The 115343-nt window shown below is 72.3% G+C and carries 87 protein-coding genes and 3 pseudogenes; 56 read left to right on the forward strand and 34 right to left on the reverse strand.

Annotated features, from left to right (window positions below; genetic code table 11):
• Nucleotides 1–92: pseudogene (locus ACH4OW_RS34210) on the forward strand (IS982 family transposase); the annotation flags it as partial.
• Between the two features lie 20 nt (nt 93–112).
• On the opposite strand, the gene ACH4OW_RS34215 reads toward ACH4OW_RS34210, so the two are convergent.
• Together ACH4OW_RS34215 and ACH4OW_RS34220 are read right to left on the reverse strand one after the other, a co-directional pair.
• Complete coding sequence (locus ACH4OW_RS34215; RefSeq protein WP_398031927.1) at nt 113–994, reverse strand: PhzF family phenazine biosynthesis protein; 882 nt, start codon at nt 992–994, stop codon at nt 113–115.
• 112 nt (nt 995–1106) lie between these two features.
• A complete protein-coding gene (locus ACH4OW_RS34220; RefSeq protein ID WP_398031930.1) occupies nt 1107–1436 on the reverse strand; it encodes an EthD family reductase in 330 nt (109 codons plus the stop codon).
• 504 nt (nt 1437–1940) lie between these two features.
• On the opposite strand from ACH4OW_RS34220, the gene ACH4OW_RS34225 reads away from it, so the two are divergent.
• From ACH4OW_RS34225 to ACH4OW_RS34240, 4 genes are all read left to right on the forward strand, one after another.
• A complete protein-coding gene (locus ACH4OW_RS34225; protein ID WP_398031932.1) occupies nt 1941–2843 on the forward strand; it encodes a LysR family transcriptional regulator in 903 nt (300 codons plus the stop codon).
• A 707-nt stretch (nt 2844–3550) separates the two neighbouring features.
• A complete protein-coding gene (locus tag ACH4OW_RS34230; protein WP_398031933.1) occupies nt 3551–4807 on the forward strand; it encodes a cytochrome P450 in 1257 nt (418 codons plus the stop codon).
• Nucleotides 4804–4941 carry a hypothetical protein gene (locus ACH4OW_RS34235; protein ID WP_398031935.1) on the forward strand — a complete coding sequence of 46 codons (138 nt, stop codon included), beginning with the start codon at nt 4804–4806 and terminating at the stop codon, nt 4939–4941. The genes ACH4OW_RS34230 and ACH4OW_RS34235 overlap by 4 nt, the downstream gene beginning before the upstream one ends.
• Nucleotides 4942–4993: 52 nt before the next feature.
• A complete protein-coding gene (locus ACH4OW_RS34240) occupies nt 4994–5737 on the forward strand; it encodes an STAS domain-containing protein (protein WP_398031937.1) in 744 nt (247 codons plus the stop codon).
• Nucleotides 5738–5846: 109 nt separating this feature from the next.
• On the opposite strand, the gene ACH4OW_RS34245 is transcribed toward ACH4OW_RS34240, so the two are convergent.
• A complete protein-coding gene (locus ACH4OW_RS34245) occupies nt 5847–7154 on the reverse strand; it encodes an MFS transporter (protein WP_398031938.1) in 1308 nt (435 codons plus the stop codon).
• A gap of 195 nt (nt 7155–7349) precedes the next feature.
• Between ACH4OW_RS34245 and ACH4OW_RS34250 the strand changes: the two genes are divergently transcribed.
• The gene (locus ACH4OW_RS34250) at nt 7350–8324 is read left to right on the forward strand and encodes a LysR family transcriptional regulator (RefSeq protein ID WP_398031940.1); all 975 of its coding nucleotides are present in this window, start codon (nt 7350–7352) and stop codon (nt 8322–8324) included.
• A 143-nt stretch (nt 8325–8467) separates the two neighbouring features.
• Here the strand turns inward: ACH4OW_RS34250 and ACH4OW_RS34255 are convergent, their stop codons facing one another.
• The gene (locus ACH4OW_RS34255) at nt 8468–9190 is read right to left on the reverse strand and encodes a dienelactone hydrolase family protein (RefSeq protein ID WP_398031942.1); all 723 of its coding nucleotides are present in this window, start codon (nt 9188–9190) and stop codon (nt 8468–8470) included.
• Nucleotides 9191–9584: 394 nt separating this feature from the next.
• Between ACH4OW_RS34255 and ACH4OW_RS34260 the strand changes: the two genes are divergently transcribed.
• The 23 genes from ACH4OW_RS34260 (at nt 9585) to ACH4OW_RS34370 (ending at nt 39979) form a co-directional block, all read left to right on the forward strand.
• Nucleotides 9585–10841, forward strand: coding sequence for an FAD-dependent monooxygenase (locus ACH4OW_RS34260; RefSeq protein WP_398031944.1), 1257 nt, complete (start codon nt 9585–9587; stop codon nt 10839–10841).
• A 100-nt stretch (nt 10842–10941) separates the two neighbouring features.
• Nucleotides 10942–11691 (forward strand): DUF6461 domain-containing protein, encoded by a 750-nt coding sequence (locus ACH4OW_RS34265; RefSeq protein WP_360134188.1) that lies wholly within the window; start codon nt 10942–10944, stop codon nt 11689–11691.
• 621 nt (nt 11692–12312) lie between these two features.
• The gene (locus ACH4OW_RS34270) at nt 12313–13791 is read left to right on the forward strand and encodes a sugar transferase (protein WP_360134191.1); all 1479 of its coding nucleotides are present in this window, start codon (nt 12313–12315) and stop codon (nt 13789–13791) included.
• A gap of 82 nt (nt 13792–13873) precedes the next feature.
• Nucleotides 13874–15193, forward strand: a complete 1320-nt coding sequence (locus ACH4OW_RS34275; protein WP_398031948.1) for a nucleotide sugar dehydrogenase — start codon at nt 13874–13876, stop codon at nt 15191–15193.
• 1 nt (nt 15194) lies between these two features.
• Nucleotides 15195–16454 carry a glycosyltransferase family 4 protein gene (locus ACH4OW_RS34280; RefSeq protein WP_398031951.1) on the forward strand — a complete coding sequence of 420 codons (1260 nt, stop codon included), beginning with the start codon at nt 15195–15197 and terminating at the stop codon, nt 16452–16454.
• On the forward strand, nt 16451–17851 hold the full coding sequence (locus tag ACH4OW_RS34285) for a Wzz/FepE/Etk N-terminal domain-containing protein (RefSeq protein ID WP_398031954.1): 1401 nt from the start codon (nt 16451–16453) through the stop codon (nt 17849–17851). Before ACH4OW_RS34280 ends, ACH4OW_RS34285 begins: the two co-directional genes overlap by 4 nt.
• Nucleotides 17848–19452, forward strand: a complete 1605-nt coding sequence (locus ACH4OW_RS34290; RefSeq protein WP_398031956.1) for a Wzz/FepE/Etk N-terminal domain-containing protein — start codon at nt 17848–17850, stop codon at nt 19450–19452. Before ACH4OW_RS34285 ends, ACH4OW_RS34290 begins: the two co-directional genes overlap by 4 nt.
• 3 nt (nt 19453–19455) lie before the next feature.
• A complete protein-coding gene (asnB, locus tag ACH4OW_RS34295) occupies nt 19456–21384 on the forward strand; it encodes an asparagine synthase (glutamine-hydrolyzing) (protein WP_398031958.1) in 1929 nt (642 codons plus the stop codon).
• A gap of 25 nt (nt 21385–21409) precedes the next feature.
• Nucleotides 21410–23599: a bi-domain-containing oxidoreductase gene (locus tag ACH4OW_RS34300; RefSeq protein WP_398031960.1), complete on the forward strand. Its 2190-nt coding sequence runs from the start codon at nt 21410–21412 to the stop codon at nt 23597–23599.
• Nucleotides 23596–25584, forward strand: a complete 1989-nt coding sequence (locus ACH4OW_RS34305) for an alginate lyase family protein (RefSeq protein WP_398031963.1) — start codon at nt 23596–23598, stop codon at nt 25582–25584. The genes ACH4OW_RS34300 and ACH4OW_RS34305 overlap by 4 nt, the downstream gene beginning before the upstream one ends.
• Before the next feature lie 9 nt (nt 25585–25593).
• On the forward strand, nt 25594–27120 hold the full coding sequence (locus ACH4OW_RS34310; RefSeq protein WP_398031965.1) for a right-handed parallel beta-helix repeat-containing protein: 1527 nt from the start codon (nt 25594–25596) through the stop codon (nt 27118–27120).
• 1 nt (nt 27121) lies between these two features.
• On the forward strand, nt 27122–28423 hold the full coding sequence (locus ACH4OW_RS34315) for an O-antigen ligase domain-containing protein (protein ID WP_398032134.1): 1302 nt from the start codon (nt 27122–27124) through the stop codon (nt 28421–28423).
• Between the two features lie 8 nt (nt 28424–28431).
• Nucleotides 28432–29640 carry a glycosyltransferase gene (locus tag ACH4OW_RS34320; RefSeq protein WP_398031968.1) on the forward strand — a complete coding sequence of 403 codons (1209 nt, stop codon included), beginning with the start codon at nt 28432–28434 and terminating at the stop codon, nt 29638–29640.
• On the forward strand, nt 29637–30890 hold the full coding sequence (locus tag ACH4OW_RS34325) for a class I SAM-dependent methyltransferase (protein ID WP_360134221.1): 1254 nt from the start codon (nt 29637–29639) through the stop codon (nt 30888–30890). Before ACH4OW_RS34320 ends, ACH4OW_RS34325 begins: the two co-directional genes overlap by 4 nt.
• A 13-nt stretch (nt 30891–30903) precedes the next feature.
• The gene (locus tag ACH4OW_RS34330) at nt 30904–31698 is read left to right on the forward strand and encodes a sugar phosphate nucleotidyltransferase (RefSeq protein WP_398031971.1); all 795 of its coding nucleotides are present in this window, start codon (nt 30904–30906) and stop codon (nt 31696–31698) included.
• Nucleotides 31695–32342, forward strand: coding sequence for a PIG-L deacetylase family protein (locus tag ACH4OW_RS34335; protein ID WP_398031974.1), 648 nt, complete (start codon nt 31695–31697; stop codon nt 32340–32342). The genes ACH4OW_RS34330 and ACH4OW_RS34335 overlap by 4 nt, the downstream gene beginning before the upstream one ends.
• Before the next feature lie 3 nt (nt 32343–32345).
• Nucleotides 32346–33407 (forward strand): NAD-dependent epimerase/dehydratase family protein, encoded by a 1062-nt coding sequence (locus tag ACH4OW_RS34340; RefSeq protein WP_398031977.1) that lies wholly within the window; start codon nt 32346–32348, stop codon nt 33405–33407.
• Nucleotides 33395–34678: a DUF4910 domain-containing protein gene (locus ACH4OW_RS34345; protein WP_398031980.1), complete on the forward strand. Its 1284-nt coding sequence runs from the start codon at nt 33395–33397 to the stop codon at nt 34676–34678. Before ACH4OW_RS34340 ends, ACH4OW_RS34345 begins: the two co-directional genes overlap by 13 nt.
• Complete coding sequence (locus ACH4OW_RS34350; RefSeq protein WP_398031982.1) at nt 34675–35958, forward strand: hypothetical protein; 1284 nt, start codon at nt 34675–34677, stop codon at nt 35956–35958. The genes ACH4OW_RS34345 and ACH4OW_RS34350 overlap by 4 nt, the downstream gene beginning before the upstream one ends.
• Nucleotides 35955–36902, forward strand: a complete 948-nt coding sequence (locus ACH4OW_RS34355) for a glycosyltransferase family 2 protein (protein WP_360134239.1) — start codon at nt 35955–35957, stop codon at nt 36900–36902. The genes ACH4OW_RS34350 and ACH4OW_RS34355 overlap by 4 nt, the downstream gene beginning before the upstream one ends.
• Nucleotides 36899–38098: a polysaccharide pyruvyl transferase family protein gene (locus ACH4OW_RS34360; protein WP_398031984.1), complete on the forward strand. Its 1200-nt coding sequence runs from the start codon at nt 36899–36901 to the stop codon at nt 38096–38098. Before ACH4OW_RS34355 ends, ACH4OW_RS34360 begins: the two co-directional genes overlap by 4 nt.
• Complete coding sequence (gene rfbC / locus ACH4OW_RS34365; RefSeq protein WP_398031987.1) at nt 38095–38646, forward strand: dTDP-4-dehydrorhamnose 3,5-epimerase; 552 nt, start codon at nt 38095–38097, stop codon at nt 38644–38646. Before ACH4OW_RS34360 ends, rfbC begins: the two co-directional genes overlap by 4 nt.
• Before the next feature lie 7 nt (nt 38647–38653).
• Nucleotides 38654–39979 (forward strand): glutamate-1-semialdehyde 2,1-aminomutase, encoded by a 1326-nt coding sequence (locus ACH4OW_RS34370; RefSeq protein ID WP_398031988.1) that lies wholly within the window; start codon nt 38654–38656, stop codon nt 39977–39979.
• Between the two features lie 12 nt (nt 39980–39991).
• On the opposite strand, the gene ACH4OW_RS34375 is transcribed toward ACH4OW_RS34370, so the two are convergent.
• Nucleotides 39992–40708 (reverse strand): phosphatase PAP2 family protein, encoded by a 717-nt coding sequence (locus ACH4OW_RS34375; protein WP_398031990.1) that lies wholly within the window; start codon nt 40706–40708, stop codon nt 39992–39994.
• A 196-nt stretch (nt 40709–40904) separates the two neighbouring features.
• Between ACH4OW_RS34375 and ACH4OW_RS34380 the strand changes: the two genes are divergently transcribed.
• Nucleotides 40905–41597, forward strand: a complete 693-nt coding sequence (locus tag ACH4OW_RS34380; protein ID WP_398031991.1) for a response regulator — start codon at nt 40905–40907, stop codon at nt 41595–41597.
• Nucleotides 41598–41646: 49 nt separating this feature from the next.
• On the opposite strand, the gene ACH4OW_RS34385 is transcribed toward ACH4OW_RS34380, so the two are convergent.
• A complete protein-coding gene (locus ACH4OW_RS34385) occupies nt 41647–43167 on the reverse strand; it encodes a carboxylesterase/lipase family protein (protein WP_398031994.1) in 1521 nt (506 codons plus the stop codon).
• Between the two features lie 441 nt (nt 43168–43608).
• On the opposite strand from ACH4OW_RS34385, the gene ACH4OW_RS34390 reads away from it, so the two are divergent.
• From ACH4OW_RS34390 to ACH4OW_RS34400, 3 genes are all read left to right on the forward strand, one after another.
• Nucleotides 43609–44502, forward strand: coding sequence for a universal stress protein (locus ACH4OW_RS34390; protein WP_398031996.1), 894 nt, complete (start codon nt 43609–43611; stop codon nt 44500–44502).
• A gap of 69 nt (nt 44503–44571) precedes the next feature.
• Complete coding sequence (locus tag ACH4OW_RS34395) at nt 44572–45300, forward strand: CBS domain-containing protein (RefSeq protein WP_398031999.1); 729 nt, start codon at nt 44572–44574, stop codon at nt 45298–45300.
• A 36-nt stretch (nt 45301–45336) separates the two neighbouring features.
• Nucleotides 45337–45840 (forward strand): flavodoxin domain-containing protein, encoded by a 504-nt coding sequence (locus tag ACH4OW_RS34400; RefSeq protein WP_398032001.1) that lies wholly within the window; start codon nt 45337–45339, stop codon nt 45838–45840.
• A gap of 68 nt (nt 45841–45908) precedes the next feature.
• On the opposite strand, the gene ACH4OW_RS34405 is transcribed toward ACH4OW_RS34400, so the two are convergent.
• Nucleotides 45909–46325 carry an ATP-binding protein gene (locus ACH4OW_RS34405; RefSeq protein WP_360134266.1) on the reverse strand — a complete coding sequence of 139 codons (417 nt, stop codon included), beginning with the start codon at nt 46323–46325 and terminating at the stop codon, nt 45909–45911.
• A gap of 318 nt (nt 46326–46643) precedes the next feature.
• Between ACH4OW_RS34405 and ACH4OW_RS34410 the strand changes: the two genes are divergently transcribed.
• Together ACH4OW_RS34410 and ACH4OW_RS34415 are read left to right on the forward strand one after the other, a co-directional pair.
• Nucleotides 46644–47192 carry an STAS domain-containing protein gene (locus ACH4OW_RS34410; RefSeq protein ID WP_398032003.1) on the forward strand — a complete coding sequence of 183 codons (549 nt, stop codon included), beginning with the start codon at nt 46644–46646 and terminating at the stop codon, nt 47190–47192.
• 125 nt (nt 47193–47317) lie between these two features.
• Nucleotides 47318–47737 (forward strand): STAS domain-containing protein, encoded by a 420-nt coding sequence (locus tag ACH4OW_RS34415; RefSeq protein WP_360134272.1) that lies wholly within the window; start codon nt 47318–47320, stop codon nt 47735–47737.
• Nucleotides 47738–47755: 18 nt separating this feature from the next.
• Here ACH4OW_RS34415 and ACH4OW_RS34420 read toward each other — a convergent pair whose 3' ends face one another.
• Nucleotides 47756–48118: an STAS domain-containing protein gene (locus tag ACH4OW_RS34420; protein WP_398032005.1), complete on the reverse strand. Its 363-nt coding sequence runs from the start codon at nt 48116–48118 to the stop codon at nt 47756–47758.
• 443 nt (nt 48119–48561) lie between these two features.
• Here ACH4OW_RS34420 and ACH4OW_RS34425 point away from each other — a divergent pair, with 443 nt between their 5' ends.
• Both ACH4OW_RS34425 and ACH4OW_RS34430 read left to right on the forward strand, forming a co-directional pair.
• Nucleotides 48562–49257, forward strand: a complete 696-nt coding sequence (locus tag ACH4OW_RS34425; RefSeq protein ID WP_398032008.1) for an ANTAR domain-containing protein — start codon at nt 48562–48564, stop codon at nt 49255–49257.
• A gap of 54 nt (nt 49258–49311) precedes the next feature.
• On the forward strand, nt 49312–50076 hold the full coding sequence (locus ACH4OW_RS34430; protein ID WP_398032010.1) for a GAF and ANTAR domain-containing protein: 765 nt from the start codon (nt 49312–49314) through the stop codon (nt 50074–50076).
• Between the two features lie 78 nt (nt 50077–50154).
• Here ACH4OW_RS34430 and ACH4OW_RS34435 read toward each other — a convergent pair.
• From ACH4OW_RS34435 to ACH4OW_RS34450, 4 genes and pseudogenes are all read right to left on the reverse strand, one after another.
• Nucleotides 50155–52842: pseudogene (locus tag ACH4OW_RS34435) on the reverse strand (PA14 domain-containing protein); the annotation flags it as partial.
• Between the two features lie 136 nt (nt 52843–52978).
• Nucleotides 52979–53251, reverse strand: a pseudogene (locus ACH4OW_RS34440) (transposase); the annotation flags it as partial.
• A gap of 27 nt (nt 53252–53278) precedes the next feature.
• The gene (locus ACH4OW_RS34445; protein ID WP_398032137.1) at nt 53279–53929 is read right to left on the reverse strand and encodes a DNA alkylation repair protein; all 651 of its coding nucleotides are present in this window, start codon (nt 53927–53929) and stop codon (nt 53279–53281) included.
• 72 nt (nt 53930–54001) lie between these two features.
• Nucleotides 54002–54817: an inositol monophosphatase family protein gene (locus ACH4OW_RS34450; RefSeq protein ID WP_398032011.1), complete on the reverse strand. Its 816-nt coding sequence runs from the start codon at nt 54815–54817 to the stop codon at nt 54002–54004.
• A 144-nt stretch (nt 54818–54961) separates the two neighbouring features.
• Here ACH4OW_RS34450 and ACH4OW_RS34455 point away from each other — a divergent pair, with 144 nt between their 5' ends.
• From ACH4OW_RS34455 to ACH4OW_RS34465, 3 genes are all read left to right on the forward strand, one after another.
• A complete protein-coding gene (locus ACH4OW_RS34455; protein WP_398032013.1) occupies nt 54962–55753 on the forward strand; it encodes an MBL fold metallo-hydrolase in 792 nt (263 codons plus the stop codon).
• A gap of 31 nt (nt 55754–55784) precedes the next feature.
• Complete coding sequence (locus ACH4OW_RS34460; protein ID WP_360134289.1) at nt 55785–56384, forward strand: TetR/AcrR family transcriptional regulator; 600 nt, start codon at nt 55785–55787, stop codon at nt 56382–56384.
• A gap of 131 nt (nt 56385–56515) precedes the next feature.
• Nucleotides 56516–57031 (forward strand): 2,4'-dihydroxyacetophenone dioxygenase family protein, encoded by a 516-nt coding sequence (locus tag ACH4OW_RS34465; RefSeq protein ID WP_360134292.1) that lies wholly within the window; start codon nt 56516–56518, stop codon nt 57029–57031.
• 36 nt (nt 57032–57067) lie between these two features.
• On the opposite strand, the gene ACH4OW_RS34470 is transcribed toward ACH4OW_RS34465, so the two are convergent.
• The 7 genes from ACH4OW_RS34470 to ACH4OW_RS34500 form a co-directional block, all read right to left on the reverse strand.
• Nucleotides 57068–58348 (reverse strand): MFS transporter, encoded by a 1281-nt coding sequence (locus tag ACH4OW_RS34470; RefSeq protein ID WP_398032016.1) that lies wholly within the window; start codon nt 58346–58348, stop codon nt 57068–57070.
• Complete coding sequence (locus tag ACH4OW_RS34475) at nt 58303–59544, reverse strand: acetyl-CoA carboxylase biotin carboxylase subunit family protein (RefSeq protein WP_398032018.1); 1242 nt, start codon at nt 59542–59544, stop codon at nt 58303–58305. Before ACH4OW_RS34475 ends, ACH4OW_RS34470 begins: the two co-directional genes overlap by 46 nt.
• 142 nt (nt 59545–59686) lie before the next feature.
• Nucleotides 59687–60979, reverse strand: coding sequence for an aspartate aminotransferase family protein (locus ACH4OW_RS34480; RefSeq protein ID WP_398032139.1), 1293 nt, complete (start codon nt 60977–60979; stop codon nt 59687–59689).
• A 297-nt stretch (nt 60980–61276) separates the two neighbouring features.
• Nucleotides 61277–62998 (reverse strand): acyl-CoA dehydrogenase family protein, encoded by a 1722-nt coding sequence (locus ACH4OW_RS34485; protein WP_398032021.1) that lies wholly within the window; start codon nt 62996–62998, stop codon nt 61277–61279.
• A gap of 96 nt (nt 62999–63094) precedes the next feature.
• On the reverse strand, nt 63095–63655 hold the full coding sequence (locus tag ACH4OW_RS34490; protein ID WP_360134307.1) for a PadR family transcriptional regulator: 561 nt from the start codon (nt 63653–63655) through the stop codon (nt 63095–63097).
• Nucleotides 63656–63785: 130 nt separating this feature from the next.
• Complete coding sequence (locus ACH4OW_RS34495; RefSeq protein ID WP_398032023.1) at nt 63786–64487, reverse strand: methyltransferase domain-containing protein; 702 nt, start codon at nt 64485–64487, stop codon at nt 63786–63788.
• Between the two features lie 178 nt (nt 64488–64665).
• Nucleotides 64666–66972: an ATP-binding cassette domain-containing protein gene (locus tag ACH4OW_RS34500; protein WP_398032026.1), complete on the reverse strand. Its 2307-nt coding sequence runs from the start codon at nt 66970–66972 to the stop codon at nt 64666–64668.
• 301 nt (nt 66973–67273) lie between these two features.
• Between ACH4OW_RS34500 and ACH4OW_RS34505 the strand changes: the two genes are divergently transcribed.
• The 6 genes from ACH4OW_RS34505 to ACH4OW_RS34530 all read left to right on the forward strand — a co-directional run bounded on the left by ACH4OW_RS34505 (nt 67274) and on the right by ACH4OW_RS34530 (nt 76750).
• Nucleotides 67274–69169, forward strand: a complete 1896-nt coding sequence (locus ACH4OW_RS34505) for a hypothetical protein (RefSeq protein ID WP_398032029.1) — start codon at nt 67274–67276, stop codon at nt 69167–69169.
• Nucleotides 69166–70752, forward strand: a complete 1587-nt coding sequence (locus ACH4OW_RS34510) for a SagB family peptide dehydrogenase (protein ID WP_398032031.1) — start codon at nt 69166–69168, stop codon at nt 70750–70752. Before ACH4OW_RS34505 ends, ACH4OW_RS34510 begins: the two co-directional genes overlap by 4 nt.
• Before the next feature lie 145 nt (nt 70753–70897).
• Nucleotides 70898–71080: a hypothetical protein gene (locus ACH4OW_RS34515; RefSeq protein ID WP_360134322.1), complete on the forward strand. Its 183-nt coding sequence runs from the start codon at nt 70898–70900 to the stop codon at nt 71078–71080.
• 108 nt (nt 71081–71188) lie between these two features.
• Nucleotides 71189–73126 (forward strand): TOMM precursor leader peptide-binding protein, encoded by a 1938-nt coding sequence (locus ACH4OW_RS34520; RefSeq protein ID WP_398032034.1) that lies wholly within the window; start codon nt 71189–71191, stop codon nt 73124–73126.
• 26 nt (nt 73127–73152) lie between these two features.
• Nucleotides 73153–75750: a lantibiotic dehydratase gene (locus ACH4OW_RS34525; RefSeq protein ID WP_398032037.1), complete on the forward strand. Its 2598-nt coding sequence runs from the start codon at nt 73153–73155 to the stop codon at nt 75748–75750.
• Nucleotides 75737–76750 carry a lantibiotic dehydratase C-terminal domain-containing protein gene (locus ACH4OW_RS34530; protein WP_398032040.1) on the forward strand — a complete coding sequence of 338 codons (1014 nt, stop codon included), beginning with the start codon at nt 75737–75739 and terminating at the stop codon, nt 76748–76750. The genes ACH4OW_RS34525 and ACH4OW_RS34530 overlap by 14 nt, the downstream gene beginning before the upstream one ends.
• Here the strand turns inward: ACH4OW_RS34530 and ACH4OW_RS34535 are convergent.
• The gene (locus ACH4OW_RS34535) at nt 76719–79505 is read right to left on the reverse strand and encodes a LuxR C-terminal-related transcriptional regulator (RefSeq protein ID WP_398032042.1); all 2787 of its coding nucleotides are present in this window, start codon (nt 79503–79505) and stop codon (nt 76719–76721) included. The genes ACH4OW_RS34530 and ACH4OW_RS34535 overlap by 32 nt on opposite strands.
• 314 nt (nt 79506–79819) lie before the next feature.
• On the opposite strand from ACH4OW_RS34535, the gene ACH4OW_RS34540 reads away from it, so the two are divergent.
• Both ACH4OW_RS34540 and ACH4OW_RS34545 read left to right on the forward strand, forming a co-directional pair.
• On the forward strand, nt 79820–80599 hold the full coding sequence (locus ACH4OW_RS34540) for an SDR family NAD(P)-dependent oxidoreductase (RefSeq protein WP_398032045.1): 780 nt from the start codon (nt 79820–79822) through the stop codon (nt 80597–80599).
• A gap of 105 nt (nt 80600–80704) precedes the next feature.
• A complete protein-coding gene (locus ACH4OW_RS34545; RefSeq protein ID WP_360134340.1) occupies nt 80705–81088 on the forward strand; it encodes a DUF779 domain-containing protein in 384 nt (127 codons plus the stop codon).
• 169 nt (nt 81089–81257) lie between these two features.
• Here ACH4OW_RS34545 and ACH4OW_RS34550 read toward each other — a convergent pair whose 3' ends face one another.
• On the reverse strand, nt 81258–82205 hold the full coding sequence (locus tag ACH4OW_RS34550) for a hypothetical protein (protein WP_360134420.1): 948 nt from the start codon (nt 82203–82205) through the stop codon (nt 81258–81260).
• A 472-nt stretch (nt 82206–82677) separates the two neighbouring features.
• Between ACH4OW_RS34550 and ACH4OW_RS34555 the strand changes: the two genes are divergently transcribed.
• Together ACH4OW_RS34555 and ACH4OW_RS34560 are read left to right on the forward strand one after the other, a co-directional pair.
• The gene (locus ACH4OW_RS34555; RefSeq protein ID WP_398032047.1) at nt 82678–83208 is read left to right on the forward strand and encodes a methylated-DNA--[protein]-cysteine S-methyltransferase; all 531 of its coding nucleotides are present in this window, start codon (nt 82678–82680) and stop codon (nt 83206–83208) included.
• A gap of 424 nt (nt 83209–83632) precedes the next feature.
• Nucleotides 83633–84100: an RICIN domain-containing protein gene (locus ACH4OW_RS34560; protein WP_398032049.1), complete on the forward strand. Its 468-nt coding sequence runs from the start codon at nt 83633–83635 to the stop codon at nt 84098–84100.
• Nucleotides 84101–84123: 23 nt separating this feature from the next.
• On the opposite strand, the gene ACH4OW_RS34565 is transcribed toward ACH4OW_RS34560, so the two are convergent.
• The gene (locus ACH4OW_RS34565; protein ID WP_398032050.1) at nt 84124–85230 is read right to left on the reverse strand and encodes a Gfo/Idh/MocA family protein; all 1107 of its coding nucleotides are present in this window, start codon (nt 85228–85230) and stop codon (nt 84124–84126) included.
• Nucleotides 85231–85344: 114 nt separating this feature from the next.
• Between ACH4OW_RS34565 and ACH4OW_RS34570 the strand changes: the two genes are divergently transcribed.
• Complete coding sequence (locus tag ACH4OW_RS34570) at nt 85345–85698, forward strand: ArsR family transcriptional regulator (protein ID WP_360134352.1); 354 nt, start codon at nt 85345–85347, stop codon at nt 85696–85698.
• A 95-nt stretch (nt 85699–85793) separates the two neighbouring features.
• On the opposite strand, the gene ACH4OW_RS34575 is transcribed toward ACH4OW_RS34570, so the two are convergent.
• The 7 genes from ACH4OW_RS34575 to ACH4OW_RS34605 form a co-directional block, all read right to left on the reverse strand.
• Nucleotides 85794–86069 (reverse strand): DUF5133 domain-containing protein, encoded by a 276-nt coding sequence (locus tag ACH4OW_RS34575; RefSeq protein ID WP_398032142.1) that lies wholly within the window; start codon nt 86067–86069, stop codon nt 85794–85796.
• A 30-nt stretch (nt 86070–86099) separates the two neighbouring features.
• Nucleotides 86100–87005, reverse strand: coding sequence for an RNA polymerase sigma factor SigF (locus ACH4OW_RS34580; RefSeq protein ID WP_360134358.1), 906 nt, complete (start codon nt 87003–87005; stop codon nt 86100–86102).
• A 161-nt stretch (nt 87006–87166) separates the two neighbouring features.
• Nucleotides 87167–87580: a DUF3662 domain-containing protein gene (locus tag ACH4OW_RS34585; protein ID WP_398032053.1), complete on the reverse strand. Its 414-nt coding sequence runs from the start codon at nt 87578–87580 to the stop codon at nt 87167–87169.
• Nucleotides 87581–87631: 51 nt separating this feature from the next.
• Nucleotides 87632–92017, reverse strand: a complete 4386-nt coding sequence (locus ACH4OW_RS34590; protein ID WP_398032056.1) for an amino acid adenylation domain-containing protein — start codon at nt 92015–92017, stop codon at nt 87632–87634.
• Entirely contained in the window at nt 92002–101634 is a 9633-nt protein-coding gene (locus tag ACH4OW_RS34595) for an amino acid adenylation domain-containing protein (protein WP_398032058.1), read from the reverse strand. Before ACH4OW_RS34595 ends, ACH4OW_RS34590 begins: the two co-directional genes overlap by 16 nt.
• Nucleotides 101635–101835: 201 nt before the next feature.
• Complete coding sequence (locus ACH4OW_RS34600) at nt 101836–103041, reverse strand: sensor histidine kinase (protein ID WP_398032060.1); 1206 nt, start codon at nt 103039–103041, stop codon at nt 101836–101838.
• An 11-nt stretch (nt 103042–103052) separates the two neighbouring features.
• Nucleotides 103053–103706, reverse strand: coding sequence for a response regulator transcription factor (locus ACH4OW_RS34605; protein ID WP_360134373.1), 654 nt, complete (start codon nt 103704–103706; stop codon nt 103053–103055).
• Nucleotides 103707–103885: 179 nt separating this feature from the next.
• Between ACH4OW_RS34605 and ACH4OW_RS34610 the strand changes: the two genes are divergently transcribed.
• A complete protein-coding gene (locus tag ACH4OW_RS34610; RefSeq protein WP_398032062.1) occupies nt 103886–104404 on the forward strand; it encodes a hypothetical protein in 519 nt (172 codons plus the stop codon).
• A gap of 237 nt (nt 104405–104641) precedes the next feature.
• Complete coding sequence (locus ACH4OW_RS34615) at nt 104642–106687, forward strand: transglycosylase domain-containing protein (RefSeq protein ID WP_398032064.1); 2046 nt, start codon at nt 104642–104644, stop codon at nt 106685–106687.
• A gap of 57 nt (nt 106688–106744) precedes the next feature.
• On the opposite strand, the gene ACH4OW_RS34620 is transcribed toward ACH4OW_RS34615, so the two are convergent.
• The 4 genes from ACH4OW_RS34620 to ACH4OW_RS34635 all read right to left on the reverse strand — a co-directional run bounded on the left by ACH4OW_RS34620 (nt 106745) and on the right by ACH4OW_RS34635 (nt 111423).
• Nucleotides 106745–108013 carry a hypothetical protein gene (locus tag ACH4OW_RS34620; RefSeq protein WP_398032066.1) on the reverse strand — a complete coding sequence of 423 codons (1269 nt, stop codon included), beginning with the start codon at nt 108011–108013 and terminating at the stop codon, nt 106745–106747.
• Nucleotides 108014–108168: 155 nt separating this feature from the next.
• The gene (locus tag ACH4OW_RS34625) at nt 108169–109302 is read right to left on the reverse strand and encodes an amidase domain-containing protein (RefSeq protein ID WP_398032069.1); all 1134 of its coding nucleotides are present in this window, start codon (nt 109300–109302) and stop codon (nt 108169–108171) included.
• 154 nt (nt 109303–109456) lie between these two features.
• A complete protein-coding gene (add, locus tag ACH4OW_RS34630) occupies nt 109457–110428 on the reverse strand; it encodes an adenosine deaminase (protein WP_398032071.1) in 972 nt (323 codons plus the stop codon).
• On the reverse strand, nt 110425–111423 hold the full coding sequence (locus ACH4OW_RS34635; protein WP_398032073.1) for a nucleoside hydrolase: 999 nt from the start codon (nt 111421–111423) through the stop codon (nt 110425–110427). Before ACH4OW_RS34635 ends, add begins: the two co-directional genes overlap by 4 nt.
• Before the next feature lie 140 nt (nt 111424–111563).
• Between ACH4OW_RS34635 and ACH4OW_RS34640 the strand changes: the two genes are divergently transcribed.
• The 3 genes from ACH4OW_RS34640 (at nt 111564) to ACH4OW_RS34650 (ending at nt 114112) form a co-directional block, all read left to right on the forward strand.
• Nucleotides 111564–112559 carry a LacI family DNA-binding transcriptional regulator gene (locus tag ACH4OW_RS34640; RefSeq protein ID WP_398032076.1) on the forward strand — a complete coding sequence of 332 codons (996 nt, stop codon included), beginning with the start codon at nt 111564–111566 and terminating at the stop codon, nt 112557–112559.
• A 207-nt stretch (nt 112560–112766) separates the two neighbouring features.
• Nucleotides 112767–113060, forward strand: coding sequence for a hypothetical protein (locus tag ACH4OW_RS34645; protein WP_398032078.1), 294 nt, complete (start codon nt 112767–112769; stop codon nt 113058–113060).
• 281 nt (nt 113061–113341) lie between these two features.
• Entirely contained in the window at nt 113342–114112 is a 771-nt protein-coding gene (locus tag ACH4OW_RS34650) for a glutamate racemase (RefSeq protein WP_398032081.1), read from the forward strand.
• Between the two features lie 2 nt (nt 114113–114114).
• On the opposite strand, the gene ACH4OW_RS34655 is transcribed toward ACH4OW_RS34650, so the two are convergent.
• Nucleotides 114115–115218, reverse strand: a complete 1104-nt coding sequence (locus tag ACH4OW_RS34655; protein WP_398032083.1) for a hemopexin repeat-containing protein — start codon at nt 115216–115218, stop codon at nt 114115–114117.
• Nucleotides 115219–115343: the final 125 nt, after the last annotated feature.

Raw genomic sequence — 115343 nt, forward strand, 5'->3', positions numbered from 1 at the left:
CCCAGCGCATCCTGGCCATGACCTGCGCGATTTGGCACAACCGCACCATCGGCGCACCCACCACCAGGTCACTGACCGCCTACGACCACTAAGCCGGATCGGAACTACTCGTCTAGTTGTCGCCTCGGTGTCTGTCGCGGACCACTGCCAACCCGCCGACCCGGGTCGTGATGCCCGCCGGCCCGCGTCGGGCCGAAGCGAGCACGCTGGCCGGTCGGCCGAGGGTGTCGCCCTGCTCCATCTCGATCGCGACCGTCTGTGCCCCTGTCGTGTCGAGCAGGTGGGCGGCTAGGCAGCCGGTGCTGTTGGCGTTGGCGACATCCTCATCGACACCGATCGCCGGCGCGAACATCCGCGCCGCACCCGGCCGGTCGCCCGCCGGCGGTACGTACACGAAACAGCCGAGGAGCCCGTGCCGCCGGCACGCCGCTGTCAGCCTGCCGAGGTGTGGGCGGACTCGGAGCAGCGCCGACCTGTCGTGGACCGGTACCAGCATGCGTGGTGCGCCAGGCGAGGCGATCCGTGGCGCGTCGGTCGGATGCAGGTCGTCCGCGGTGAGCCCGAGCGCGGCGACGATCGCGGCGCGCTCGTCCGGTGCCGGGTGACGCAGCGCGACGAGGCCCTGGTCGAACCACACCTCGATGCCGGCGGGGCGGCGGATCGCGACGGTGTCGAACGTGCGCCCGCCGGTGTGCTGGCGGTCGTTCAGCTCGCCCAGCGCGGTGCGGGTCAACCGGACGGTCTGCGCGGCAACGGTGCCGTGGCCGCAGCCGGACAGTTCGGCGGTAGCGGTGAAGAACCGGACCGGCCAGCCACCGTCCGGCGTCCGCCCCTGGCCGAGGAACGCCGCGTGCGAGGTGCCGGCCGCAGCAGCGACCGCACACCGGTCCGCGTCCGTCGCCGCCGGATCGTCGTCGGTGACGGCCGTGGGGCTGCCGCCCCGGCCATCGCGTCGCACGCACACATCAACCACCGTGACATCCGGCCAGGACATCGGCCCCCCTTTTGACTCTCAACGAACCGGCAACCGTCGACGGCGTTCCGGAAATAGCCGGGACCACGCAGCAACGGCCGACCGAACGCGTCCCGAAGCGTACCGTCCTGCCTCAGCCGGTGCCGTCCTGCACCGGGTAGCCGTCCTGCACCGGATAGTCGATGACGACCAAACCGCCGGTGGCGTAGTTGACGACATCGGCGGCCAGCCGCTGGCCTTGCGGCGACGACCGCGCCGCGGCCAGGGCGGCGGCGTCAGCAAAGTCGGCTTCGAAGACCGCGAAATACTGCGCTTCTCCCTTGGTCGCCGCCACGTCGAAGCTGTAGCGCCACGCAAGCAGGCCAGGCCAATCCATGACCAGTGGAAGGTGGTTGTTCACGTAGTAGTCGCGGAAATGGTCAGGGTCGGCGGGCTGGGAATACAGGACCAAAGACCTATGCATGACTGCCTCCTGCATCGCTGGGTGCGGGACATCGGGGTTCGGGTGGGGGCGGAGGTGGTTTGGAGGGATGGGGACGGAGGTGGTTCGGAGGAGTGAGGACGGAGGTGGTTCGGAGGAGTGAGGACGGAGGTGGTTTGGAAGAGGGCGTGGGAGTCGGTGGTCGGCTGGCGCGGGACGTGCCGATGAAGGCCGCGACGTCAGGGAGGGCCATGTGGGTGTCGATCGTTACTTGATCCGCGTGGCGTTCGCGGTTCAGGTAGTGACCCGGGTGGGTCGGGGCGCGCCGGAATCCGTGGTCTGGCACACCGGGCTTGGTGGCCGCGGCCTTCGCGAGAGCGGTGACGGAGGACTCGGAATCGGCAGTGTGTGTGCGTGCGTGCGATGTGCGGTAACGCGGTCAGTTGGGGCGTCATATCCGCAGGTTAGGGCTGCATGTGTGGCCGAGGGAAAGACCGGTTCGGGATAGGCTCAGAACGGATCGTTATCAATCGGCAGGGAGGGCACGTGGCGCCGGATACGGTGAGCCTGCGGTACTTCCTGGTGCTGGCGCAGGAGTTGAACTTCACCCGCGCGGCCGCACGGATCGGTATCGCACAGCCCGCACTCAGCGCCCGGATGCGCCGATTGGAGGCGGAACTCGGTACGGCCCTGCTGGTCCGCAACACACGTAGCGTCGTATTGACCACGGCCGGTGCGGCTCTGGCGGAGTCCGCGCCGCCCGCGCTGGCGGCGCTGGACCAGGCATGGGACACCGCCCGGAATGCGGGGGCCGGTGAACTGGGCACGCTGCGCATCGGATACAGCCTCAGCACGGGAGCCGAGACGGCACCGGCCCTGGTGGACAGGCTCATTCGCAGCAGCCCGGGACTCGAAGTCGGCGCGGTCCCGATGGCAACACCGGAGATCTCCCCCGCGGTCGCCGACGGCCGCATCGATGCGGGGATCACCCGCGGTGAACAGCCGGGGCGTGGCGTGCGCCGGTTCCTGCTGCGGCGTGAGCGCGTCGGGGTCCAATTGGCACAGCATCATCCGCTGGCCGGACACCCGGAGATCGAGATCGCCGATGCGGCCGCGTATCCGCTGCGCCTCCCCGACCGTACGGCCAACCCCGTGATCCACGATCGGCTGGCCGCGTTGTTCGCCGATACCCGGCCGAGCCTCCAATTCCGCACGGCCACAGTCTCTTTCGACATGTCACAACGCGACCTACGCGACGGGCTCACCCTCGCCCCGGCCGGAGAAGCCGCGGCCACGGCACAACCGGCCGGTCTCACGTGGCGACCGCTGCAGGGCGCACCCACCTTGACGATCCACCTGGTCCTCCCGCGCGTGCCGTCACCACTGCACCGCCGCATCCGTACCGTCGCCAAAACCCTGGCACACGAGCTGCGTTGGCTGCCGGACTGACGCACAGCAGGTCACGCAACCCGGCCGTGGTCGCCGGGTTGCCGACCTCGGCGCAGAAGCCAGGCAGCACCTCCGCCACCTCGGGTGAGGTGAGCAGTTGGTCGGTCCCGTACGCGTACGCCGGCGCCCCGGTCACCACGATGTCCCCCGTGCGAGAGTCCACGACCAGGTAGGTCAGCCCGCACGCCCGCAGGAGCCGGCGCACGAACATGCCGGGCCGGTTGCGGCCCCGGATCGTCTGGTTCCAGTTCTCCGACGCGGACGATGTGCCGCACACGCGGGCCCGCTGCTCGCCGGTCTCCGGATCGGTCACCGGCCGACCGTGCTCGTCGAACACCGGAATCCGGTCGGGGATGTGGCGCGGGTCAGCATCGTGTGCTCGCGCATGTGGTCCAACAGCTGCGGCACGCTGCGGTCCGCGTTGGTCGCCTCGGCGATGTAGTGATCAGGCTATGGATATGTACGTCAACGGCGCCTGCACTAGGCATACTTCACGGCCATTTACTGCCGTGTGCCCGCGATCCGTTCTGCGGGTACGGTGTAGAGCACTCGACACGAATGGCGAAGTCTGCGGCGGCGCGGGTGAACTCATCCACCGCATCGGGAACCAGGTGTCCAGTTCCCTTCCATTCCCTTCCATCGCCCGCGGCGCTCTCGGCTGCGCCTCGACCTGGACTTCCCCGGCCGCGGATGCAGAGGAGCCCTGAATGACCGAGCGGCCCGCCATCTCCTTGGATCCCGAAGGCCGTGACCGGCACGGCGAGGATGCCCGGCTGCGTGCTCACGGTCCGCTCGTACGGGTCGACGTGCTCGGCGTCGAAGCCTGGGCGGTCTCCGACCCCGTACTGCTGCGGCGGCTCCTCATGGACCCCCGTGTCTCGAAGGACGCCCGCCGGCACTGGCCCGCCTATCCCGACCGGATCGCGGGTGTCTGGCCGCTGGAACTGTGGGTGGCGGTGGAGAGCATGTTCACCGCCTACGGCGACGAGCACCGCCGCCTGCGCCGCATCATCGGCCCGGCCTTCGCCGCGCGCCGCGTCAACGCCCTGGCACCGGTCATCGAGCGGATCACCGCCGGCCTGCTCGACGGCCTCGACACCGCAACGCCTCCCGGAACGCCGGTGGACCTGCGGGAACACTTCGCCTATCCGCTCCCGATCCAGGTCATCTGCCACCTCGTGGGTCTGGCCGACGCGGACGTACCGCACTTCCGCCGTACCGTCGACAAGGTCTTCTCCACCGGCCTGAGCCCGGCCGAGGCAGGCGCCAACGTCAAGGAGATGTACGAGCTGCTGGCCGGCCTCGTCGCCGCCAAACGGGCCGCTCCCGGCGACGATCTGGCGTCGCACCTCATCGCGGCGCGGGACAGTGAGGAGGACGGCTCCCACCTGACCGAGGCGGAACTGCTCGACACCCTCCTACTCGTGATCAACGCCGGATACGAAACCACCGTCGACCTGATCGACCAGGCCACCACGGCCCTGCTCACCCGGCCCGGCCGGCTCGCCCAGGTGCGGGCGGGCTGCGTCACCTGGTACGACGTCGTGGAAGAGACGCTGCGCTGGGAGGCCCCGATTCCCTACCTGCCCATGCGCTATGCGGTGGAAGACATTCCGCTGCTCGACCACGGCCCGACAATCCGCAAGGGGGACGCGATCCTCGCCTCGTACGCGGCCGCGAACCGGCACCCCAGCCTGCACGGCGCCACCGCCAACCACTTCGACCCCACGAGAAAAGACAAATCCCACCTCTCCTTCGGGCACGGGGTACATGCCTGCCTGGGCGCCCCACTCGCCCGGCTGGAAGGCGCGATCGCCCTGCGCGGCCTCTTCGAGCGCTTCCCGGCCCTCGCCCTCGCCGTCCCCGCGAGCCGACTGCGTCCCCTGCCGAGCTTCGTCTCCAACGGCCACCGCGAACTGCCGGCCATACTCCGTCCTGCGTCGGGCGAGGAAGCCCTGACATGAGGTCCCAGCACGAGCCGCCGGAGCCGTACGAGTCGCCCGAGCCGTACGAGCCGTACGAGCCGTACGAGCCGTACGAGCCGCCAAAACGTCTCGCCAATACGGCGGACCCTTTTCATCTGCACACACCGGAATGACGTTGCCGCTCCGGGGTCAGCTCATAGGTAACGCGGTAGCGCGGTGACGGGGATGTCGCCGCTGCGCCGATCGCGGACCTCGCGCCGAGATGTTCGTCCGGCTACCACTCCCGGGGCCCTTTCGGCCACTCCGCTTCCGTACCGAGTCGGCGGCAGCTACGGTGATATCAATGCGCCAGACGCGCAGGGTGTGCCGGGAAGTCTGGTCGGCGTCGAAAAGGGCCTTTGGTCCGTCAGGCGGCTTACTGGAGGGACCGTGCATCACGCCCCACCCTCTGTGGCCTCTGTTCTGCGGCGTGGGCTGGAGGAGCCACCCGATTCCCGGCTGACCGTCCGCTCCCGCACCGACGCTGGCGACGAAACGGATCTGCAACTAGCCGGCGAGTTCGACGTGCACACGGTGAGTTTGCTGCGCGAAGCCACCGTCACCCACCTGAAGACCGGCCACCGTCGGCTTCGGCTGGACTTGTCCGGCATCACCTGGTGTGACAACGCCAGCCTGTATACCCTCCTGGGCGTACGGGGCGCCGTACACGCCGCGCAGGGTCAACTGGAGCTGACAGCCGCCAGCGAAACCGTCGACCGCGCCTTGGCCCGCACCGGCGTAGGCCCTCGTCTGCATCCCTGTCCGGGCTCCCCACCCTGCCCCCACGGGCCGGCACACCTCGCCGCAGGCGACTGCGGACCGCTACCCGCGGTCCCGCGCCCGCATCGGACGTTCTGGCGGGGCTCGCGCGGCGACCCGCTGTGCCGGGACCCGGCAGAGTCCCGGCCATGGCTTCCCCCGGCCAACTGACCCGCAAGGCGCCTTCCGGCACCCGGCCCAGGCCATCTCCCCGTCTCCCCCGTCTCCCCATCCGCGTCATCACGCCGCCACGCCATCACGGCTTCACGCCCCGACGACCTCACCGATCCACGGCAATGCCTCGCGGCTCCGCGCCCTGAGGGGCTTCCGACACGGCCGGGGAACCGACAACCCGGCGGGCCCGCCCGGACGGGCCTGACGGCCCTGACGGGCCGGGGCCGAACAGCCCCACGGCCAGGGCCGCGCCCGCCAGCGCGGTGGCACTCCACAGCAGAGGAGTGATGCCGACCGTCTCCACCACGACGCCACCGAGAAAGGCGCCCAAGGCGATGGCCGCGGTGAAGACACCCACGTAGATCCCGGTGATGTGTTCGATGCGTTCCGGTGCGGCCTGAGCCATCCAGATCTGACCGGCCACCGACAATCCGCCGTAGGCCAGGCCCCACAGGGCGATGCCGACGCCGGCGACTGCGGTGACGGAGCCGAAGACCGCGAGGAGCGCGATGCCCGCGCCGATGCCGGTCGTCAGGCCCAGAACCGTGCCCCGGGCACGCCGCGCCGCCGATGCGCCCGCCACGAAGTTGCCGATCAGCCCGAAGAGGCCGTAGACCAGCAAGAGCAGGGAGATGGCCCCAGGGGTCGATCCGACGCGCTCTTCGAGGACGGGCCGTACGTACGTGTAGGCGGCGAAGTGCGCGGTGACGAGGAACACGATCAGCACCAGGCCGACCGTCACCGGAGCGGTACGCAGCAGCGGCTCGCGGCGGGTGGGGTGGACCACGTCGCCCGACGCGGCCGGGCGGGGCAGCCGGGGCAGCGCCAGTAGCAACCCGACGGCGAGAGCCACTGCGGCGGCGGACAGCGCGGCGAACGCGGTGCGCCACCCGAAGGCGTTACCGACGACGGTGCCCAGCGGCACGCCGATCACCGAGGCTGCCGCAACCCCGCCGATGGTGCAGGACACCGCCAGCGCGACATTGCGGGGCGCGACGAGCCGCGCCGCGACCGCGGACGCCAGGCCCCACACCGCTCCCATCCCGACTCCGACGACGACCCGGGAGACGACCAGCAGGCCGAAATCGTCCGCCGCGGCGGTCAGCGCGTTGCCGACGGCCAGCACCACCATCGCCGCCGCCAGAACCGCGCGCCGGTCGAGCGCGCCCACCACGCGTACGACCAGCGGAGCCGTGACGGCGGTCACCAGGCCCGTGATCGTCAGACTGAAACCCGCCCGGCCGGAGGAGATGTGCAGGCCGTCGGCCATCGGTGTCAGCACGCCGACCGGCAGCATCTCCGACGTCACGACCACGAACGTACTCAACGACAACACGGCCACCGCCACCCACTGCCACAACGTGGTACGAGCCGAAGCGGACCCGGCTTCCTTCACCGACACGTTTGCATCCATGACGGCAGCCAACAGCGCGCCATCCCCCTGATCAACGGCGAGTTCCTCATGGATCGATCAGCTAGATTGATCGTTGGGTGGGTGGTTGAGTGGGTGGGTGGATGAGTGGGTGGGTGGGTGGATGAGTGGGAGAGCGGATCTACGGGGTGGCGAGATGGCGGAGGGGTGATGGGGGCAATGGGGACGATGGGGGCCATGGACCAGGTACACGTTCAAGAGATCGAGTGCCTGCTCGCGCTGGCCGAAGAGCTGCACTTCGGCCGGACGGCGGTACGCCTGGGCTACTCCCAGAGCCGGGTCAGCCAGCTCGTCGCCGCCCTCGAACGGCGCGTCGGCGTGCGGCTCGTCGAACGCACCAGCCGGCGCGTGGAGCTGACCCGGTTCGGTGCGCAGTTCGTCGATGAGGTGCGTCCGGCTTACGAGGCGTTGGTCGCCGTGTTCGCCCGGGCGCGCGAGCGTGCCGGTCATGGGTCCCTGCGCCAGTTGTGCATCGGCTTCCACGGCAGCATCTACGAAGAGGTCACCGAGGCGTTCCGCCAGCTGCGCGCGCACCATGAGGTCACGATGGCGCTGAGCGAGATCCCGCTGGGTTCGCCCTTCTCCGCCGTACTCGACGGGCGGCTCGATGCTGTCGTGGTCGAACTCCCCGTAGAGGAACCGGCGTTGACCGTTGGGTTCCGTTTCCCTCCGCAGGATCGACTGCTCGCCGTCGCTTCCGCCCACCCGCTGGCCGACGCCGAACACGTCCACGTCGAGGAGCTCGTCGGCCTGGACATACTTCACCCGGCCGGCGACGCCCCGGCCTACTGGACAGCCGCCCGCGTACCGCGTTCCACCCCCGCCGGAGTGCCCATCCGCTCGACCCGGGGTATCACCAGCGTTCAAGAGGGCCTCGCGCTCGTGGCCGCCGACGACCACGCCATGCTGGTCTGCCGGCCGCTGGCCGAGCGCGTCACCCGCAGCGACGTGCGTTATCTCTTGGTCGACGGCCTTGACGCGCCGTCACAGATGGGGCTGATCTGGCGCACCGATCACACCACCCCGCAACTCACCATGCTCGCCCAGCTCCTCAAGGAAGAGTTCACGCGCCCGAGCCGGAGGGGGTTGCCGTCACCGCCCGCCCGTGCATCCGGCGGATACGTTGGCGGCTCCAACTCACCGGCCGCGTAGGGGCCGCCCGCCTGCGCTCGCTTGGAGCGGGCGCAGGCGGAGGCACTCACCACCAGGTCGATCGCGCCTCGGCCCCGCCCCGGAAGCTGGCGGCGTCCTGGCTGACGCCGTCTAATGTCTACTGCCGGTCCGGTGGCCCGGGCTCACTTCAAGTGCCGGGCGAAGAACCGGTTCCCGTCCTCCGCCTCGAACCACGGGGTGCCGGTGTGCCCGCCCATATTGGCGTGCAGCGTCTTCTCCTTGGTGCCGAAGGCGTCGAACAGGTCCAGGGCCCGCTGCCGGGGGTTTCCTTCGTCGTCCCACTGGAGCAGGACCAGCAGCGGGGTGGTGACCTGCCTGGCCTCATCGCGCTGAGCGCGGGGCACATATCCCCCGGCGAAGAATCCGGCGGCCGCGATGCGCGGCTCGACCGCCGCGAGGCGGATACCGAGAGCCATCCACCCCGAGTATCCGACCGGGCCGCCGATCTCGGGCAACGCCAGGAGGGCGTCCAGGGTGGTCCGCCATTCCGGGGCCGCCTTTTCGACCAGCGGGCCGATGAAGGATTCGAAGATCTCGTCGACCGGCTCGCCCGCCTGCATCGCGCGGCGGAGGTCGGCGCGAGCCTGCTCGTCGGCGGCGGAACGGGGCCGGTCACCGCACCCGGGGGCGTCGATGGCGGCTACCGCGTAGCCGTACGCCGCGGACTGCCGGGCACGGGCCACCAGTCGGGGTTCCCTCTTGGGCAGGCCGTTGTTGTGGGCCATCAGGATCAGCGGGGCCGGCGCTGTGGATTCAGGCGTCCACAGGGTGCCGGGGATCTCGCCGAGGATGAATTCGCGCTCGACAACGCCGTCTTCGAGGCGCTGTTCGGAAGTAATGTGCATGGTCGTGCCTTTCGGGAGTGCGCGTGAACGGCGCTCCCGGACGACCTATCGCCCGACCGTGACCCCGGAGGGGAGCACCCATGTCGATACTGCGTTCACGGGTACCACCTCCTCGTTCTCTCGCACGGCCGCTGGAAAAGTAGCAGTGGCTCGCCTTGGTCGGCCAACGGTTTTGGGGATGTCGCAGCTCCGCCCGTCCGCCCACCGACGCGTTCTGCACTAGTGCACGTGGAGGGCCCCCTCCCAGCGGGCCACTCCCAGCTGCCGGCCGGGGAGACGCCTGGGAGCGCGCACCATTCACACATCCATGCACTAGTGCGCCAGCAACCAACTACGCACTTCACAAGGGACGTTCTCGATTGAGGACTCGTTGTGTACGTCGTACACTCGCGTCATGACAGCCAACGAGATACTCATCAGCGGCGCCGGCATCGCTGGGCCCGCGCTGGCGTACTGGCTACGCAAGGGAGGCTTTGCGGTCACGGTCGTGGAGCGCGCGCCGGAACCCCGGCCGGGCGGGCAGGCCGTGGATCTGCGTGGTGCCGGCCGCACCGTGATCGAGCGGATGGGTCTGCTGGACCGGGCCCGGGCGGAGAGCCTGGACCAGCGCGGCTTCGCGCTGGTCGACGGCTCCGGCCGCGTCGCCGCGCGGATGTCCGCCGACAGCTTCGGCGGCGAGGGGATCGTCTCCGAGATCGAGATCCTCCGCGGCGATCTCGCCCGGCTGCTGTACGAGGCCACCCTGCCGGACACGCGGTACCTCTTCGACGACACCGTCACTGCGATCGATCAGGATGCGGACGGGGTCACCGTCACCTTCGAAAAAGCCGCGCGGCGCCGGTTCGGGCTGGTCGTCGGTGCGGACGGGCCGCACTCCAAGGTGCGCGCGTTGGCCTTCGGGCCGGAGCGGGACTTCGTCCGCCCGCTCGGCCTCTACACGACCTGGTTCACCGCTTTCGACGCGCTGTACCTCGACGGCTGGTTCCTGATGCACAACGCGCCCGGCGGCCTCGTCGCCTCCGCCCGGCCCGGCCGCCTCCCCGGCGAGATCAAGGCCGGATTCAGCTTCCGCTCGCCACCGCTCGCCCATGACCGCCGCGACGTCGACGCTCAGAAAGAACTCGTGGCCCGGCGCTTCGCCCACGTCGGCTGGGAGGCTCCGCGTTTGCTGCGGGCAATGCGTACCGCTCCGGACTTCTTCTTCGACTCCATGGGTCAGGTCCGCCTCGACAGCTGGTCGCGCGGCCGGGTGGCGCTGCTCGGCGACGCCGGGTACTGCGCGACCCCGCTGACCGGGCTGGGAACCAGTCTGGCCCTGGTCGGCGCCTACGTCCTGGCCGGTGAACTCGCCGCCGCCGGGGGCGATCACCGCATCGCCTTCCGCCGGTACGACGAGGTAATGCGCCCCTACGTGAGCCAGGCCCAGCAACTGCCACCGGGCGGCGCGGCGAGTTATGCGCCGTCGGGCCGGGTCGGCATCCGGCTGCGGGATCTTTACATGCGGCAGGTGACCCGTTGGCCTCTGCGAAGGCTGCTCGCCGCGCAGTTCGCCAAAGCCGGGAACATCGCACTGCCGGAGTACGCTCCGCCCGGACCCTGCGGGTCCGCACCCTTCGGGTCCACTCCCAGCCACGGGGCAGCGACTGCATAGACGCCGGGGGCCGTAGCGGTTGCGATGGTGATGTCACAGGGCCGCCCTATCGTCACTACGAACAGGTGGGGTGCCTGTTCGCTTTTGGAAGGGAGGACGCGTGAGTGACGGTATCCGGTGGGTGGTCGGCGCTACGACGAGTTCCGGGTGGATGTTGGACGTGCACTTCGCCCGGGGCATCGACGCCGAGGAACTGGCGTTTCGTATGGGGGCGGAGCGCGGAGCGGTTGCCGGGCCGATGACCGATGGCGAGGTAGGTGCGCTTGACGTCGACGCCTATCCCGATCGTGGGCCGGGCAGCGCCGTGATACGCGTCGGGGAGGACGCCGGCTGGGCGTTCGCCATCACCTACGGTCCTTACGTCGACCAGCTGGAGCAGGTCTCGCGTGACGGCGTGGAAGCTGTCCACTATCACTACAACTCGGCGCATCCGCCCACCACCGTCATGTACGCGCGCGACGGCCGCACCGTCTGCGGATTCGGGCTGTGCGAGGAACGCGTCCGCTACGGCCGGGAACCTGATCTGCTCCTGCCCGGCCTCGTGGCCGCCGGCATTCTGCAACCCGACGGCGAGACCTACTGCGATCGCGACATAGCTGACTACGATGATCGCAAGGGGCGTGGCCTGGCCGTCTTCGAGGAACGTTTCGGCCTGTCCCTACCTCGCACGGCACTCGCCGAAGGCTCCCTCCCCGTGTACGCGATCATGGGCTCACCGGCTCCCGGGTTCGAAAAGATTTCCGCGTGGGCCGCAGCCAACGGCAGGCCCGTTCCCGACGAGCGCCTGCGTCTGGTCCCCGCCGAGCTACGCAGGCACTACGAACAGGCCACCGGATCCTCAATGGCGTGAACGGTGCGGGCGCCGCCTCGTCCGAGGTGTCGGCCGGGGTACCGGTGCGGGTTACATGTTGGTAGCGGGACGCCTGGGGGGTTTCGGTGCCGGCAGTCCAGTGGACTCCCGTCATTACTGGTCACAGGGCATGTCTGCTGCGTCATGTCCCGTAGGAAGTAACCGGTTGGTAGATCCAGCTACCCAGGTTGAGCACAAATTACACACATCCCCCCTCTTCATATGGGCCCCGATGCTCTAGATTGACCCTGCTTCCGGAGTTCGGACACGAAGCGACCAAGAATGATCTATAGGTCCGGCGCTACAAACAGCCAGCAATTCCCCGGCGCCAGACGTGGGGGTGATCAATTCTTGGAGCCCGCGAGGGGCCTTGGGTGCGGGGAGCGCCCGAGGTTTCGACGGGTTCCCGCGCACCCGACAGCCCTGCCAGGACCAGTGCGTCCGCAGGGCCTGGGTGGGCTGTCCAAGTAGTTCGAGTAGCGCTCAAAACGGCCGGGGTGTCACCCGGGAGGCGGGGGCCTCTCGCGGAGAGGAACAGCGCGGAGCGGGGGGCGGGGGCCTCCCGGGGGCGAGAAACAGTGTTGGGCGAACACGTCGAACCACTGGGAACCGGGGGGTTCTGTGCAGCAGGGGGGATTAGTCAACCCGTTTCCGTCGGCGCGCGGGCGCCTGGCGAACGGGGCAAACAGCCAGCCCGTGATCGACTGGGAGCATCGGTACCGCCGTACCGTGATCACCAGCGACTCCGTCGCCACCGCATTCGTGGTGGCGGCGATCGGTATCTTCTTCGGGGCCCGCGATGCGGCCAACTGGCACGAGAAATGGGGGATTCTCGCCTTCGGCACCGAACTGCTGGTGCTGGGAGCGCTTGCGGTGAGCCGGGCGTGGACTCCGGCCGTACTCGGCCAGGGCGCCGAGGAATTCCGCCGGCTCGGCCGTTCACTGTTCACGGCGGCGGTCGTACTGGCGCTCGGCGGGATCGCCCTCACCTCGCGCAACATCAAACTCTGGATCTTCGTCGCGATCCCCGCGATCGCACTCGTCACCATGACCGCGCGGTATTTGCTGCGCCTGGCGCTGCACAAGCAGCGCAAGGAAGGGCGGTGTCTGAGACCGGTGCTCGCCGCCGGGAGCCCGGACACCGTGCGCGATCTGATCACCAGGGCCCGTAAGTTCCCGCACCTCGGGTGGCGGGTGGACGCGGTGTGCACGACGGACGGCCGCGGGCTCGACGGCGACCAGCTGGACGGCGTGCCGGTCGTCGGCCGGCTGGCGGACGTCGCCAACCACGTCCGTCGCGACGGCTACCGTGTCGTCGCGATCACTCCGGACCCGCACTGGTCGCCGGACCGGCTGCAGCGGCTGGCCTGGAACCTCGAAGGCAGCGACGCCGAGATGGTCGTGGCCCCCGTGCTGATGGAGGTGGCCGGTCCGCGGCTGCACGTCGACGCGGTGCTGGGGATTCCGCTGCTGCGGGTCAGCATGCCGACCTTCACCGGGGGCCGCCGGGCGATCAAAGGGGTCGTCGACCGGCTGGGCGCAACGATTCTGCTGGTGCTGTTCGCGCCGCTGCTGGTGCTCGTCGGGCTGCTGGTGCTGGCGGACAGTCCTGGTGGGGCGGTCTACCGCCAGCGCAGGGTCGGCAAGGACGGCCGCGAGTTCACCATTTTCAAGTTCCGCACCATGGTCGCCGGGGCCGACGCGGCGCGTTCCGGACTGGCCGGCCTCAACGAGGGTGCGGGGCTGCTGTTCAAGATCCGCCGGGACCCGCGGGTGACCCGGGTGGGGGCGGTGCTGCGCCGGTATTCCATCGACGAGCTTCCGCAGCTTTTCAACGTGCTCACCGGGTCGATGTCGCTCGTCGGTCCGCGGCCTCCGTTGCCCGAGGAGTCCGCCGCGTACGGCCCGGACATCCGGCGGCGGCTGCTGGTCAAGCCCGGCCTCACCGGCCTGTGGCAGATCAGCGGGCGCAGCGACCTGCCGTGGGAGGAGGCGGTCCGGCTGGATCTGCGGTACGTGGAGGACTGGTCGCTCGCCCTGGACGCGGTGATCTTGTGGAAGACGCTGCGTGCGGTGCTGTACGGGCAGGGGGCCTACTGATGCGCGAGGGACTGCGGCGAAACGATCCTGCCGACGCGCGGACCGCAGGCCGGAAGGGTCTGCCTGGGGGGAGGGACGGGACATGAGGGTCAGCGTTTTCGGGCTCGGCTACGTGGGCTGCGTGTCGGCAGCGTGCCTGGCCGGTTTGGGGCACGAGGTCATCGGGGTGGACGTGAACCGGGTGAAGGTCGACCTGGTCAACGGCGGCAAGGCCCCGGTGGTCGAGGAGCGGATCGGCGAACTCGTCGCCGACGTCGTACGGACCGGGGCCTTGCGCGCCACCGGTGACGTCCGCGAGGCGATCGTGGGCAGCGAGGTGTCGCTCGTCTGCGTGGGCACGCCGTCGGAGCCCAACGGCAGCCTGTGCACCACGTATCTGGAGCGGGTCACCGAGCAGATCGGCGCGGCCCTGGCGGAGCGGGGCGGCCGGCACACCGTCGTGTTCCGCAGCACCATGCTCCCGGGTACGTGCATGAACCTGCTGGTACCGATCCTGGAGAAGAACGTCGGCGGCACCGCCGGAGTGGATTTCGGGGTCGTGGTGAACCCGGAGTTCCTGCGCGAGGGCACCAGCGTGCGGGACTTCTTCGACCCGCCCAAGACCGTCATCGGCGAGCTCGGCCCGGCGAGCGGTGATGTCGTGGCGGCGCTGTACGAGAGCCTGCCCGGCGAGGTGTTCCGGGTGCCGGTACCGACGGCCGAGGCGATCAAGTACGCGGACAACGCGTTCCACGGCCTCAAGATCGGCTTCGCGAACGAGCTGGGCGCGGTGTGCCAGGCACTCGGGGTGGACTCGCACCAGGTGATGGACGTATTCCTGGCCGACCGCAAGCTGAACATCAGCCCCGCCTACCTGCGGCCCGGCTTCGCCTTCGGCGGCTCCTGCCTGCCCAAGGACCTGCGCAGCCTGGTCCACGCGGCGCAGCGGGCGGACGTCTCGGTACCCATCCTCTCCCATGTGCTGCCCTCCAACTCCGCCCATCTGCAACGGGCGGTGGAGCTGGTCGAGCGCACCGGCAAACGCCGGGCGGGCCTGTTCGGGCTGTCCTTCAAACCCGGCACCGACGACCTCCGCGAGAGCCCGCTCGTCGAGCTGGCGGAGCGGCTCTTCGGCAAGGGGTACGACCTGCGGATCTACGACGCCAACGTGCGCCTCTCCCAACTGATCGGCGCGAACCGCGAGTACATCGAGACCCGGCTGCCGCACCTCGCGCAGCTGCTCGCGGACTCCGTCGGCGAGGTGCTCGAACACGCCGAGGTGTGCCTGGTCGGCACCAGGGACCCGGCCGTGCTGTCGGCGCTGCCCCATGGCGGCGACGGCCCGGTGATCGTCGATCTCGTCCACCTTCCCGACGCCGAGGCGCGCCGGGCCGAACCGGGGTACGTGGGCCTTGCCTGGTGACGTGAAGAGCGCCGGCGGGCCCGCCCGCCGCGCGCTGGTCCTGGTGGAGAACCTGTCGGTGCCGTTCGACCGGCGGGTGTGGCAGGAGTGCACGACGCTGCGCGACGCGGGCTGGACGGTGCACGTCGTCTGTCCCCGTGGGGAGAAGCGGGACACGGAGGCGGAGGCGGTGATCGACGGGGTGCGGATCCACCGCTACCCGTTGCGCGCGGCCACCGGAGGGCCGGCCGGTTATCTGCGGGAGTACGGCTCGGCGCTGTGGCACACGGCCCGGCTGGCCCGCAGGGTCGGCCCGGTCGATGTGGTCCATGCCTGCAACCCGCCCGATCTGCTGTTCCTGCCGGCGCTGTGGTTGAAGCGGCGCGGCGCGCGGTTCGTCTTCGACCAGCACGACCTGGTGCCCGAGCTGTACCTCTCCCGGTTCGACCGCGGCGAAGACCTGCTCTACCGCGCCGTGTGCGCGCTGGAGCGGCTGACCTACCGGGCCGCCGATGTCGTACTGGCCACGAACGAGAGCTACCGGGACGTCGCGGTGCGCCGTGGCGGCCGGCGGCCGGAGGACGTCTTCGTGGTGCGCAGTGCGCCCCAGACAGATCGGTTTCAACCCGCGCCGCCGGAAGCGGGGTTGAAGCGTGGCAAGCCTCATCTGCTGTGCTATCTGGGCGTCATGGGACCGCAGGACGGCGTCGACTATGCCTTGCGGGCCCTCGCCAAGCTGCGCGACGAGCTGGGGCGGACCGACTGGCACGCGGTGTTCGTCGGCTCCGGCGACGCCTTCGACGCGATGGTGGAGCTGTCGCGGCGGCTCGGGCTCGGTGCGCAGGTGCAGTTCACCGGGCGCATTCCGGACGCCGACCTGGTGCGCTACCTGTCCACCGCGGACGTGTGCCTCTCCCCCGACCCGCGCAATCCGCTCAACGACGTGTCGACCATGAACAAGGTCCTGGAGTACATGGCGATGGGCCGGCCGATCGTCTCGTTCGACCTCCGGGAGGCGCGCGTCTCCGCCGGTGACGCCGCCGTCTACGCGCCCGCCAACGACGAGGCCGAATTCGCCGGGCTGATCGCGCTGCTGCTGGACGACCCGGAGAAACGGGCCCGGATGGGAAAGATCGGCCAGGAGCGGATCGGCGGGCGGCTTTCCTGGCGGAACTCGCAGGCGTCGCTGCTCGCCGCCTACGCCGCCGCCTGCCGCGACCGCCCTCCGGTGCGGGCGGGCAGGCCGGGCCGGGGCCGGGCAGGAAGGTGGCCGCGCCGTTGAGCGAGGACACGATACGCCTGGTCACGATCGGGCGGATGCTCCGTCGGCGCCGGCGGCTGATCGCCGTCCTCGCCGTGGTGGGCGCGCTCGTCGGCTACGGCGCCTCGGTGCTGCTGTTCCCGCCGCGGTACACGGCGTCGGCATCGGTGCTGCTGCCGGGGCAGTGGGAGGAGCGCGAGCTGCTGACCCAGGTGCAGATCGCGGCCAGTTCGGCGGTGGTCGACCGCGCGGCTGCCAGGCTCGGCTGGGCGGGCGTCAGCGGCGATGAGTTACGGGATCGTGTGAGCGCCAAGGCCGCCGACGGGAACATCGTCAAGATTTCGGGAACGGCCGACACCCCGGAGCGCGCGCAGCAGCTCTCCGACCGGGTGGCACAGGAGTTCGTGGCCTTCGCCGCGCGGATCGCGGGCGCCAGTGGCGACTCCGAAGCGGACACCGGGCCGGAGGCGCTGCGGAAGAAGGTCGCGGAGACCAACCGCCGCATCACCGAGCTGGCCAATGCCGCCGATCCGGGGCGGACCGTGGAGAGCGTGCAGGTCCGTACCGCGCTCGAAAAGCTGCGTACCGCACTACAGGAGGCCATGAAGAAGCTGGACGAGGCCGACCCGACGGCCGAGAAGGCCGGCATGGTCGTCATGGGGCCGGCGGCCCGGCCGACCGGCGAGGTGCCGCCGACGAGGATGCAGCTCGTCGTTGCCGGGGCGCTGCTGTTCTTCTTGTTCGGGGTCATCGGCCATCTCGCCGCCGCCCGGGCCGACCGCCGGCTGCGGACCGGACCGGAGATGGCGGCGGCGCTGGGTTCGGCGCTGCTCGGTACCGTCGACGTGCCTGGTGAGCGGAGTACGTCACGGCCGGGAGGCGGTGACCGGCGGGCCTTGGTCCGCCGGCTGCTGGGCGTCGACACCCGGTGGGACGTACCGGCCCCGCAGCGGTCCGGCGACGAGGCCGGCAGGCGGATCCGCTACCGGCGGGTGTGCGCCCGCATCCGGGGCCGGCTGCCGGTTCCCCGGCGGCTGCTGGTCGTCGTACCGGACGGTGACGAGGTCGCCCGCCAGGCCGCCGGGCAGCTCGTCGCCGAGGCCGGGAGCGTTTCCTCCCCCGGCTCTTCGGGCGGCGGAGAACCGATGCTGCGGATGGTGGAGGTTTCGGTGTCCCGGCCGACGGTGCCGGACCGCGGCACCGAGTCCGGTGTGCTGGTCGTGCTCAGCGCGGGCAGCCGGACCGCCGGGGAACTCGCCGGCATCGCCGAGGCGTGTGCGGACGCCGGGCACGAGGTCGTCGGCACCGTCGTCGCCGGCCCGGTCCGTACCCGTCCGGCGCGGTCTGCCGGTCGTCCGCCGGAGAACGCCACTCCGTCGCTCGCGGTCCGCGGCCACGCGACGGGAGGTCCGGCGTGACGACGAGCACGACGCCGGAGTCGCCGGCGACCGCTCCGCTGCTGGACCTGCAGGCGCTGGTCGTGGCGGTGCGCAGGCGCCGACGCCTCTGGTGCTCCATGGCACTGCTGGGACTGCTGATCGGCGCGGCAGCGGCGATTCTGATGCCACCGCCGCCTACCGCGGTGACCAAGGTGCTGGTCGCGCACAAAGAGGACCAGCCGAACGACACCGGAACGCTGATCCGCACCGACGTCGCGCTGCTGGGCACCACGCGGATCGCCGGCCAGGCCCTGAAGGCCCTCAAGTCGCCGGAGAAACCCGAGGACTTCATACAGGACTACCGGGGCACCGGTTTGACCAACAACCTGCTACAGATCGATGTGACGGGTCGCAGCGAAGCGGAGGCGGTGGCCCGGGCCAAGGCGCTGGCCGACGCGTTCGTCGCGGACCACGTGCGGCGGATGCGGGAAACCGCGCAGGCCGAGGCCAAGGCCCTGCTCGACCAGCGTGACCGCATGCGGGACGAGCTGGCCCAGGTCAACAAGGCGATCGGGGACCGGTCGCCGAAGAGCGACCCGAAAGCGTCGGCGAGCCTGGAGGCGCTCTTCGCCCGCCGGGCCGAACTCACCTCGCGGATCACCGACTTCGACCAGCGCGCCGCGGACGCGCGCACCGGCACGCCCCGGCTCGTCGCCGGCACGCAGATCGTGGACGCCCCACGCGCCGTGCGGCACTCCCTGCCCAAGGCCGCTGCCACCAAGGCCGGGATCGGGCTCGTCCTCGGTCTCGCGCTGGGGCTCGCGCTGGCCGCGGTCGGCGCGGTGGTGGCGGACCGCCCCGTGCTGCGCCGGGAGATCGCGGCGAACCTGGGCGCCTCGGTCATCACGGAGCTGCGCCGCGCGCCGCGCCGGCCGGCCGGGCGGTGGCACAGCCGTCGGACCCGTACGGCGTACGAACGACTCACCGTGACTCTGGCCCGGACCGCGCGCGGCTCAGCGGAACCGGTGTCACTGCTGGAACTGGGCTGTGCGCGCAGCACGAGCGTGATCGCCCTGAACGTCGCCGGGGCGCTGGCGGCGGAGGGGCCCGTGGCCGTCGTCGACGGCCTGCCCGGCCCGGAACTCTTCAACAGCCGCCAGACGCCCGGGGACACGACGGTGGTCAGCGGCGAGCGTGCCGACGCCGTGCCAGCGCACGTGCGACGGCTCGGCGTCGGCTCGGTCGCGCCCGGCACGGCGTGGACCGACCTCCGGTACCTCGGCACCCGGACCGTGCTCGTCGTGCGGGCCGGGCACGGCAGCGCCGCGTGGCTGCACACCGTGGCGCGGCAGCTCGCGGACCAGCGCATCGCGGTGATCGGTGTGGTGCTGATCGACCCCGATCCGCGTGACCGGACCGACGGCACGCTGTGGGACAGACCGCGTACGGCGCTACACGGCCCTTATGAGCGGCTGGCCTGGCAGCACGGGACGAGCCAGCCGCGGGCGGAACGGCTGGCCCGGCAGCACGGTGGGGGGACCTCCCACGCCGTTCAGGCAGTGGGGGAAGCCCAGTTGCGGGCGGAGCGGCCGTCGGTGTCGGCGGCGCGGGCCCCGGGCAGCGACCAGGAGGCGCGGTAGGACATGTGTGGCATCGCAGGTACGTACCGCTGGCCGGACGGGAAGGCCGTGACCGACCGGCTCACCGGTGTCCTCGCCCACCGCGGCCCCGACGGGACCGGCCGCTACAGTCACCCCGCCGGTGACGGCGAAGTGCACCTCGGGCACCGCCGGCTGGCCGTCATCGACCTGTCCGGGACCGGCGCCCAGCCGATGGTCTCGGGCGGCCTCGCCCTCACGTACAACGGCGAGCTGTACAACGCGCCCCAACTGCGCGCCGAGCTGGCAGCGGCCGGGGTGCGCTTCCGCGGTACCTCCGACACCGAGGTGCTGTTGGAGGCGTGGCGGCGCTGGGGCACCGACTGCCTGCCCCGGTTGCGCGGCATGTTCGCGTTCGCGGTCTTCGACGAGCGGACCGGGGAGCTGGTGCTCGCCCGCGACCAGCTCGGCATCAAGCCGCTGTTCCTGCTCCGGCGCGGTGCGGGCCTGCTGTTCGCCTCCGAGCTCAAGGCGCTCGCCGCGGTGACCGGCGGAACGCTGCAAGTGGACCATGCGGCGCTGGTGGCCTCGCTGCTGTACTACTGGGTGCCGGACTCGCGCTGCGCGTTCCGCGAAGCGGAGAAGCTGCCGCCGGGCAGCTGGCTGCGGTGCCGGCCCGACGGCCTGGTCGAGAGCGGCCGGTACTGGAATCTCAGGGACGTCGCCGCCGAGTCCCGGGAGCGGGCCCGCAGTGGCGGGCAGCCGGACGTCGCCGCCGTCGTCGAGGATTCGACCCGGCGCCACCTGCTCTCCGACGTGCCCGTGGCGACCTTCCTCTCCGGCGGCCTCGACTCCAGCTACCTGACCGCGCTGGCGGCCCGCGACCGGCCCGGGATCTCCGCTTACACGATCGGGTTCCGCGCCGAGGACGCCAGATTCGAGGCGATGCCGGACGACCTGCGCTACGCCCGGCAGGTGGCCGAGCGGTTCGGCGTCGATCTGCACGAGATCGAGATCGCCCCGAACGTGCTGGACCTGCTGCCGCGGATGACGTACCACCTGGACGAGCCGATCGGCGACCCCGCCGCGATCAACACGTTCCTGATCTGCTCGGCCGCCCGGGAGGCCGGGGTCAAGGTGATGCTCTCGGGCATGGGTGCCGACGAGCTGTTCGCCGGGTACCGCAAGCACCTGGCCAACCTGCTCGCGCTGCGCTACCAGCGCATCCCGCGGCCCGTGCGCAGCGGCCTGTCCGCGACCGTGGACCGGCTGCCGGTCGCCACGTCCCGCCGGGGGTTCCGGTCGGTGCGCTTCGCCAAGCGGTTCCTGTCCTTCGCCGGGCTGCCGGAGGAGACCGCGTTCCGGCGCAGCTACACCATGTACGACCAGGACGAGCTGCTCGCCCTGGTCGATCCGGACCTGGCCGGGGCGGTCCAGGACGTACTGACCGAGCACGCGGACGTCTACCAGGACAACGACCTGGACGACTTCGTCAACCGCATGTGCCTGGGCGACGCCCGGATGTTCCTGCCGGGCCTGAACCTCGCGTACACGGACCGCTCCAGCATGGCCGCCTCCACCGAGGTGCGGGTGCCGTACGTGGACGTCGAGGTGGTCAAGGCGGCGTTCGCGGTACCCGGTGATCGCAAGATCGTCGGTCGGCAGGGCAAGGCCGTCCTCAAAGAAGCGGCCGCCTCGGTCCTGCCCCGGGAGATCGTGTACCGGCCCAAGGGCCTGTTCAGCGCACCGCTGCGGGCCTGGATGAGCCGGGACCTGGCACCGCTGGTGCGCGAGGTGGTGCACGACGGCGTGCTCGTCGGTTCCGGGCTCCTGCGCCGCGACGCGCTGGCGCGCATGGTCGCCGAGGACGCCGCCGGGCAGCGGGACTTCTCCAAGCACCTGTGGCACGTGCTGACCCTGGAGTACTGGTATCGCGGCGCGACCTCCGGCTCCGGCCGGAGCCGGGCGGCTTGACGGCGTGGAGACAAGAGGAGCTCGGGTGAAACAGGTCGTGCAGAACTACAAGAGCGGCGAGCTGACGGTGCTCGACGTGCCGGTTCCGGAGTGCAAGCCGGGTGGCGTGCTGGTCCGCAGCGCCTACTCGCTGATATCCACCGGGACCGAACTCATGAAGGTGTCCGAGGCCGGCATGTCGATGGTGGGCAAGGCCCGCTCCCGCCCCGACCAGGTGGCCAAGGTCATGCAGAGCGTGGCCACCAATGGGGTGCCCGCCACCTACCGCAAGGTGATGGGCAAGCTGGACTCCTACACGCCGCTGGGCTACTCGCTGTGCGGAGTGGTCGAGCAGGTCGGCACCGGGACCGACGACGTGGCGGTCGGCGACCTGGTGGCCTGCGCCGGCAACGAGCACGCGCTGCACGCCGAGTTGAACTGGGTGCCGAAGAACCTCTACGCCCGGGTGCCGGACGGCCTCGCGCCGCGGCACGCGGCCTTCGGCACCGTCGGGTCGATCGCGTTGCAGGGCGTCCGGCGCGGCGAGCCACAGCTCGGCGACACGGCGCTGGTCATCGGCCTCGGGCTGATCGGGCAGCTGGTGGTACAGCTGCTGGCCGCCTCGGGAGTCCGCGTCGTCGGGGCCGACCCCGACCCGGTGCGCTGCCGGCTGGCCGAACGCCTGGGAGCCGCGGCCTGCGGCGATCCCGCGTCAGCGGCTGTGGAGTCCGCCGTCGCCGGGCTGACCGGCGGTCACGGCGTGGATCAGGTGTACCTGGCCGCGGGCGGCGGCAGCAACCAGCCCGTCGAGCTGGCCGCCCGGTTGAGCCGGGACCGCGGCCGGGTCGTCGACATCGGCAAGTGCCGCCTGGACCTGCCGTGGAACGCGTACTACGAGAAGGAACTCGACGTACGGTTCTCCCGCTCGTACGGCCCCGGGCGCTACGACCCGGAGTACGAGCTCGGCGGCCGCGATTACCCGATCGGCTACGTGCGCTGGACCGAGCGCCGCAATCTGGCGTGCTTCCTCGACCTCCTCGCCCGCGGCCGCGTGGACGTGGAGCCCCTGGTCTCCCTCACGGCCGACTTCGAGGACGCCGTCGAGACGTACCAGCGCCTGAAAGACGGCGGCCTGAAAGCCGTGGCCGTGCTGTTCCGGTATCCCGAACACAAGGCGGAAACGGAGGTTCCGGCGGTGGCCGTGCCCGCGGTGAACACGCGGGCGCCCGCTCCGGCCCGGCCCGTCAAGTCGCCGGTGCGGCTGGCGTTCGTCGGCGCGGGAAATTACGCGACGTCGATGCTGCTGCCGCACCTGGCACAGCGCGACGGCGTCACGTTGTCCGTAGTCGTCACCACGACGGCGCTGTCCGCGGCCAACGCGCAGCGGAAGTTCGGCTTCGCCGAGGCGACCACCGATCTCGACGCCGTGCTCGGCGACGCGTCGGTCGACGCGGTGTTCGTGGTCACCCGGCACAGCTCGCACGCCGAACTGACCCGGAAGGCACTGCTGGCCGGCAAGGCGGTGTTCGTGGAGAAGCCCCTGGCCCTCACCGAGGACGAGTTGGCCGGGGTGCTCGCGGCGGTGGAGGAGTCCGGCAACGACCGGCTCCAGGTGGGCTTCAACCGCCGGTTCGCGCCGCTGCTGCGGGAGGCCCGGCAGCGGTTCGGCGCCCGGAGCGGTCCGGCGCACCTGCGCTACCTGGTCAACGCGGGCCGGCTGGAGCACGGCAGCTGGTACCTCCGGCAGGGCACCGAGGGCTCGCGGTTCGCCGGCGAGGGCGGGCACTTCGTCGACACGGCGAGCTGGCTGATCGGGGCCGACCCGGTATCGGTGTATGCGGTCGGCACGTCCGGCAACCAGGACATTCAGGTCGTGCTGCGCTACCCGGACGGGTCCACCGCCACGATCAGCTACGTCACCACCGGCCCGGCCGGCTTCCCCAAGGAGACGCTGGACCTGGTCGCGGACGGCCGTGCGCTGCGGCTCGACGACTTCGTCCGCGCCTCGGTGTTTTTCGAGAGCACCGCCGGCCGCAAGCGGTGGGTCAGTTCGCGGTTGCCCAAGGCCCGGGACAAGGGCCAGTCCGCCGAGCTGGCCGCGTTCGTCAAGGCGGTGCGGACCGGTGGGCCGATGCCGGTGCCGCTGGATTCGCTGGCCGCCACCACGGCGGCCACCCTCGCCGTGCAGGCCGGCCTGGCCGGCGGTACGCCGGTGACCTTGGCGAGGACGCCATGACCATGAACGCGGGCTGGTACCTGCGCCGCCTCTCCCGGATGGGACCGCGGGAGGTCGGCGGCCGGGTGGGCGACGCGGTGCGCAGACGGCGGTGGCGGTCGGCGCGCCCCGACTGCCCGAGGGTGACCGGCGCCCGGTTCACCGCGGTACTGCCCGCCGGGACGATCGCCGCGGTGCCACCGGACGCCGCGAAACGTCTCGTAGCGGAGGCGGACCGGTTGATGTACGGGCACGCCGAGTACTTCGGGGTGGTCCGCGACGACCTGACCGACCCGGACTGGTGGTGCGACCCGAAGACCGGGCGCCGGGCCCCGTGGGGCTACGCCTTCGACGTGCCGTACCGGAACGAGGACGCGGTCGGCGACATCAAGCAGATCTGGGAGCCGTCCCGGCACCAGTACCTCACCGTGCTCGCCGCCGCCTACGCGATCACCGGCAACGAGCGGAACGCCGAGCGGGTGGCCGCGCTCCTGCGGTCGTGGTGGAAGGCCAACCCGCCGCTTCGGGGCGTGCACTGGATCAGCGGCATAGAGCTGGGCATCCGGCTGCTGTCCTGGGTGTGGATCCGCCGGCTGCTCGACGGCTGGCCGGGCGCTGCCGGTCTTTTCGAGGGCAACCCGGTGGCGCTGAACCAGATCTGGCATCACCAGCGCTGGCTGGCCGCCTTCCCCAGCCGGGGGTCCTCGGCGAACAACCACGCCATCGCCGAGACCGCCGGGCAGTTCGCGGCGGCCTGCGCGTTCGGGTGGTACCCCTCTTCGGCGCGCTGGCAGGCCGGCGCGCTGCGGTCGCTGGAGCGGCACCTGCGCGGCAACACCTTCGGCTCCGGTCTCAACCGCGAGCTGGCCACCGAGTATCACGGGCTGGTGCTGGAACTCGGCCTGGCCGCGGTGGCCGAGGCGGATGCCGCCGGTGTGCCGGTCCCCGCGTCCGTCCGCCTTGTGCTGCTGCGGATGACCGACGCGCTCGCGGCCATCGTCGACTGCCGGTTGCGGCCGCCGCGGCAGGGGGACGCGGACGACGGCCACGGTCTGGTGCTGGACGGCGCGGGCACCGACCGCTGGGGCTCGCTGCTGGCCACCGGGGACGCCGTGTTCGGCCGGCTCCCCTGGTGGCCCGAGGTGACCGGCACCGATGTGCGTACCCCGCTGCTGGCCGCGCTCGTCCGGCCGTACGCGAAGGACGGAACCGGCCCTGCCGTGTCCCGCCCGGCGAGCCGGCCGGCCCACTTCGCCGACGCGGGCATGACCGTCCTGCGCGGTCCCGGGGAGATCTGGTGCCGCTGCGACGGCGGCCCGCACGGCTTCCTGTCCATCGCCGCGCACGCCCACGCGGACGCGCTGTCCGTGGAGGTCCGGCACGACGGGGTCGATGTGCTCGCCGACCCGGGGACGTACTGCTACCACGGGCAGCCGGAGTGGCGGCAGTACTTCCGGTCGACCCTCGGCCACAACACCCTGCAACTGGACGGCGCCGACCAGTCCGTCTCCGGCGGCCCGTTCCTGTGGACCCGGCATGCCCGCAGCCGCGTCCTGGCCGCGGACGCGTCCGGCGGGGAGGTGGCCCGCTGGTGCGCCGAGCACGACGGCTACCGGCCCTCCGTACACCGTCGCCGCGTCGAACTGGTCGCCGCGAGCCGGGAGTTGCGTGTGGTTGACGAGGTGCGCGGCCCGCGCCGAGCCGTGCGGCTGGCGTTCCACCTCGGCCCGGCGATCAGCGCGGAGCTGGTGGGCAACCGGGCAGCGCTCACCTGGACCCGGGACGGCGAGGACCGGTCCGCGGTGCTCGACCTGCCCGGGCAGCTGACCTGGCGGGCCCATCGCGGGGAGACCGGCCCCTCCCCCAGCTCTTCGGGCGGGGGGCACCCCATGCTGGGCTGGTACTCCCCCGGCTTCGGGCGCAAGGAACCCACCACGACGCTGGTCGGCACCGGATTCAGCGACGGCGGGCAGGGGTTCGCCACCGTACTCAGGTTCCGCGGCTAGGGGGGACGCGTGGGGATCAAGTGGCGGAATCGGGCGTTGCCGGTGGCGGCACTGGCACTGCTGGCGTCCGGCTGCGTCGGCACGCCGGGCGCCGGGTCGCAGCCGACCGCCGCGCCCTCCACGTCCGGGGCCCGGTCTCCCGTGGCCAAGGTGTGCGCCAAGCCCGCGGCCGGGCCGGCGAAGGCGCCGGCGGGCGCGGTGACGGTCGACCCCGCGGTCGTCGGCGACCTGGCCGCGAAGACCAAGAGCAGCCCTCCGGGCACCACGTTCTGGCTCCGGCCGGGTGAGCACCGGCTCGATCCGGACCGCTACGCCCAGGTCGTCCCCAAGAAGGGGAACCGCTACCTCGGCGCGCCGGGCGCGGTGCTCGACGGCCGGAAGAAGAACCAGTACGCGTTCAGCGGCAGCGCCCCCGACGTCACCATCCGCCACCTGACCGTGCAGGGTTTCGTCGCGCCGCACGACGAGGGCGTGGTCAACCACGACTCGGCCGACGGGTGGGTGATCGAGCACGCGACGATCCGGCACAACTCCGGCGCCGGGCTGATGGCCGGCGCCCGCCAGCGGGTCCGCGCCAGCTGTCTGCGCGACAACGGGCAGTACGGCATGAACGCGTACAAGAACAGCGGGCCCATCAACGGTCTGGTGGTCGAGGGCAACGAGATCGCGGGCAACAACACCGGCGGCTGGGAGCGGCGGCGCGAGGGCTGCGGCTGCACCGGCGGGGTGAAGTTCTGGGCCGTCAACGGCGCCGACATACGCGGCAATTGGGTGCACGACAACCGCGGAACCGGCTTGTGGGCGGACACCAACAACAACGACTTCCGCATCGAGAACAACGTGCTGGAGGCCAACGACGGAGCCGCGCTGATCTACGAGACCAGCTACAACGCGGTCATCCGCAACAACACGGTCCGGCGGAACAACTGGGTCGAGGGCCGCAGGTACGCCGACCGCGGCGACAGCTTCCCGTTCGCGACCGTCTACCTGTCCGAGTCCGGCGGCGAACCACGGGTCAAGGCCCGCACGGACAAGATCGAGATCTACCGGAACGTGCTGGAGAACAACTGGTCCGGAATCACCCTGTGGGAAAACGCCGACCGGTTCTGCAACAGCCCGGCCAACACCTCCTCCGGTGACTGCACGCTGCTGGTACGGCGCGCCGACCGCTGCGCGCGGCCCGCGATCGCCGAAGCCCCGCTCTACGCCGACTGCCGGTGGAAGACCCAGCGGGTGGACATCCACGGCAACCGCTTCGTGCTGGACAAGTCCGTCGTGGAGTGCACGGTCAAGTGCGACCGGATGGCGGTGCTCGCCAACTACGGCACCTACCCGGACTGGTCGCCGTACCAGGGTGAGCGGGTGGCCGAGGCGATCACCCACAAGCAGCTCAACCGCTGGCACGACAACGTCTACCTCGGCCCCTGGACCTTCGTCGCCCACGACCCCAGCCGGGTGCTCGACTTCGGCCAGTGGCAGAACCCGCCCTACCAGCAGGACGCGGGCAGCACCCTCGACCCACGGGCCGGTGATTGAGATGGGCGGGGACCTGCGGCGCGCCGGACTGCCGGGCGAAGCGGACGTGGCGGGAATCCGGCCGTCCGCCGCCGAAGCACGCCCGACCGGCACACCGAAGAGCGTGGGGGTCGTCTGGGGGCTGCTGATCCTCAACACGCTCGGCTCGGCCGGGGCGAAGACCGTCATCCCGCTGCCCCGCTCCCTCATCCAAGTGGTCACCATGGGCGCGCTGGTCGCCGCGTTCACGCTGGCGCTCGCGCTCAACCTCCGGCTGCGCATCCGGGCCAGCGCCTTCCTGCTCCTGCTCACCCTGCTCCTGGTGCCGAGCGTGATCTCCAGCCTGCAGTTGGAGTCCGGGCTCGGCGCGCTGTTCCGCTGCGCCCGGCTGGCTCTCTTCATCGGCACGCTGTGGCTGCTCAGCCGCTGGTGGGACGGCGGTACGACGTTCGTACGGCACCACATCCGGATGTACTTCGCGGTGCTCGGTTCGGTCGCCGCCGGCCTGGTCGTCTCGCCGGGCGCGGCCCTGCCCGATCTGTACGGCGGGCGGCTGGTCGGAGCGCTGTGGCCGCTCACCCCGCCGCAGATCGGACAGTACGCCGCAGTGATCGTCGGGCTCACCGTGCTGCTCCTACTGGGCCGCCGCACCGACAAGGCGGGCGCGGCGGTGGTCATCGTGCCGTCACTCGTCCTGCTCGCGCTGACCCATACCCGTACGGCCACCCTCGGCCTGCTCATCGGACTGGCGTTGGCGGTCGGCTCGCTGCTGCTGACCAGCGCCGCCGCGCGCCGGTTCGTCACCTGGGCGGTACTGTGCGGCGCGGTGGCGGCGGTGGGGTTCGCCTCCGCGCTGCGGGCGTGGTTCCTGCGCGGCCAGAGTCAGGAGTACCTCACCAGCCTCACCGGCCGGGCCACGGTCTGGGACGCCCTGCTGGCAGCGCCCCGGTCGGCCGTGGAGACGTTGTTCGGCGTGGGCCTGGGCGACAAGTCGTTCGGCGGGCTGCCGATCGACAACAGCTGGCTGGCCGTCTACCACGAGCAGGGCCTGACCGGCATCGCCCTGGTGGCGGCGCTCATCCTCGTGCTGGGCGGTGTCGCGTTGCTGCGGCCACCGTCACTGCCGAGGGCCTGTGCGCTCTTTCTGATCAGCTACTGCGCCATCGCGTCGTACACCGAAGCCGGGCTGGGCGACGCCTCGCCGTACCTGCTGCACCTGGCCGTGGCCGCCTCGCTGCTGGCGGCACCTGCCGAAGCCGCGCCCCTCGCGACGCCCGCAGTTCCCCGACGACACGTCCCGCGCTGGGCCCGGGATCGGAGGTGACCTCGCACATGCACGTCCTCGTAGTGCACAACCGCTACTCCTCGGCGCAGCCGAGCGGCGAGAACAAGGTCGTCGACCAGGAGGTGGGGCTGCTGCGCGCGGCCGGCCACCGGGTCGAGGTGTTCGAGCGGCGCAGCGACGACATCGCCGCCCGGTCGTTGCCGGGCAAGGCCGCGGTGCCGCTGCTGGTGCCGTGGAACCCGGCGGTCCGCGCGGAGCTCGCCGCCCGGCTCCGCACCGCACGCCCCGACGTGGTGCACGTCCACAACGTCTTCCCGCTCCTGTCGCCCGCGGTGCTGGCCGCCTGCGCCGACGCCGGCGTCCCCGCCGTCGCCACGCTGCACAACTACTCCCAGGTCTGCCCGCCCGGCACGCTGCAACGGGACGGCCGGCCGTGCACCGAGTGCGTCGGGTCCGCGCCGCTGCCCGCCGTGCGGCACGGCTGCTACCGGAACTCCCGGCTGGCGACGGTGCCGCTCGCGGTCGGCCTGTCGGTCAACCGGCGGCGGTGGAGGTCGGGTGTGGCGCGGTTCTTCTGCATCTCCGCGGCGCAGCGCGACGTCCTGGTGCGGGCCGGCTTGCCGGCCGAGCGGCTGGCGGTGAAGCACAACTTCGTTCCTGAGCCGGGCGTCCGCCGGTCGGGCGACGGCGAGCAGGTGCTCTATCTCGGCCGGCTCGCGGAGGCCAAGGGCGTGCGGCTGCTGATGGCCGCGTGGGACGAGATCGCCGCCGGCGGCGGTGTGGGGGTGCCGCTCGTGGTCGCCGGTGCGGGGCCGCTGGAGCAGGAGGTGCGGGCCTGGGCGGCGGGCCGGGACGACGTGCGGTACGTCGGCCTGTACGACGCGGAGCAGTGCCGGCAGGCCGTCGCGCGGTCGGTCGCCGTGGTGGCTCCCTCGACGTGGCTGGAGGCGTTCGGCCTGGTGGTCGTGGAGGCGATGGCGGCGGGGGTGCCGGCCGTCGCCGCCGGTCACGGTGCCTTCGTCGAACTCGTCGAGGACGGGGTGAGCGGGCTGCTGCACCGGCCGGGCGACTCCGCCTCGCTCGCGTCCTGCCTGCGCCGGATCGCGGCCGGGCCGGCCCGCAACCGGGAGATGGGCCGGGCGGCCCGGCGCCGTTACGAGCAGGGTTTCAGCCCGGCCGTCGGCCTTGAGCGCCTGGTGGAGGGGTACCGCTGCGCGATCGCGGAGCGGACGGAATCAATGGGGGGCAGTAGATGACACGATGCCGACTCTGCGGCTCGGCGGCGCTGGCCAGCGTCGTCGATCTCGGAGCGACTCCGCCGTGCGAGAGTGTGCTCGCCGCGGACCAACTGGACCGGCCGGAGCCGACGTACCCGCTGCACCTGCGGGTCTGCACCGAGTGCTGGCTCGCGCAGCTCCCTCCGCTGATCACCCCGGAGGAAACGTTCACGCAGTACGCGTACTTCTCCTCCTACTCGACCTCCTGGGTGCAGCACGCGCGCAGCTTCGTCACCGCTGCCGTACAGCGGCTGGGTCTCGGCTCCGAAAGCTCCGAAAGCTCCGACGCCTTCGTGGTCGAAGTCGCGAGCAACGACGGTTACCTGCTGAAGCACGTGGTGGACCGGGGGATCCGCTGCCTGGGCATCGAACCGTCGGTGAACGTCGGCGCCGCGGCGCGGGACGCGGGTGTGCCCACGCTCACCGCGTTCCTGGACCCGGCGACCGGCGCGGCGGTCCGCGCCGAGCACGGCCCGGCGAACCTGGTCGTGGCCAACAACGTCTACGCGCACATCCCCGACGTGGTCGGGTTCACCGAGGGCCTGCGCGCCCTGGTCGCCGACGACGGCTGGGTCTCCATCGAGGTGCAGCACCTGCTGACGCTGATCGAGCAGAACCAGTACGACACGATCTACCACGAGCACTTCCAGTACTACACGGCCGCCTCCGCGGCCCGGGCGCTGGCGAGCGGCGGACTCACGCTCGTGGACGTCGAGTTGCTGCCCACGCACGGCGGCTCCATCCGGCTGTGGGCCCGGCCTGCCGAGGTGGCCGGCGAGCCGTCCCGCCGGGTGGCCGACGTACTGGAACGGGAGAAGGCCGCCGGGCTGCAGGAGCTGTCCGGGTACACCGAGTTCTCCGCCCGCGTGGCCAAGGTGCGCCGGGACCTGCTGCGGTTCCTCGTCGAAGCGGCCGAGCGCGGCGAGACGGTCGTCGGCTACGGCGCCCCGGGCAAGGGCAACACCCTGCTCAACCACTGCGGCATCCGGCCCGACCTGCTCCCGTACACCGTCGACCGCAACCCCTACAAGCACGGCAGGTTCACCCCGGGCACCCGCATCCCGATCCTGCCGCCCGAGCAGATCAGGACCGACCGGCCGGACTACGTGCTCGTCCTCCCCTGGAACCTGCGGACCGAGCTGGTCGAGCAGCTGTCCTACGTGCACGCCTGGGGCGGCCGCCTTGTCTTCCCCATCCCGGAACTGAACATTGTCGAGGTCACGTCGTGAAAGAGGTCGCAGCATGAAGGTCGTACTGTTCTGCGGCGGTTACGGGCTGCGCATGCGCGAGGGAACGTCCGACGACATGCCCAAGCCGATGGCGATGGTCGGCCCGCGGCCGCTGATCTGGCACGTCATGCGCTACTACGCGTACTTCGGGCACACGGAGTTCATCCTGTGCCTCGGATACGGGGCCCATCACATCAAGAACTTCTTCCTCACCTACGAGGAGACGGCGTCCAACGACTTCGTGCTGAGCAACGGGCGGGTCGAGCTGCTGTCCACCGATATCGCGGACTGGAACATCACGTTCGTGCAGACCGGCATCGCGTCACCGATCGGGGAACGGCTGCGCCAGGTGCGGCACCACCTGGACGGCGACGAGATGTTCCTCGCCAACTACGCCGACGTGCTCACCGACGCCCCGCTGCCGGAGATGATCGGCCGGTTCGCCCGGCGGGACGCCGGCGCGTCGATGATGGTGGTGCCGCCGCAGTCCTCGTTCCACTGCGTGGAACTGGGCGAGGACGGCCTCGTGGGAGGCATCACCGCGGTGAGCGAACTGCCGCTGTGGGAGAACGGCGGCTACTTCGTGCTCCGCCAGGAGGTCTTCGACCACATTCCGGAGAACGGGGACCTGGTCGCCGACGGCTGCGCCCAGCTGGCCAAGCGCGGCCGGCTGGTGGCGCACCAGCACCGCGGTTTCTGGAAGCCGACCGACACCGTGAAGGAGCGGGCCGCGCTCGACGCCGCGTACGCCCGGGGCGACCGCCCGTGGGCCGTGTGGGAGCGGGACGCCGCCGGAGTGCGGGCGTGATCCGGCTCGGGCCCTGCCGCCTGGGCCGGGTCGTCGCGGTGGGCGCGCACTGCGACGACATCGCCATCGGCGCCGGCGGCACGCTGCTGACGATGTCCGCCGCGCGGCCGGGGCTCCGCGTCGACACGCTGGTGCTCTCCGGCGGCGGCAGCGAGCGCGAGCAGGAGGAACTGGCCGCGCTCACCGCCTTCTGCCCCGGTGCCGACCTGCGCCTGACCGTGCTCAAGCTGCCGGACGGCCGGATGCCCGCGCACTGGGACGAAGCCAAGGCCGCGGTCGAGGAACTGCGCGAGCGGACCGGCCCCGACCTGGTCCTCGCCCCGCGTACCGATGACGCGCACCAGGATCACCGCGGCCTGGCGAAGCTGATGACCACCGCGTTCCGCGACCACCTCGTGCTCGGCTACGAGATCGTCAAGTGGGACGGCGACCTCGGCCGTCCGGCGGCGTACCAGCCGCTGTCGCCGGAGGTCGCCGAACAGAAGGTGCGGCTGCTACAGGAGCACTACCCGTCGCAGCGGCACCGGCCCTGGTACGACCGGGAAGCCTTCCTCGGACTGGCGCGGATCCGCGGCATCGAATGCCACGCGCGCTACGCCGAGGCGTTCGCCGTCACCAAACTCACTCTCGACCTGGGGGACTGAAATTTGCGCGTGTTGCTGACCGGGCACCAGGGTTACCTGGGCACGGTGATGGCCCCGGTTCTCGCGGCCGCCGGACACGAGGTCGTCGGCCTCGACTCCGGCCTGTTCGCCGACTGCGTCCTCGGCCCGCCGCCCACCGACCCTCCCCCAGTCGGCGCTGACGCGCCTGTGGGCGGTGCCCTTAGGCACCGGGTGGACCTGCGCGACGTCACAGCGGAACACGTGGCCGGGGTGGACGCCGTGATCCACCTGGCCGCGCTCTCCAACGACCCGCTGGGATCGCTGGCACCGGAACTCACCTACGACATCAACCACCATGCGTCCGTGCGGCTGGCCCGGCTGGCCCGCGACGCCGGGGTGCGGCGCTTCCTGTACGCGTCGACCTGCTCGGTCTACGGTGCCGCCGGCAGCGGCGACCTGGTGACCGAGGACGCCCCGCTGCGCCCGGTGACCCCGTACGCGGAGTCCAAGGTGCGGGTGGAGGACGACCTGCACGCGCTCGCCGACGGCGACTTCACCCCGGTGTTCATGCGCAACGCCACCGCCTTCGGCCACTCCCCCCGGCTGCGCGCCGACATCGTGCTGAACAACCTGGTGGGCCACGCGCTGCTGTCCGGCCAGGTGCTGGTGCTCTCCGACGGCACCCCCTGGCGCCCGCTGGTGCACGCCGCCGACATCGCGCGGGCCTTCACGGCCGCGCTGACCGCGCCCCGGGAGGCCGTGCACGACCGGGCGTTCAACATCGGCAGCGAGGTCAACAACGTCACGGTCGCCGAGATCGCCGAACAGGTCGCCGAGGCGGTGTCCGGCGCCGAGGTGGTCATCACCGGCGAGACCGGGGCCGATCCGCGGTCCTACCGGGTGGACTTCTCCCGCTTCCGTGCCGCGGTCCCCGGCTTCGGCTGCGAGTGGACGGTCAAGCAGGGCGCGCTCGAACTCGCCGACGCCTACCGGAAACACGGGCTGACCCGGGAGGACTTCGAGCAGCGCTTCACCCGCCTCGCCGTGCTGCGCGCGGCGTCCGACGCCGGCGCCGTCGACGGCACCCTGCGGTGGCGCCGGTGACCGCGGCAGGTGAGGCGATGCATGCCCTGGTGGAGCGGCTGTACCCGCTGTGCCGGAGCATCACGGGCGACGGTGTGCGCGCCACCTTGGAGATCGTCGGGGAGTACGTCCCGCTACAGGTGCACGAGGTACCGACCGGGACGCAGGTGCTCGACTGGACGGTGCCGCAGGAGTGGAACATCCGGGACGCGTACATCGCCGACACCGCGGGCAACCGGGTCGTCGACTTCGCCGCGTCCAGCCTGCACGTGCTCGGCTACAGCGTGCCGGTGTCGCGGACCATGCCGCTGGCCGAGCTCCGCGGACACCTGCACACCCTGCCGGAGCACCCGGCGTGGGTGCCGTACCGCACCAGCTACTACAAGCCGGAATGGGGGTTCTGCCTGGCCCAGGAGACCTTGGACGCACTGCCGGACGGCGCATACGAAGTACGCATCGACTCCAGCCTCACGGACGGCCACCTCACCTACGCCGAGCACGTGGTCCCCGGGCAGGTCCCCGAGGAGGTGATCGTCTCCTGCCATGTCTGCCACCCGTCGCTGGCCAACGACAACCTGGCCGGCATCGCGGTGGCGACGTTCCTGGCCCGCGCGCTGGCGGAGACGACGCCGTACTACACCTACCGGTTCGTCTACGCGCCCGGCACCATCGGGGCGATCACCTGGCTGGCGCGCAACGCGGAGCGGATCGAGCTGGTCAAGCACGGGCTCGTGCTGGCCTGCGCCGGGGACTCGGGACAGCTGACGTACAAGCAGAGCAGGCGCGGTGACGCGGAGATCGACCGGGTGCTGCGGCACGTGCTCGCCGCGTCCGAACGCCCGCACCGCGTCACCGAGTTCACCCCGTACGGTTACGACGAGCGGCAGTACTGCTCCCCCGGCTTCGACCTCGGCGTGGGCTCGCTCAGCCGGACCCCGTACGCCGACTACCCCGAGTACCACACCTCGGCGGACAACCCGGACTTCGTCTCCCCGGAGGCGATGGCGGACACCCTTGCCGTCTGCCGCGAGGCATTCGCCGTCCTCGACCGCAACCGCCGGTACGTCAACCTCAACCCCTACGGCGAACCGCAGCTGGGACGGCGGGGGTTGTACGACTCGCTCGGCGGGCGCAGCGACGCGAAACAGGCCCAGCTGGCCATGCTCTGGGTGCTCAGCCTCTCCGACGGCGAGCACGGTCTGCTGGACGTGGCCGAGCGCTCCGGGCTGCCGTTCGACACCGTCGCCGTCGCGGCCGACGCCCTGCACGGCGCCGGGCTGATCAAGGCATGACGCCCATGACCGCCACGCGGGAGAAGCGGGCCGCCAAGCGGGCCGTCGTCGGCCGGCTGTCCTGGGGACTGGCCGACCAGGCGGCCTCCAGCATGACCAACTTCGCGGTGGGCATCTACGTGGCACGCTCGCTGGGCGTGACCGCGTTCGGCGTGTTCAGCCTGGCCTGGCTGACCTACGGCGTGGTGCTCAACGTCGCCCGCGGGCTGGCCACCGATCCGCTCGTGGTGCGCTTCAGCGGCGTGCCGGACGCGTCCTGGCGCGTGGGCGCGGCCCGGTCCTCGGGGACGGCGCTCGGCGTCGGTGCCGTCATCGGCGCGGCGTGTCTGGTGGTCGGCCTCGGTCTCGGCGGCCGCGTGGGGCCCGCGTTCGTCTGCCTCGGCGTCGTACTGCCGGGACTGCTGCTCCAGGACGCCTGGCGGTACGCGTTCTTCGCCGCCGGTACCGGGCGGAAGGCGTTCGTCAACGACCTCGTGTGGGGCGTCGCGCTCGTCCCGGCCATGGTCGTGGCGGCCGGCGTGGGCAGCGTGGCCGCCTTCGTGCTCGCCTGGGGCGCGGCCGCCGCGGTGGCCGCGGTGTACGGCTGCCTCCAGTCCGGCGTCAGGCCCCAGCCGGCCGGAGCGCGCGCGTGGCTTCGCGAGCACCGCGACCTCGGCTACCGGTACCTCGTCGAGAACGTCAGCCTGAGCGGCGCGAGCCAGCTGCGGGCGTACGGGCTCGGCGTGATCGTCGGGGTCGGCGCGGTGGGTGCGGTCCGGGGCGCCGAACTCCTGCTCGGCCCGTTCCTCGCCGTACTGATGGGGCTTTCGCTGGTCACCGTCGCGGAGGCGGCCCGGGTGCTGCGGCAGGCACCGGAACGGCTCGGCAGATTCTGCCTCCTGCTCGGCGGCGGACAGGCAGCCGCCGCGCTGCTCTGGGGCGTAGCTCTGCTGCTGATGCCGGACCGGCTCGGCGAGCTGGTGCTCGGCGACGTCTGGCACTCCGCCTCCCAGCTCGTCGTGCCGGCCGCGCTCGGCGTCGCGGGCGCCGGCCTCGGCACCGGCGCGGCGGCCGGGCTGCGCGCACTCGCGGCCGCCCGGCGCAGCCTGCGCTGCCAGCTGTTCGCCTCCGCCTGCTACGTCGGCGGCGGGCTCGGCGGTGCGGCCGTGGGCGGCACGCTCGGCTCGGCCTGGGGCGTCGCCGCCGCGACCGTGTGCGGCTCGGCCGTGTGGTGGCTGCAACTGCGGTCCGCCCTGCGCGAGCGCCACCGGAACCCCATCCCCGAAGTGAGGACGCCATGACCGCCCACCCCCGGTTGAGCATCGGCCTGCCCGTGTACAACGGCGAGGAGTACCTCGCCGAGTCGCTCGACGCCCTGCTCGGCCAGACGTACGAGGATTTCGAGCTGGTCGTCTCCGACAACGCCTCGACCGACGGGACCCGGGACATCTGCCGCCGGTACGCCGCGAAGGACTCGCGCATCCGCTACCTCCGGCTGCCCCGGAACGTCGGCGCCGCGCCGAACCACAACTACGTGTTCACCCAGTGCCGCGGCGAGCTCTTCAAGTGGGCCTCGCACGACGACCTGTACGCCCGGGACCTGCTGCTGCGCTGCGTGGCGGCGCTGGACGAGCGGCCGGACGTGATCCTCGCCCACGCCGACCAGGCGGTCATCGACGAGGACGGCAAGGTGAAGGTCCCGTACGAGTACACGCTCGCCACCGACTCGCCGCACGCGCCGGAGCGCTTCCGCAGCCTGCTGTTCGAGCCCGGGGGTGACGACTTCTACGGGGTGATGCGGGCCGACGTGCTGCGCCGGGTGAAGCCGCACGACAGCTACCACCACGCGGACCGCACCTTCGTCGCCGAGATCAGCCTGCACGGGCCCTTCCACCAAGTGCCGGAGCTGCTGTACTTCCGCCGCGACCACCCCACCCGCGCCGAGCGGGCGAACCCAGACAAACGCTCCCGCTGCGTCAACCTGGACCCGCGCCGGGCCGGGCCGCTGCACCCGACGCCCCGGCTGCTCGCCGAGTACGTCTGGGGCTTTGTCGCGGCGATCCGGCGGGCGCCGCTGTCCTCGGCCGACCGGCGCGCGTGCTACCGCCACCTGGCCGCATGGATGACCAGCAGGGCCCGGCCGGGCGCCGGCGAGCGGGTCGAGGACCGCGCCCCGGTCGACCCGGCCCGGCTCGCCGTCTCCGTCGACGCCCTCGTCGCGGGCCGTGCGGGGCGGCGGACATGAAAGCCGCGGCACGGGTGGGGGTGTTCGGCCTGCTCGGCTCCGGCAACCTCGGCAACGACGGGTCGCTCGAAGCCGTGCTCGGCTATCTCCGGGCCGAGCACCCGGACGCGGTCGTGGACGCGCTGTGCGGCGGGCCCGAGGCCGTCGCGGCGCGGTACCGGATTCCCGCGACGCGGCTGCACTGGTACCGCGGGGAGTACCGGACCGCCTCGCGCGCGGGTGCGATCGCGGCGAAGGGCCTGGGCAAGCTCGTCGACGCCTTCCGCACCGCTGCCTGGGTGCGCCGGCACGACGTGGTGATCGTGCCGGGCATGGGCGTCCTGGAGGCCACGCTGCCCCTGCGGCCGTGGGGCTTCCCGTACTCGCTGTTCCTGCTCTGCGCGAGCGGCCGGCTGTTCGGCACCCGGGTCGCGCTGGTCGGCGTCGGCGCCGCCGCGATCGGCAACCGGCCGACCCGGGCCCTGGTGCGCTGGTCGGCACGGCTCGCCGCGTACCGGTCGTACCGGGACACCCTCTCCCGCGACGCGGTGCGGGCGATGGGCGTGGACACCGCGCGCGACGAGGTCTACCCGGACCTCGCGTTCGCCCTGCCGGCGCCTTCGGCCGCCGTTCCCTCGGGCACGGTCTGTGTCGGCGTCATGGACTTCCACGGCGGCAACGACGACCGCGCCCGGGCCGAGGAGATCCACCGGCGCTACCTCGACGGGACGACCCGGTTCGTCCGCGCGCTGGCCGAGGACGGCAGGTCCGTCCGGCTGCTCACGGGCGACGCGTGCGACGCGCCGGTGGTCCGGGCGATCCTCGACGCGGTGGACTCGCCGCTGGTCACCGCCTGCGAAGCGGTCTCCCTTGCCGACCTGATGGAGGAGATGGCGGCCGCCGACACCGTGGTGGCGACCCGCTACCACAACCTGGTCTGCGCCTTGAAGGCCGGTACGCCGACGCTCGCCCTCAGCTATGCGGCGAAGAGCGACGCGCTCATGGCACGGATGGGCCTCGGCGCCTACTGTCACCCGGCCCGCGACGTCGACACCGACCGCCTCCTCGAACAGTTCCGGTCCTTGGAGAAACACGCGGCGGAGACACGCCGGGCCCTCACCGGGCACAACGCGACCGCTACCCGGCAACTCGCCCGGCAGTTCGCCGACTTGACCACCACACTGTTCCCGCAGACCGCCTCGCAGGAGACCCGATGAAAGCGACCGAAGTCCCCACGATCGCCGGCGCGTACCTGTTCGAGCCGACCCCGTACGCCGACGAGCGCGGCTTCTTCTGCCGCACCTTCGACGCCGACGTGGTCCGCTCGGTGGGCCTGGACCCGGGCACCTTCGTCCAGGACAGCGTGTCCCGCTCGGTCCGGGGGGTGCTGCGCGGCCTGCACCTGCGTTCCGGAGCCGGCGAGGCCAAGCTGGTGCGGTGCTCGTACGGGAGGATCTTCGATGTCGTCGTGGACCTGCGGCCCGACTCGCCGACGTACCGCAACATGGCCACCTTCGAGCTGTCCGGCGAGACGCAGACGACCCTCTACGTCCCGGCGGGCTGCGCCCACGGCTTCCAGGCGCTGACCGAGACCGCCGACACCTCGTACCGCATCGACCGCCCGCACGATCCGGCCGAGGACATGGCGATCGCCTTCGACGATCCGGAACTCGCCGTTCCCTGGCCGCTTCCGGTCACCTTGATGTCCAAGCGGGACCGGGAGGCGCCGAGCCTCGCCGAGGCCCTGCGCCACCACGAGAGCTGAGGTCCGCGTGGACAGCGAAGAGTTCCTCCTCCCCCGGTCGCGGCTGGCGAACGAGCGGCTGCACGCCCTGATCCCCGGAGGCGCGCACACCTACGCCAAGGGCGACGACCAGTACCCCGAGCACCTGGCCCCGGTCATCAGCCACGGCCACGGCGCCCACGTGTGGGACATCGACGGCAACCGCTACATCGAGTACGGCTCAGGGCTGCGGTCGGTCAGCCTCGGCCACGCCCACCCCCGCGTGACCGAGGCGGTACGCCGCGAACTCGGCCGCGGCAGCAACTTCGTCCGCCCGTCCATCCTGGAGGTCGAGGCGGCGGAACGTTTCCTGGCCACCGTGCCGACCGCGGAGATGGTGAAGTTCGCGAAAAACGGCTCCGATGTCACCACGGCCGCGGTGCGCCTCGCCCGCGCCGCCACCGGCCGCCCGCGGGTCGCCCTCTGCGCCGACCACCCCTTCTTCTCCACCGACGACTGGTTCATCGGCACCACGCCCATGTCCGCCGGCGTTCCGGCGGCGACCACCGACCTCACCGTGGCGTTCCCGTACGGAGACCTGGCCGCCACGGAGGAACTGCTCACCCGGTACCAGGGCGAGGTCGCCTGCCTGATCCTCGAACCCGCCACCCACACCGAGCCTCCGCCCGGGTACCTCGCGGGACTGCGCGAACTGGCCGACCGGCACGGCTGCGTACTGGTCTTCGACGAGATGATCACCGGCCTGCGCTGGTCCGAGGCGGGCGCCCAGGGCCTGTACGGCGTCGTCCCCGACCTCTCCACGTTCGGCAAGGCGCTGGGCAACGGGTTCGCCGTCTCCGCGCTGGCCGGTCGCCGCGACCTCATGGAGCGGGGCGGGCTGCGCCACTCGCGCGACCGGGTGTTCCTGCTGTCCACCACGCACGGCGCCGAAACGCATTCCCTGGCAGCCGCGATGGCCGTGCAGGCCACCTACGTGGAGGAGGGCGTCACCGCCCGACTGCACGCCCTCGGCGAACGCTTGGCCTCCGGAGTCCGCGAAGCCGCGGCCGGTACGGGCGTCGGTGACCACATCGTCGTCCGGGGCCGGGCCAGCAACCTCGTCTTCGCCACCCTCGACGAGAACCGGCAGCCGTCGCAGCAGTACCGCACCCTCTTCCTGCGGCAGCTTCTCGCAGGTGGGGTGCTGGCCCCGTCGTTCGTGGTGAGCAGCGCGCTCGACGACGCCGACATCGACCACACCGTCAACGTGGTGGCCCAGGCGTGTGCGGTGTACCGGAAGGCACTGGACGCCGGGGACCCCACCCCCTGGCTGGCCGGACGACCGGTCAAGCCGGTGTTCCGCCGCTTGGCGTGAGGTGACGCGGCGTCAACGACGCCGCCGGCCTCCGGCGTCGGCCGCCCGGTCGACCAGCCACCCGGCCGCCGGTATCAGCACCAGCGCGGTGCACCAGCCGCCGAGCACATCGGTCGGGTAGTGCGCGCCCAGAGCGACCTGCGCCCAGCCCATGGCGGCGCCGGCCGCCAGCGTCGCGGCGAGGACGAGTAACGTGCCGGCCGTCCTGCCGAGGCCCAGCCGGCCGGTCACGAGCAGCGCCAGCGCAAGGGCGAGCGCGGTGACGAAGGCGGTGTGCCCGCTCGGATAGGACAGGTTGCCGTCGCCGTGGATGGTGCGTCCCACCGCGAACTTGAGCGCTGTCGCCGTCCCCACGGTGACGCCCGCCCCCGCGACGACGAACACCGCGGCACGAGGACGCCGAAGCAGCAGACAGCCCGTCGCGGCGATCACCACCAGCGTCGCCGCTCCGACGGGCTCCCCCAGGAAGTCGATGCCCAGGGCGACGCGCCGCCACGGCGGCTGCACACTGTCCGCCGTCGGCTGGACGAACCACCTGTCCACCGTGCCGGACCGGCTGTGGCCCGCGTACATGACCCCGAGCACGGCGACCGCCAGCGCGGCAAGGACCGCGATCAGCCCGAGCCACGCGCGCAGCGACGGGGGCAGCACCGCAGGCGCCGGCCGGCCGGTCGCACCCCCACCGCGCCCGGTCGGCCTGCGGTGGCTTGCCGTGATCGGTGGTTCCACGGCGTCCCTCCCCGGAGTGCACGCCTGCAACGACAACGTACAAACCATTGTGCCCTGTGGGCGCAGGACGTCCGGCGTGCCGCCGGCATGGCGCACCGACCGCTGACGAACCCGCCGGCAGAGGAGCATCATCGAAGCACCGAGCCGGGTATCACGCAGGCAGCGGCCCGCCGCTCGGGGACGGAGGGAGGCCCTCATGCCCGCACCGGACAGCCCGCCCCCGATCCGCGTCTTCCTGCTGGACGACCACGAGGTGGTACGCCGGGGCGTACGCGAACTGCTCGACGGCGAACCGGACATAGAGGTGGTGGGCGAGGCCGCCGACCAACGCGAAGCCCTCGCCAGGGCCCCCGCCCTGCGTCCCCATGTCGCGGTGCTGGACGTACGGCTCGGCTCCGGCACAGCGGACGGCGACCACGAAGGCATCGAGGTCTGCCGCGAACTGCGCACCCGGATGCCGGAGCTGGCCTGCCTGATGCTGACCTCCTTCGACGACGACGAGGCCCTGTTCGACGCCATCATGGCGGGCGCCGCCGGCTACGTCCTCAAACAGATCAAGGGCTCCGACCTGGTGAACGCCGTACGAACGGTGGCGGCCGGCGCATCGCTGCTCGACCCGGCCGCCACCGCGCGGGTCATGGCACGGGTCCGTGGCGAAGAAGACCCCGTGCCTCCCGAACTGGCCCGCCTCTCCCCCAGGGAACGCGAGATCCTCGCCCTCGTCGGCGAGGGCCTGACCAACCGGCAGATCGCCCGACGCCTCTACCTCGCCGAGAAGACCGTCAAGAACCGCATCTCCGTGATCCTCGCGAAACTCGGCGTGGGCCGCCGCGTCCAGGCAGCGGTCCTCGCGGAACGCCTTCGCGGCGGCCGGGGCGCGGACGGCTGAGCCGGGCGCGCGGCCCGCCGGCCGGCCCCGTCGTCCTTCCTGCCGCCCGCTACGCGCCAGACATCGGTTCCAGCGCGGCGAAATCCGAGTCCGCCCAGATCAGACGCGATGTCTCCGCCGGGTACGGCACCGTGACGGAGGCCGCGGCGAACACCCGGGTCAGCCGGCCCTCGGGGCGGTACGGGGCCCAACCGGGGGAACCGGTTCCGGCAAAGGCGGTCCAGGCCGCCATCATCTCTTCCGAAAGCGCCCCGGCCTCGGGAGGAGGCTCCTCCCCCAGGAGCAGTTCCGCGATCTCACCGTCGAAGGCACCGAAGACCAGTGGAACGTCGAGCCCGTGGCAAGCGCCGAGCACGCCGCCCATGGCCGGACTCGGCCAGGCCAGTTCGTACAGGTACGAGGTACCGCCGCCGCTGAGGTGGGCCTCGGCCAGGTGGAGGCTCGGCATGCGGAACAGCCAGTCGGACATCACCAGGTCGTGCATCTCGGTGGGGCTCGCGTCCGGGTAACCCGTCCGGTAGGCAAGCGCCCCGGCGGCGGGGGCGAACCATTCGATGGTGGCGGCGGCTTCCTCTTCGGTGACTTTCCCGAGCCGTCCCGACAGCACGGTGAACAGACGGCATTCGTCCCGCGTGTGCCCCACGACGAGGTCGATGCCGGCGCTCTGCCCCGCGCGCAGCGCCTCCCAGGGGGTCCGCGGCAGCACATCGCCGTCGATCACCGGCGCGAACGGCATCCGGGCACGGGCCGCCCGGCCCCACCGCGTCTCGTGGCCCGCCATCTTGTTCAGTACGGAATCCGCCGCGTCCCGCAGGGCGTCGGGCGTCACCGGCGCGAGACCGGCGAGCGTAGGGGGCGCCCCGAGTTCGGCGGCGACGGCCGTACCGATGTCCGCCGCCAGCGGCACGCCGTAGAAGGGGCCCGGCACGCTCTGCGCCACGGCCCGGTGGAAGAGCCCGGCCGCGCGGGGCATCGCCAGCAACGCGGCCACCGCGCCCGCGCCGGCCGACTCGCCGAAAACGGTCACCAGGTCCGGATCACCGCCGAAGGCCGCGATGTTGTCGCGCACCCACTCCAGCGCGGCGACCTGGTCCAGCAGCCCCCGGTTGGGCGGCGCGCCCTCGAACTGCCCGTACCCTTCCGCGCCCACCCGGTGGTTGAACGTCACGACGACGGTGCCGCGCCGGGCCAGCGCCGTACCGTCATAACCGGGCCCGTCGGACGAACCGATCAGGTAGACGCCGCCGTAGAGCCAGACCATGACCGGCAGTCGTGCCCCACCGGGGTCGGGACTGTAGACGTTGACGGTCAGCCAGTCGTCGGCGCCCTCGGCCCGCTGCGGCCCGGCGCCGTATCCGAGTGCGAGGGATTGCGGCGGCGGAGGCCCGAAGGTGTCGGCCTCGCGCACCCCGTCCCAGGGCAGCGCGGGCACCGGCGCCGCCAGGTGCAGGTCACCGACCGGCGGCCGGGCATACGGAATGCCCCGGAACACCGCCACGCCGCCCCGCCACCGGCCCCGGACGGTACCGGTCGCCGTGCGGACTTCGGGTGCTTGAGGGGAGCGGGTCATAGGGTTCCCTTCTTCTGGAGCGGGGCCGCGCCCAATGCGCCGTTTTTCCCCCGCCCTGCCCGTTGCGAAGCAGCCTAAGGCGATGGGCAACAGCGCAGGGAGCCCGGTGCACGAGCAGGGCGCGCGCGGTACGCGGATTTCGGCCGTCGGTTCAGTGGCGCGGCACCACGGCCACCGGCGGGCCGGAGCGTCAGCGGGACATCCGGATGTACGGCGGCGGCCGGCCTCCCGCTGCTCGCGCACCGCCAGCGACGGCCCGGGCAGGGGCAGGGGCAGTACAGGCCATGCCCAGGGCCGTTCGGCCCAGAGCCAAGGGCGGGCCGGGCTCGCACTCTGGCAGTGAAGGGTTCTGGACCCCGTCGGGAGAGGGGGCTGACCGATGTGTACGGCGCACGGCCCGGATCCGCACCGACTGCGCGCCCATTGAAGGAGGCATCCGCGATGGCATCGGCACCCAAGTCCTTTCCCGGCCGGGTGGTCGTCGGCTTCGACGGCTCCGACCCCGCCGTACGCGCCCTCGACCGCGCCGCCGACGAGGCCGTACGCCGCGACGCGTCCCTGGAAATCCTCTGCGGCTGGCCCTGGGGCAAGCACCCGCTGCCCGACTACGGCGTCACCGATGACACCGGCAAGCTCCTCTACAGCAGCGCGCGCCGCCTGGTCGACACGGCCGTCGAACGCGTCCGCGGCCGCGCCCCGCACCTGGCCGTCAGCGAGTCCCTGACCACGGAGTCCGCGACCCACGCCCTGCTGCGCTGCGGACGCGACGCCGCACTGACCGTCGTCGGCACCCGTGGCCACGGCGGCTTCGCCGGCCTGCTGCTCGGCTCGGTGAGCCTGCGCGTGGCGGCCCACTGCACCACGCCCCTGATGGTCGTACGCGGCGACAACGAGACCGAGCACCACCGCGTCACCCTCGGCATCACATCGGACGCCGACACCGACGCCCTGCACTACGCCTTCCAGGAAGCGGCACGGCACGGCTCCGAACTGCATGTGCTGCACGCCTGGCAGTACCCGGCGGCACCACGCGGCTCGCACAGCCCCTCGTACCACCTCACCTGGGACGAACTGGAACACCTGCGCAAGGGTGCCGAGGCCGTCGCTCCGCACGCCGTCGCGCCCCTGCGGCAGACATACCGGGACGTCGGCGTACGCACCGAGACCGTCCGGCAAGGCCCGGCGCACGCCCTGGTCGAGGCGAGCCGCCACGCCGACGTGGCCGTACTGGCCGTTCACCGCCGTCCCCGCCGCGTCAGCCTGCAACTGGGCCCGGTCACCCACGCGATGCTCCACCACGCGCACTGCCCGGTCGTCCTCGTCCCCGTCGACTGACCCCAGTCCCTCCAGTCACCCAGCCACCCCGGCCCTCCGGACACCCGGCCCGCAGGAAGAAGTCAGGACATGAAACACCGGCTGATCGACCAGGTCATGAACCGCGACGTCATCAAGACCGGCCCCGCCGCCTCCTTCAAGGACGTGGCCGACCTGCTGGCGCGGCACCGCATCAGCGGAGTCCCCGTCGTGGACGACGACGACAAGGTCCTCGGCGTCATATCCGAGACCGACCTGCTGCTCCACCAGGCCACCCAGGAAGACCCACCGCGCCGTCGGGGCACCCTCCTCGCCTGGCGACCGCGGCGGACGCGCAGGGCACGGGCCAAGACCCGCGGCCGTACCGCCCGGGAGCTGATGTCCGCGCCCGCCGTGACGGCCGGCCCCCGGCAGACCGTGACCGAAGCAGCCCGCACCATGGCCTCGCACCATGTGGAACGCCTCCCGGTCACCGACGAAGAAGGCCGCCTCATGGGCATCGTCACCCGCAGCGACCTGCTCTCCGTCTTCCGCCGCCCGGACCGGGCGATCCGCGACGAGGTCATCGGCGAAGTCCTCGTCCGCACGCTGCTGCTGGCCCCGCACACCGTCGAGGTGACCGTCCACGACGGCGTCGTCACCCTCACCGGCAAGCTCCAGCGGCGCAGCGAAGTCCCCATCGCGGTACGGCTGGCCGGCCGCGTCGACGGCGTCGTCAGCGTCACCGACCGGCTCGGCTACCAGGAGGACGACTCCCACCTGCGGCCCACCGAGCAGGCCCTGCACGGCATCACGGAGGAATGGCTCCGCAAGATCTGACCGCCCGCACGCGAACGTCCACGGAGGCGAACCGCCATGTCCAACCAGCGTGTCCTGGTCGCATACGGCTCGACGAACCAGGGAACCGCCGGCCTCGCCGAGGAGATCGCCGCGACACTGAACAAGGACGGCCTCACCGCCGAGGCCCGCCCGGCCGCCGAGGTCGGCGACCTGACCGCCTACGACGCGGTCGTCATCGGCGGCGGCCTGTACGCCGGCCGGTGGCACCGCGACGCCCGCCGCCTCACGCGCAGGCTGCAGCCCCAGCTGCGCGAGCGTCCGGTGTGGTGTTTCAGCAGCGGCCCCCTCGACGCCAGCGCCACCGAGAAGGACATCCCACCGACCCGGGGCGTGCGACGCGCCATGTCCCGGTTCCCGGCCCGCGGCCACACCACCTTCGGCGGCCGTCTCGCCCCGGACCCGAAGGGCCGCCTCGCCCGCTCGATGGCGAAGCGGGGAATGGCCCACGACTGGCGGGACTTCGAGCAGGTACGGGCGTGGGCGCACGCCATCGCCACCGAGCTGCTCGGGCGCCGGTAGGCCCGGGGGGACTCCGGCCCGGTGAGGGCGCGCGCCAGTTGCCGTCCGCGCCGGGCCGTGTTGTGTGGTCAGCCGGTGCTCAGGGTGGCGCGGATCGTTTTTCCGCCGTCGGGTTCGCCGAGGACGTCCAGGGTGTGGGCCAGGGCGCACACGATGGTCAGGCCGCGACCGCTCTCGTCGCCGGCGCCGGACGGGCGGAGGCTGGGCCACTTGGGGCTGTCGTCGCGTACCTCGACGGTCAGGGTGTCGGCCTGGACGCACAGGCGCAGGCGGCAGTTGCTGCTGGTGTGGCGGGTGACGTTGGCGACGAGTTCGGTGACGACCAGGTAGGCGTCGGCCGGGTCGGCGGGGCCGCAGCCGTCGGTCTCGTCCCTGGCCAGGAAGGCGGCGGTCAGAAACCGGGCCCAGAAGACGGATTCGTGGGCGTGCGGTAAGAGGTATTCGGCCCGCGCCGTCCGGACGCGGGCGCGACGACGGGTACGCAAAGGTCGGCTCACTCCCCCAAGGGCCGGCCGGCGTCTTGAGGCGAGCCTCGGTGGCCGGATCGCGATGGCTGGTCTGTACCATGCATGCCCCGTTCGGGTGACGGCCACGCACGGTCCGGACGTGGCGCGGGCAACACGGTGGGACGGCTCGGCGATCGGTGCTTGTCCGCGCGCCTTCGGGGGCATCACACCGATTGGGGCCGAACGGACGGGGCCGGCGCGACGCGCTGGACGACGTCCGACCGCCCACCGCGCCAGTCCTCGCCACCCGGCCGCTCCCGGCGGGCCGGGGGTCGTCCACCGACGGAGGAGACGCCTGTGTCCGGTCTGTGCGCACGCTACTTCCGCGGTCGCGACGCTCCCGCGCGCCGCCTCGCACGTACCGGTGCCCGCTGGTGGCGGTCCGAACGGGTGCCGCCCCGGCGGGCGGCCGCCGCGTACCTCCGGGGCGGCGGGCCGTGCTGGCGGGCGCGGCGGGAGGGGCAGACGCTGCTGCTGACGATCCGCGGCGACCTCGACCTGGAACTCGCCCAGCGTCTGCGGCCCGCCCTGTCCCAGGTGTCGTCGCCCGCCGTACGCACGGTGGTGCTGGATCTGAGCCAGGTCACCTTCTTCGATTGCAGTGGGTTGCAGTGGCTGTGCGAGGTACGTGCCAGGGCGGCCGCCCACGGCGGAGAAGCCTATCTGCGCCAGCCGCCCCGGTGCGTGTACCGCTTGCTGCAACTGGTACCGCTCGCCCGCCCGTTCGCGCTGCTGCCGGCGCCGGGGCCGCGTACGGGCAGTGGCCGCCCGGCGGGCGGCGGCCGGCGCCTCGCCACCCGCCGCCGCAGCACCGTGTACGGAAACCCTCGGCCGTACGGCGACTGAGGGCGGCCGGTGGCGCAAGGACCCGTCTCCGGGACGCGTCCACCTGGTTCCCTTGCCCGCCTACGGATAGCGTGGTCTGCCCGGCCCTTGGGGTGTTGGGTGTGAATCCCGCTCGGAGGTGCGATATGACGCACGCTAACGGGTTGGCGGTCCACGTGGTCGCCGACTGCGACGCGTGTGTGGTCGTGCGCGTCAGCGGCGCCCTCGATCACATTGGAGAGCAGTTCTTCCGTACGACGATGGGCGGCTATGTCGACACGGGGTACCGCTTCGTCGTCCTGGACTGCTCGGCGCTGGTCTACTGCAACTCGCGCGGGCTGAACTGCCTGCTCGGGTTGCACTGGCTGCTCGGCAGGCGCCGCGGCCGCCTCCTGCTCGCCTGTGTGGGCCGCCGCGTGCAGTGGATGCTGGACCACACCGGCAGCAGGGAGGTACTGGCCGTTTTCCCCACCGTCAGCCGGGCGCTGGCCAGCCTGCCCGTGGCCGTCCGCCCCGCCTGGCCGCCACCGCACCCGCACCCGGTGAGCGCGGAGCCCGGCATCTGACCCGGGCGGAACCCGGCGTCAGCCGCGCGTTCGCCCGCCGGTGAACGCGCGGTCCCGCCGGGCGTCCTCGACGGTGGCGTAGCGGGGGAACCGTTGCGCGAGCCCGGCCAGGTCGAGCAGCAGGTCGATGGCCTTGTGCTCGTAGACCAGGCGCAACCAGCCGCCGGCCGCCTCGCAGCGCGCGTGAGCGGTCTTCAGTTCGTGCAGCCCGCTGCTGTCGATGAACGTCACGCGCCGCAGGTCGGCGACCACGAACGCGGGGAGCGCGGCGTCGTTCCCCCTGAGCTGGTCCCGGAGCGCCGGCGCTGCCGCCAAGTCGAGTTCGCCGACCGGACACACGATCCGGCAGCCCTCCCTCAGCTCGGGACACCGGGTGTTCATGGCGGCCATCTCCTCGGAAGCTGCGTGGCGCGGGCCGCGTCGCGGGACCTGCGGCAGGACTGCTGGCAGCTTACGGACACCTTGTGCGCAGACGAAGCAGAAGGTTCATGAATCAATGAAACATTCACGAATGACGCGTATCGACCGCTCAGCGACCGATCCAGCCAGAACATTAACGCCACTTGACCGAAAATCCCGGGCCAGTACGTGGTCCTTCCGCGCGGAAGTTCGAGTGGGCGGTCATCGGTGACGTTGCTGGACGGTGATCGGTGGCGTTGGTGGACGGTGATCGGTGGCGTTGGCCGAGCGGCTTCGGTCACTGAGCAAGGCCGTGCTGCGGGTTCCGCACGGGCGGCGAGGAGTAGCCTTTTCCGGTACGGGAAATGGCCGTCTTCAAGGGCCGGTGCGCCTGGTCGGTGGGCGGCTCAGCGTTGGAGCGCCAAGTGTCTGTGCAGGAGCTGCTTGTCGGTCTGGAGCAGGCCGTCGATGCGGATGAGCACCGCATCTGGGCGGTCCGGTGCGCGCACGCCCTGGGGCTGGAGGGCATCGCGGTCTCCCTGCGGTGGGGCGCGGAGCTGGTGTGGTTCAGCAACGACGTCAGCGCGCGGCTGGAGGACGCGCAATTCACCCTCGGGCAGGGCCCCGGGCTCTCGGCGGACTTCGGCGTCGTGCCCTCTCAGGTGGCGGATCTGCAAACGGCTGCGGGTGACCGGTGGCCGCAGTTCGCCACCGAAGCCGGTGCCTTGGGAGTACGCGCGGTGTTCGTGTGGCCGGTGCGCAGCGGAGCGGCGTGGTTCGGGACGCTGACCGGGTACCGCACCACGCCAGGACCGCTGACCCCCAGGCAGGCGGCGGACGGGCTGCTGGTGGCCGACGCGCTGACCGGCCGGCTGCTGGCCTGGCAGCCGGATGCCAGATTGTCCGAGCGCTCCGGAGCGGCCGAGGGGGACGACGGGCCGGGGGAGGCGGGCGTGGTGGACCTGCACCGGGTCGAGGTGCACCAGGCCACCGGCGTGCTCAGCGTCCGGCTCGGCGTGCCGATGGACGAGGCGCTGGTGCGGCTGCGGGCCCAGGCGTTCGCCTCCGGACAGCCGCTGGCCGAAGCGGCCCGGGAGATCCTGAGTGAGCTGCCGCAATGAAGCCACCCGACGCGGACCACCCTCGGTCCGCGCCCGCGCACCGAGGAGCAGGACATGAGCCGAGAACACAAGATCGCCGAAACCTTCGTCGAACTCGCCGACACCCTCGTCGCCGACTTCGATGTCATCGATTTCCTCCAGCAGCTGACCGTCCGCTGCCGCGACATCTTCGCCGTCGCCGACGTCGCGGTCCTGCTGGCCTACCCCGGCCCGCACCTGTACAGCCCCGCCCCGTGCGACCCCACCCCGGCCCTGGCCGAGGTGCTGGAGCTGGCCCTGCGCGAAGGCCCGGCCCTGGACGCCTACCGCACCGCCGAGGCCGTCACCCCCGGCAATCTCGCCCGTGCCCCCGCCGCCTGGCGCGATTTCAGCGCATCGGCCCGCGAGGTCGGCTACACCTACGCCAGCGCCGTACCCCTGCGGCTGCGCGAGGAAGTCCTCGGCAGCCTGCTGCTCCTGCGCGCCACCGACAGCCCGCTGCCTGCCGACGACCTCACCTTGGCCCAGGCGTTCGCCGACGCGGCCACCATCGGCCTGCTCCACGCCCATACCGTACGGCGCGTCGAGACCGTCAACGAACAACTGCACAACGCGCTGCACAGCCGCATCGTCATCGAGCAGGCGAAGGGCGCGCTCGCCGCCCGGCACAACACGTCCCTCCACGACGCGTTCGCCCTCATGCGCCGCCACGCCTCCCAGCACCGGCTTCTGCTGACCACCGTCGCCCAGCACGTCGCCGACACCGGGGATCTCCCCCGGCCACCGTCCGCCCCTCCTTCGCCTCGCCGGCACTCGAACGAGGAGACACAGGCCGAGTAGCGCCTTCCCGTTGCGCCGCGGCTCCGCCGCGCGTCCCGGGCCCGGCCGGCCGGGTCCGGGACGCGCGGGCGGTCAGCCTCCCGCCGCCGCTCCGGCGGCGATGACCTCGCGGTTCACTTCGCGGACGCGGGCGGGATCGACCTTGAGCTTGCGCCGGTCGTACGTCCAGAAGCCGTTGAGTTCGTTCTCCAGGTCGGAGACCTGTGTGTAGACCGAGCCGGACAACCGCTCACCTGCCTGGCGCAGGTAGAACTTCCGGGTGTTCTCCACGTACCTCCGGGTCAGCGCTTCCGTGTCGGCCACCCCGCTGTAGATCACGGCGGGGGTGCCGGGCCACATGTGGCCGGGGGTGCGCAGGGTGAAGCCGCCGTGTTCGCCGTCCATGGCGGCCCGGTGGTCGTCGGGTGCGGGCGGGTCGGCGTTGTTGTAGTCGTGGTGATCGATGATCTCGCCCTTGCCCGAATCGCCCTTGGAGTTGCAGCAGTTGACGCCGCTGTGGGCGTTGACGATGCGTGAGGGGTCGGCGGCCTTGACGGACTCGGCAAGGCGTCCGGTGGCTTCGCGGTCCCACTCGCCCCAGCCCTCGTTGAAGACGACGTAACCACCGACGGCCGGGGAGTTGTGCGTCTGCTTCAACATCTCCATGCCCTGGTCGGCGAAGGCCCGCTGCCCCTGCTCGCCGGTGATGTCGCCGGAGACGAAGTCCTGCCAGACCAGCAGTCCGAGCCGGTCCGCGTGGTAGTACCAGCGGGGCGACTCGACCTTGATGTGCTTGCGTACCGCGTTGAAGCCGAGCTGCTTCTGCCCCGCCAGGTCGAAGCGGAGCGCGTCGTCGCTGGGCTGCGTGTAGAGGCCGTCCGGCCAGAAGCCCTGGTCCAGCATGGCGAGGGAGAAGAAGGACTTGCCGTTCAGTACGAGCTTGGGGTGGCCGCCGACCTTCTGTACGCCGAGGGAACGCATCCCGAAGTAGCTCTTGACGGAGTCCTCCGACCCTCGGTCGCGCAGGATGACTTCGAGGTCGTAGAGGTAGGGGTCGTCGGGCGACCACAGGTGCTGGTCCCGCACCTTCAGGCTGAGGTTCGCGTTGGCCGCTCCGGTGACCCTGCCGACCTCCTCACCCTCCTTGTTCCGCGCCACGGCCGTGACCTTCGCCCGCGAGGAGGCGTTGCGGGACTCCGCCGTCACCTTGAGCGTGCTGCTGCCGATGTCCGGGGTGCTGACGATCCTGTCGACGGCCGTCCTGGCGACGGGTTCCATCCAGACGGTCTGCCAGATACCGGAGGACTGGGTGTAGAAGATGCCCCCGGGGTGCGGCGTCTGCTTGCCCTTCGGCTGGTTGGCGCCTGCGGTGTCCGTGACCCCTACGATGATCTCCTGCTTGCCGCGCTTGTTCAGCGCGTCGGTGATGTCGGCGCTGAAACCGGTGTAGCCGCCGGTGTGCCGGGCCACCTGCTTGCCGTTGACCCACACCCGGGCCTCGTAGTCGACGGCGCCGAAGTTGAGCCTGAGGCGCTGCCCGTTGCCGACATGCCAGCTCTTGGGGACGGTGACGAGCCGGCGGTAGAACATGTGGTCCTCGTGCCGCTCGATCCCGGAGAGCTGGGACTCGACGGGGAACGGCACCGTGCTCTTCTCGGCCAGCCGCTTCCCGAACGGGGGCTGCTCACCCTGCCGGGCGCCGGCGAACTCCCAACGACCGTTGAGGTTTTCCCACTTGGCCCGCCTCTCCTGCGGGCGGGGGTACTCGGGCAGCGGGTTGTCCGGGTCGACCTGGTCGCCCCACGTGGTGGTCAGCCGGTGGGTGGAGTGGTTGCCGGCAGCGCGCACCACCATGGGCACGTGCTTCCCGCCACTGGTCAGCCCGCCCTTGCCGTCGTAGCCGAAGCGCACCCGCTGGCCCTTCTGGACGGGCCCGGCCGGTGTGAGGACCACGGAGCGCGGGTCGCTCTCGTCCCTGACGGCCGACTCCACGGGCATGTCCGTGGTGTCGACCTCCAGCATCACATGGTCCTTGAGCGCCTCGGTCACACCGGCCTCGTCCTGGAACGTCGCCCGCAGCCGTCGCCCGTCGGCGCCGACGGCGAGGTCCACCGGGTACGGCTCGAAGCCGTCCGGCGGCGTGAAGGCCGACTCCGGGACCGGCTGCCTCGTGACGTCCGGGCTCTGCCAGCTCAGCGCCATGTTGGAACCGCCGGTGTCCTGGAACATCTCGAAACGGAAGTCGTACTGCCGGCCAGCGGCGAGTTCGAGGGGCTCGCTCTTGACCTCGACGTCCCAATCGGGCTTCCAGTGGTCGACGACCTGCTTGCCGTCGATGAAGAACCGGAAGCCGTTGTCGCCTTTGGCGAAGAAGGTGAACTTTCCGCTCTTGGGCACCTCGACCTTCCCGCTCCACCGTGCCGTGGTGTGCTCGGTGCGCCCGGTGACGAACCGGAAGGTGGAGCTCAGGTCGGGGAAGTCGACGGCCGGTTCCAGGGTCGTCCCGCCCAGCTCGGCGAAGTCGCGGGCGCCGGGCTCGGACATCCGGAAGTACTCGCCCTTGAGGCCGTGCCCGCCCGCACGCTGGGCCTTCGCGGCGCGGTCCGCGGCCTGACTTGCCGCCCACACGGAGGGGGCGGGGCCACTGACGGATAACGACGCGGCGAGGGTGAACAGCAGGGCCGGGAGGAGCAACCGGGGCGAGGGAAGCCGGGAGCGTCTCACGCGGTGTCTCCGGTGCGGTACGCCTCTGTCGCGCAGGCTCAGGTGACGCGAAGAAGGAAACATAGTCAAACATTTAGGCACAACGCGCACCGTAAAACAACAGTTCTGCACGGGAATTGGCCGACGGCCGAACACGGTCGGCCCGACCGGCCACGGTGGGCCCAGGCGTCACACATGCGCTGATCCGAGGCCGGCACCCGGGCCCGGAACTCGCCGCCGTGCTGGGGCGGGTGTCCGCCGCGGGGCCCGGCTCCAGTGCGGCAACGAACGCGCAGGGCCAGCCGGGCACGAGCTGGTCCGAGGACCGGCCGCTGCGCCCGCAGACGTGGCAGACGCAGAACAAGCGGTCCGCACTGGTCGGCGCGTACGGCCGCAACCAGTGGGTGATGTCCACCGCCAGACCCAGGCGCCCGTCAGCAGCCCGCGGCTGCGGCAGTCCGGCCAGCTCTTGTCGCAGCTGCGGCACCCTCACACCTTGAAGAACAAGCTCAGGGACCGGTCAACGCCCCGCGTCGTGCTGTCGGCGCACCATCTCGGAGATCCATACGGGCGCGAAGGGGGACGTGCAGCCCGGGGACGTCGGGTAGTCCTTGAGGACTTCCAGGCGCTCACCGATGTCCACGGCACGGGCGCGGTGTTCGGCGTGCTCGATCCCGATCTGCGCCAGGCAGTGGTTCATCGCCCACTGCAGGCGCTCCGGGGCGCCCTTCATCTCTGCCTCGATGACGTCGAGCAGTCCTGAGAGGTCGAGACCCTCCGGCTTCTTCGCGACACGTTCGGTGGTCAGCGCCCATCCGGCACTCGCGACCGCCGGATCCGGATCGGCGATCCAGGCCGATCGCAGCTCTTCGGAGTGCGGGTTCTTCTTCACCACGTAGTTCACGAGCCAGTCGTGCACCTTGGGTGTACGGGCCTCGCGCACCATGGCGTCCAGCTCGTCGCGCCCGAAAGCCTTCGGCCGGCAGACCAGGGTCGCCAGCAGCCTCGCCGCGGTGTCACCTGTCTCCCAGAGCCCGTACGCGAGTTCCTGCTGCGTCTTCAAGCGCTTGGCCAGCGCGCGCAGCTTGCCGAGGTTCACACCGTGATCGTCACCGTGTCTCTCGTTCACCTCGCGTGTTTTCGGGTCCTCAAGTCCGGCCAGCTCGGCCATCACCTCCGCCACCGTCGACCCGGTCGGCGTCGTCTCGGCCACTTCTGCCTCCTGTCCGTCATGTACAGGATGTCAGCCTATGCCGGAAGCCGGTCCGCGACCGCGGATCATCGACATGAGCAGCCGGTGAGTTCCGCCATCCGCGGCCACGACGAGTCCGCGGCCTGCCGGCCCGAGCGGGCCGCCGTCGGTCCCGGTGACCACGCAGCCGGCAGCCCGGCACAGCGCGATACCGGCAGCGAAGTGCACGCTCGCGGACAGGCCGACGCCATCGGTGACGTATGCGGCGCGCTTGCCGGCGGCGACCCAGGCCAGCGCGAGCGTCGTGGAGACGACCCGGGGCCGGAACCGCTGCACGAACTCCGGGCGCGCCAGCAGGTCCACGGCCCGGAACGCCGGCGCGCCGGGGAATGGAGGGTCCAGGTTGACGTCCACGAGACGGGTGGAGGGGGTGGGCGCCAGCCGGACGTCGACACCGTCCTGCCGCACCCAGGCAGTCTCACCGTCGGTGAAGAAGACCTCGCCGCCGAACGGGTCGGCCACCGCCGCCGCGCCGTCGCGCAGCGCCACGTTGACGGCCACCAGCATGTTGCCGACGGCGTAGTTCAGCGTGCCGCACAGGGGGTCCACCAACCACTGGCGTGCGGCTCCCGCGACGCCCTGCTGCCCGCCCTCCTCGCCGAGCACGGCGTCGTCGGGCCGGGCGGCGCGGACGACGCCGAGGATCGCCTTCTCGGCCGCCACATCGGCGCCGGTCGCGAAGTCCCCGGCCCCCTTGTCGATGCGGGTGAGCCGCTGACCGTACATGTCGCGCACCACGTCCGCGCCGGCACGTGCCGCCGCCGTCGCAACGCCGGCGTCGTCCAGGCCCGCATACGAGTCGATCATGCCGCGCATGGTAGCGGCACCAAGGCGCGGGCGGCTAGAACGCCCGTTCTGCTACGTTAAGAACGGCCATTCTAAGAACCATGGTTCTAGCGCCTGCTGTCCAGCAGGCCCGAGCGGGCCGGACCGTGAAGCGAAGGAGACGCTGTGCGATTGCGACGTTTGGGATGGGCCGGCATAGAGCTCGAACATGACGGGCGGACGCTGGTCGTCGACCTCGTCGAGGACACCTCGCCGCTGTTCTCGGACGAGAGGTTCCCCACGGCCTCCCGCCCCGGGGAGACGGCGGCGGCGCTGGTGACGCACCTGCATTCCGACCACGCCGACCTGGTGGCGATCCGCAAGGCGCTCGCTCCCGGTGCGCCGGTGTACCGGCCCGAACCGGTCACCGGGCCCGAGGACGACCTCAAGTGGACCTGCGGACCGGAGGCTTCGTTCCGCGAGCACGGCGTCGCGACCGAGGTGGTGCGGCCGTGGGAGACACGCAGCGCGGGTCCGTTCCGTATCGGCGCCGGGCCTTCCGTCGACGGGCTGGGGGATCCGCAGCTCTGCTGGGTCGTCGAGTGCGACGGCCTGCGCGTCTTCCATGGCGGTGACACCGTGTTCCACGGCCACTGGTGGTCGATCGCGCGCCGCTTCGGCCCGGTGGACATCGCCTTCGTCCCCATCAACGGCCCGATAGTCGAACTCCCCCACCTCCAGCCGCCGAGCCCTTTCAACGCGGTCATGCTGCCGGAGGAAGCCGCGGTCGCCGCCCACATTCTGGGCGCTCGCATCGCGGTGCCCATCCATTACGGCACGCTGCACAAGCCCCCCATCTACGTGGAGACCCCGCAGGCGGTCGAGCGCTTCGAGAAGCGCGCGCGGGAGCTGGGCATCACTCCCCTGGTCACGCCGCCCGGCGAGTGGTTCACCCCGGAGAACGCACCCGTACACTAGAACCGGTGTTCTGGCGTACGAGGAGGCCCGGGTGACAGCGGTGGACCGCGACGAGGGGCGATCGCGCGTACTGGAGGCCGCCGAAGAGCTCTATTACCAGTACGGCGTCCACGCTGTGCGGATGACCCAGGTCCGGGACCGCGCGGAGGTCTCGCTCGCGCGGCTGTACAAGCTCTACCCCTCCAAGCACCACCTCGTGGCCGCCTACCTCCAGGCGCACGGGCGGCGGTTGCGCACGCAACTGGCCGCGTCCGTCGAGGAGACCGCCCCGCCCCCGGCCGGCTCGCAGGCACGTCTGCTCGCGGCCTTCGACTGCATGCGGGAAACCGCCGGCCGGCCCGGGTTCCGGGGGTGTGCCTTCGTCAACGCCTGGGCCGAACTCGGAGCGAACGGCCGCGAGAACCATCCGCTCGTGGCCGAAGCGGTGCAGGAACACAAGACCCTGCTCCGCGACTACCTGACCGAGCTGGCCGGGGACTACGCCGACGCGCGCGGCGTCGGCGAGCAGATCCACATTCTGATCGAGGGGGCCATGGTGACGTCCTCCCTCCTGGGAGCGGACGCCGCCCGCACGGCCCGCGACATCGCCTCCGCGGTACTCACCGCGGCCGGCGGCGCGCGCGAGCAGTGAGCCGCGGCGCCTCGGCCGTCGCTCCGCAGCTGTGACCGACCGTCCTGGAAGGCACTGTTGTGCCGGGCGAGAGGCGTTGAACATGGTGTACGTGCGAGTCCGTTCCAGCTTCAACAGGAAGGACGTCAGCCATGACGATCAGCTCGGACCCGAGTGCGGAGAGCCTGGCCGCGATCGAAGCGAGGATCGACCGGCGCCGGGACCAGTATGCGCTGCCCGAAGGCCATATCGCGGAGGCGGCCTCGCCGTGGCTCCCGTTCGTGCCGCAGGTGATGATCAAGCATGTGACGTTCGACGTCCGCGGCAGCTCGGCCGCGAACGTCCTGTGGGTGCAGGCCGGCGGGACGCTGGGCCGCCATCGCCACCGCGGCCCGGTCTCGGGCTATGTGCTCGACGGGAGCTGGCGGTACCTGGAGTACGACTGGGTCGGCCGGCCGGGCGACTTCATCCGGGAGAGCCCCGGCCGCACCCACACCCTGGCCTCCGACGAGGGCATGAAGACCGTCTTCTGGCTGAACGGGCCGGTGGAGTTCCTCGACGAGCAGGACAGGGTGACCGAGGTGATCGACGTCTTCTGGTTCATCGACCACTACGAGCGCGGCTGCCAGGAGCAGGGCATTCCGATCAACCGGGCGCTCTATCTGTGATTCCGGTGGCGTGGTGCGGTCGGGTTCCCTTCCGGGTCAGGCGCGCTGCGGCGCGCTGCGCGTCGTCCGCTCCACCGCCCGGTGGGCCCGCCCGAACAGCAAGCCGCTCGCGACGGCCACGACGGTCACCACCACCCAGGTGAGGCTCCCGCCCGCGGCGGCGAGCAGCGGGATGCCGCCGGCCGTGGTCAGGATGACGCCTCCGGTGGTCACGGCGGACAGCAACCCCATCGCGCCGGCCCGCTTGTCCTCGGGGGCCAGCGCGATGAGCAGCCCCTGCATCGTCGGTCCCAGCAGGATCTCCCCGACCGTGAACACCACGACCACGGCAGCGATCGCCGCCGCGCCGCGCGTCACCGTAAGGATCATGAAGCTGGTCCCCATCAGGCAGGTCGCCAGCATGAGCCGCCTGCCGCGGTTCAGCGCTCCGGTCCAGGCGACCAGTCGCACCTGGAACAGCAGCACGATGACGGGGTTGAGGAGGAAGAGCAGTCCCCACAGTGACGGTGACAGGCCGTACTCCCGGACCGCGGCGACCGGGAACACGATCTCGAAGCAGTTGTAGACGGTGCAGGCCAGGAGGCTCGCTGCCGCGGCGACCCGCACGGCCCGCTTCCGGCCTGGCACGGGCGGGGCCTCGCCCTCGCCCTCCGCCTCGGCCTCGTACGACGCGGTGTTTGCCCGGGGAGCGCCGGGGCCGGGGGCGCGCAACCACCGGCAGAGCACCAGGCCGAGCAGGGTGGCCGCCAGTGAGGTCGCCCAGACCGCTTCCCAGCCGACGGGGACCAGGACGGCCCCGAGCGCGGTGCCGACGACGGCCGCGATGTTCATCACCATGCGCATCAGCGCGAACGTCGTGTCGCGGTCGGCCTCCGTGGAGACGTCGGCCGCCAGGGCGTTCAACGCCGTGGTGCGCAGCGTCGCGCCGGTGGTCAGCAGGGCCGCGGCCCCGATGCCGGCCGCGGGTTCGCGCGGCACCAGGAGCAGCAGCAGTGCCGCGGCGCCCTGGACCGCGGTACCGATCAGCAGTACGGCCCGTCGGCTGGTGGCATCCGCGAGCCGTCCGCCGGCCGGCCCGGCGACCAGCCCGACCGCCGACGCCGCGGCCAGCAGGAGACCCGCCGTCGCCTGTGTGACGGGCAGGGTGGTGACGACGTAGATCGTCAGGTAGGCGGTCATCGTCCACTGGCCCGCGTAGCCGAGCGAGGCCAGGACCAGCAGCATGCGCACCGGCGGAGTGACGCGGGCGCCGAGGAGGCCCTCCCACACCGTCATCCGGACGAGCCCGCCAGGGCCTGTTCGCGCTCGTCCTCCCATGTCGCCAGGGTCCCCATCAGGTCGACGCACGCACGCAGGTTCTGCTCCACCTCCGCGCTGTCCGCCCCGTCGACCACGAAGGTCGCTATGGAGTCCGAGCTCGAATGCGCTCCGTCGAACGTCCGGGGTGCGGTGGTCCTGATCGAGTACTGGCGTATGTAGGCGGTGTCCTCGGGTTCGCGGATCGACAGCAGCCGTCCCGCCTTCGGCGGCACGAACAGCCATCCGTACCGCCTGCCTTGGTCGGCGAGGACGGTCTGCCGGCCGTCCTCCAGACCGGCCTGGTGGCGGAGCCACAGGCGCAGGGGGTTGACGCCCGTCGCGAGTGTCAGGGTCTCCACGACGTGGGCTCCGCCGAGCCGGCAGGCGATCTCGCAGAAGACCAGCCCGCCGTCCGGGGTGCGGAACACCTCCAGGTGGAAGGGGCAGAAGCCGACGTCCGGCAGGGCGGCCACGACCCGCTCGGTGTACGCGGTCAGCTCGACGGACTCCGGGGACCCCGGGTCGAGTTGGACGCTGCCCAGCGGAAGCGCTTCCGCGAAGGACAGGCAACCGTTCACGTAGCGGGACACCTGGGCGTACGTCACACCGGCCGAGTCCGTGAACCCGTCGACGTGGTACATCGTGCCGCCCTCGACGTAGGACTCCAGGAGCAGGTCGTCGAAGTCCCAGTCCGCGGCCGCGCGCTGCACCTCGTCCGGCCCGGACAGCAGCTCGACCCCGCGGGAGGCGAAGCCGAGGCGGGGTTTGGCCACCAGGGGGTAGCCGACCCGCTCGGCGAACTCCAGCGCGTCCCGGGTATCGGCGGGTACCAGGAAATCCGCCGTGGGGACGCCGGCCTCCCTCATCCACTGCTTCATGTGGTACTTGTCGCGCCAGGGCAGCGCGTCGGCCAGGCGGAGCCCCGGGATGCCGTACCGGTCCCGTACCCGGGCGCAGCGGAGGATGTCGTCCTCCGTCACGTGAATGACGGCCTTGGTGCCACCGCGCTCGCAGATCGCGTCCATGCGGCGCTCGACCTCGGGTGAAGTGACGTACTCCGGCACGGACTCCAGGTTCGGGAAGTCCGGCGCGTAGGCGTCGCGTGTCTCGTCGCTGGTGATCAGCCGGATGCGGTCCATGGCTTCGGAGAGCCATGCGCCGATCTGGTTCGTGGGAGTGTAAATCCGGTAACAAAGAATCAGCTCGTCGGCCATGGCATCTCCGTGTGCTGTGGCGGCGTGTGACACGTTACAAATATCACCGGCCTGTCGGGCGGACCGCCGGCCGGTCTTGCAGTCCGCCCCGCTCCCGCACCGCCGCGGTACGGGAAGTGCGGGAGCGGGGCGGAGGCCGCGCCTACAGGAGCAGGCCGTCCGGCGTCATACGGCTCAGCACCTCGCGCAGTGCCCCGGCCGCCTCGTCGGCCTCCTCCCGGCTGAGGACCAGCGGCGGCACCAGCATCACGCCGCTCGGCATGCCGCGTACCAGCACGCCGAACCCGTCCCGCAGTTCGTCGGTCAGGGCCTCCGTCCCGTTGGGCAGCGGCGCCCGGGTCTCCTTGTCGGACACCAGCTGGACGCACACCATCAGCCCGATCTGCCGCACGTCCGCGACCGTGGGCAGGTCCAGCAGTTCGCGCAGCCGGTCCGCGAGGTGGGCGCCCACCTTGACGGCGTTGCCGAGCAGGTCCTCCCCCGCGATGATGTCGAGGTTGGCGAGGGCGACGGCGCACGCGGTGGCGTGCCCGCTGTAGGTGAAGCCGACCGGGAAGCCGTCGTCCTTGCCGACCGCCTCGGCGACCTCGCCGCTGACCAGCACCGCGCCGTGCGGGATGTACCCCGAGGTGATGCCCTTGGCGGTGACCAGGATGTCCGGCGTCACGCCGGTGCGCTCGGCCGCGAACCAGTGCCCCAGGCGGCCGAAGGCCGTGACGATCTCGTCGGAGATCAGCAGGATGCCGTACGAGCGGAGCAGCGCGGCCACGCGGGGCCAGTAGTCGTCCGGCGGAACGATCATGCCGCCAGGGCCGAGGACCGGCTCGCCGATCATGGCGGTGATCCGCTCGGGCCCGATCTCCTCGATGGTCGCCCGCAGTTCGCGCAGGCAGAACTCGGTCACGTCCTCGCCGTCGAACGCCTCGCGGTGGAAGACGTCCGGGGTGGTCAGGAACCGGATGTGCGGCAGCATGGGGCCGAAGCCGAGGTGCGCCTCCGCGCCCCCCGACATGCTGCTCGCGCCGTAACTGATGCCGTGGAACCCCTTGTCCAGCGCGAGGATCCACGTCCGGTCCGGCTGGCCGGTGCGGTAGCGGTAGAGCCGGGCCATGCGCAGCGCGATCTCGTTGCCCTCCGCGCCGCCGCTGGTGAAGTACACGTGGTCCAGGCCGTCGGGTGCCAGCTCCGTCAGGCGGGCCGCGAGCTCGATGGCGCGGTCGTTGGTGAACCCCCAACGGGTGTGGTAGTACTCCAGCTTGGCCATCTGCGCGGCGGCCACTTCCCCGAGTTCCCGCCTGCCGTGGCCGACCTGCGTTAACGCGAGGCCCGCGGTGGCGTCCAGGTAGCGGCGGCCCTCGGTGTCCCACAGCTGACAGCCCTGCGCCTGCACGATCACGGTGCGGCGCGTGTCGTCACCGCGCATGTGGGAGTGCATGACGCGGCGGTCGGCATCGACGAGTTTTCCCTGCTCATCCTTGGGGAGGGGGCGGTTCGTGCTAGTCGTCACCTTGTGCTCCTCCTTGGCGTGTCCGACAGGTGGTCCGATGCTCACAGCGTCTTCTTGACGGCCATTGGATCGATCGCTTGACGACGGGCCGGGGCGTTCACGCACTGAGACACGTAGTCGAAAACGCGGGAGCGAGCCCGTGACGGACTCGCTCCCGAGTGGCGCAAGAGTGGCGCGGCGGTGCCGGTCAGGGGCCCGGAGTCACTCGTCCAAAAGCAGCTTGCTTCACGCGCCCATCTCGTACGTCCCGGCCAGCCCCTCGACGCGCTCCCACACCCGCGCGGAGCGGGCGTCGTCGGTGACCGGGCGGCGGACCGCGTCCAGGGCCCAGCGCTGCTGGGCCTCGGTGGCGGAGTCCTTGCCGTGGAGTTCGACGGCGTGCGCGGAGAAGTCGCGGACGAGGACGGCGAACAGTTCGTCGAGGACGTCCGTGTCGAGGTCCGTCAGGCGTGCCTGTTCCAGGATGAGCTGGCCGTGGACGACCAGGGCGAAGAGCTGGCCGACGGCGAGCAGCAGGTCGAGGTCGCGGCTCTGCGCCTCGTCGGGTGCGGCGGTCGTGACGAACGCGCACAGGGCATCCGCCTGCTCGCGGAAGCGGGCGACGTTGGGCACCTCGGCGTAGGCGTCGTAGGCGGCACGCCAGTCGTGGAAGCGTACGGAGCCGAGGCCGCGGGCCGGGCCCTGGCGGAAGAGGAAGGCGTCGTCGGCCGCGTCGAGGCGGGTCGGCACGGGCGCGTACTCGGCCGGGTTCAGCAGGTGGTTGCCCATGAACTTGAGGATCAGCGCGAGGTTGACGTGGACCGTGCCCTCCAGCTTGGGCAGGCCCCGGATCTCGGTGGCGGCCTGGGCGAAGTACGTGTCCTTCTCGAAGCCCTTGGCGGCGATGACGTCCCACATCAGGTCGATGACCTTTTCGCCCTCGGTGGTCACCTTCATCTTCGTCATCGGGTTGAAGAGGAGGTATCGGCGGTCGTCGGGGCCCGCGGTGCGGAAGTAGTCGACGGCGCGGTCGCTGAACAGCTTCATGCCGACGAGGCGGACGTAGGCGTCGGTCAGCTCGCGGCGCACGTGCGGGAAGGCGGTGACGGGGCGGCCGTAGAGGATGCGGTTGTGGGCGTGGGTGACGGCCTCGTACATCGCGTGTTCGCAGATGCCGATGGAGGCGGTGCACAGGTTGAACTTGCCGACGTTGACGGTGTTGAGGGCGGCGTCGAAGGCGGCGCGGCCGGTGTGCAGGATGTCGTCGGGGCCGACCGGGTAGTCGTCGAGGCGGAACTCGCTGACGTACTTCGAGGAGTCGACCACGTTCTTGACCAGGTGGTACGCCTCGTGGCGGCTGTCGGCGGCGAAGAAGACGTAGCCGTCCGGGCCTTCGACGTCGGTGCGGCGGCCGAAGACGGAGACGAGGCCGGCGGCGTTGCCGTTGCCGATGTAGTACTTGGCGCCACTGGCGCGGAAGCCGCCGTTGCCGTCGGGCTCCAGCAGCATGTCGGTGGAGTAGATGTCGGCGCCGTGCGTCTTCTCGGACAGGCCGAAGGCGAACACCTCGCCCTGGGCGAGGAGTTCGGCCGCGCGGGCGCGGGCGGCGGCGTTGTCGCTCTGCCAGACCGGACCGAGGCCGAGGATGGTGACCTGCCACGCGTACCAGTAGTCCAGGCCGTAGAAGCCGAAGATCTCGTTGAGGGCGGCGATCCGGGCGGTGTCCCAGCGCTTGTCCTGCTGCCCGCCGGAGGCGGCGGCCGGGGTGAGGAAGGTCGCGAACAGCCCCTCCTTCGCCGAGAACGCGAGGAAGTCCGCCAGCCAGGCGCGCGAGCGGTAGTCCTCGATCAGCCGGCGCTTTCCGCGGCCCTCGAACCAGTCGACGGTGGCGCGCAGCAGCCTGCGCGTCTCGGGGTCGAAGTGCGCCGGGTCGTAAGTGTGCGGGTTGAAGAGCAGCGGGTCGGCCATGAGGTCCGCCTTTCGGGACGAGGGTGGGTGGGAAGAGGGGGCAGGGGTTCGGCCCTGGGTCGCCGGCGCGGCGGGCGGCCGGCCCGGCGATCCGGTTCAGGGCTGCTCGGGCCGCAAGGCGTGGAGGGTGGCCAGCACGTCCTCCAGCCAGGCGATCGTCATGCGCTCGTACGCAATGCCGCCGCGCAGCACGACGTGCTGGAGCTGCTGCCCGGCGTCGGGCGCCGCGGGAGCCTCGGGTCCGGTGAAGTCGCGAAGCTCCCCCGCGAGGTAGTGCGTGAGCCGGTCGGTGTGCGCCTGATGGTGCCGCTCGACCTCGCGGATCAGTGCCGCCGGGTCGTCGAAGGCGGCGCCGCGGATCTTCACCGCGAGGTCGTGCCGCACGCTTTCGGGCTCGATCGGTTCGTGCAGCCACCGGGACAGGGCGGTCCGGCCGAGGGCGGCGACGGAGTACTCCTTCTTGTCCGGCCGGGCCTGCTGCGGCACCTCGCGGACGTCGACCCAGCCGTCGCCCTCCATGCGCTTGAGCACGCGGTAGATCTGCTGGTGGGTGGCGGTCCAGAAGTAGCCGATGGACCGCTCGAAGCGCCGGGCCAGCTCGTAGCCGGAGCCCGGCTTCTCCAGCAGGGAGACGAGGATCGCGTGTTCGAGCGCCATGCCCCGATCCTTCTATGCAACGAGTTGCATAGACAAGCGGCCACGGGCAGGTGAGACGCGGGTCACCCGCGGGGCCCGGGCGGACGGAAGGCGGTGCCCCGGCCGGGAAGAAGGCGGTGCCCGCCCCGGGTCAGGCCGGGACCCGGAGCCGTACGGCCAGGAAGCTGGGCTCGCGGCACAGCTTCTCGTACCGGGCTTCGTCGGTTTCCCGCAGCCGGGGCAGGGGGCGCGGCTCGACGAGGCGTTCCAGGACGAAGCCGGCGGATAGCCACTCTTCCATGAGGGCCTGCAGGGTCATGCGCTGGTAGCGGATGGTCATCGAGGGGTCGGGGAGCTTGGCGTCCACCCAGGTCCCGTCGAAGTAGGAGCCGCCGTGGTACAGCCACTCGGCCGTGGGATGGGTGGTGGACAGCACTAGCCACCCGCCGGGACGCAGTACGCGCCGGAGCTCGGCCAGCAGCCGGGCCCGCGCCGCGACGTGGTGGTAGACCAGCGCGCACACGGCTCCGTCGAAGACGGCGTCACCGGCGAAGTCGAGGGGCGCCTCCAGGTCGTGCAGCCGCAGCTCGGCCCGGTCGCCCACCCGCTCGCGGGCGTGCCGCAGCAGCGTCGCGCTGCCGTCGATCCCGGTGACACGGGCTCCCCGGTCCAGCAGGTCCGCCGTGTAGTGCCCGGCGCCGCACCCGGCGTCCAGGAGCCATAAGCCGGCGACCTCGCCCGCGAGGTCCAGCACCGCCGGCCGGTCGACGCAGGCGTTGTAGGGGCTGGTGCCGGCCAGCCCGGCGAAGTAATCGCCCAGCCTGCCGTGATATGCGTTCTCAGGAGATGTCACGGCAGCATCCTGGCATCCCCTTCCCGAGGTCGGCGCCGGCCTCGGTGGAGGGGGTCCGGAGACCGGCGCCGAGTCTGGTGGGCGGCTTCCGCCGCCGCGCCTGGGGCCGTGCTCCCCCACTTTCCGGCGCCCTCCGAACCTGGTCAACCGCAACCGGTTGGACGGGCAGCCGCCCCGGTCACGCGTACGGGCGGGGCTCTTGCCGTCCGACGTACTCCCGCAGGTGCCGGGCCGTCAGCGTGTCGCCCGTGGCGACGAGGTCGGCGGGGGTGCCCTCGAAAACGACGCGGCCGCCGTCGTGGCCGGCGCCGGGGCCGAGGTCCACGATCCAGTCCGCGTGCGCCATCACCGCCTGGTGGTGCTCGATGACGACGACCGAGTTGCCGTCGTCCACCAAGCGGTCGAGCAGCGCGAGCAACTGGTCGACGTCGGCCATGTGCAGGCCGGTGGTGGGCTCGTCCAGGACGTACGTCGTCGCCTTCTCGTTCATGTGGATGGCCAGTTTGATGCGCTGCCGCTCGCCGCCGGAGAGGGTGCTGAGCGGCTGGCCGAGCCGCAGGTACCCCAGCCCCACGTCGGCGAGCCGCCCGAGGATGGCGTGCGCCTGCCCGGAGGGGAAGAACGCGTGCGCCTCCGCCACGGACATCGCCAGCACCTCGCTGATGTCCTTGCCGCGCAGCTTGTACGTGAGCACCTTCGGCGTGAAGCGCTTGCCCTCGCACTCCTCGCACACGGACGCCACCCCCGCCATCATGGCAAGGTCGGTGTAGACGAGCCCGATGCCGTTGCAGTGCGGGCAGGCGCCCTCGGAGTTGGCGCTGAACAGTGCCGCCTTGACGCCGTTGGCCTTGGCGAAGGCGGTACGGACCGGGTTCAGCAGGCCGGTGTACGTGGCCGGGTTGGAGCGGCGCGAACCGCGGATCGGCGACTGGTCGGCGACGGCGACGCCCTCGCGCCCCGCGACGTACCCGTGGATGAGCGAACTCTTGCCGGAGCCCGCGACCCCGGTGACGACGGTCAGCACTCCCAGGGGTATCCCCACGCTGACGTCGCGCAGGTTGTGCCGGTCGGCGCCCTCGATCGCGAGGGTGCCGCGGGGCGTGCGCACCGGCTCGCGCAGCCCGGCCCGGTGCTCCAGGTACCGCCCGGTCAGCGTCCCGGAGGCGCGCAGCCCCGGCACGTCCCCCGAGTAGCAGATCCGGCCGCCGTCCGTGCCCGCGCCCGGTCCGAGGTCCACGACGTGGTCGGCGATCGTGACGACCTCCGGCTTGTGCTCGACGACCAGCACCGTGTTGCCCTTGTCGCGCAGGCGCAGCAGCAGGCCGTTCATCCGCTGGATGTCGTGCGGGTGCAGTCCGACGGTGGGCTCGTCGAAGACGTACGTGACGTCGGTCAGGCTGGAGCCGAGGTGCCGCACCATCTTGACGCGCTGCGCCTCGCCGCCGGAGAGGGTGCCCGCGGGCCGGTCCAGGCTCAGGTAGCCGAGGCCGATCTCCACCAGGGAGTCGAGCAGGTGCCGCAGGTTGGCGAGGAGCGGCGCCACGGACGGGTCGTCGACCGAGCGCAGGAACGTGGCGAGATCGCTGATCTGCATGGCCGAGCACCGCGCGATGCTGACGCCGTTGACGGTGCAGGACAGCGCGGCGGCACTCAGCCGGGCGCCGCCGCAGGCAGGGCATTCGGCGAAGGTCACCGCCCGGTCCACGAAGGCCCGGATGTGGGGTTGCAGCGCGTCGCGGTCCTTGGACAGGAAGAGCCGCTGGACCTTGGTGACGAGCCCCTCGTACGTCGTGTTGAGGGCGGCGGCCTTCACCTTGGTCGCGGGCTTGTGGAGGAAGTCCTGCCACTCCTGGTCGGTGTAGTCCTTGAGCTTCTTGTCCGGCGGGAAGAAGCCGCAGCCCGCCATGACCTGCCAGTACCAGGAGCCCACGGCGAAGTTGGGCACCGTGACGGCGCCCTCGTCGAGGGAGAGCTCCCGGTCCACGAGCTGGTCGACGTCGATCGTCGAGACCTGGCCGATCCCCTCGCACTCGGGGCACATGCCCTCGGCGCTGTTGAAGCTGAAGGCGCTGGAGGTGCCGATGTGAGGAGTTCCGAGGCGGCTGAAAATGATCCGCAGCATGGTGTACGCGTCGGTGGCGGTGCCCACGGTGGAACGGGAGTTGGCGCCCATCCGCTCCTGGTCGACGATGATCGCGGCGCTCAGGTTGCGCAGTTCGTCCACGTCCGGGCGGCCCGCGCTCGGCATGAAGGACTGGACGAAAGCGGTGTACGTCTCGTTGATCAGCCGCTGGGCCTCGGCGGCGATGGTGCCGAAGACCAGCGACGACTTGCCCGATCCGGAGACTCCGGTGAAGACGGTGAGCCGCCGCTTGGGCAGGTCCAGCGACACGTCGGCCAGGTTGTTCTCCCGCGCGCCGCGAACCTGGATCACGTGGTGCAGGTCGGCGGCGGCCGGCTGGGGGCTCGCGGGGGCAGCAGGCATGACGGGTTCCTTCTCCTTCGGTGCGGCGGCCGGACGGTGGCGCCTCGAACGGTCGGCACGACCGAGGGCGGGCAGCAGCCGCCGGCCCCCGTCGTGTGGCCGTACTCTGCCACACTTTCCGCGTACGGTGTACTCAAATACGGCGCACGGCGGGACACGCCGGCGGGCGTTCCCCGGCGCCGACAACCACTGGGGCACCGGCGTGCGCAGCACTGTGGTCGTTCTACGGTGCGCCCGTAGAGACGGGTGTCGCGGGCGGTGGTGACACTCGGGGGCGAGCCGCCGACCCCGAGGACAGACGATGCGACCGAAACTCAAGCCCGACGTGCTGTACGTGCCCACCGCAGACGGGGTGCACCTGTTCGGCGCCGGCGCCAACCTCGAACTGCGGGGCGGCGCCATCTACCAGTGGGTGGACCGGCTGGCGCCGCACCTGAACGGCACCACCACCCTGGACGGCCTGCTGAACGGGCTGCCGGACGACAAGCGTGCCGTGGTCGCGGCACTGCTGCGGCGCCTGGAGGACGGCGGCTGCCTGACCGACGCGGAGGAGGACGAGCCGCACGGCCTGACGCCCCGTGAACTGGAGACGTACGCGGCCGAGATCGCCTTCGTCGAGTACTACCGCGGCTCGGCGGCCCGGCGCTTCGAGACGTACCGGAACAGCTCGGTGGTGGTGCTGGGCGCCGGGCCCGCGTTCACGGCGCTGATCTCGTCGGCGCTGCACTCGGGTGTCCGCAGGCTGCGCGCGGCGTGCACCCCGGAGTTCCCCACCGACGAGGACCGGCTGGCCGAGCTGACCGGTGAGGCCGTGCGGCGCGATCCGGACCAGGAGTTGATCCGGACGGTCCTGTCCGACGACTCCGACGAGGAGCTCGTGAAGGCGCTGGACGGTGCCGACGCCGTCGTCCACGTGTCCTCGGCGCCGGTGGCGGACCGGGCCGTGCGGCTGCACCGGCTGTGCGAACAGGCGGGCCGGCTGCTCGTGCAAGGCGTCGTGCTGGACGACGTCGCATGGCTGGGCCCGTCCGGCGCCGCCTGGGCGTCGGCCTGGCAGCGCTTGGCGGCGCCGGAGCCGTCCCGGCCCAACGCCTTCCTCACCGGGCCGGCCGCCGCCGTGGTCGCAAGTCACCTGGGCCTGGCGTGCTTCACCGCGCTGACGGGCGCGCGGGACGACGAGCGGGCCACGCTGACCCGGATCGACCTGGAGACACTGCGCACCTCGACGCACTCCTTCCTCCCGCACCCCTCCGCCGCGGACGCGCCGGAGGAGAGTGCGGAGGAGTTCGGGCAGCGCGTCGAACGGCTCGGCTCGGCCGCCCCGTTGAGCGGGGAGGAGTTCTCCGCGCGTGCCGCGACCTGCTTCGACCGGTACACGGGGGTACTGCGGGCGCTGGAGGAAGGCGATTTCACACAGCTGCCGCTGAACGTGACCGAGGCGGTGCGCCCCGAGGGGACCGGCGAGCGGGTCTTCGGCTGGGGCACCGGCTTCGCCGAGGCCCGGCAGCGGGCCGCGCTGCGCGGTCTGGCCCGGTACGCGGTGACGGCGCCCGACCCGCGGCGGTTCGCCGACGACGGCTCGGTGCGGGGCTGGGACCTGGTCGGCAAGGAGGTCACGGCGGTGCCGGCCGACGACGTGTTCGTGCCCGGTCCCGGCGTGGCCGCCGCCCTGGACTGGACGGAGGCGGTCACCGCGGCGGTCGCGCAGCAGTGTGCGCGGCTGGCGGTCGAGGACGTACGGCGGGGTGTCGTCGAAGCGGTCCCGCTGGACGTGGCGGGCGCGCCGCTGGAGGAGGCCGGCCGCCGTCATCTGGACATGCTGCGTGCGGCGGACGGCGAGGTGGTGGCCGCCGACGTCGGCGCCGGGCTCGGCGTGCCGGTGCTGGCCTGGTGGCAGGGGGGCCGGCCGGTCGGGGTGACCTGCGGCCCCGGCGCGGTGACCGACGGGCTGGAACTGGCCCTGCTGGACCGGCAGTCCGGGCTGACCGGTGAGGCAGCGTACGCTCCGGCGCCGGAATCCGGCCTCGGCGCGCCGCCCGGGGAGGCAGCCGGTGCAGCCGTACCGGCCGGTGCGGAACTGCCCGCGCTGGTCGAGGCGCTGGCGTCCCGGGGGAAGCCGCCGGTCGTGGTGCCGCTCGACCACGATCCGGCGGTGCACGAGGTGCTGCCGTACATCGTCCGGGTGGTGCTCGGATGACCGAGGTCTCCGACGGCCGGGCCGGCACGCTGGGGCTGCGGTTCTGGTACGACACCTTCGAGGGCGTGCAGGAGCTCTTCGCCGAGGGGCACGGTTCCGAGGGCGGCCCTGACGATCCGCTGCCGAGCAAGACGTACCGCGGGCTGCCCCGCCATGTGCTGGCGCCGCCGCCCCGGCGCGTCGGCGACGCGCGCTGGTCCTTCCCCGGCTTCCGCGACCGGCACCCCGGGGGCCCGCCGCGTAGGCCCTGGGACGGGAGCGCACTGTCCGCGCTGCTGCACCACACGTACGGCTTCGGCCGGATCGAGCTGGGACCGCAGTCGGCCTGGCCCTACCACCGGCTGGTCGCCTCCGCGCGCTGCTTCTACCCGGTGGAACTGTACGTGTGGCTGAACGGCGACACCGGTGACGTGCCGGCGGGGTGCTACCACTACGACCCGGTCCACCACGCGCTGACCGCGCTGCGGTCCGGCGGGGTGCCGGACGAGCTGCGGGCGGCGGTGGCGGGCGCGCGACGGGACACGGCCGCGCTGGTCGTGCTGACCGCGTACTTCCGCAAGACCGCGTTCCGGTACCGCGACTACGCCTACCGGCTGTGCGCCCAGGAGTGCGGCATGGTCATCGGCAACGCGCTGCTGGTGGCGGGCGCGCTCGGCCTGGACGCCCGCGTGCACCACCGGTTCCCCGACGAGCCGGTGAACCGGGCGCTGGGCGTCGACGGCGCGGAGGAGACCGCGTTCGCCGTGCTGGAGGTCGGTACGCGGGACGCCGTGGGCGCCCGGCCGGCGCCGGGACTGCCGCCGCTCGTCACGGAACACGTGCGTACCTGCGGGGAGGACGCGGCGCGCTGGTCGCGGCTGGCCGCGCTGGACCACGCCGCCCGGCTCACCGGCGACGCGCGGCCGGCGCCGGTCGACCCGGCACCGTTCCACCTGCCCGTGCCCGGCCGGGCCGTGCCGTTCGCGGAGGACGTCCGGCCGCCGGAGAGCGTCGAGTTGGGCGACGCGCTGCGCCGGCGGGACTCGGGTGGGCGGATGTTCCAGCCGGCCCGCGCTCCGCTGCCCGAGCGGCAGCTCGCGGACCTCCTCAGGTACGCGCTGGAACCGGTGCCGTCCGACCACCGCGAGGCGCCGCTGCCGCCGCTGGTGGACTGCCACGTACTCGCCCTCCACACCACGGGCCCGGCCGCCGGGCTGTACCGGCTGGACCCCGCGCCCGCGCTCGTGCCCGTGCCAGGACGCGATGGGCGGCCCACGGTGGCCATGCTGTGCGACCGCACGCCCTCGGTGAACACGGCGCGCGCGAACGCGGTCGTCTTCCTCTCGGTGGACCGGTACGAGGGCGCCCGCCGGTTCGGGGACCGCGGCTACCGCATCCTGCACCACGAGGCCGGCATCGCGGCCCAGCGGATCAGTGTGCTGGCCGCCGCCGAGGGGCTGTCGGCCCGGATCACCAACGGCTACGACGACCGGGTCGTCCGGGAGCTGATCGGCAGCGGCGGCGACGCGCAGGTGCCCGTGTTCGCCATCGTGCTGGGCCGGCGGCAGGCCACGTCCCAGTACGAGCCCCCGCTGGACTGGTGACCACAGGCACCGTAGGGCGCCCGGTGCCCGCAGATCCTACGGGCCGTCCGTAGAGACCCGGGGCCCCCGCGGATCACACAATCGGCTCGGACAGCGGGCGACCGCCGTCCGCAACCGTCACCCACAGAGGAAGGAGGGACACGACATGGACGCGAACCTGGTACTGGACCTCGACGACCTGAGCGTGGACCAGCTCGACATCCTGCCGACCGCCCCCGGCTCCACCCTGGAGTCGATCAACGTCGGTCACGCGATGGTCGAGATCGGCGCATCCAACTGCACCTCGCAGGGCTCGCCGGCGAGCTGCTGCTCTTGTTGCTGCTGCTGATCCGGTGACACGGCCGGGCCGTGTCCGGCGCTTCGGCGCCGGGCACGGCCCGGTACCGCTGGACAACCGGTGTCACCACGACCGACCCGAAGAACCAAGGAGGCGAACGTGCCGGATCGGCCGACCGGTCTCGCGGTACGCGGCGAGGGCCTGCTCGCGCACGCGGTCCGCACCGAGCTCTCCCGCCGTCAGCTGCTGGCAGGCGAGGGCGGCGGCCGCTGCGCCGGGGTGCTCACCGCCGACGACGGCTGGCAGGACACCGTTCAGGCGGGCAACCCGGCGCTGCCGTGGCTGCCGGTCCGGGTGGAGCTGGGCAACGTCGTCATCGGACCGCTGGTGCTGCCGGGGCAGCCGGGATGCGCGCAGTGCGCCCGTACCCGCAGGGACCGCGCACTGGGGCCCGCCAGCCCGCGCGCCGAACTGCTGCGCCGCCACGGCGACCGGCTGGCCTCCCGGCCGTCGCCGCTGCTGTCGGCCTGGACCCGCGACGCGGTCGCCGCGGTCGTGGCGGCCGAGGCCGCCGCCGTACTCGACGACCCGGAACGTGCCGGCACCCGCAACGCGGTCACGATGATCGGGCTGGCCACGCTCACCGCCGACCGGCACCCGTTCCTGCCCGACCCCTGCTGTTCCCGGTGCGGCCGCCTGCCCGACGACCGGCCGCCGGTGATGATGGACACGCCGCGCCCCAAACTGGCCCCGGACGTCTACCGCGTCCGCAGCCTGGACACGGACTGGGACGGCCTGCTCCGCACCTACGTGGACGGGCACACCGGCATCGTCCGGCAGCTGGACGTCCGGACGGACTACGCGTACCCCATGGTGTCCGCGCCGCTGCGGCTGCCCGACGGCATCCAGGAAGCGGGGTTCGGCCGCGGTCTGGACTACGGCGGCTGCGAACGTACCGCGCTGGCCGAGGCGTTGGAGCGGCTGGGCGGGGCGCGGCCCGGCGGCCGGCGCACGACGGTGCGCGCGGGCTACCGGGAGGTCGCCGACCGTGCGGTCTGCCCGACCGACCTGGGCCTGTACCCGCCGGACCGGTACGAGGACCCGGAGTTCCCCTACCCCGTGTTCACCCCGGACCTGGAGATCAACTGGGTGTGGGGGCACTCCTTCGGCCGCGGCGAGCCCGTGCTCGTGCCAGAGGACTACGCCTACTACCGGACCCGGCACGGGAATTCCTCGGCGCGCCCGCTGGCCTACGAGGTGTCCAACGGCTGCGCCCTGGGCGGCTGCCTGGAGGAGGCCGCGCTGCACGGCATCCTGGAGCTGGCCGAGCGGGACGCGTTCCTGCTCACCTGGTACGCCCGGCTGCCGGTGCCGCGCGTGGACCTGGCCACCGTCTCCGAGCCGGCGGTCAAGCTGCTGGCCGAGCGGATACGGCAGGAGAGCGGGCACCGGGTCGCCGCCTTCGCCACCACGCCCGAGCACGGCATCGCGACCTCGTGGGTGATGGCCGTACACCCTGGCGGGGGGCCGGAGCCCGCCGCGATCTGTGCGGCCGGCGCCCACTTCGACCCCGAACAGGCACTGCTCAACGGCCTGCTGGAGCTCACCGCCAACCTGGGCTGGAACCGCGCCGCCTACCGCGAGGAGCTGCGCAGGATCGCGGGGATGGTCGCCGATCCGTACACGGTGCGCGAGATGCGCGACCACGCACTGCTGTACTGCCACCCGGACGCGTACGACCGGTTCGCCTTCCTGCCGGGCGAAGACGCGGAGCAGCCGGTGGCCGAGGCGTTCGCCCGTGCGACGTGCCGGCCGCGCGGCGACGACCTGCGCGAGGACCTGGCCGAGGTGGTCGAACGTTTCACCAGCCGTGGTCTGGACGTCATCGTGGTCGACCAGAGCACCGACGAACACCGCGCCGCCGGGTTCGCCTGCGCGAAGGTGATCATTCCAGGGCTGCTGCCGATGACCTTCGGGCACCGGATGCGCCGTACCCACGGCCTGCCGCGGCTGCGCGAGTTGCCGGCCAGGCTCGGGTACCGGAACGGACCGCTGGAGCCGGCGGACGTCAATCCGCATCCGCACCCGTTCCCGTGAACCCGTACGTGAAGGCAGGAACAGTGATGAGTGGCTTCCAGGTCGCGGACACATTCGGCGTACGCATCGGCGGTCTGCCGGTGTCGGTGCTGGACGGGCTGCGGTCGACCGAGGTGTGGCGCCGGATCGGCGCGCTACTCGACAGCGAGCGGGAACTGACCGAGCGAGGCGAGAAACTGTCCGACGCGCTGTACGAGCTGATCGGGCGCGACCCGGCCGCCAAACCGGCGCTGGTCGCACTGCGCCGTTCCGTCCACAACCAGCGGCTGCCCGCCGCGCGCTGCTGGAACGACGAGGTGCGCGCCGCGCTGCCCGCCGAGCTGGCGGCGGACGTCAAGCAGTGGGCGGACCTGCTGGCGGCCCACCGCCAGGACCTCGCGTGGCTGGACGTCCTGCTCACCCAGGACGCGCCCGCCCGGCACGCGGCGCTGCGGCAGGCGGCCGGCCACCCGGTGTTCCGGCACGGTCTGATCCAGGGCAGCCCGGTGCTCCACGAGCAGCTCGGCAAGTGGCTGGGACGTCCCGAGGACAGCCCGCCGGACCGGAAACTCGCGCTGCGGCTGGCCAAGTACCTGTCCCGGGTGGCGGCCAAGACCAGCCCGTTCAGCACCTTCACCATCAGCGGGCTCGGCCGCTGGGACGGGCCGCGCACCGCCTCGCGCGGCCTCGCGGTGCGCGACACCGTCGAGATCAACCTGTGGGTCGTCCAGCAGCTCGTCCGGCAACTGCGCGAGCATCCCGCCCTGGCGGCCACCGCACGGCTGCGGGTCAACCCGAGTGCACGGCCGGCCGACGGGCACTGGGAGTTCCTGGGGCCGGGCGAGGAGGAGCCGCTGCGCACCCTGCCGATGTCCGCGCCGGTCCTGGCCTGCCTGGACTTCGTCGCCGTCGACGGCGGCCGGCTGCGCCGCGACGTGGTGGCGCACCTGGAGGAGCGCAGCGGCGCCGGCCCCGAGCAGGCCGCGCGCTATGTCGAGCGGCTGACCGACCTCGGCCTGCTGGAGGTGGTGGCGCCGTTCTCCGAGCAGGCGGCGGATCCGCTCGCCGCACTGCGGGAGTGGGTGGACACCGGCGGGCCGGCGCTGGCGGAGGTGTCCGCCCGGCTCAAGGAGGTGGCCACGCTGCTGGCGGGCTATCCGGAGCTGACCGGTCCGGACGACCGCGCCCGGCGCAACCGCGAGATCCACCGGGCGCTGGACGGGCTCGCCGCACACCTCGCGCCGGGGCGCGTCACCGTGCCGGCCAAGAACCACATCATCGAGAACGCCCTGCTCGTCGGGCCGCCCGCCGGCCAGGACCGGCAGGAGTGGGAGCCGGTGCTGCGGGACCTGGACACCGTCCGGCGCTGCTACGCGGCGCTCGACCCCGCGCTGCCCGGCCGCGTGGCCCTGGCCCGGCTGTTCACCGACCGCTTCGGAACCGGCGCGGGCGTACCGTTCCTCGCGTTCCACCGCGCCGTGCAGGAAGAACTGCGCGCGGACGAGCGGCTGTCCGGCCTGCTGTCGGTCTCGCAGCACGGATATGCGCCGCTCGCCGACAGCCCGCTGCCGCGCATCAAGGAACTGCTGCGCATACGCGACGAGCTGACCGGCGCCGCGCTGGACGGGCAGCCGGACGCCGACGGGGTGGTACGGGTCGATCCCGGCCGGCTGTCCGCACTGGCCGACGGCTGGCCCGAGTGGCTGCGCGCGCCCGGGTCGGTCGCGTTCTACGGGCAGGTCACCGGCGAACACGGTGGCACGGACGGGTTCGTGGTCAACGCGGTCAACGCCGGACACGGGCGGGGCCGCGACCGGATCCGCCGGCTGCTGGGCCAGGCCGGCGTCACCGTGGCCGGCGAACCGGTCCGCTCGCCCAAGGGCGTGGTGCTCGCGGACACCTGCCGCCACTACGGCAGCAACGTGGGCCTGCGCGAGCCGGCCGTACCCGACGAGATCGACTACCCCGGCGCGACGGGCCCGCGTCCCGCGGGGCGGCGCATCCCGCTGCGCGACCTCGAAGTGCGCCACGACCCCGGGCCCGACCTGCTCGTGCTGTGGTCGCGTACCCGGGACTGCCAGGTCCGGCCCGTGCACCCCAGCCTGATCGCGGAGTTCTGGCTGCCGCCGGCGATGCGGCTGCTGATCCAGGCGTTCGGCGACACGCCGACCCTGCTCATCCCCGGCCGCCGGATGTTCGGCGACATCCCCCCCGCCGCGGCGCACGGTGTGCTGCGCGAGCCCAGGATCACGATCGGCACGGTCACGGTCAGCCGCCGCCAGTGGGTCTTCCGCACCGGCGACGCGCCGGTGCGGGCCAGGGGCGAGGCGGACGGCCGCTACCTGCTGCGGCTGGCCTCGTGGCTCCGCGAACACGGCGTACCCGACCGCTGCTTCGTCCGCGCGCTGGACCCGTCCTCGCTGACCGGCGGCAACGTATGGCAGCTCAAGTCGCGCAAACCGCTCTACATCGACTTCGCCAACCTGCTGCTGGTCGGGCTGTTCGAGCGGATGCTCGCCGAGGAGGGCAATCTGCTGTTCCTCCAGGAGGCACTGCCCGACCCGGCCACCGCGCCGCACTACGGCGACGCGGGGGCCCGCGTCACCGAATACCTGGTGGAGGTCGGAGAGCATGCCCGCCACTGACCGCACGGTGGACCCGGTCACCGCCGGCGCGTCCGACTGGGTGTGCGCCCACGTCTTCTACGACACCGGACACGACGCCTTGCTGGCCGGCTGCGTACGGCCGCTGGTCGCCGGCCTCTTCGCCGACGGGCTGCTGCACCGCTACTTCTTCCTGCGGTACTGGGAGGGCGGCCCGCACGTGCGGCTGCGCCTGCTGCCCACCGGCACGGAAGCCGCGGCCGAGCTACGGCGGCGCACCGTCGCGTCGGTGGGCGCCTTCCTCGAAAGCAGCCCGGCGCCGGACACCGTGGACCGCGCACGCTACCGCGCGCTGGCCGGCGAACTGGCCGCCATGGAAGGCATGCCGGAGCACGACCGGGTACTGCGCCCGAACAACACGGTCGAGTTCCTGCCGTACCGGCGCGAGCACGAGGTGTACGGCCACGGCACCGCCATGGCCGCCACCGAGGAGCACTTCCAGGAGTCCAGCGAACTGGCCCTGGCACTCGTGGCGGCCGGGACGACGAGTCGGCAGCGGGCCCTGGTCGGCCTGGACCTGATGCTGGGCGTACTGGCCCTCTGCGACGACCTGCGCACGCAGTGGGTCGACAGCGGGCAGCCGCTCATCCCCTTCGCCCGCGGCGCCGAACCCGCCGACACCGAAGCGCACTACCGGGCGCGCCGGGAGCAGTTGCGGGAACGGGCGCTGCGGGTGTGGCGGCTCGCGCCCGAACCGGCGGGCGCGACCCCGCAGGCGCACTGGCTGCGCTCGGTACGCACGCTGCGGGACCGGCTCAGCGGCTGGGAGGACTCCGGCGCCTTCACTTCCGAACGGGCGCGTACTCCCCTGGCCCAAGGCCCCGACCTGGCCGCGCTGCCGCACCCCGCCACCACGCTGACGCTGCTGCGCTGCGTGCACCTGGCCAACAACCGCCTCGGCCTGACGCTGGACCAGGAGAACCAGCTGCGCTTCCTGGCGGGGCGGATCGTCACCGACCTGTCGCGGACCTCGGCCTCCTGAGCGGTACCGCGTGGTGTGCGCGGGCCCGCTCCAGGGCGAGCCCACCCGGCGCCGCCTGGCTGTCGGGCGGCTGCTCGGACGGTGTCGCCGGGATCGCGGCGGCCAGTTCCTGGCGGCCTGAGATGCCCAGTTTCCGGTAGACGCCGGAGAGATGGAACTCCACCGTCCGCATGGTCAGGAACAGCATCTGGGAGATCTGCCGGTTGGTGTGGCCGCTGCGGGCCAGCCCGGCGATCTTCACCTCCTGCGGTGTCAGCAGCGGGTGCGAGCGGACCGGCGCCTCGTACGCCGGCGCCGGCTCCGGCACCTCCCGCAGCCGCTCGACCAACGGCCCGGCACCGCACTCGCCGGCCAGGGCGAGCGCCGCCGCGAACGCGCGGTGCGCGTCGGCCGGCCGCCCCGCGTCGTGCAGCGCCGCGCCCAGATCGGCCCTGGCCGCCGCCAGCTCCAGCCGGGCGGGTGAGGCTTCGAGGTGCCGCACCGCCTCGGTCAGCATCGTCAGCCGGGCCTCGCCCTGCCGGGTCATGGCCAGTGCGTGCCGGGCGGTGCCGATCGCGCGCGGCGTCCCCCAGCGGCAGGCGGCCTCCAGTTCCTCGCGGGCCAGGGGCTCGGCCCGGTCGGCCGCGCCGCCGGCGACCAGCGCGAGCGCGGCGCGGGACCGCCACGGCAGGACCGCCGGGCTGACGACGCCCCTGCGGCTCAGCTGCCGCCCCGCGGCGAGCAGGTCCTCGGCCGCCAGGTCCGGTGCGCCGCACTGCTGCCGCAGGGCCGCCCTGGCCGCGAGCAGATACGGTTCCTCGTACCGTTCCCACAGGTCGCCGTCCGGCCCGTGTTCCGCGGGGCCGACCTCGGCCAGCAGCGCCGCCGCCTCGTCACCGGCGCCGGACAGCGCCAGCGCCTCCACCAGCGCGGCCACCGCCATACCAGAGATGATGGGCAGCGCGCTGGTGCTGGGGCGCATCTCCTCGACCACCGGCCGCAGAATCGCGACGGCGCCCGGCAGGTCCCCGGTGACCCGGCAGATCTTGGCGCGGAAGATGTCCGCCGTCAGGCAGGACCGCCGGCTGGACACCGCGCGGCTGAGCCTGCCGGACCGCCAGCAGTGGGCGCGGGCCTCGGTCAGCTCGTCGGCGCGGATCAGCACCGCACAGCTCTGCCAGATGCGCCCGAGATCGCTCCCGGTGCCGGTCAGCGCCTCCCGGGCGTGGGCGAGGGCCGCTGCCCGGTCCGTTCCCCGGTCGCAGGCGAGCGCGGCCCGCAGGTTGGCCAGTTCCCTGCACGGCTCGGCGGCCGGCTCGTCCGCCAGCCGGCGGGCCGCCTCGGAGGGGCCCGCCGGGTCCAGCAGGGAAACCGTCGCCCTCCTCAGCGTCAGCTTGCGGACGGCCGCCGGGTGGCCGGTGCCCATGCGGCCTGCCGTCTCGTCCAGTACGGACACGGCGTCCGCCGGCCTGGCCCGGTCGACCAGCATGGCGGCCACGTCCAGGGCCAGTTCGGCGCAGACCTCGGGGTCCTCGGTCTCGCGCAGCACGGCGTCCAGTTCGCTCAGCGCGAGGTCGGGGTCGACGAACGTCTCGGCCTCGGCGAGTTCGCGGCGTACCGCGGACCGCACGTCGGCGGGCAGCCGGTCGCGCAGCACGCACCGCAGGTAGCGGCTCGCCTCGTCGGCCTTCCCCTCGTGCAGCAGTTTGCGTGCCGCCGTCCGCAGCGGCTCGACCGCCCAGTCCAGCCCGGTCGGGCCGGCGGCCGCGAGCTGCCGGGCCACCTGTTCCGCCCCCCGCTGCTCGTCGCGCAGGATCCCGGCCACCCGCAGGTGCGCGCCGATCCGGGAGCCGACCGGCATGCCGGCGAGCACGGCGCTGCCCAGCAGCGGGTACCGGAAGGCCGGCGGCACCCGGTTGGCGAGAACCTGCCGTTCGACGAGGGTGTCGATCGCCCGGAGCGCGTCCGGCATCGGCAGCTCGGCCAGCACGGCGGCGTAGGCGACCTCCGCGCTGTCGCCCAGGACCGCGACAGCCCTGGCCATGGCCAGGGCTGGTCGGGGCAGGTCGTCGAGCCACCGCCGCGTACATCGCAGCACCTCGGGCCCGGCCGCGCCACGCAGTTCCCGTGCCGAGACGGCCGTGCCGGGGCGGCCGGCCAGCTGGGCCAGCAGCAGGCCCGGGTTGCCGCCGGTCTGCTCCAGGCACACGGCGGCCGCGGCGGCGTCGAGCGTGACGCCGCACCGGTCGGCGGCGAACCCCGCGATCTCGTCCTCCGGCAGGCCCGCCAGCTCGATGTGCTCGGCGCGCGCGAGGAGTTCGGCCACCTCGTCCGGCCGGCCGTCCCCCTCGCCGTCGCCGACCGCGCCGACGATCAGCAGCGGTACGGGACGGTCGAGCGAGGCCATGGCCGCCAGCCAGCGCGCCGACGAAGGGTCCGTGCCGGCGAGGTCGTCGACGAAGAGCGCGAGGGGCGACAGCGCCAGGACCGCGCGGCCGCGTGCGACGTACCCGTCCAGGGTCTCGGGCCCGCTTCCCGGGGCACCGAGTGCCTGGCGGGCCACCGCGAACGTGGCATCGCACGACACCCGGCCGCCGGTGGCGGTCGCGACCCGGAAACCCGCCTCCTCGGCGCGGGCGGCGGCCTCGGCCAGCAACGCCGACTTGCCGACGCCCCGTTCGCCGCGCACCGCGACGATCACCGGTGCGCCGCCGCCGGCCCGTCCCATCAGCCCGTTCAGCCGAGCCAGCTCCGATTCACGACCGGTTAACGGCATCGACAGCCCTCCCACAGACATGTATATGTCGGGACGTACTTACACCCGACAGGTTCGTCCATCTTTCATCCTGGTACGCACCGCACCGGGACGACTACTGCCGACCGGGCCAAGAACGGCCGGTTCGCTACCCCGGACGGCCGGTTCGGACCTGCCGGGGCAGCAACTCCGGGAAGTCGAACGAACGGTTCAGCCCTACCCCGGGCGCACGCGCGGGACGCCACCGGAGCGCCGTTGCCGCACCGCTTCCGCTTCCGCCGCGCGCTCGCCGCCCCGGGCGCCCTGGCCGGTGACCTGCCGTCTAAAGTGCGGCAATGACCTCGCACAGCTATCTCTCCGAACTGTTCTCCCTCGACGGGCTGGTCGCCGTGGTGACCGGCGGCAGTTCCGGCATCGGCCGGGCCGTCACCGGGTCCCTCGCCCGCGCCGGCGCGAGCGTCGTGGTCGTGGCGCGCAAGGAGGCCGAGCTCGCCGCCACCGTCGGCGAACTCACGGCCGACGGCTGCCGGGCGGCCTGGGTGAGCGCCGACCTCGGCACCCGCGCGGCCGTGCGCGCGGCGGCCGGCGAGGCGGCCGGGATATTCGGCGAGCCCGACATCCTCGTCAACTCCGCAGGAATCAACCTGCGTCCGCCGATGGGCGAGCTGGACGACGAGGTGTGGGACGCCACGATGGCGGTGAACCTGGAGGCGCCCTACCTCCTGGGGCAGCGCTTCGGGCCCGGCATGGCGGAACGGGGTTACGGGCGGATCATCCACATCTCGTCCCAGCAGGCGCACCGGGCGTTCGTCCGGAGCGGCGCGTACGGCGTGTCCAAGGGGGCACTGGAGTCGCTGGCCCGCTCCCAGGCGGAAGCGTGGTCGCCGCACGGCGTCACCTGCAACACGCTCGTGCCGGGCTTCGTCCCCACGCCGCTGAACGCCCAGTTGTCGTCCGACCCCGAGAAGGTGGCGGCCCTGGCCGCCCGCACGATGACCGGACGCAACGGCCTGCCAGGGGACTTCGCGGGGGCCGCGGTCTTCCTGGCGAGCCGCGCCTCGGCCTACGTCACCGGTCAGTCGCTCTTCGTCGACGGCGGCCTGTCCGTCCACTGAGCCGGGACGGCCGGGGCGCGACCGTACGGCGCGCGGCCCGCCGCCCCTACACTGCACGCAGCGCCGGCGCGGACAGCGGCTGCCGACCAGGCGAAGGAGTGGCCCATGGACCAGACCACGCAGCGCATCGCGCTCACCACGGCGGCCGAGGACCTCATCCGCCGGCTGCGCGCGGACCACGGCCCGTTGATGTTCCACCAGTCGGGCGGGTGCTGCGACGGCAGCTCGCCGATGTGCTACCTGGCCGGCGAGTTCCGCACGGGCGCCTCGGACGTGCTGCTCGGGCGGCTGGCCGTGCCCGGCGTCGACGAGGCGGTGGACTTCTGGATGTCGGCGGACCAGTTCGCCCGCTGGCGGCACACCCACCTGACGGTGGACGTCGTGCCGGGTCGCGGCGGGGGCTTCTCCCTGGAGGCCCCCGAGGGCGTCCGGTTCCTCATCCGCTCGCGGCTGCTCACCGAGGAGGAGCGGGCGCTGCTGGACGGCTGAGGCGCGTGCGTACGGCGCCGCCTCGGACCCGGACGTGGTGAGGCCCCGCGCACGGGGGATGACGCGGGGCCTCGTCGGGTTGAACGACCGGATGGGGAAGAGGGTTCCCCACTGGTGAAGATTCCGGGGAAAGTTTTTACCCGGGCCGACTCGGGCGCTGCGGGTTCCCTCACGCCTCGTCCTGCACCAGCCGCTCCAGCATGTCCTGGAAGTCGACGTCCACGACCACCCGCAGCCCGTCGCCGTCCGGCTCGCTCAGCCGGGTCATCACGCCCCGCCGCCACCAGAAGACGTTGGGGCTGATCGCCCCCGCCGCGTCCTCGTGGCCCGCCGCGGCGAACTGCGCCATGGCCTGCAGCGCCGGGACGACCTGCGCGTCGTGGATGGGGTGGAAGGCCAGCTGGTGGCGGAAGGGCACCGCGACCAGGGCGCCGTCCGCGGTCAGCGGCGTCCCCATGATCCGCTGGACCAGGTCCTCCAGGACCAGCACCCGGCTGGCGGTGAAGAAGGAGTCGCCGAGCACCACCTCGAAGGCCGAGCCGTCGCCGCGCCGCACCGTCTCGTGCCCCTCGACCGGCAGCGCCCGCAGGTTGTTCAGCGCCCTGATCCGCAGCTCGGCCACCTCGCCGAGGTCCGTCAGCGAGTCCTCGCTCAGCATCTGTACGGCTTCGGGCAGGTCCAGGGCGAGCACCTCGCGCAGCCCGGGGCCCGGGGCGCGCCCGTACCGGAAGGAGTCCGAGGGCGGCAGCGTCTCCTCGGCGACCACCCGGGGGTACAGGCGGGCCCGGATCTCGTCCTCCGAGAGGGTTTCCATCGGCTGCGGGCCGTCCATCGTGCGCAGCACCTTGCCGACGTGGTCGCGGATCATCGTGGCCCAGGCGCGCTCGCCGCGCCGGTCACGGTGGCAGACCGCGGCCAGGTTGCCGAGTCCGAACTGCCGGCCGGCGGAATCGGCCACCACACCCGCGTAGACGGTCACCTCCAGGCCGCGTTCGGCGAACGCCTGCCGGACCTGCGACCGGAAAACGCCGCCCTCCCGCTCGGAAAAGAAGGAGAACTCCCCGTCGCGCGGCGCATCGCGCGGATCCCGCTTCGGTCCACGGCGGAACAGGCCCATCTCTTCCTCCCGGCGACGGCCACGGACGACGGCCACGATGCCGCCGATCGTAACGGGTGCGCCCAGGGCCCTCGACACGGTCCCGGCCCCGGCCGCGCCCCGGCTCCCCCGCCTCGCCGCGCCACGGCCGGCCGGGTCCCCACCTGCTCATCATGCCCAGCGCGGGGGCCGGTCATGGCGGCCGCGGGCGGCGGGCACGGACGGCCGCCAGGGCGCAGGCGGCAGGCCGGGAACGGGCCCGCGATACGCTACGGGGCCCGGCCCGCCGGTCGGGTCGGGCCCGCGGCGCACCGACGCGGTTCCCCGGCAGCGCCGGCCGCATTCCCGGTATCTCCGGCACCTGGCGGTTTGCTCGGCATCCGGCAGGAATGCGACGTCCGATTTCCGCCAGCCGCCGTGTGGGGGCGGCGGCACAGTGGAGGTGACGGATGCGCCGGTGAACGGCGCGCGAGCAAGAGAAAGGGGCCGGACGATGTCGGCCACGACGGTCCACACGACGCTCGACAGCCCGCTCGGCGAGCTGCTCCTGGTGGGCGAGACGTCCGCCACCGCACCGGGCGGCACTGCGCTGGCCTCCCTGTCCGTACCGGACCAGAAGGGCGGCGCCGCGGTACCGCCCGCGCACACCCGCGCCCCGGCGGCCTTCGCGGAGATCGCCGCGCAGCTCACCGCCTATTTCGAGGGCCGGCGCACGCGCTTCGACCTCGCGTACGTCCCCGGCGGCACCGACTTCCAGCAGCGCGTCTGGCAGGCACTGGACGCCGTCCCGTACGGCGAGACCGTGACCTACGGCGACATCGCCGCCCGGATCGGCGCTGCCCGCGCCGCGGTGCGAGCGGTCGGCACCGCGATCGGGCGCAACCCCCTTCTGGTGGTCCGCCCCTGCCACCGCGTCATCGGCGCCAACGGCACCCTGACCGGTTACGCGGGCGGCCTGGAACGCAAGCAGCGTCTCTTGGCCTTGGAGAGCGCCGCCTGCGTGGCGGAGGCCCGCACGACCTGACCCGCCACGGGCCGGCGACGCGTCGGTGGCCGTGTGGCCGTTCACCGAGCGGCCGTTTCCGCCCGCCGCTCCTCCCTTCCCCCCACCACCCGCGTTCGCGGGCCGGGAGGAGCGGCCGGGCAGCGGCTGGACCCGAGTCGGGCGATCCCCCGCATCACCCAACCCAGGCAGCCTCGATCGGAGCCCGTTCCCCGTCGGGAACGGGCGTCCGAAGCCATGCCGAGTATATTGGCTCCGAGCCAGTCAACGCAGCGGCTACACCATGACCATTTTCGAATGCCTCTCTTTTCGGCCCCGATGACCGCGACGCGGCCCGTCACGCGAAGCGTCTGCCGGCGCCGGGGCGCGCTGCCGCCACACCTGTTTTCGTACACTTGAGCGACTCCGCGGCGGCGCGCCGCGACTACGCGCAAAGGGGCGGGACGTGAGTGGTGCGGGTGGCCTGACGGCGGTCGGCGAGGGGACCTATGTGCTGCGCAACGTGGGCAGCGGCCTGCTGCTGGAGGTCGAGGACGGCCGCAAGGGCAGCGGGGCGAACGTCCGGCAGGGCAAGGAGGACGGTTCGCCGGCCCAGTTGTGGCGGATCACCGAGGTCCACCCCGGCAGCGGGCTGCGGCATCTGACCAACGCGGGCAGCGGCAAGCGCCTGGACGTCACCGGCGCCTCCACCGAGAACGGCGCCAACGTCCAGCAGTGGAAGGCCAACAACTACGGCGCGCAGGAATGGCTGCTGGAACAGCACGTGGACGCGCCGGGCACCTTCACGCTGGCCAACTACGCCAGCGGTCTGCTGCTGGAGGTCGCCGACGACAGCACGGAACACGGGGCCAACGTCCAGCAGTGGGAGGACCGGGACCGCCCCGGTCAGTGGTGGACGCTGGAAAGCCGCTGACGCGTGCGCGGGCTGCCGCCGGCTCAGAAGGCGGCGGCGCGCGCGATGCGGTCGAGCAGGCGGTGGCGGCGTACGGCGTGGGCGAAGTCCGGCGCGTGGCGGGTGCCGGCCGCCAGGTCGGCCCGGATCTGCTCGTAGGCGTGGGCCACGGTGTACGCCACCTCGGTGGTGCGGCCGGCGAGCGCGGGGAGCGTGGAGTACGCGGCGGGAACCGGGAGTTGTGCGAGCGCGGTGTCCTCGCCCCGGGCGCCGTGGACGGTGACCTGGCCGAACTGGAGGTGCCCCGAGTCGCCGGCGACCAGCAGGTCGCCGGCGGTCCCGTTGATCTCCCAGTGGAAGTTGGTGGCGCGGGACAGGCCGCCGCGGAAGTGCAGCGAGGCGACCGCGCCGCCTTCGAGGACGCCGCTGACGGCGATCTGGTCCTCGACCGTCATCCGTGCGGTCTCACCGGTCACCTCGTTGCGGACCTTGGGGCGGCGGGTGGCCATGGTGGCGTCGAGGTCGGTGAACTCACCGAGGACCATGGTGACCGCGTCGACGGTGTGACCGAACGGGATGGTGAGGAGGGAACCGCCGTTGCCGCGGTCGAGGAGGTACGCGCCGCCCGGCTCGAACTCCGCTCCCCAGCGGCGGCCGGAGGCGATGAGGCTGGTCGACAGGACCTCGCCCACGTATCCGTCGGCGACCAGGTCGCTCACGTAGCGGACCGGGGGCGCGGAGCGGGCCTGCAGCCCGACGAAGGTGCGGACGCCCCTGGCCTCCGCGGCCGCGGCCAGTTCCTCGGTCTCCGCGAGCCCGTTGCCGAGCGGCCATTCGCTCAGCACCATCTTTCCGGCTTCGAGGGCGGCCAGGACCAGTTCACGGTGGTGCGGGATCTTGACGGTGACGACCACGAGGTCGACCTCGGGCCGCCGTACGAGCTCCGCCGCACTGCCGAAGGCGAGCGGGATGCCGTACTTCTCCCCCGCGGCCCTGGCTGATTCGGGGGTGCTGGCGGACAGGGCACGCACCTCGTACCCCGGTACGGCGGCGAGTGCGGGCAGGTGGGCACGGGCGGCCCAGCCGCCGGAGGCGCTGAGGCCGATGATGCCGACGCCGATCGGCGTGGCGGTGGGGGCAGGGGAGGGCATGGCGGTGTCCTTTCACCGAAGGTGCGAACGGTGCGCCCGGTCGAGCGGTGATCATGACCGTAGCCCATGTTCGCGTCGATGTGAACATGAGGCCGCATGGTGGATACTGGAGGCATGGCCAGCCGTACCTCTTCGCCCCTGCTCCACCCCGACGAGCGGGAATTCGACCTGTTCGCCGTCATGAGCGCGCTCACCGACCCGGTCCGGCTGAGCATCGTGCTCCAGCTCGCCGCCGAGTCGGCGGTGCCCTGCGGCACCTTCGACCTCCCGATCGCCAAGTCCGCCCTGAGCCGGCACCTGCGGGTGCTGCGCGAGGCGGGCGTCATCAGCCAGCGGGACGAGGGCACCCGCCGCGTCAACTCCCTGCGCGCGGAAGAACTGGACCGCCGCTTCCCCGGGCTGCTGGCCCTCGTACTCAAGGAAGGCGCCCAGCGGAAGGCCGTGCGCCCCGCGGCACCCGCCGCCTGAGGCGCCGGCCGGACGGTATCGACGGCCGGCCTCCGAACGCGAGGCGGGCCCCCTCCCGGAGACAACCCAGGAGGGGGCCCGCAGGCGCGGGGACCTCAAGCGGTCAGCCGCACCTCGGAGTCGGCCGCGGGTACGGCGTTCGCCGCGCCCCGCACCCGGTTCGTGGCGTCCTGGACCCGGGGGGCCGCGGCGAGCTGCCGCTTCGCGACCGCGAGGGCGTCCGCGACCTGCCGGGTGCCGGTGGAGACGCACAGGGTGTAGGAGACGTCCTCCAGCCGCTGCCGTGACGTGTGCGTGCCCTGCTCCGCGTCGAGAACCCGCAGCGTCTCGTACTGCTCGACAAGGTTCCGCAGGATCGCGGGGTGAGCCATCAGCACGGGTGTTCCCTCCAATGTTGTCGATCAGGCTTCGGCGCACATTCCCGTACGGAGCTTGCCGAGGGTGCGGGCCAGCAGCCGGGACACGTGCATCTGGGATATGCCGAGCTCTTCGCCGATCTTCGACTGGGTCATCTCACGGCCGAAGCGCATCTCGATGATCTGGCGCTCGCGGTCGTCCAGTTCCTTCAGCAGCGGGGCGAGTGCGTGCAGGTTCTCCACGGTCTCCATGGCGGGGTCGTTGTCGCCCATGGTGTCGGCCACCGTGCGGCCCTTGCCGGCCGCCTGGCCGTCGTCCGCCTGCTCGTTGGGCGAGTCCAGGGAGCCCGCGGCGTAGCCGTTGGCGGCGACGAGGCCGTCGAGGACCTCTTCCTCGCTGATCTGCAAATGGGCGGCCAGGTCCTTGACCGTGGGGTCGCGGTCGAGGGTGCCGGCGAGGTGTTCCTTGGCCTTGGCGATGTCGACCCGCAGTTCCTGGAGCCGGCGCGGCACGTGCACCGCCCAGCTGGTGTCGCGGAAGAAGCGCTTGATCTCGCCGACGATGTAGGGCACCGCGAAAGAGGTGAACTCGACCTCGCGGGACAGGTCGAAGCGGTCGATCGCCTTGATCAGGCCGATCGTGCCGACCTGGACGATGTCCTCCATCTCGCCGCTGCCGCGGTTGCGGAACCGGCTCGCGGCAAACCGTACGAGGGACAGGTTCATCTCGATGAGCGTGTTCCGCGCGTACTGGTATTCGTGCGTGCCCTCTTCGAGGACGCGGAGCCGGTCGAAGAACAGCTTCGACAGCTCACGCGCGTCCTTCGGAGCGATCTTTCCCGCGTCCTCGACCCACGGCAGTTCCTCGGCAACGCCCCGGGCACCATTCGGCGACCGGTCCGTACCGGTCGCCTGCTCCAGATCCACAGCCCGCACTGCTGCCGTTGTCATGGCTCGCCCTTCCTGTGTCGACGACGATGTGAGAGTCCGAGTTCCCAGATCATCTCGACTCATTCATCCCAGATCCAAAACAGTCTTCGCAGGTCAAAATAGCGATGGCAATGCGCCAACTCCGACTCGTTCCGGCCTGGCCGGGTCGTCTTCCGCGCCGGTCACGACCCGGGGGCCGCCGAGGGCGGTACCACCGGCGGCGTTTCGCTGAACGCGTCGGCCGGGATGTTGGGCATGGCCTGGCTCGAAATCCGGTAGCGCCCTTCGAGCGTTCCTTCGGACTCGGTGACGTGCACGGTGAGGGGCCCGGCCCATTCGTACGAGTGCTTCGCCGCGTGCCGTGCCAGTACGTCGGTCAGCACCTGCCCGACGTGCGCCGCCCGCCCGTCGAGCTCTTCGTGTACGGCGGGGGCGAGTTCGACCTTGTAGGCGTTGGGGACCAGTACCCGGTCCTTGGCGCACACCACTGCGTGGGTGTCGCACTCGCGCCGCAGGTCGTCGCACAACTCCACCGGGTCGTTGCCGAGCACCTTGTCGACCAGGGCGCTTTCCCAGTGCTCCACTGTCTTTTCCATGCGCGTGAGCATTCCCATGGGCCGCCGGGTGCCCGGAACGCGCCGTCCCATTCAGGGCCGCGGAGCAGGCGGGGGAGGATCGGTCCGCAGGCCGCTGAGCCTGATCCCGGGCTCCGCCGCGACCTGCCGCAGTACGGCGGTCAGCCGCGCGGCCAGCTGCTGGACGGTCTCCCGCTCGAAGACGTCGGCACCGTACCAGACGGCCCCTTCGACCCCTGCCGGGCCTCCCCCGGACGCTCGCAGCTCCCGCAGGGTGACGGCCAGTTCGCTCCTGCCGCCGCCCCGGTTGCGGTGCGCGGGTTGCAGCGAGCGGGCCGTCAGCCCCGGCAGGTCCCAGGGCGGCTCCGGCAGGTTCTCCATGCCGATGACCATCTGGAACGGGGTGCGGCCGACGCGCTCTTCGACGATCTGGGACGGCAGGTCCTGGTGGGCGTAGGCGGCGAGGTCGGCTACGCGCACCCGGCGGACGAGCTCGGCGAAGGCCGGGTCGCCGCCCGCGTCCGCGCGCAGCACCAGGTGGTTGGCGAACAGGCCGACCACATCGCTCGTCGCCTCGTCGGACCGGCCGGCGGAAACCGTGCCCATCGGTACGTTGTCGGCGCCCTGCCGCGCGAACAGGGCCGCGGCGGCGGCCCGCAGCACCATGAACAGGGTCGCCCGCTCGCGCCTGGCGGTCTCCAGCAGTGCCCGGTGCGCGGCCGCGTCCACTTCGAAGAGGACCTTGCCGCCGCGCCCCGTGGGCTCCTCCGGCGCCGGCCGGTCCCGGGGGACCAGGGGCCGCTCCGGCAGGCCGGAGAGGACGCCGGTCCAGTACGCCAGGCGGCGGCCGAACGGGCTGTCCGGGTCGTCCAGGCGCGCCAGCTGCTCGTGCTGCCGCAGGGCGAAGTCCGCGTACTGCAACGGCAGTGGCGCCCACCCGGGTGCGTGCCCGCCGGCCCGCGCCGTGTACGCGGCGGACAGGTCGCGGGCGATCAGGCCGGTCGACCAGCCGTCCGCCGCGATGTGGTGGACCACGATCTGGAGCACGTGGTCCTCGGGGCCGAGGGCGAAGAGCGTGGCCCGGCTGGCAGCCCCGGCGGCGAGGTCGAAGGCGCGGGCGTGCGCCTCCGGCATCGCCGTGGCCAGTTCGTCCTCGACTACGGGGACGACGGTGAACGGCGACCGCGCGGGGTCGAGCACCACTTGGCCCTCGGTCTCCGAGAAGCGGGTGCGCAGCGCCTCGTGGCGGGCGACGACGTCGTACCAGGCCGCTTCGAGGGCGTCCGGACGCAGCGGGCCGCCGAGCCGGACCTCAAGGGGGATGTTGTACCGGCCCTCGTTGGAGACCATCGCCCGCTGGCCGGGCGTCAGGGGTACGACGGCGGGGCGCGGCCCGGCCGCGGGCGCGGTCCGGCCGGCGGTGCCGGTCAGCCGTACGGCGAGGGTGGCCGGGGACGGCGCCTCGAACAGGGCCCGCACTTCCAGGTCCTTGCCGAGGACGGCCTGGATGCGGCCTGCCAGGCGGGTCGCCAGCAGTGAGTCGCCGCCGAGATCGAAGAAGTCGTCCTCGGCGCCGACCCGCGCCACGCCCAGGATTTCGGCGAACAGGGAGCAGAGGATCTCCTCGGCGGGCGAGTTCGGTCCGCGCCCGCCGAAGCCCGCCGGGTGGCCGGGGGCGGGCAGGGCGGCCCGGTCGACCTTGCCGTTGACGGTCAGCGGGAGGCCGGCCACGGGGACGGTGGCCGACGGCAGCAGGTAGTCCGGCAGCCGGGCGGCCGCGAACTCCCGTACGCCCGACGCGTCCCCGACCACGTACGCCACCAGGTGCCTGTCGCCGGGCCGGTCCTCCCGCGCGAGCACCGCCACCTGCTCCACACCCGGGCACCGGGCGAGCACCGCCTCGGTCTCGGCCGGCTCCACCCGGAAGCCCCTGACCTTCACCTGGTCGTCGGCCCGGCCCAGGAAGACCAGGTCACCGTCGTGGTCCCGGCGCACCAGGTCGCCGGTCCGGTACATCCGCCCGCCACCGAACGGGCAGGCCACGAACCGCTCCGCGGTCAACGCCGGGCGGCCCAGATATCCGCGCGCGACCCCTCGCCCCGCCACGTACAACTCGCCGGTGACCTCGGGCGGGACCGGGCGGAGCGCGGCGTCCAGCACGTACGCCCCGACGTCGTCGCGCGGGCCGCCGATGGGCAGGACGCGCGGGGCCGGTGTGCCGGGGCCGACGGTGAAGACGGTCGCGCAGAGGGTGGTTTCCGTGGGCCCGTAGAGGTGGTCGACGGTGACGCCGGGGCAGGCGGCCCTGACGTGCGCGACGGCCTCGGCCGGTACCGCGTCCCCGCCCGTCAGGACGTGCCGCAGGCCGGCGAAGCACCCGGGGCTCTCCTGCGCCAGGACGCGGAAGAGGCCGGCCGTCAGGTGCACGGCCGTCAGCCCGTGGTCGGCGACCAGGCGGGACAGTGCCCTGCCGGTGAGGCCGGCGGGCGGTGCGACCACCACGCGGCCGCCGTTCAGCAGCGGTACCCACAGTTCGAGGGTGGCGGCGTCGAAGGTGTGCGGGGCGTGGAAGAGGACGCGTCCGGTGGCGACGCCGTCCCAGCAGGTGTCGCGGGCGAGGGCGGCGACGTTGCCGTGGGTGGTGACGACGCCCTTGGGGGCTCCGGTCGAACCGGAGGTGTACATCACGTACAGGCCCGACTCCGGTGTCACGTGTGCCGCGAACGGAGGGGCGGGGCCGCGCCGGAGGGCCGCTTCGACGTCGGCCTCCGTCAGGACGACGGCGGGCACGGCGTCGTCGAGCAGGGCCCGTACGCGTCGGGCCGGCTGCGCCGTGTCCACCGGTACGGCCACCGCCCCCGCCTTGGCGGCGCCCAGCAGCGCCACGACGAGTCCGGCCGAGCGGGCGAGCGTGACCACCACCCGGTCCCCCGGCCGGGCTCCGGCCGCGCGCAGATGGCGGGCGACCCGGTCGGCCCGCGCGTCCAGGTCTCCGTACGTCAGCACCGTCTCCCCGGACACCACCGCCACCTCGTCCGCGTGCTGCCGGACGGTCCGCGCGAAGAGTTCGGGGACCGTCGCCGGCGCGGGTCCGGTGGATCCGGTGTGCACGCCGTGCAGGAGCCAATCCCGTTCGCCGTCGACGAGGACGTCGACGTCACCGACCCGGAGGCCGGGGTCGTCCGTCAGCCGTTCGAGGACGGTGACCAACCGCGCGACGAGGAGGTCGGCGCTCCGCCGGCCGACCAGCTCCGGGCGGTGCGTCAGGTCGAAGAGCAGCTCGGGCCCGGGGAAGGCGGCCAGGGAGACCGGGTAGTGGCTGACGTAGTGCGCGTGTACGGGAGTGAACGTGAGCGGGGGCCCGCCGGTGCCGTCCTCGCGGGGGCCGCGCGGGTAGCTCTCGTAGACCATCAGCGTGTCGAACCCGGCTCCGGGGCCGGCGGCGCGCTGGATCTCCGTCAGCCCCAGGTAGTGGTGGGAGATGAGCGCGGCCTGCCGGGCCTGCAAGCGGGAGAGCAGTTCGCACACCGGCAGGGAGGGCGGCAGGGGCACCCGCACCGGGATCGTGTTGATGAAGAGGCCGAGCATGCTCTCGACGCCGCGGAGTTCGGCGGGGCGGGCCGCCACCGTCGCGCCGAACACCACGTCGTCCCGGCCCAGCAGGCGGCCGAGCAGGATCGCCCAGGCTCCCTGCACGAGGGTGTTGGTGGTGAGGCCGTGCCGGCGGGCCAGCGCGGTGAGCGCCTCGGTGGCCCGGCGGCCGAGTTTCCCGTGCACCCGGCCGTGACCCGCGTCGGGCGCCGGGCGGCCCGCCGCCGACGGTACGAGCAGCGTCGGCTCGCGCAGCCCCGCGAGGTCGGCGCGCCACGCGGCCCGTGCCGTCTCCTTGTCCTGGGCGTGCAACCAGCCGAGGTAGTCGCGGTAGGGCGTGACGGGCGGCAGTCCCGACGGGTCGCCGCCCGCCTCGTAGAGGTGCCACAGTTCGCCGTGGAGGGTCGGCAGCGACCAGCCGTCCATCAGGATGTGGTGGTTGGTGAGGACCAGCCGGTGGCGGTCCGGTGCGAGGCGGAGCAGCGCCAGCCGGAGCAGCGGCGGTACGGCCAGGTCGAACCGCCGGGTGCGCTCCTTCTCCGTCAGCCGTTCCGCTTCCGCGAGGGCGGCCTGCGGCGGCAGGCCGGTCAGGTCGGCGGTCTGCCAGGGCAGTGTCACCCGCGCCGGGATGACCTGCACGGGTTGTTCGAGCCCCGGGGGCAGCCGGAAGCAGGCCCGCAGGGTGGTGTGGCGGGCCACCAGGGTTTCCCACGCCGCCTTGAGCGCGGCCGTGTCGAGGTTTCCTCCGATGTCCAAGACGTCCTGGACCACGTAGGTGTCCTCGGCCTGCTCGTCGTACCGGGAGTGGAACAGCATCCCCTCCTGGAGCGGCGTCAGCGGCCATACGTCCTCTATGCGGTGGTCCACGGCATACCTCCAGTCAGGTCGGCCGGCACGCCCTCCGCCGTACGGCCGCCCGCCCCGTCCTGTCCGGCGCACGCCGCCAGGGCCCCGGCGGCCCGGGACCAGGACCGGCCGAGCCGCCGGAGACCGGCCTCGGACAGCAGCGCCGGGTCGCGGGACCAGTCCAGCGTCAGCCGGGGGCCGAGGGCGGTGTCCACCGCGCGCGCGTCGACCTCGACCGGGTGGGTACGGACACCCTCCGGTGCGTGGCCGTCGCCGGTGTCGGCCCAGTCGGCGGGGTGCTCGGCCGGGGCGGGGACGCGGCCGCGGTAGGTGAACAGGAGTGGCGGTTCGGCGAGCCCGGCCAGCACGCCGGCCGTCCGCTCGTTCAGGTGGCGAAGCAGCCCGTGGCCGATGCCGTGCTCGGGCGCTTCCCTGACCTGCTCCTTGACGCGTTTGAGTACGGTTGCCGCGTCGAGGGTGCCCGGCCGGGCGCCGGGGCCCGTCCGGCCCGGATCGAGCCGGAGCGGGTGGACGCTGGTGAACCAGCCGACCGTACGGGACAGATCGACGCCGGGTGCGAGGCCGCACTCGCGGCCGTGCCGTTCGAGGTCCACCAGGACGGCCGCTGGGCGGCCGCGCCAGTCGGCGACGGCGAGCACCAGCACGGTGAGCAGCACCTCGGTGACGTCGGCGCGGAACACCACCGGCGCGGTGGTGAGCAGGGCCGCCGACGTCTCTGCCGACAGGGTCGTACGCAGGGTTCCGGGGCCGCCCGGCTCCTCGGGCCGCCCCGGCAGCAGGGGGGCGGCCGGGGCGCGGACCCGTTCCCATAACGGCAGTTCGGTGACGCGGGCAGGGTCGTGCGCGGCCCGTGCCAGCAGCGCCGCCCAGCTGCGGAAGGACGTACGGACCGGGGGCAGTGCCGGATCCGCGCCGGCTGACACCGCCTCGCACGCGGCGGCCAGGTCTTCCAGGAGGATGTCCCAGGAGGCGCTGTCCACGCAGAGTTGGTGGGCTGCCAGGAACAGCCGGCCGGGCAGCCGCGGGCCGACGTCGAACCAGACGGCTTGCAGCACGGCTCCGGAGTGCGGGTCCAGGCGGCCGGTGGCGGCGGCGCACTGTTCGCGGACGATCACCGCGGACACCTGGTCGCGCGGGCCGGGGAGCCGGACCGTCCGCAGCAAGTCCGCCGCCGGTACCGCACCCGAAGACCTGACGTGCAGCGTCAGGGGGTCGTCGCGGTCCAAGCAGATCCGCAGGGCGCCATGGTGGTCCAGGACGGCCTGTAGGGCGGTGGTGAGTTCCGTGGCGGTGAGGGCAGCCGGGGTCCAGACCATGGCCGTCTGGCACAGCGGCCCCGCCAGCGCGCCCCGGTCGGCGAACTGCCGCATGACCGGCGTGAAGGGTGCGGGGCCCTCGCCGTCGTCGTGACCGGCCGGCGTCCGCCCGTCCGCGTCCACCGGCGGCGCGACCACCACACGCCCGCCGTTCAGCAGCGGCGCCCACACCTCACGGGTGAAGGCGTCGGCGGTGTGCGAGGCGTGGAAGAGCGTCCTGCCGCCGGCGATGCCGTCCCCGCACGGGTCGAGGGCGAGTGCGGCAACGTTTCCGTGCGTCACCAGCACGCCCTTCGGGGTTCCGGTCGGGCCGGAGGCGTACCTCACGTACAAGCCGGATTCCGGCGTCACCTCCACCGGCGGCGGGTCGGCCGGGAAGTTCCGCCGGGCCTCCGCCTCCTCCGGACCGGTCAGCACGAGGACGGGCCCGGAGTCCTCCAGCAGGAACCGCACCCGCTCGACCGGGTACGCCGGATCGACCGGCACGGCCACCGCGCCCGCCTTCGCGATGCCCAGGAGTACGACGACGAGCTCCGCCGACCGGCCGAGCAGCACCGCGATGCGGTCCCCCGCGGTGACGCCCCGCGCGTGCAGGTACCAGGCGAACCGGTTCGCCCGGTCGTCCAGTTCCCCGTACGTCCACGAGCCGTCGGCGGCTTCCACCGCCACCTCGCCCGCGTGCCGCCCGGCCACCCGCTCGAAGCACCGCGGCACCGTCCCGTTCCGCGGTCCCTCCCGGCCCGGGACGGCGCGTGCCGGCTCGTCCTCACCGAGCACGGCCACCTGCCCCGGCCGTATGCCGGGGTCCGCGGCGACCTGGTCGAGCACCCGCAACAGGCGGGTCACCAGGGCGTCGGCGGTGGCGCGGTCGAAGAGGTCGGTGGCGAACTCCAGGTAGCAGTCCAGACCGGCGGGGGCGCCCGAGCCGTCCCGGCGCTCCCACATCAGGACGGACAGGTCGAACTTCGAGGTGGACATCTCCACCGGTATCAGCCGGGACTCCAGGCCGGGGGCGTCGAAGTGCGTCTCGGGTGCGTTCTGGAGCGCGAAGGTGACCTGGAACAGCGGGTGCCGGGCCGGCGAGCGGACCGGGTTGAGCACCTCCACCAGGTGCTCGAACGGCAGGTCCTGGTGGGCGTACGCGGCCAGGTCGGTCTCCCGCACCCGGGCCACCAGCTCGGTGAAGGCCGGGTCACCGCCGGCGTCGGTCCGCAGCACCAAGGTGTTCAGGAAGTGGCCGACCAGGTCGTCCGCGGCCTCGTCCGTACGGCCCGCGACGGGCGTGCCGAGCGGGATGTCCTCGCCGGCGCCCAGCCGGGACAGGAGCACCACGACCGCGGCCTGCGCGACCATGAACAGCGTGGCGTCGCAGGCGCGCGCGATCTCCGACAGGCGCCGGTGCGTCACGGCGTCCACCGAGAAGGGCAGGAACGCTCCCCGGTGGGTCGCCACCGGCGGCCGGGGCCGGTCGTAGGGCAGTTCCAGGTGCTCCGGGAGGCCGGCGAGTTCCCTGGACCAGAACGCGGCCTGCTTGCCGAACAGATCGTCCGCGGCATCGCGCGCCAGGATGGTCCGCTGCCAGAGGGTGAAGTCGGCGTACTGCACGGGCAGCGGGGCCCAGTCAGGGGCACGGCCCTCGGCACGTGCCGCGTACGCCGTCGACAGGTCCCGCGCGAGGACGCCCATCGACCAGCCGTCGGCGGCGATGTGGTGCACCACGATCAGCAGCACGTGATCCTCCGGCGTCACCGCGAACAGCGTTGCCCGCCAGGGGAGTTCGGAGTCGATACGGAATCCCTGCCCGACCTCGTCGGCCAGTGCCTGGGCCACGTCGTCCGCGCCGATTCCGACGCGCGCGAGGTGCGCGGTCACCGCGTCCGCGTCCACGACGATCTGGCGGGCCGTCCCCCGGTCGTCGGGGTAGCGGGTGCGCAGCGTCTCGTGCCGGGCCACCACGTCCGCCCAGGCCGATTCCAGCGCCGTCACGTCCAAGGAGCCGGTCAGCCGGATCGCGAGGGGGATGTTGTGGGTCGCGTTCGGCCCTTCGAGGCTGTGCACGAACCACATCCGCTGCTGCCCGAACGACAACGGCATCGGGTCGGGCCGTACGGCGGGTACGAGCGCGGGCCGTACCGCACCGAACCCGTCCAGCCGCCCGGCCAGCCCGGCGACCGTGGGCGCGTCGAACAGCGCCCGCACCGGGACCTCCGCCCCGAGGGCGCCCTTGATCCTGCTCGCCAGCCGGGTGGCGAGGAGCGAATCGCCGCCCAGGTCGAAGAACCGGTCGTCGATACCGACCCGCTCCAGGCGCAGCACGTCCGCGAACAGCCGGCAGAGGATCTGCTCCCGCGGGGTGCGGGGCGCCCGGCCCGACACGGCGGCCGCGTGGTCGGGGGCGGGCAGTGCGGCCCGGTCGACCTTGCCGTTGGCCGTCAGCGGGAGTGCGTCCAGCACGACCGTGGCCGACGGCAGCATGTACTCCGGCAGCCGGTCGGCGGCGAACTCCCGCACGCCGGCAGCGTCGCCGACGACGTACGCCACCAGGCGCTTGTCACCGGGCCCGGCCTCGCGCACGGCGACGGCGGCCTGCTCGACCCCGGGGCACCGGCCGAGGACGGCTTCGACCTCCGCCGGCTCGATGCGGAATCCCCGCACCTTCACCTGGTCGTCGGCCCGCCCCGAGAAGACGAGTTGCCCGTCCCGGTCCCAGCGGACCACGTCTCCCGTCCGGTACATCCGCCCGCCGCCGTACGGGCACGCCACGAACCGTTCCGCGGTTGCCGCCGCGCGGCCCAGGTACCCGCGGGCCACGCCGCGTCCGGCCACGTACAACTCCCCGGCCACCCCCGCCGGAACCGGGCGCAGGAAGGCGTCCAGGACGAAGACCCGCACGTCGTCACGCGGGCGGCCGATCGGCAGGACGGCGGGCGCCTCGGTGCCGGGCGCGATGGTGTGCGTGGTGGCGCAGAGGGTGGTTTCCGTGGGTCCGTAGAGGTGGTGGACGGTGGCGCCGGGGCATACCTCGGCGACCCGCGCGACGGCCTCGGCGGGAACGACATCGCCGCCGGTCAACACGTGCCGCAGCCCCGCGAAGCACTCCGGCGTCTCCTGCGCCAGCACCCGGAACAACCCGGCGGTCACATGCACCGCCGTCAACGCGTGCTCCTCCACCAAAGCGGCCAGCGTCCACCCGTCCAGATCCACCGGCGGCGCAACCACCACACACCCGCCGTTCAACAACGGCACCCACAGCTCAAGCGTCGAAGCGTCAAAGGCGTGCGGGGCGTGGAAGAGGACCCGGCCCGACCCGATGTCGCCCCAGCAGGAGTCGCGCGCCAGCCCCGCGACGCCGCCGTGCGTGGCCACCACACCCTTGGGCACACCCATCGAACCCGAGGTGTACATCACGTACAGCCCCGACTCCGGCGACGCGTCCACCGGCACCGGAACCTCCGGGTACTCGCCCAGTGCGGCTTCCCACGCCTCCTTGTCACTCACCACGAGCGCGGGCGCGGCGTCCTCCAGCAGGAACCGCACCCGCTCCGCCGGGTACGCCGTGTCCACCGGTACGGAGGCGGCCCCCGCCTTCGCGATACCGAGGAGGACGACGACGAGTTCGACCGACCGGGGCAGCGTGACACCCACCAGTTCCCCGGGGGCCACTCCCCTGTCGCGCAGGTAGTGGGCGAACTGGTTGGCCCGCGCGTCCAGTTCCCCGTAGGTGAGGCAGGCATCGTCCGTCAGTACGGCGGCCTCGCCGCGCGACCGCAGGACGGTTTCGTCGAACAGGTCGAGTACGGTGCGGTCCCCGGCGCCCGCGCGGCCGGTGTTCACACCGGTGACGAGCCGCTCGCGCTCCCCGGGGGCGAGCAGGTCCACCTCGCCGAGCCGCAGTTCCGGGTCGTCCGCGACCTGGCCGAGCACCGAGAGCAGCCGGGCCACCAGGGTCCGCGCCCCGTCCTGGTCGAACAGGTCGGTGGCGTACTCCAGGTAGCCGTCGACGCCGTTGCCGCCGGCCCGCTCCCCCAGGCCGAAGGCCAGGTCGAACGCGACGGCCGCGGGTGCGACGGGGACCGGCGTCGCGGCGAGGCCGGGCAGGTCCCACTCGGGGTGCGGCTCGTCCTCCCGCACCAGCAGCACCTGGAACAGCGGGTGCCGGTCCGCCGACCTGGCGGGATTCAGCGCTTCCACGACGTGTTCGAACGGGAGGTCCTGATGGGCGTACGCGGCCAGGTCGGCGTCCCTGGCACGGGCCACCAGCTCGGTGAACGACGGGTTGCCGCCGGCGTCGGTCCGCAGCACCAGGGTGTTCAGGAAGAACCCGACGACGCCGTCCAGGGACTCGTCGGCGCGGCCCGTGACGGGGGCGCCGAGCGGGATGTCGTCGCCCGCGCCGAGCCGCGACAGGAGCAGCACGACGGCGGCCTGCGCGACGGTGAACAGCGTGGTGTCGCACTCGCGCGCGATCTCGCGCAGCCGCCGGTGCAGCCGGGCGTCCACGGTGAACGGCAGCACCGCGCCGCGGTGGCTCGCCGTGGCCGGGCGCGGCCGGTCGGTGGGCAGCCCGATCCGGTCCGGCAGGCCGGCGAGCGCCTCGGTCCAGTGGGCGAGCTGCTCGTCGAGCAGGCCGTTCCGGCGGTCCAGGAGTTCGCGCTGCCAGAGGGTGAAGTCGGCGTACTGGACGGGCAGCGGGGCCCAGCCGGGTGCGCGGCCTTCGGCGCGTGCCGCGTACGCCGCCGACAGATCGCGCGCCAGGATGCCCGTCGACCGGCCGTCGGCCACGATGTGGTGCACGGTCACCAGGAGCACCCGCTCCCGGGCGGACAGCTCGAAGAGCGTCGCCCGCCGGGGCGGCGCGGTGTCGAGCGCGAACCCGCGGGCGGCGTACTCGGCCAGCCCGGCGTCCAACGCCACCTCGGTGGTGGGGACGGTGCCGATCCCGGCTCCGGCGTCGGCCAGGGCCTGCTGCCCTTCCAGGATCACTTGGTGGGGTACGCCGTCGCGTTCGGGGAAGACCGTGCGCAGCGGCTCGTGGCGCGCGATCACGTCCGCCCAGGCGGCCCGCAGCGCGGGCACGTCCAGGTCGCCGGTGAGCCGGACGGCCACGGCCATGTTGTAGGCACCGCCGGCGTCCGCCATCCGGTGCGCGAACCACATGCGCCGCTGTCCGAACGACAGCGGCACGACGTCCGGCCGTTCGGCGGCGACCACCGGCGGGCGGCCCGCGCCCAGCTCGCCCAGCCGTTCGGCCAGCCCGGCCACCGTGGGCGACTCGAACAGCGCCGGGACCGTGATCTCGACGCCGAGGGCCGTACGGGCCCGGCTCGCCAGCCGCAGCGCCAGGAGGGAGTCGCCGCCCAGGTCGAAGAACCGGTCGTCCACTCCGACCCGCTCCAGGCCGAGGACCCCGGCGAACAGCCGGCACAGGGTCCGCTCCCGCGGGGTGCGGGGCGCCCGGCCCGAGACGGCCGCGGCGTGGTCGGGGGCGGGCAGCGCGGCCCGGTCGACCTTGCCGTTGGCCGTCAGCGGAAGTGCGTCCAGCACGACCGTGGCCGACGGCAGCATGTACTCCGGCAGCCGGTCGGCGGCGAACTCCCGCACGCCGACCGCGTCGCCGACGACGTACGCCACCAGGCGCTTGTCACCGGGCCTGTCCTCCCGCACGGCGACGACGGCCTGGTCCACGCCGGGGGCCCGCCCGAGGACGGCCGCGACCTCGGCCGGCTCGACGCGGAATCCCCGAATCTTCACCTGGTCGTCCGCGCGGCGGAGGAAGATCAGACGGCCGTCCCGGCCCCGGCGGACCACGTCGCCGGTGCGGTACATCCGCCCGCCGCCGTACGGGCAGGCGACGAACCGTTCCGCGGTTGCCGCCGCGCGGCCCAGGTAGCCGCGCGCGACGCCCTGCCCGGCCACGTACAGCTCGCCGGCCGCTCCTTCGGGCACCGGGCGCAGCAGCCCGTCCAGGACGTAGACCCGCACACCGTCCCGGGGCCCACCGATCGGCAGGACCGCAGGAACCTCCGCTCCGGGGTCGAGGGCGAAGGCGGTGGCGCAGAGGGTGGTTTCCGTGGGTCCGTAGAGGTGGTGGACGGTGGCGCCGGGGCACGCTGCGGCGACCCGGGCAACGGCCTCGGCGGGAACGACATCGCCGCCGGTCAACACGTGCCGCAGCCCCGCGAAGCACTCCGGCGTCTCCTGGGCGAGGACCCGGAACAACCCCGCCGTGACATGTACGGCCGTCAACGCGTGCTCGTCCACCAAAGCGGCCAGCGTCCGCCCGTCCAGATCCACCGGCGGCGCGACCACCACACACCCGCCGTTCAGCAACGGCACCCACAGTTCGAACGTGGAGGCGTCGAAGGCGTGCGGGGCGTGGAAGAGGACCCGGCCCGACCCGATGTCGCCCCAGCAGGAGTCGCGCGCCAGCCCCGCGACGCCGCCGTGCGTGGCCACCACACCCTTGGGCACACCCGTCGAACCCGAGGTGTACATCACGTACAACTCGGACTCAGGCACCGGTTCCACCGGCACCGGAGCCGCCGGGAATCCGCCGAGGGCCGCCTCCCGTACCTCCGCCTCCCCCACCACCAGCACCGGCGCCGAGTCCTCCAGCAGGAACGCCACCCGCTCCACCGGGTACAGCGGGTCCACCGGCACGGCCGGCGCGCCGGCCTTGGCGAGCCCCAGGAGTACGACGACCAGTTCGGCGGACCGGGCCAGCATGATGCCCACCCGCTCCCCCGGCACCACGCCCCTGGCGCGCAGGTACCTGGCGAACCGGTTGGCGCGCAGGTCCAGTTCCCCGTACGTGAGCGTGTCCGCTCCGGCGACGACGGCGGGTGCGTGCGGAAGCCGCGCGGCCACCGCCTCGAACAGCTCAGGAACCGTCGCCGCCGGCGCGGCTTCCCTGCCGGTGTTCACCCCGGCGAGCAGCCGTTCCCGTTCGCCGGGGAGCAGGACGTCGACCTCGTTCACCGGCAGCGCCGGGTCGGCCGTGACCCGGGCGAGGACGGCGGTGAGCCGGGCGGCCAGCGCCGTGGCCGTGTCCCGGTCGAAGAGTTCCGCGCTGTGCCAGAGCCCGCCGTCGATGCCCAGCGGGCGCCCGTCGCCGTCGTACCGTTCGCTGAGGTTGAGGTAGAGGTCGAAGAGGCCGAAGGACAGGTCGTCGCGTGCCGCCGCGATGCCCACCGGCTCCGGTACGGCGGCCAGGCCGGGGAAGTCCCAGGCGGAGCCGGGCGGGTCCTCCATCACCAGGAGCACCTGGAACAGCGGGTGCCGGGCCAGTGAGCGCGCGGGGTTCAGCTCCGCGACGAGGTGCTCGAACGGCAGGTCCTGGTGGGCCTCGGCGGCCAGGTCCGTGGTGCGCGCCCGCCGGACCAGGTCGGCGAAGGCCGGGTTTCCTGTGAGGTCCGTCCGCAGGACAAGCGTGTTGGCCACGAAGCCGACGAGTCCTTCGAGGGCCGCGTCGGTCCGCCCGTCGACCGGGGTGCCCACGGGGATGTCGTCGCCCGCTCCCAGCCGCGACAGCAGGACCGCCAGCGCGGCCCGGACCACCGTGAACGGGGTGGCGTCGCAGTTGCGGGCGGTCTCCAACAGCGCCCGGTGGGTGCGGGGCGGGATGCGGACCGGTACGGAGCCGCCCTCGTGGCGGGGCTTGGCGGGGCGGGGCCGGTCGTAGGGCAGTTCAAGCTCGGCGGGGAGGCCCGCCAATGCCTGCTTCCAGTAGGCGAGCTGCCGCCCGTACGGGCTTTCGGAATCCTGCGCGGAACCGAGACGTTCCTGCTGCCCGCGGGCGAATTCCGGGTAAGTGACGGGCAACGGCGGCCAGTCCGGTTCGCGGCCCCGCGACCTGGCGGCATACGCGCGTGACAGGTCGCGCGCGAGCACCCGCAGGGAGTGCCCGTCGACGGCGATGTGGTGCACCACCAGCATCAGCACGTGTTCGTGCGGGGACAGGGCATACACGGTGGCCCGGCACGGCGGCTCGGCACGCAGGTCGAAGGCCGTCCCCGCGTCGCGGGCGAGGACCCCGGCCAGCTCTTCTTCGGCGACGCTCCGGTACCCGAGCCCGGTCCGCCGGGTGTCCAGGACCCGCTGCGACGGCTGCCCGTCCACCTCGGCGAAGACCGTGCGCAGCACCTCGTGGCGCTCCACCACATCGCCCCAGGCCGACTCCAGGGCCGGCCGGCGCAGCTCTCCGGTCAGCCGCACGGCCGCGGCCATGGTGTACGCCGCGCCCGCGTTCTCCAGCCTGTTGACGAACCACATCCGCTGCTGGCCGGACGACAGCGGAAGCACCGTCGGTTCCGTCCGGCCACCGCGGCGATTTTGGTTTCCGAGCACGCCGGGCTCTCCCCCTTGAATGCGCAACGCCGCGCGCCCGCGCCGCTTCCCGGGCCCCGCGACGGCGACTCTGCGGCCGAAGATACCCGTACGGCGCCGCAGCCGTGCACTGTCCAAGCGCGCGGTTTTTGCCGCACGGAAAAGGGAATCAGCGATTCACCGGCGCGCGGCGGCGGGGAAATCCACGCGGATTTCGAGCCCGCCTTCCGGCAGCGGCTCGGCGTGCAGGTCCGCGTCGTGGGCGGCGGCGATGGCGGCGACGATCGACAGGCCGATGCCCTGCCCGTCGTGGCCGTCGAGGCGGGCCGCGTGCAGCCGCTGGAACGGCTGGAAAATGAACTCGACCTGGGCGGGGAGCACCTTCGGCCCGGTGTTGCGCACGCGCAGGGCGGGCCGGCCCTCGTGCAGGCCCGTCCACACCCGGACCTCGCCGCCGGGCACGTTGTGCCGTACCGCGTTGTCGACGAGGTTGGCGATCAGCCGCTCCACCAGCGGCGGGTCGCCCATCACGGCGGCCGGCGCCAGATCGCCGCAGAGCCGTACGCCGGGTGGGCCGTCCGCGGTGTGCGGCCGGCCGAGGCACTCGGCGGCCGGCGCCGCCAGGTCGACCGGTACGCGCCGGTCGAGGCCCCGCTGACTGCGGGCGAGGGTCAGCAGTGCCTCGATCAGTTTCCCCTGACGGGTGTTGCTGCCCAGCACGCGGAGGCAGGTCTCCCGCAGTTCGGCCGCGCTCGCGTCCGGGTCGGCGAGGGTGATCTCCAGCAGGCTGCGTTCGAAGGTGAGCGGGGTGCGCAGTTCGTGCGAGGCGTTGGCGACGAACCGGCGCTGCGCCTCGAACGCGCCCTCCAGGTGGTCGAGGAGCGCGTCGAACGCGTCGGCCAGTTCCTTGATCTCGTCGGACGGGCCCGGGGCGCCGAGCCGCCGGTGCAGGTCGTTCGCCGAGATCGCCTTCGCGGTGTGGGCCATGGTCCGCAGGGGCCGCAGCGCCCGGCCGGCCATCAGCCAGCCCAGCCACACCGACAGGAACGTCAGCAGCGCCAGCGCGATGCCGGAGGCCGTGAGCAGTTCCTTGAGGTAGCCGCTGCGCTGCTGCCGTAGCCGTTCCTCCAGGCCGGCCGCCGGGTCCGGTATGCCGAGGCCGCCGGACGCCCCGGACGCGGCCGGCGGGGTGGGCAGGTCGGCACCGGCCCACGGCGGCCGGCCGGCCACCAGCAGGTAGACCACGGTGAGCAGCAGCACCCCGGTGACCAGGAAAAGCACCCCGTACAGCAGGGTGAGCCGCAGCCGGATGGTCCAGCGGATGCCGGAGGCGCGGCCGGACCCGGAGCGGGCCGGGCGGCGCGGGCGACGAAGGCGGCGCATCCCCGGCACCCTCAGATCCGGTAACCGGCCTGGGCGACGGTCTCGATGACCGGCGGGCCGCCCAGCTTGCGCCGCAGCCTGCTCACGGTGACCTTGACGGTGTTGGTGAACGGGTCGGCGGCCTCGTCCCAGGCCCGTTCCAGCAGTTCTTCGGCGGAGACCACCCGGCCGCCCGCCGCCAGCAGCAGTTCGAGGACCGCGAACTCCTTGGGGCTGAGGTCGAGCCGTACGCCCGCCCGCAGCGCGGTGCGCCGGCCGGGGTCCAGTGTGAGGTCGGCGTGGCAGAGCACCGGGGGCACCGCGGGCTGGCTGCGCCGGCCCAGGGCGCGGATCCTGGCCACCAGTTCGGCGAAGGCGAAGGGTTTGGGCAGGTAGTCGTCGGCGCCGCTGGTCAGGCCCTCGACCCGGTCCTCGATGGTCGCGGACGCGGTCAGCATCAGGACCCGGGCCGGGTAGCCCTGCGTGATCAGGGTCTGGCACACCTCGTCGCCGTGGAGGCCGGGCAGGTCGCGGTCGAGGACGACCACTTCGTACCGGTTGACCGCGGTGCGCTCCAGTGCGGTCAGGCCGTCGAGTACGACGTCGACCGCCATGCCTTCGCGGCGCAGGCCGGCGGCCAGCGTCTCCGCGAGCTCACGATGATCTTCCACCACCAGAATCCGCATACCCCCACCACCGGCTGGACGCCCTCCGGCCCGATGGTTCCCCTGACGCGGTAACAGCGGCGTAAGCCCTGCCCGGGACGACGGCCGGCTGACGCCCGGCCGACGCCCGGTGTTCCGTCACGGTAACCGCCCTGTTGGTGAACTGGCTCCCAGATGTCCCGCGTTCCGGAGGAGACGACATGACGGCACCGTCCGAAGAGGAAACACCACGGGCGCCACGTACGAAGCGCAGGCTGTTCGCCGTTCCGCTGATCGCCGCGGCCCTCGTGGCCGGCACGGCCGTCCTGACGGTCCAGGGCGGCCCCGCCGCCGCGCGCCCGGCCTCGGCCTCCGCCCCGCTCAGCGCCCAGGCGTCGCAGGCCGCGTCCCCCGCGTCGGCCGACCGGAGCGACTCCGCGACGCGGGAGCGCCAGGCCGGGGCGTTCACGCGGTGCATGCGCGAGCACGGGGTGAAGGAGTTCCCCGGAATCACCGTCAAGGGGAACGGGCAGATTCAGCTGAAACCCGGCGGCCATGTCAACCCGGTCTCCGAGGAGTACCGGTCGGCGGTCGCGGCGTGTACGTCGAAGCTCCCGAAGAACAGCAGCCTGCCGCAGGCTCCGGCGGCCGCGGTTCCCAAAGCGCCGGCGCTCGGTTTCACTTGCACCAAGGAGTGCCCGGCGATACCCAGGTCGCCGCGTCGGCCCGCCGATTTCTGACCTTCCCGCTCCACGTCCAACCGCCTCGATCGGGCGGTTGGACATTATGGTCCCGTCTGCATTCGGGAAATCGCGTCCGGCAAGCCGGACGTAACCCGTCAGCCAGTTCCGAAGAGGCGTGAATTCACCCGACGCGCGGGCGGCCCGGCGCCGCCCGCGGTTCGTCCGACCGGAAACGTAACGGTTTTGTGGTAAAGAAGAACATTAGTACGGTGAGTCATCCCATAGGGTCGAGTGGTGATCGAACGTCGAAAAGGGACACACGCCAGGCCCACCGCAGCCGCCGCGAGCGGCCGATGGCCCGTCCTCGCCCGGTGGTGGGCCGCGAACCGCCGCAGACTCCGGCTCCGCCGCCCCGCCTACCCCCGTCCGGGGCGGTCGGGATTCCGGCGCTGGGTGCCGTCGTGGCGCCAGACACTGGGGCTCACCGGCTCGTTCCTCGGCGTGCTGACCGGCCTCCTGGTGATCATGTACGCGCGTACCGAGATACCCGCCGACCTCAACGCCTTCGCCACCCAGCAGGACAACGTCTACTACTGGGCCGACGGCACCGAGATGGCCCGCACCGGGGACATCAACCGGCAGGACACCCCCCTCGACAAGGTGCCCGAGCACGTCCGCTGGGCCGCGCTGGCCGCCGAGAACGAGACGTTCTACTCCGACAGCGGCGTCTCCCCCAGCGGCATGATCCGGGCCGTCTCCAAGATGGTCACCGGCGGCAGCAAGCAGGGCGGCTCGACCATCACGCAGCAGTACGTCAAGAACGCCTACCTCAACCAGGACCAGACGTTCACCCGCAAGCTCAGCGAGATGTTCATCGCGATCAAGCTCGACAACAAGATGTCCAAGGACGAGATCCTTGAGCGCTACCTGAACACGAGCTGGTACGGGCGCGGCACCTACGGCATCCAGCGTGCCGCCCACGCCTACTACGGCAAGGACGCCGCCCAGCTGAACGCGAGCGAGGGCGCGTTCCTCGCCTCCCTGCTCAAGGGGGCGGCGCTGTACGACCCGGCGGTCGGCCCGGAGAGCCGCGAGCGCGCGGTGGAGCGCTGGAGCTGGGTGCTGGACCGGATGGTGGCCATCGGCAAGCTCTCCCAGCAGGAGCGGGACGGCTACACCCGCTTCCCCGAGCCGCAGGCCCCGCCCAAGCCCGCCGGGCTGACCGGGCAGAACGGCTACCTCGTGGAGACGGCACGGGCCTATGTCGGCGCGCACACCAAGATCTCCGAGAAGGACTTCGCCCTCGGCGGCTACCAGGTCCACACCACCTTCGAGAAGCCCCGGATGCAGGCGCTGACCAAGGCCGTCGGCGACGTGCGGGCCAAGCTGGACCCGGACCGCAGGGAGGCCGATCGCAACGTGCGCATCGGCGCGGCGTCCGTGACCACCGACGGGCGCATCGTGGCCATGTACGGCGGCCCCGACTACCTCAAGCAGGGCTTCAACGACGCCAACTCCTCCGTCGTGCCCGCGGGCAGCGCCTTCACGCCGTTCGTCTATGCCGCGGCCCTGCGCGACGGCGTCGAGCTCGAGCGCGGCAAGCCCCGTACCCCCGTCACCCCGGCCACGGTCTACGACGGCAACAACAAGATCACGCTGCGGACTCCCGAGGGGCCCTACTGGGACCGCGCCGGCAAGATCGCCAAGGCGGAGAACGACGGCGGCAAGTCCTGGGGCAAGATCCCGCTCAAGAGCGCGGTCGCCCAGTCCGTCAACTCCGCCATCATGCAGCTGGGCATGGACGTGGGCCTGGAGCACGTCGGCAAGGTGGGCGTGCAGACCGGGCTGCTGGAGAGCAGCCTCGGCGAGAAGCTGCCGTCCTTCGCCCTGGGCACCGCCACCCCCAGCGCGATCCGGATGGCCGACGCGTACGCCACGTTCGCGGGCCGGGGCAAGCACAGCGAGCCGTACTCGGTCGCCAGGCTCACGCGCAACGCCGCCGGCGTGCCCGTGGAGAAGCCGGCCGCGGAACAGGTCCTGCCAGCGGCCGTGGCGGGTGCCGTCGACGACGCGCTGCGGGACGCCGTCCGCCGGGGCTCGGCCACCCCGGCCAAGGCCGCGGGGCCGGGCGCGGCCGGCAAGACGGGCACCGCGCAGGACAACAAGTCCGCCTGGTTCGTCGGCTACAGCGGGAAGCTGTCGACCGCCGTCTCGCTCGCGCGGATCGATCCGAAGAGCCAGGAGCTGCAGCCCCTGGACGGCATCGGCGGTATGCCCAAGGGCGCGGTCGGCAGCCCGTACCCGATCGACATCTGGACGCGCTACATGACCGCCCGATGAGGGCACCAGGTCCGCGGGGCCCCTCGGGGCCGCGCGGGCCTGGAAGCCGGGCCGGGCCTACTTCACCACCGTGGACCAGTCCGTGACCTGCGCCGGGTCCAGGTCGCGCATCCGGTTCAGCACCTTGGGGTCCTGGGCGTCCAGCCAGTCGGCGAGCTGCTTGAAGGACACGCAGCGCACGCCGTCCTTCTTGCACACCGCCTTCATGACGTCCTCGATGGCCTTCATGTAAATGCCACCGTTCCAGTCCTCGAAGTGGTTGCCGATGAAGAGCGGCGCCCGGCTCCCGTGGTATACGCGGTTGAAGCCGTTGAGATAGCCGTCCCGGGTCAGCTTGCGCCACTGCGCGTACTTCGCCGGATCGCCCTTCGTGTTGTCACCGGACTGGTTGAAGAGGAAGTTGAAGTCCATGGACAGGACCTGCTTCTCGCTCTGCGGGTACGGCAGCAGTTGCAGCGGGAAATTCCAGATCCCGTTCTTCTGCGACGGCCATATCTGGAAGTCGCCGGGCGAGCTGGCGTCGTAGCGCCACTTGAAGTCCTTGGCGGCCGTCAGCAGGTTCTTCTGGCCTTCCAGGCACGGGGCGCGCCCGCCCACCAGTTCCTTCTTGTAGTCGAAAGGCAGCGGGGGCAGGTTTTTGTAGCCGGTGTTCGTCTTCCAGTTCTCGACGAAGGAGTACGCCTGCCGGATCTCGCTCTTCCACTCCTCGGCGCTCCAGTCGCCGCCGCCCTTGGGCCCGCAGAAATGGCCGTTGAAGTGGGTGCCTATTTCGTGGCCGTCCAGCCAGGCGCCCCGCACCTGCCGCAGGGTGTCCTTGATGTGCTCGTCCGTGGCGTAGGAGATCGCCGATTCGCCCGGTTTGTGCTGCGGCGGCTTGTACATCGACGCCTTCGATTTCGGCAGCAGGTAGGTGCCTGTGAGGAAGAAGGTCATCTTGGCGTTGTTCTGCTCGGCGACCTCCCGGAAATGGGAGAAGAGATGGTCGTCGCCCTCCAGCGCGCCGTCCCAGGAGAACACCACGAACTGCGGGGGCTTCTCGCCCGGCTTGAGCTTCGCCGGCTTGGGCTGCTTGGGCTGCGGCCCGGTGTAGGACGTCGAACCGTCCCCGAGCACCTTGACCTTGCCGTCCCACTTCTCCTCGGGCTTCCCGCTGGGCTTCCCCGAGCCGCCTTCGGGCGGGGCCGGCCGCTGCTGCGCGGAGTCCGGCGACGGCGAGGCCGTCTCCCGGTCACCGTCCTGGGCGTCGGAACCGCAGGCCGTCAGTCCGAAGGCGAGTGCCGCCACGGTGACCAGAGCCGGCGTGCCGAGCACGTTCCTCTTCGACAATTTCCTACCCCCTGGCACCAAAACACGTGTTCTTGCCCGAGTATCACAAGTATCACAGGGGCATCAAAAAGCTCATCAGTCCTGTTGCCCCCTGGTGCACCGCAGCCGGGGCCGGCCGGTGGCCGGGCGGCCCCGTGGTCCGCCCGGCCGGACCGTCAGGTGCGGTAGGCGTAGTAGACCGCGTCCGGGTAGGACGCGATGATGCTCGCCACCGACTTCCGGTAGGTGTTGGTCGAGTGGTACGTCAGGTACGGGACGCCGTTCCTGCTGCGGTACGTCGTCATCATGGAGTGGTCCTTGGACCCGTCACCGTCGAAGTCCATTTGCATGACGTCGCCGACGTCCATCTGGTACACGTTCGCCAGGCTGGTCACCCGCTGGGAGTTCAGCGCGTACCACGACCACTCGTTGACGCCCACCCAGCTGTCGGACTGGCCCGTGGCGCCGTACCACCACTTGCGGTAGTCCCCCGCCGAGCCGGTCTCGGCCTTCCAGCCGCCCGCCTTGAGGGCCTGGCTCAAGAAGTTCGTGCAGTCGCCGCCGGCCGCGTTGTACTTGCGGTACTCGGGGTTGTAGTTCCGCCAGTACTTCTCCGAGTACGCCGCCATGGCCGCGTAGTCGTAACCGGAGGTGCCCTGCTTCTTGGGCGCCGAACGCGCGGGGTAGGAGGTGGCGGCGACGGGCGCGTCGGGCATCGGGTTCGCGTCGGCCGCGGCCGTGGCCGCCCGCAGCGTCGGAGCGTTGATCGCGCCGGGCCCGTCGTCCTTGGACCGGATGCCCGTCAGCTCCCACTTCCCGCCGGGGACGGCGGTGAAGTCCAGCTCGTGGCGGGCCTTGAAGCCGGTCGTCGCGGGCTCGTCGCCGCGGATCTTCTTGTACGTGAGCGTGGTGCTCTCGGTGACCTGCACCGTGGCGCGCGCGCCGGCGACCCGCGTGCCGTCCACGGATACCCGGGTGTCGGCGGCGGTGTACGCCTCGCCCAGGGCGGCGAGCCGCTTCTTGCGCGCCCGCAGCGAGGACACGCCGGCGTCCTCGGCCCGCACCAGGCCGGCCGACAGGCGCACCTGCTTGCGGGGCAGCGGGGCTATTCGCCCCGAGCGGTTGTCGAGCAGCGCCGCCGTGCGCTGCGTCAGCACGGCGTCGGCGGTGCGGCTGAACGTTTCGGTCGTCGCCTGGTCCACGCCGGCGGTACGCGGCGTCGCGCCCGCGGGCGAGGCAGGCAGGAACACGGCCGCCACGGCCACGGACAGCACCGTGCCGACAGCGGATCTGAGGGTCGTTGATTTCACGAGATTTCCCCTTGTTCACCCCGACCCACCGGGCCGGGCAGGGAATCTTCGCACGAACTGCCCGCATAACGGATCGCTGATGTCGCGCGGGGCACCCGGGGGCTCCGCGACAACCACGGAACCCGGGCCCGGTGGTGCGCCCCGGCCCCGGCTCCTACCGGATCGCCGCCGGGCCGAACGCCGCGCCCGCCGCGTGCTCCTGGACGCGCTTCTCCTGCTCCACGGTCCATCCGGCACTCTCCCGAAGGGCGGCGAACTCGCGACCCAGGGTGGTGGCCGAGGTGGTGCGGGTGTCGGTGCTGACGGTGACGGCCAGCCCGGAGGCCAACAGGCGCGTCGCGGGATGCGCGGCGAGACCGGGCACCGCGCCGGTCTGCACATTGCTCGTCGGGCACGTCTCCAGGGCGATGCGTTCGCTCCGCAGGCGGTCGAGCAGGGCACTGTCTCCGGTGCAGCGGACGCCGTGGCCGATCCGGCGGGCGCCGAGTTCGTCGATCGCCTCCCACATGCTCCGGGGCCCGGCGGCCTCGCCCGCGTGGACCGTGCAGGCGAGCCCGGCGCCGTGGGCGAGTTCGAAGGCCGGGCGGTGCGGCCGGGCGGTGAAGCGCCGTTCGTCGCCGGCGAGGTCGAGCCCGGCGACGAGCCCGCGGTGGCGCAGGGCGGCCTCGGCGACGGCGAGACTCTCGTCGGGCGTCTGGTGCCGCAGGCAGCACAACAGCAACCCGGTGCGTACGCCGGTCGTCTCGCTGCCCGCCGCCAGCCCCTCGGCCACGGCCCGGATCGCGTCGTCGAGGGTCATGCCGCGGCGGCCGTGCAGCTGCGGCGCGAAGCGGACCTCGCCGTACACGACGCCGTCGGCGCTCCAGTCCTCGACGAGTTCGCGCGCGGCGCGGGTGAGGGCGCCGGGGGTCTGCAACACCTGGAGCGGCACGTCGAGATAGGTGAGGAACGTGGTCAGGCTGCCGCAGTCGGCGGGGGCGACGACCAGTTCGGCGGCCGGCGCTTCGAGGGCGATGCCCTGTTCCGCGGCGAGGTCGGCGACGGTGCCGGGGCGGACCGAACCGTCGAGGTGGCAGTGGAGTTCGTAGCGCGGTACGGGAGCGGGTGCGTGAACCGGGGTGGTCATCGGCTGTTTCCAGGCAGGGGCGAGAGGGGGGCGGGGGTGTCCGGGGCGGGGGCGTCCGGCGCGGCGACGGTGTCGAAGAGGAGCCGCTTGAAGCCGGATGCGTCGACGCGGCGTACGAGGGTCAGGTTGGGGGCGGGGGCGCACACCCGCCGGTCGATGATCATCTGGCCGCGCGCCTCGTCGCCGACCGCTATCTCGACGTACGCCCGTTCCGCCTCGGTGACCAGGCCGGGGCGGAGCGCGACGGCCATGGCGACGGGGTCGGGCAGGTCGTAGCCGGGCAGGCCGGTGACGTCCCGCACCCAGTCGGCGACCGTGCGGTTGATGCGGTGCGCGAAGGTGGCGAGGGGGGTGCCGATCTCCTCCAGGTGCCGCTGGTCGGCGGGGGTCATGACGGCGTCCTTGCGGGAGACGTCCCAGCCGATCCAGGTCACCTTGTCCGGGGTCGCGGCCTGCGCGACGATCCGCGCGGCCTCGGGGTCCGCCCAGACGTTGAACTCGGCGGTGGGCGCGACGTTGCCGCGCAGGTCGGCGGCGCCGGCCATGCAGTACACGTGCCGGTAGCGGGTGAGGAGTTCCGGGTCGCGCAGCAGCGCGGCGGCGATGTTGGTGAGCGGGGCGAGGGTGACCAGGGTCAGTTCCCCGGGGTGCGCACGGGGGGCGGCGAGCAGGACGTCGATCGCGTGCCCGCTCTCGGGCAGCCGTCCGGGGTCGGGCAGGCCGATGTCGCCCATGCCGTCTTCGCCGTGCACGTGTTGGGCGCTGGAAAGGGGCCGTGCCATCGGGCGCGCGCAGCCCGGGTGGACGGGGATGTCCGTCCGCCGCGCCATCTCCAGCGAGATGAGCGCGTTGCGCGTACCGGTCTCCAACGGCACGTTCCCGGCCACCGTGGTGACGGCGCGGACGTCGCCGAGACCGCTGGCCGCGGCCAGCAGCAGCGCCACCGCGTCGTCGGATCCGGTGTCGGTGTCGATGATCAGCGGGAGAGGCGGCACGGCCAGGCTCCTTTCGTACGGAATCGACGCGCCCCGGGGCGAGACCACCGCCGTCACCGGCACCGGCCGGCCGCGATCCGGTCCCGCAGAGCGCGCTCACCCTGCATGTCTAAACGTTTAGATGCCAGAATGCAAGCACGATGACGAAGCGAGCGAACAAGGCAGCGACCCTGACGGACGTGGCCCGCAGGTCCGGGACCTCGACGGCGGTGGTCAGCTATGTGATGAACGACGGGCCCCGCCCGGTCGCCCCGGCGACCCGCGAACGGGTCCTGGCCGCCGCGGCCGAACTGAACTACCGCCCCAACCGCATCGCCCGCGCCCTGCGCTCGCGGACCACCGGCGTGGTCGGCCTGGTGCTGGCCGACGCCTCCAACCCGTACTTCGGCGCCCTGGCCCGGCACATCGAGCAGGCCCTCGGCAAGCGCGACAAACTCACCCTCACCGGCAACGCCGGATACTCCGCCGACCGCCAGAAACACTTCGTCGAGCGCTTCCTCGCCGCGCAGGTCGACGGGCTCGTGGTCGTCTCGGCGGACGGCGGCACCGACGTCGCCGCCGAGGCCGCAACCCTCGGCGTACCGGCCGTCTACGTCCACAACCGCCCCGGCGGCGGGCGCGCCCCGGTCGTGGCCGCGGACAACGACACCGCCGTCCAAGAGGCCGTCGCCCACCTGCGCACCCACGGGCACACCCGCCCGGCCTTCCTCGCCGGCCTGCACGACACCGGCCCGGTGGCCCGGCGCCTCGCCGCCTGGCAGCGCGCCACCGGCACCGACGGCACACTCCTGCGCTCGAACTACGCGCGCGCCGCTGCCGCCGGCCTGACCCGGCGCCTCGCGGCCGAAGGCACGCTGCCCTCGGCCCTGATCACCGCCACCGACGAACAGGCCATCGGCGTCCTGGCCGGCGCGTCGGCCGCCGGGCTGGCGGTGCCGGGCGATCTGGCCGTCGTCAGCCTCGACGGCTCCCCCGACAGCGCCTACACGTCCCCCGCCCTGACCGTGACCGAACAGCCCCTGCACACCATGGCCGAACAGGCCGTGGCCCTCCTCCTCGACAGCACCCCTCCCCCGCCCGCACCCCGCGCCTCCTTGGCCGTACGGCGCAGTTGCGGCTGCACGGGCGAAAGCTGACGCGAATGCGCGCCTGGCGGCCTCACTGGCTCAAAAGTGCCCAAGACGTCCTTTCCCGTGACGTGCCGTCCGGGCGCGAGAGCCTCCCGCGACGGGGCGGACCAGCGACGTATGCCTGGGCACTTCGATCTCTTCATATACAGTGATCGACTGTTATCGGCCACCACCAACAGGCCCGCAGAGTCTGTCACTTGGAGTAAAAAGCCCATGCGTCGACGTTTCACCACACTCGCCGTTTCCGCTGCCATAGCGGGCGGCGTCCTGTTCTCGGCCGTCCCCACCGCGCAGGCCGCCCCCGTGTCGGCCCGTGGCCAGGTCACGTGCCACATCGGCCAGATGCAGCAGCAGGTCAACGAGCACAAGAGCAAGGCCGCCAAGCTGGACGCGCGCGGCCGGCACGCGGCGGCCAAGAAGGAGCGCGCGAAGGCGCGGTCGATCGAGAAGCGGATCAAGCAGTGCCTGGACGCGGACAAGAACAACCCCGGCCCCATCGGCGGCTGATGCCCGGCCACCGGTTCACTCCGGCGCGTACCCGCAGGCGGCACCGGAGGTGAACGAGCCCCCGTCCGGCGATCGCCTCGCCGGGCGGGGGCTCTTCCCGTTCCCGGTACCAGGCCATTCTTCCCGGATTGGCCAGGTCGTCCGGCTCCCGCGTTGTGCAGACTCGCCACCAGTGACACCGAAGCACCGACACACCGGAGGCACCAGGCATGGCGCGAGGCCCCAGGCATCGTTACGAGGACACGGCACCGGACCGCAGCGGCCGAGTGAGGATCGCGGTCATGGACGTGGGAATCGGGCTGCTGGCGGCGGCGTCCGCGGTGCGCCGGCTCCGCCCGGACGCCGATCTCGTCCTCTCCTCGGACCCCGACGGTATGCCCTGGGGCCCGCGCACCCCTGAGGACATCACCACCCGCGCCCTGGCCACCGCTGAGGCGGCCGCCGCGCACCGGCCGGACGCGCTGATCGTCGCCTGCAACACCGCCACCGTGCACGCCCTGCCCGCCCTGCGCGCCCGCTTCGAACCCGGCCTGCCGGTCGTCGGCACGGTCCCGGCGGTCAAACCGGCCGCTGCGGGCGGTGGGCCCATCGCCGTCTGGGCCACTCCCGCCACCACCGGCAGCCCGTACCAGCGCGCGCTGATCCAGGAGTACGCCGACGGCGTGGCCGTCGCCGAAGTGCCGTGCCCCGGGCTCTCCGACGCCGTCGAGCGCGCGGACGAGGCGGCCGTCGCCCTCGCGGTCGCCGAGGCGGCGCGGCGCACCCCGGACGACGTCGCGGCCGTGGTCCTCGGCTGCACGCACTACGAACTCGTCGCCGCACACGTCCGCGCAGCCGTACGGCGCCCCGGCCGGCCGGCGCCCGTCCTGCACGGCTCGGCGGGCGCGGTGGCCGTCCAGACACTGCGAAGGATCGGCCTGCCGCCCGCTCCCGAGGCGCCCGCCGAGGGCACCTTGACCATGCTGCACAGCGGACGTGCGGCAGCGCTGCCTCCGCAGGCACTGGCCTATGCCGAGGGCCGTCGCCTACAGGCGCTCAGTCCTGCGCGCTGAGGTCAGGTGACCGGGGTGATGGTGACGTCGACGGTGACGTGGCCGTCGTCGCTGCTCACGGTGTAGGAGCCGTTGCCGGTGAAATCCTTGGTGCCGCGGGCGAGATAGTCGTCGCCGCTGGTCAGGTCGTACTCGTCGACCCAGAAGCCGACCTTGGCGATGTCGTTCGCGGTGAACGGCAGGTTCATGGACGGCGCCGCGCTGTTGCGGGTCGGGGTGGAGTTGCCCTGGTTCTTCTGGGTCCAGATCCGGAAGTGGCTGCCGTCCTTGAGGTCCAGCCGGATCGAGCCGTAGGGCTCGGGCTCGTACTCGCCGTCGTTGACGAAGGTGATCCTGAAGTCGGCGCGCGCCTTGACCGGTGGGAAGGGCGGCGCGGGTGTGGCGGCGGCGAACTGGCTGTCCTTGAGCCCCGGCCACATGTCGGAGATGTTGCGGGCCCCGCTCAGCGGCTTCCACTCGTCGAGGTCGAACTGCAGGACCTGGTCGCCCTTGACGAAGTAGCACAGCCGGCGTTTCCTCCCGGCCAGCACCGCGGGCGGGATGATCTGGTAGACCACCGCGTCGAGGTCCCGGTCGAGCCCGGCCTCCTTCAGCCCGGGCCACTTGGCGGCGATGCTGTAGGGGCCGCCGCTCACCCGGTCGGTGACCGGGTCGTAGGTGACGAACCTGTCACCCTTGAAGAAGTAGTACGTGTCCACGGTCCCGAACGGGACGTCCTCCTGGTCCAGGAACGCGGCCTGGATGTCCCGCTCGAACCCGGCGTCCTTCATGCCCGGCCACAGCGGGGCGATTTCCAGGGGGCCGTAGAGGATCTGCTCGTTCGCCACGTCGTAGCGCACGTACTGGTCGCCCCGGAAGATGTAGAGGTAGTCCTTCTCGATCGGCAGGTCCATCGCTATGGGGTTGAGGCGCCACGAGAAGGGGACGGCGGCGTCGATGGCGGTGGCGAACTGGGTGTCCTGCAGGCCCGGCCAGCCCGTGCTGATGGCCCGCGGGCCGACGCGTATGGCGTTGTCGGTGAGGCTGTAGAGCAGGTACTGATCACCCAGGAACAGGTACGTGTCCCACTTGAGCTGGGAGCGGTTGAACGTGGCCTGGATCGTCATCGATCCCTCCCAAGGCGCCCGGGGGCGGGACGTCCGGTACAGCCCGGTTGCCGTACCGCGCTGCCGCCCATCACCCCGGACGCTAGGAGCGCCGGCAGGGCGCGTCCAGAGGGCTCTTCGGCCGA

The sequence above is a fragment of the Streptomyces sp. NPDC017056 genome, assembly GCF_044332485.1.
GTDB lineage: Bacteria > Actinomycetota > Actinomycetes > Streptomycetales > Streptomycetaceae > Streptomyces.

What these genes read in the sequence shown, in the direction of transcription:
- ACH4OW_RS34240 (WP_398031937.1), top strand. Translation starts at nt 4,994, where the DNA reads ATGTCGCCGCTGCGCCGATCGCGGACCTCGCGCCGAGATGTTCGTCCG.
- ACH4OW_RS34570 (WP_360134352.1), top strand. Translation starts at nt 85,345, where the DNA reads ATGGCCAGCCGTACCTCTTCGCCCCTGCTCCACCCCGACGAGCGGGAA.
- ACH4OW_RS34645 (WP_398032078.1), top strand. Translation starts at nt 112,767, where the DNA reads ATGCGTCGACGTTTCACCACACTCGCCGTTTCCGCTGCCATAGCGGGC.
- ACH4OW_RS34535 (WP_398032042.1), bottom strand. Translation starts at nt 79,505, where the DNA reads ATGCCGTTAACCGGTCGTGAATCGGAGCTGGCTCGGCTGAACGGGCTG.
- ACH4OW_RS34260 (WP_398031944.1), top strand. Translation starts at nt 9,585, where the DNA reads ATGACAGCCAACGAGATACTCATCAGCGGCGCCGGCATCGCTGGGCCC.
- ACH4OW_RS34420 (WP_398032005.1), bottom strand. Translation starts at nt 48,118, where the DNA reads ATGAACACCCGGTGTCCCGAGCTGAGGGAGGGCTGCCGGATCGTGTGT.
- ACH4OW_RS34555 (WP_398032047.1), top strand. Translation starts at nt 82,678, where the DNA reads ATGTCGGCCACGACGGTCCACACGACGCTCGACAGCCCGCTCGGCGAG.
- ACH4OW_RS34355 (WP_360134239.1), top strand. Translation starts at nt 35,955, where the DNA reads ATGACCGCCCACCCCCGGTTGAGCATCGGCCTGCCCGTGTACAACGGC.
- ACH4OW_RS34245 (WP_398031938.1), bottom strand. Translation starts at nt 7,154, where the DNA reads ATGGATGCAAACGTGTCGGTGAAGGAAGCCGGGTCCGCTTCGGCTCGT.
- ACH4OW_RS34390 (WP_398031996.1), top strand. Translation starts at nt 43,609, where the DNA reads ATGGCATCGGCACCCAAGTCCTTTCCCGGCCGGGTGGTCGTCGGCTTC.
- ACH4OW_RS34475 (WP_398032018.1), bottom strand. Translation starts at nt 59,544, where the DNA reads ATGGCCGACGAGCTGATTCTTTGTTACCGGATTTACACTCCCACGAAC.
- ACH4OW_RS34380 (WP_398031991.1), top strand. Translation starts at nt 40,905, where the DNA reads ATGCCCGCACCGGACAGCCCGCCCCCGATCCGCGTCTTCCTGCTGGAC.
- ACH4OW_RS34255 (WP_398031942.1), bottom strand. Translation starts at nt 9,190, where the DNA reads ATGCACATTACTTCCGAACAGCGCCTCGAAGACGGCGTTGTCGAGCGC.
- ACH4OW_RS34415 (WP_360134272.1), top strand. Translation starts at nt 47,318, where the DNA reads ATGACGCACGCTAACGGGTTGGCGGTCCACGTGGTCGCCGACTGCGAC.
- ACH4OW_RS34430 (WP_398032010.1), top strand. Translation starts at nt 49,312, where the DNA reads ATGAGCCGAGAACACAAGATCGCCGAAACCTTCGTCGAACTCGCCGAC.
- ACH4OW_RS34315 (WP_398032134.1), top strand. Translation starts at nt 27,122, where the DNA reads ATGGGCGGGGACCTGCGGCGCGCCGGACTGCCGGGCGAAGCGGACGTG.
- ACH4OW_RS34400 (WP_398032001.1), top strand. Translation starts at nt 45,337, where the DNA reads ATGTCCAACCAGCGTGTCCTGGTCGCATACGGCTCGACGAACCAGGGA.
- ACH4OW_RS34565 (WP_398032050.1), bottom strand. Translation starts at nt 85,230, where the DNA reads ATGCCCTCCCCTGCCCCCACCGCCACGCCGATCGGCGTCGGCATCATC.
- ACH4OW_RS34215 (WP_398031927.1), bottom strand. Translation starts at nt 994, where the DNA reads ATGTCCTGGCCGGATGTCACGGTGGTTGATGTGTGCGTGCGACGCGAT.
- ACH4OW_RS34275 (WP_398031948.1), top strand. Translation starts at nt 13,874, where the DNA reads ATGAGGGTCAGCGTTTTCGGGCTCGGCTACGTGGGCTGCGTGTCGGCA.
- ACH4OW_RS34585 (WP_398032053.1), bottom strand. Translation starts at nt 87,580, where the DNA reads ATGGAAAAGACAGTGGAGCACTGGGAAAGCGCCCTGGTCGACAAGGTG.
- ACH4OW_RS34490 (WP_360134307.1), bottom strand. Translation starts at nt 63,655, where the DNA reads ATGGCGCTCGAACACGCGATCCTCGTCTCCCTGCTGGAGAAGCCGGGC.
- ACH4OW_RS34330 (WP_398031971.1), top strand. Translation starts at nt 30,904, where the DNA reads ATGAAGGTCGTACTGTTCTGCGGCGGTTACGGGCTGCGCATGCGCGAG.
- ACH4OW_RS34650 (WP_398032081.1), top strand. Translation starts at nt 113,342, where the DNA reads ATGGACGTGGGAATCGGGCTGCTGGCGGCGGCGTCCGCGGTGCGCCGG.
- ACH4OW_RS34360 (WP_398031984.1), top strand. Translation starts at nt 36,899, where the DNA reads ATGAAAGCCGCGGCACGGGTGGGGGTGTTCGGCCTGCTCGGCTCCGGC.
- ACH4OW_RS34220 (WP_398031930.1), bottom strand. Translation starts at nt 1,436, where the DNA reads ATGCATAGGTCTTTGGTCCTGTATTCCCAGCCCGCCGACCCTGACCAT.
- ACH4OW_RS34450 (WP_398032011.1), bottom strand. Translation starts at nt 54,817, where the DNA reads ATGATCGACTCGTATGCGGGCCTGGACGACGCCGGCGTTGCGACGGCG.
- rfbC (WP_398031987.1), top strand. Translation starts at nt 38,095, where the DNA reads ATGAAAGCGACCGAAGTCCCCACGATCGCCGGCGCGTACCTGTTCGAG.
- ACH4OW_RS34655 (WP_398032083.1), bottom strand. Translation starts at nt 115,218, where the DNA reads ATGACGATCCAGGCCACGTTCAACCGCTCCCAGCTCAAGTGGGACACG.
- ACH4OW_RS34250 (WP_398031940.1), top strand. Translation starts at nt 7,350, where the DNA reads ATGGACCAGGTACACGTTCAAGAGATCGAGTGCCTGCTCGCGCTGGCC.
- ACH4OW_RS34395 (WP_398031999.1), top strand. Translation starts at nt 44,572, where the DNA reads ATGAAACACCGGCTGATCGACCAGGTCATGAACCGCGACGTCATCAAG.
- ACH4OW_RS34325 (WP_360134221.1), top strand. Translation starts at nt 29,637, where the DNA reads ATGACACGATGCCGACTCTGCGGCTCGGCGGCGCTGGCCAGCGTCGTC.
- ACH4OW_RS34600 (WP_398032060.1), bottom strand. Translation starts at nt 103,041, where the DNA reads ATGCGCCGCCTTCGTCGCCCGCGCCGCCCGGCCCGCTCCGGGTCCGGC.
- add (WP_398032071.1), bottom strand. Translation starts at nt 110,428, where the DNA reads ATGACCACCCCGGTTCACGCACCCGCTCCCGTACCGCGCTACGAACTC.
- ACH4OW_RS34445 (WP_398032137.1), bottom strand. Translation starts at nt 53,929, where the DNA reads ATGGCCGAGCTGGCCGGACTTGAGGACCCGAAAACACGCGAGGTGAAC.
- ACH4OW_RS34550 (WP_360134420.1), bottom strand. Translation starts at nt 82,205, where the DNA reads ATGGGCCTGTTCCGCCGTGGACCGAAGCGGGATCCGCGCGATGCGCCG.
- ACH4OW_RS34305 (WP_398031963.1), top strand. Translation starts at nt 23,596, where the DNA reads ATGACCATGAACGCGGGCTGGTACCTGCGCCGCCTCTCCCGGATGGGA.
- ACH4OW_RS34230 (WP_398031933.1), top strand. Translation starts at nt 3,551, where the DNA reads ATGACCGAGCGGCCCGCCATCTCCTTGGATCCCGAAGGCCGTGACCGG.
- ACH4OW_RS34505 (WP_398032029.1), top strand. Translation starts at nt 67,274, where the DNA reads ATGCGACCGAAACTCAAGCCCGACGTGCTGTACGTGCCCACCGCAGAC.
- ACH4OW_RS34580 (WP_360134358.1), bottom strand. Translation starts at nt 87,005, where the DNA reads ATGACAACGGCAGCAGTGCGGGCTGTGGATCTGGAGCAGGCGACCGGT.
- ACH4OW_RS34545 (WP_360134340.1), top strand. Translation starts at nt 80,705, where the DNA reads ATGGACCAGACCACGCAGCGCATCGCGCTCACCACGGCGGCCGAGGAC.
- ACH4OW_RS34610 (WP_398032062.1), top strand. Translation starts at nt 103,886, where the DNA reads ATGACGGCACCGTCCGAAGAGGAAACACCACGGGCGCCACGTACGAAG.
- ACH4OW_RS34385 (WP_398031994.1), bottom strand. Translation starts at nt 43,167, where the DNA reads ATGACCCGCTCCCCTCAAGCACCCGAAGTCCGCACGGCGACCGGTACC.
- ACH4OW_RS34470 (WP_398032016.1), bottom strand. Translation starts at nt 58,348, where the DNA reads ATGGGAGGACGAGCGCGAACAGGCCCTGGCGGGCTCGTCCGGATGACG.
- asnB (WP_398031958.1), top strand. Translation starts at nt 19,456, where the DNA reads ATGTGTGGCATCGCAGGTACGTACCGCTGGCCGGACGGGAAGGCCGTG.
- ACH4OW_RS34350 (WP_398031982.1), top strand. Translation starts at nt 34,675, where the DNA reads ATGACGCCCATGACCGCCACGCGGGAGAAGCGGGCCGCCAAGCGGGCC.
- ACH4OW_RS34540 (WP_398032045.1), top strand. Translation starts at nt 79,820, where the DNA reads ATGACCTCGCACAGCTATCTCTCCGAACTGTTCTCCCTCGACGGGCTG.
- ACH4OW_RS34510 (WP_398032031.1), top strand. Translation starts at nt 69,166, where the DNA reads ATGACCGAGGTCTCCGACGGCCGGGCCGGCACGCTGGGGCTGCGGTTC.
- ACH4OW_RS34320 (WP_398031968.1), top strand. Translation starts at nt 28,432, where the DNA reads ATGCACGTCCTCGTAGTGCACAACCGCTACTCCTCGGCGCAGCCGAGC.
- ACH4OW_RS34525 (WP_398032037.1), top strand. Translation starts at nt 73,153, where the DNA reads ATGAGTGGCTTCCAGGTCGCGGACACATTCGGCGTACGCATCGGCGGT.
- ACH4OW_RS34500 (WP_398032026.1), bottom strand. Translation starts at nt 66,972, where the DNA reads ATGCCTGCTGCCCCCGCGAGCCCCCAGCCGGCCGCCGCCGACCTGCAC.
- ACH4OW_RS34605 (WP_360134373.1), bottom strand. Translation starts at nt 103,706, where the DNA reads ATGCGGATTCTGGTGGTGGAAGATCATCGTGAGCTCGCGGAGACGCTG.
- ACH4OW_RS34530 (WP_398032040.1), top strand. Translation starts at nt 75,737, where the DNA reads ATGCCCGCCACTGACCGCACGGTGGACCCGGTCACCGCCGGCGCGTCC.
- ACH4OW_RS34515 (WP_360134322.1), top strand. Translation starts at nt 70,898, where the DNA reads ATGGACGCGAACCTGGTACTGGACCTCGACGACCTGAGCGTGGACCAG.
- ACH4OW_RS34480 (WP_398032139.1), bottom strand. Translation starts at nt 60,979, where the DNA reads ATGCACTCCCACATGCGCGGTGACGACACGCGCCGCACCGTGATCGTG.
- ACH4OW_RS34575 (WP_398032142.1), bottom strand. Translation starts at nt 86,069, where the DNA reads ATGGCTCACCCCGCGATCCTGCGGAACCTTGTCGAGCAGTACGAGACG.
- ACH4OW_RS34485 (WP_398032021.1), bottom strand. Translation starts at nt 62,998, where the DNA reads ATGGCCGACCCGCTGCTCTTCAACCCGCACACTTACGACCCGGCGCAC.
- ACH4OW_RS34465 (WP_360134292.1), top strand. Translation starts at nt 56,516, where the DNA reads ATGACGATCAGCTCGGACCCGAGTGCGGAGAGCCTGGCCGCGATCGAA.
- ACH4OW_RS34640 (WP_398032076.1), top strand. Translation starts at nt 111,564, where the DNA reads ATGACGAAGCGAGCGAACAAGGCAGCGACCCTGACGGACGTGGCCCGC.
- ACH4OW_RS34235 (WP_398031935.1), top strand. Translation starts at nt 4,804, where the DNA reads ATGAGGTCCCAGCACGAGCCGCCGGAGCCGTACGAGTCGCCCGAGCCG.